This window comes from Bacteroides difficilis (assembly GCF_048319815.1).
In the GTDB taxonomy this organism is placed as follows: Bacteria; Bacteroidota; Bacteroidia; order Bacteroidales; family Bacteroidaceae; genus Bacteroides; species Bacteroides zhangwenhongii.
In genome coordinates this window covers 1,326,442-1,441,784 of the sequence record NZ_CP182814.1, presented here as the reverse complement: position 1 = coordinate 1,441,784, position 115,343 = coordinate 1,326,442, and the positions used below count along the sequence as shown (strand labels likewise).

Sequence of the window (115,343 nt, the reverse complement as noted above, 5' to 3'; positions counted from 1 at the left end):
TGGATAGCTCTGCCATACATTTTCCGACGTAACTTTATCAGCCCAAACTGTTTTCATTCTATTTTCTTTCGAGTTTGCTGCGTAAGCAAACATATGTGCCATAGCACTTATAAATAATACTGCAATTAGTAGTTTCTTATTCATATAATTAAAAAACAATGGTTATAAGCATAAATTCTTGGCTGTTCAGTCGCAATCCAGCTATTTCCTTAAGAACAGAACCCGATGTTGCTGGTATAATTCGTATAAGATTCGATTCTGTTCCTTTCTCAACAGTCAGATTTGTTGAGGTATTAACCCCGCTTGTAGTATCTAAGTTAAAAGTATAATGTTCGCTGCCGGGATTCCAAAGTACAATAGAAATCTTATTCTCATCTGCCGAAGCGATATATTTTAAGCCTTCTGGAATACCGGATAGTCTTTTACGCGCTTGAGGCATACTATTCAGAAAAGTAAGGACGGAGTTCATCATACTGTAGTTCTGTGCTCCAGCGAAAAAGCAATATCCATACACCATATCCGCATAATCGCAGAGTATAAGTTCTGATTCCAAGAATGCGATAATGCCTGGTGCCGTAGCAAAGCGTTCCTCGTTAGTCTTCAGCTTATTTGTTGCACCGTAATCATAACGATTGAACAATACTTTTTTGTGCAATGGAATATCATATTTCACAAGAGCATTTTTCACATCAGCAAGAATCTTTGAGTTACGCTGAGCCATATAATTCTGAATGGAATAATAATCAAAAGGTACACCTTTCTCAATAATTGACTGTAGTGAAGCATCGTAATATCCGGATACCTCGTTGAGTTGCGATACAGCGCTGAGCATTCCTGCATTCTTTAGCTTATTGGCAGTAGGTCTCCATATTGCCGGATAAACAGTCAAATTTTGAATAGTGGCAGTTTCTGTCTGCGTACCATTGAAATAGCCGGTAGTATGCGATGGTTCCTGATTACCCGCATAAATGGTATTTGAGACTCCCAATTTATCATGCAGGAGTTTCATCCATTCGAAAATTGTTGTCCCATTGGCATCATAATTATTAGTGGCAGGTAGTGGATAATAACGTGCACTACCATGAAACGAACGTCTGCTGTCAAGTGGAAAAAGGTGCTCGACACGGCCATTGTTCTTACCTTCAACAGGTACGCCGGAACACTGTACAATCAACTGAAATCCAAGATCCCGTGCCATCTGGCATAATTCCAAATATTGTGAATTGATATGTACATCTATTCCTCCATCTTGGTTTCTGCTAAATTCTTCTTTTTCTCCGTTACCCCCGAAATATTGAGATCCCATGGAACGATAACTGCGAAAATAATCGCCTTGTGGGTTACTGGTCCAATTTGCATCAAATTGATTTAAATCCTTCGGTAGAGCTACAAGTTGCATTCCCATATCAGCATAAGCTTGCAAATCACTCTTTATTTTGCTATTGGAACTGCTAATCGCATCCCGAAGAATATATCCGCGCTTAATATCCAAAACAGGTAGGTCGGAATCAGAAAAGTCCACTTTTATTGTCGTCCCGGAAGTTGTTTCAGGGACAGACGAATTCGGCAATATCCGACCGTCATCATTGCATGCTGACAGCAATGCTACAAGCACTAGACATACATATGTTCTTTTTCTCATTTCTGATATGTTTTTTAATTGCATTATCTTTTTTATGATGCCTGATGAGGGTAATCTACTTATCCTTATATTCTTTAAAATCCTTTCGGCGTCCTTTATTATAGGTATTCCAAACTTTTGGGAAATAGAGCACGTCACTGCGGTCCGCCCACTCAAAATAAGCATTTTCTAATTCCCTCGCCATTTCAGGATACTCTTTTATCAGATTATGTTGCTCGGTACGGTCTTCTTTGATATTATAGAGTTCCCATTCGTCACCTCGGAAGTTTGCGGAAACCAATTTCCAGTCTCCCTTGCGTACCATGCGGTTACCTTCATGTTCTGCATAAATAAAACGGTCCGGCATCTCTTCGCCGCGTACAATGGGAAGGATTGATACACCCGGTGTGGGAATGATCTTTCTACCTTCGTACTCTTTAGGATATTTAGTTCCTGCCAGTTCAATGCAAGTTGCCATAATATCCGAAAATTGTGCCGGTTGGTGATCAATACTACCCTTGTGTTTGATCTGTTTACCCCATTGAATGATACAAGGAGTGGATATTCCCCCTTCATGCGCATAATGTTTGTAAAGAGTAAATGGGGTACAACACACATTTGCCCAGCCTGTTCCGTAGTGATGGTAAGTGCCCGGAAGTCCCATCTGATCTAACTCAGCTCCAACATGAGTATGATATTCTGTTCCTGTTTGCTTGTCAAAACCGAATTCATGCCATTCGGCACAAGCTCCATTGTCCGACATAAACATGATGAATGTATTATCCAGTTCACCATTCTTCTGTAATGTATCTAATACCCGACCGATGTTGGCATCCATAATATCTATCATAGCGGCATAGATAGCCATGCGGCGAGCCAGGTCAGTCTGCTGTTCCTTTGTTAAAGAATCCCAGGCTGGAAGCGGGTGTGTCTCATCCTCAAACAAACTTTCAGGAACCACACCGCGCGGGCTTAATTCTGATTTTCCTTGCAGAAGCCCCATCTTTACTATTCGTTTCCAACGTTGGTCGCGAATCTTATCCCAGCCCTGCAGATAAGTTTTCATATATTTATCCGTTACTTCTTTCGGAGCATGCAACGGGAAGTGAGCCGCATTGTATGCCAAATATAAAAACAAAGGTTTTTCTTCCTGATGTGCCTGATTAATAAAATCTATGGCATAATCGGTTATTACGTTGGTTGCATAAAACTCTCCCTCTTTATATTGGCGTGGGGCACGATCTTTAGGCAAACGGGTATATACGTCCGGATTCCAAAAAGAGTTGAATCCGCCTAGTAAACCATAATATTCCTGAAAACCACGTTGTATCGGGTTCGCAGTTTTACCTAGATGCCATTTACCGGACATGGCTGTGAAATATCCGGCACCTTTCAGTACCTCGGCAATAGTGACATTGTCAGAGTTGGAGCGGAAACCGGCATATCCTTTCGGCCATGCCGGACGAGTTGCGTCCATGTGCCCGAGCCCTGTCTGATGCGGATAAAGTCCGGTTAACAAATTAGCACGCGACGGACAACTCCGTGCACTGTTATACATTTGTGTCATGCGAACGCCTTGTCTGGCCATCTTATCTAATACCGGTGTTCGTACTTCTCCTCCATAACAACCTAAATCTGAGAAACCCAAATCGTCTGCTAATATAACAATGATATTAGGCTTTTCCTGTGCGAAGGCCATAGCTCCGAAAGCCAGACCTCCGGTTATCAATAGTAATGATTTCATTTTGCCTGATAATTGTGATTAGGTTTAAACTTTCCATTTTCATAAAGCATCGGGATCAATCCCGGACGGCATGTTTCTTTATACTCGGTTGCTTGCGCACCACGGGGATTGAAAAACATGGTTGCCCACCAGTTTCCATCTTTGTCTTGAAACAAATTATTGTGTCCGCCGCCAGTGATTGCGTTATATCGTTTACTATAAGGACCATATACATTATCGGCAGTGGCAATAATGCAATCATAGCTATAACGTGTTTTCTTATTAGTTAGTCCTTCCTTCTCAACATAAGTATCTCCCTTCGCCGTGCGGTGCGCCCAAATAGCTTGCACCAAATGGTATTTTCCGTCATACTTAAAGATAAAAGCTCCTTCAACGTATGGTTCCGGAGAATATTTGCTTTCTTTTAAAGTCTTTACTTCTTCTGCCAGACCGCTCATATCCGGCTTCATGCGTGCTATATAATGGTTGTGACCAACAAAATATACAGTGCCGTCCGTGTCTTCAAATAGACTTCCGTCAATGTTAGGAAAGATAGCCTTGTCTTTGTTGCCTTCGATATTTTCATAAGGACCTTCCGGCTTTCCGGTAGTACTCCGTAGGATAAAAGAGCCTCTTCCACCTGCCGATTGGTTCATGCAAGCTACGATAAACCAGTTCTTCACACTCTTGATGTAGTGCATTTCCGGTGCCCATACAGCATGGAAACGGTTATCCATCGGATCATTGTTAATAGACCTTTTTGCATATTTCTCTCCTTCTTTATATACTTTCGGTTCTTTCTGCCAGGTACCGTCTTTTTCCATTGACCAGATCCGTCCCATAGCCTCCCAGACCTTCAGATCTTTGGAGCGCCACAGATACAAACCGTCATTCCAGTCCCAGCAATGCCTTTGTCCCGGGAAGTGGCGATCGGGGGTAGAAGTGGTTCCGGTGATATAGTAGTAGCCATCGGGCCCCAGTGTTGCCCATGTGTCACGCATCCAGTAATCAAATGCCGGTTGAACAGATTTTGGAACACGCAGTTCCGGAGCGTTGGTGTCCGCTGTTCCATATGCCTGTGCCGATGCAGTGCAGACAGAAACAAATCCTGTCAGTAAAGCCAATCCTAATCGCAAAATAAATTTCATATATTACAGTTTAATTGTTTACGGATACAAAAGTAAATTGTTACCGGATTGATCTCATGGAACAATGTCTTTAATATCCGTCAAAATGTACATTCTTTTGATTTATTACTGTCCCGGTTGAAGATAATTATAAGGATTCTGTTTGAAATGATAACGCTTCCGGGGAAGAGGCAACGGATCTTGCAGACGTAATTCCCATGCGACTAATTTCGTCAGAAGTTCTGTCTGGACAGCACTGTATTTCTTTTCACCAAACAGATTCTGTACTTCCGAAGGGTCTTTTTTGAGATTATACAATTCCCCGTTTCCATAGTTATCCATCACCAGTTTCCAGTCATCTTTTCTGACCATGCGTGAAGTACCGCTTTGAGTCCAGGTATTAAGTTCATCAAAGTGTGCAATCTTACCCGGCGTCAATGCTCCTTCCTGTTCGAAAGTCAGAGAAGAATCCAGTTCGACATGCGCTCCTCCGAAACCTTGCTGTACGACAATGCTGGAAAACTCTTCTTTTGGGTATTCTTTTCCGGTCAACATCGGCCATAAGCTACGACCTTGAACACCTGCCGGGATTTTGGCATCAATAGCAGAACAAAGGGTAGGAAAGATATCAGCAATGGATACATGGCTATCCATAGGAGCAGACTGATTCTTAATATGATATCCTGCCCATACCATCGGAATACGTGTGAGGCTTTCGGAAAGTCCGGCTCCTTTGCGGATCAACCCATACTCGCCCCAATAATCACCATGATCTGAAAGGACAACAAAGATCGTATTTTCAAACTGCCCGCTGGCTTTCAGCGATTCGATCAATCTCTTTATCTGGTCATCTATTAAGCGGACCATACCGATGTAATTGGCACGGATTCTGGGTAAATCTTGTTCCAGATTGGGACATGAAGCATCTTCCAGTTCTGCTAAAATGCGATATTTCTCTCCTTTCTTTTCCAAGTCTTTGCGAGATGTTCTCAATACAGGAAGTTTATCGGGTGAAAACATAGAATAATAAGGTTCGCAAACCTGATAAGGATTGTGAGGTTCCGGGAAAGATACCCACACAAAGAAAGGATTCTCTTTTTGTTTTTCTATCCATGACAATGTCTCATTGACAATTTTAGTCGGATGTTGCTCCTCTACAGGGATTGGTGAAGGTTCCAGCCATTGTCCTCTAGCCTTCTGGTTTAAGAAACGGGCAGTTTCTTTTTCTTCGGGAGTCGTTTTCTTATTCTTGCCCCAATGCCCGTATTCCGACCAGAAATCCAAGTCGGCAGGTTTCAGATAAGCATGGTTTTTACCTACAAGTGCCGTCTTATATCCGTTCTCTTTTAATACGCCTACTAAATCCTGTTCAAAGAAAATGTCGGGAATGTTATGGTTAGTACGTACATGAGTTGCCGAAGGAAAACGTCCGGTGAACATGGAACAACGGGCAGGAGAACTGGCCGGTGCTACGGTATATGCTTTGTTGAACCATACATTCTCCTGAGCTAATTGATCTACATAAGGAGTTACATCCAAAGGAAAACCCTCTCTTCCACATAGGTCAGCACGTTGCTGATCGGTCATAATGATTACAATATTCGGTTTGTCGGTTTGTGCCATCAATGACATTGACAAACCCTGTAATGCCAATCCTGTAATACAAAACGCTGCATTTTTCATATTTATCTTATTTAAAACGGTATACAATCATTGAAGAAGCTTCGAGCTTCAAATCTTTGTTTAAATTCAGTGTTACAGCCGACTGAACAGGTTTTACTGCTTCCGGTGTTTCCGGAGTGTTATTCTTACCGGGTTCCAGACTCAATCTAATTTTTTGTGCCTGTACATTTTTTCCGAATCCATTCACAGCTGTTTGAAGCGTCACCTCCTGTTTTCTCAAATTAATCAGTTTCAGAATGTATTCTTTACTTTCACTGTCATATCCCATAGTGACGAATACATTCTGCAGTCCCTTCATTCCTTGAATACTAGTATCCAGACACACATCGAAAGTGTGATCTCTGAACATCTTTGATAGATAATAGAAAGATGTCTTAATGCTGCAATCTACTCCGTTTAATAGCATGGACTGCAACTGCCGGTGTTCCATAAAATCCCAATGACGCATCACAGGCCGTTCTGCCAGCAATGGATTCATATCTCCGTTACGTTCAATCGACATTCGTACTGCCCCGCTGGCTAACAAGTTATAGGGATATTTCCCGTCAATACCCAATTCTCCGATAAACAAATCCGCTACTCCTCGTTTGTAATTGTCAAAACGGTAATGCTGTTTACAAGCCCATTCGATAGGTTGATAATGGTGTTCATCGAATACTTTCACATTTTCCGGATTTATAAACTTAGCTATGTCAATACGTTTATCATCATTTTCTTTACCTATGATACTATTGGCTATATAGATCAGGTCAGGATATTGTTTGTGTAATGCCTGATAAATCTTTTCGTAGCGTTCCCAATAAACAGGGCCAAAATCTTCGTTTCCAATTTCAATGTACTTCAGCGGGAAAGGTGCTGGATGTCCGTTCTTTGCACGCAAAGCTCCCCATTTGCTGGCTACCGGACCAATTGCGTATTCGATGGCATCCAGTGCATCTTGAATATAAGCGTCCAAATCAACGTCCGGTTGAATAAAATTCCAGGGAGACTTCTGTCTTACCCATCCCGTACAAATCATTCCTGTAGGAATGACATACATAGCATCTGCTCCCAAATATTCGCACAACTCGTAAAACTCATGATAGCCGATTCCGTCTGTGCGGTAATAAGGTGCCCATTTACTCCATTGCCCCGGTCGGTTTTCAATAGGGCCTATTGTTTTTTTCCAGTGATACATAGTGGCTTCATTCACTCCGTGTACGATACAACCACCAGGAAAGCGAATGAAATCCGGTGCATATTCTTTCAGATTTTGCATAATATCGGCCCGGAAAACAGATTTCCCATTGTCCCATGTATCTGAAGGGAATAAAGAAACAACGTCCAGTTGGAATTGTCCTTTTCCAAGCGGCTGAATAGCGAGCATACCCCGTTTCACATCTTGATCGGATTTTAATATTCCGGTGAGTTTGGTCCACTCCTTACCTTTTACATCCAAAATAAGTGGAGTACTAACCGGTTTACCCTGTTCGTCTACCAGCATGACTTGAAGTGGATCTGTATAGTTTTTACTCTTTATGTACATGGAAAGATGATAGGATACCTCTTTCCGCAGATTCATACCGTAATATCCCCGATTTAGAATCATTGCTCCCGGACTGTTTGTAATATCGTCAGTCACATTAACCAACATTGAATACCGGTTCTCTTTATTCAGAGGATTTTCTTCTGTACGACTAATGAAAATGGGAGCATATGGTAAGGGATAAGTGCTCCATCCGATCAGAGGGTCCACATGAAAGACATCTTTGTTCTTTCCTCGCGGATTAGGCACGTCCTGATAAAGTCCGTTCTTTACTGCCAGGTCTGCAGGCGGAGTTGCTTCTTCGAATGAGCGGTTCCGTATCAATTCGGCATGTAAGGCACCTTCGCCTATCATACCAATCTCTTCATAATGGAACCCATATTTGACACGGCTTACTTTGTGTGTTTTCTGTTTATTGATATGCAAAACACCCTCATGAGTATCATTTGCCTGATTCCCTGCTATCGGCTGGATAAGAATAAAACAGCACAAGCAATACAATGTCGTTCTGCAAAGTTTTGTTTTCATGGTCTTTTCATTTGGTTTACGATACAAATGTAGGGAATTCAAAGAATAAACATTCGTCACATCATGTTCAATATAAGGAAGTATGTATTGTTTGAGGTCATATCTCCCGCTTGTGCACATAATTTCTAATGGAATACACATTTGTACTAGAAGAACCGAACAAAAAAACACTATCTTTGAGCATCAAACAAGGAGTACAATCATATATGAAAAGCAGTATACACAAAAATCTTACGTTGGTGGCAGCTTGTTTATTATTTCTGCTTCATCCGACATATACGGAAGGGAAAATCCAATATCATAATGTCCGCTTCAAACAGTTGAGCATTACGGAAGGACTCTCTCATAATACTGTCAATGCCATATCTCAGGACAGTAAGGGATTTATGTGGTTTGGTACCCGGAATGGTTTATGCAGGTACGATGGATATAACATTACCCGGTACTTTCATGAGGAAGAAGATTCCACTACAATCAGTCATGATTTTATCACCAAATTATATAATGACTCTTGCCGGAATGTCCTTTGGATTTCTACAGAGCAGGGAGTCTGTAAATACAATCCTCAGAATGAACAATTTACACGTTATCACATCGAAGAAAATAATAAAAACAATGTTTGCTTTTTAAATACTTCCGACAATAGGTTCTTGGCTGGATGCAGTAATGGTATCTATCAATACGATGAATCAAAAGATTGTTTCATTCCATTCATATTATGTGAAGGTAAAGGAGAAAATATCCGTGGATTGGTAGAAGACTCGAATGGAAGTTTATGGATCAGCAATAACAAAGGCTTAAAGCGTTATAATCTTAAAAACAGGCAATTTGAGCCATTGCCTCTGCCCATGCGCCCATTTCTGAAAAAGAACATTCGTTTATCTTTGCTGTCGGATAATCAATTATTATTCAATACACCTCAAGAGGTATTTGTGTATAATATCAACAATGATTCATTGTATCCATTAACGACTATAAAAGAGATCCGACAACTAAGGTGTGCAACAACCGATAGCCAGAATAATATTTGGTTGGGAACCGAGAATGGCATTTTTATTTATGATCAGACTTTTCGGTTGATAACCCGCTATCAACAGTCAGAAAGCGATTTGAGCAACTTGAATGACTCTCCTATTTACAGCCTTTTTGAAGATTATAATCATAATATGTGGGTGGGAACCTATTTCGGCGGTGTGAATTATTTCATATATGCTTCAGATCAGTTCCGGATTTATCCTTATGGTAACTCGCCCAACCACCTTAGCGGTAAAGCGGTACGTCAGATTATCAACGCCCCAGATAACAGTCTTTATATTGCTACTGAAGATGGGGGACTTAATTATCTGAACAGCAACCGGGAAATAACGCGCTCCGAACGTCTCCATAAGCAAATGAATATAAAAGCCCGGAATATACATTCCTTATTGATTGATAGCAAACAGAACCTGTGGCTTGGTTTATTTCTCAGAGGAATGAGCTATTATATGCCCAGAGAAAACAAGACACTCTCTTTTGATGAAGGAATTGGAAAAAGCTCGTCCGGTTTTTGTATTATAGAAGATGAAATGGGGAAAATATGGTATGGAGGACCTTCCGGATTATTTACTTTAGACAGGCAAAACGGAAATTTTCAGTTGAAGAAAGTATCTTCTCTTCCTGTTTTCTGTATGCTTAACCTGAATGATAGTATTATCTGGACAGGAAATCGCCAGAATGGAGTGTATCAAATCAACAAACGAACAGAAGAACAGACGCCCATTCCACAGTTTTCATTTAACAAGCTATATGTAACCTATCTCTATATGGACTCGGAAGAAAATGTTTGGGTAGGAACTAATAATGATGGGCTTTTCGTTCTGAATAAGCAAGGTGATAAACTGAAAAGTTACTCTAAAAAAGAATTAGGATCAAATGCTATAAAAGGTATTATAGAAGATGACCAGAACAGTATATGGGTAGGAACAGATAACGGTTTATGCAATATCCAGCCGAAGTCCGGATTAATCAACCGATATACTATAGCTGATGGATTACCGACCAATCAGTTCAACTACTATTCGGCTTGCAAAAAGCCTGACGGTGAACTGTTCTTTGGGACGATCAATGGAATGATTTCTTTCTATCCGGAACAGGTGCGCCCTGTAGAACCGCATTTCAATATTGCCCTGACAGGAGTATGGAGCAATAATGATGTGGTATCTTCCAGTAACCCGGACGCATTGTTACCCGCTTCTATCTCCGAAAATGATGTGATGACCCTTACCCATGAACAGGCGCAATCCATACGCATAGAATATTCGGGGCTTAATTATCAATATAAAGATAAAACACAGTATGCCATGAAGCTGGAAGGAATCGATAAAGAATGGCAATTTGTAGGCAACCAACATCAGGTACGTTTCTCCAATCTCCCGACCGGAGACTATACGTTGAAGATCAAAGCAAGCAGTGACGGGGTGAACTGGGATGAAAAAGGGCAAAAGGCATTGACAATCCATGTACTACCTCCGTGGTGGCTTTCTATATGGGCTTATCTGATCTACGCATGTATGGTTCTTTGCATCATCTATCTGGCATACAAATATACTAAAGCCCGGTTAATTCTTCTGATGAGACTAAAAACAGAGCATGAGCAACGGGTTAATATGGAAAAGATGAATCAATCAAAAATCAATTTCTTTACGTATGTTTCTCACGATCTGAAGACACCGTTAACTTTGATTTTATCTCCGCTTCAGCGGCTCATCAAACAGAAACAAATCGATAATAGTGATCGTGAGAAACTGGAAGTCATTTACCGCAATGCTAACAGAATGCATTATCTTATTGATGAACTGTTGACCTTCAGTAAAATTGAAATGCAGCAAATGGAGATTAATGTCAGAAAAGGAAACATTATGCATTTTCTGGAAGAGATGTCCCATATCTTCGATATTGTATCTAAGGAAAAGGAGATTGACTTCATTGTCAGTTTGGAAGAGACGGATGAAGAAGTCTGGTTCTCTCCATCCAAACTGGAACGCATCATGTACAATCTGTTGTCGAATGCTTTTAAATACACTCAGACGGGAGATTATGTGAAGCTCAGTGCCAAACTGATAAAAAAAGAATCGGAAAGTTTCATTGAAATCTCGGTGAAAGATAGTGGCAGAGGAATCCCCAAAGAGATGAAAGATAAAATCTTTGACAGCTACTTCCAGGTAGAGAAAAAGGATCATAGAGAAGGCTTCGGATTGGGTTTATCTCTCACGAAGTCACTGATTCATATGCATAAGGGAGAAATTAAGGTTGAAAGCGAAGTCGGAAAGGGTTCGGAGTTTATCGTCAGCCTGAATGTTTCGGAATCTGCCTATAGCTCTTCGGAGAAATCTTTGGAAAGTATCACCTCCGAAGAAATCCAAAAGTACAACCTGCGGATGAAAGAAACGATTGAATTGATTCCTGACCAGTTGATGTCTACCGAACAGGACGATACCGAAGTCAAGGAAAGCATTCTTATTGTAGAAGATAATAAAGAGATGAATGATTATCTGGCAGAGATATTCAGCAAAGATTATCAGGTATTTCGTGCTTATAACGGCGCTGAAGCTTGTAAGTTGCTGAAAAAACAACTGCCCGATCTGATAGTGAGTGATGTAATGATGCCTGTGATGGATGGTCTGGAATTAACAGCCTACGTTAAACAGGATCTGAACAGCAGTCATATCCCGGTAATTCTGCTCACTGCTAAAACAGATGAACTGGATCATACCCAAGGGTATTTGAAAGGGGCAGACGCATATATAACCAAACCTTTTAACGCGCAGAATCTGGAACTATTGGTTCAAAACATGCGTACTAACAGAAAACAGAACATTGAGTATTTTAAACGGATCGAAAAGCTGAATATTACACAAATTACGAATAATCCACGCGATGAAGTGTTTATGAAGGAGTTAGTCGACTTGATTATGGCTAATATCAAAGATGAAGAGTTTGGAGTTACTGAAATCATCACTCATATGAAAGTGAGCCGAAGCCTGTTGCATACTAAGCTAAAGTCACTGACCGGATGTTCCATCACCCAATTTATGAGGACTATAAAGATGAAAGAAGCGAAGATTCATTTGCAGAATGGCATGAATGTATCAGAGGCATCTTATGAAGTCGGCATGTCCGATCCCAACTATTTTACAAAATGTTTTAAAAAAGAGTTTAACGTTACTCCTACTGAATTTATAAAGCAACTGAAATAGTGGTAAGCGTTCTTAAATGCTAATTATCTTTTGAAATCAGCCTCGATACAGACAACTGTATCGAGGCTGATTTTGCTAAAAAGGAAGTTTTGACACTTCTCATTCAATGTTTTATATCCGTTATTACAGAACCTATAAATTACTTTTGCCTGGAAGGCATATGCTCAAAGGCCCGCATTTCAGTAGCTTGCCCTTCATCTCCACATGCTTTCATCCACTTTTTTAGTTCTGTATCTAACCGAGTGACAATGCTGGAGTACTTCGCATCTCCGGCCAAATCATTCATGCAAAACGGATCGTTCCGGACATCATATAATTCGACGGCAGGACGATACTGGTACTTGGATGTTATCGTCTTTGCATGAGCATCTGTCTCTGCAAGTTGTTCCCATTCTTTAAATAAAGACGAAGCAGTCATCGCATTCCGAAAGATTGCTTCCGGAGTAAGATTGACAATATAGCGATATCTTCCATCATAAACTGAGCGTATTCCGTAGAATTCGGGACCTTTATTTATCCCCCTGCTAGTCTGAAGAGAGAAAGAATATTTTTTATGCTCCTTTTTCTTTCCTGTCAAAACAGATTTGAAACTTTCACCATCTACTTTTGCCTGCGGCTTTCCTCCTGCTATGTCTACAAAAGTGGGAACCATATCCACATATTCTATTAACGCATCACTGACACTCCCCGGTTTAACTACTCCCGGCCAACGGATAATGCACGCAGAATGTACTCCCGCGTCATAACAAGTCCATTTGGCAAAAGGCAGACTGTTTCCCTGTTCACTCAAATATACGACAACAGATTGACCGGCAACTTTTTCCTGATCCAGAATAGAAAGTACATTTCCAAACTCCTGATCCATGAAATTGACCTCTGCAAGATACCGGGTAAACTCCTGACGCGTTTGCGGAATATCTACATACATAGGTGCCAAAGTTAATTTATCCGGATCGAACTGCGAAACATCGCCTTTATTCCAGGGAGTATGCGGTTGATTGGAAGCCACAAACAGGCAAAAAGGCTGACCTTTTTCTTTACAATCAGCGATAAATTTCTGAATGGCTTCAAAATTGAATTCTCCTTTTTCATTAGGCACATAAAGATCAAAAGGGAATACTGACTTCGGAGCGACATGCTTCTTTCCAATCAAAGTAACTTTATACCCCAATGGATGCAAATGATGTATAATACTTAAAGTCCCGTTATCGGCACAGGTATGATTGGGATAAGCCCCGCTACACACCGGCCATAAACCTGTATACAGGTTATGGCGAGTGGGCGATGACATGGGAGCAGCTTGATAGGCTTGAGTGAAACGTACTCCCTGTGTGGCAAAATTATCTATATTCGGTGTTTTCGAATCCACGCTTCCATAGCAACCTAAATCATAATAGGAACAATCATCGGCAATGAACAATACCAGATTCGGCTGTATTGTTTGTTGTGCCAAAGAGAAAGTAGTTGCACTTAATACTACGGATGCACTCAAAAATAACTTATTCATAATTTATTTCTCCTTTCATTGAGGTTTCTGATCTAAACCTCGCACCGATATAATATTATACTCATCTCAAACACTTTTCATCTAAACATAAATTTGAAAAGATACATCCTTAGTATCCGGGATTTTGCTGTACTCCGTCATTGCGGGAAACTTCTGCAAATGGTATCGGGAAATATTTCTTTCTTGCAGCCATAACTCCTTGCTTCTGTACATCCGCAGCAGGTCGTGATGGGATAAATGTATCTTTCATATAATCATACATCTGTGTATTTTCATCATACTTCATGCGGATAAGGTCGAACCAGCGCTTCTGTTCACCGGCAAATTCCAATCCCCGTTCCATGAACACCAGCCAGCGGAATTCCTGTTTGGTCAAAGTACGTCCGATATTGTCGGGTCTGTCCGAACCTATATACTTAGGATAAGCACGTTCGGTTCCGTCCGCTTTACGCGCACGCTCACGAACCATATCTATAGCTTGACAGGCTTCTGTGTACTTTCCAAGTTCGTTTAGTGCTTCTGCTTTTATCAGATACATATCAGAAAGGCGCAGACGTGGCATATCATTTTCATTAGTACGGTTGTTAATACCTTGCGGGTCGATAAATTTGCGGATGTATCCCCAGTTCTCCTGTGAGTTTCCTCCGGCGGCAGGGTATACGGTTACGATATTTCCCAATACACCTGTGTTGTTGTTCTTTTGCTGGAAACGTCTCCAGAATGTAACTTCAATCCGGTAATCTTTAGAAATGAGTTTAGCTTCATCAATGGATGCGTCAACGGACGGATCACTATACCCCAGACTACCTTGGTCGTCCTGGAAATATTTGATAAACCATTTTTGTACTCTATGAACGCCGGCTCCTTTGCCATAAGGATTTCCGGAAACCAACTTACCACCCACCTGTACACCCGCTGGGTTGAATAAATGAGCAATATTAGAACCTAATGACTGGTCTGCTAAAGCATCTTTGTCTCGAAAGAAAGGTACTACGAATATATGTTCGGTTTGAGCAACTGACTCCTGCTCAATGTCCCACAGATTCTGATAGTCATTGACAAGCGTATATTGTTCGGAAGAAATTACCTCTTGTGCTTCTCTGACTGCATCTTCCCATCTTCCGAGAGTCAAATAGACTTCGGCCAAAAATGCATGCGCTGCTCCGTTAGTTACACGCCCGCTTGTGTACGTGGGGTCTAAACGTTTGGGCAAACGGGGGCTATCATCGTCATTCAATCCGGCTGCATATTCAAAATCACTTATTATCTGTTCGTAAACTTTTGATGCGGGAGATTGTGGTACATACGCATTCTCAATACCGCTAACAGGCTCAATAACAATAGGAATACCATTGACACCGCCATATAAACGCATCAAGTCATAATGATAAAGTGCTCTTAGAAAATAAGCTTCTGCAATGATTCTATTCTTATCATTTTCGCTTTTGAAAGGAATAGAAGGAACACGTGCTATTACTTCATTAGCATTTTTAATACCATTGTACAATTCTCCCCAAAAATTGACAACCGGAGCAGAACCCGCACTATGTGTATTGTTGGAAACAGTGGCAGGCACAGCGTTTCCTGTAGAAAACATAGCATCTTCATAGGTCGGAAGTATGATAGGCCAGTTCGTCTTATGATAAGCGAAAGCATATAAGGTAGAGTATACTCCATTAATAGCTGCCAAAGCATGATCTTCAGTTTTGAAGAATCCGTCCTCTTTTTCTATACGGTCTACAATGTCCACATCCAGACAGCTTGAAAGCAATGCTGTTCCTACCAGCAAGGATAATATATATTTCTTCATATTTTCAGTGTTTTGATATTAAAAAGCTAAATTTATACCCATAGAATACGTACGGCTCGAAGGATAAGCAGCATAGTCAACATTAGGTGACATAGCACCCGATGTGATGCTGACTTCCGGATCATAACCGCTATATTTAGTGATTGTAAAGACATTGGTAACAGTACCGAATACACGTACACTGCGTAACCATTGTAGCTTTTTCAGATTAAACTGGTAGGCGAGCGTCAGATTCTTCAGACGGAAGAAGGAGCCATCTTCAAGCAAGAAGGTAGAGAAACGCTTATTGAAATAAGAGCTGCCTTGCGAACCGTTCACTGCCGGATAGAAGTTGCTGGTACCCTCACCTTGCCATCTGCCTTCCCAAGCCTCAACACGGATATTGTCATTAGTATCTGTGAATGAATCCAGGAAATAACGATTCAGGTTCGCAATATCACCACCCACACGACCTGTAAATATCATAGATAAGCTCAAACCTTTCCAGGAAAGTTCGGAGTTGATACCATAATTAAATTTAGGTTCTGCCGTACCGATGATAGTCATATCATCAGAGGTTATCTTCCCATCCGGTAATCCGTCAGGACCACTGATATCTTTGAATCTCAGAGAACCCGGAGTAGCTTGGGGAGTATCAAACGGAGCCAGTTTCGCTTCTGCCTCATTCTGGTAAACACCATCCACTACATAACCGTAGAAGCTACCTACCGGATAACCGGCTTTGGTAATATGTATGCTTTGGCTGAATACACCGCCACCTGCCAGATAAGATGTTCCCAGCAATTCATTGCCGCTGATATCATCTACCTTATTACGATTCAGGTATATATTTCCCCCAAGAGTCCATTTAACAGGGCCTGTCAGAATATCTGCGCTAGCTTCCAATTCAAATCCTTTATTGGTCATTTGTCCCATATTGTAAGGAATAGAGCCGTATCCGGAAGATAAAGGTAGTCCGAAGTTCATCAGCATATCTTTGGTAGTACGTTTATACACATTCATAGTTACCCTGAACCGATTATCTATAAAACCCAAATCCAATCCGGCATTGTAGGTAGCAGTACTTTCCCAGCCTAAGTTGGGATTAGCCAGTTTACCATTGACCATACCGTGAGTCACTGCACTTCCAGAATAAGAGCGAACGTGGTTCATAATGGCAAGAGGAGCAGCAAAGGCAATACTTTGGTTACCGGTAACACCGTAACTCAGACGAAGTTTGACATTTGAAATAGCATGTATGTCTTTCATAAACTTCTCCTGATTTATACGCCATGCTACTGCAAATGAAGGGAAGAAACTCCATCTGTTTCCACTTGCCAAAAGAGAAGAACCATCATAACGCCCGGTTGCTGTGAAAATGTAGCGGTCGTATAGAGTGTAATTCAGGCGCCCCAAGAAAGAGGAAAGTTTGGTCTGAATGACAGAACTAGATTTATCCATCGTATTTGTCCCTTCTCCAATTGCATAGTACAACAGGTCATTACCGGCAAAATCACCGACCTGAATTGCCAGCGTTTTTCTTTGGCGGTCTTCGTGCGTATATCCTAAGACTGCATTGATATGGTGGCGTTTCTTGAATTTACGATCATAGTTTACCGTTGTTTCCAGTACTATGTTTTGGCGATTGTCTTCTCCGCGGAATGCCATACCATGTGCACTGTTTCCGGCATTGGTACCTATCGGATAAAAAGTAGAACGCGAACCGTCTGTACGATTAAAACTACCGGCACCTTTCCAGGAAAGTCCTTTACCGAAGTTATATGTTAGGGATGCATTCAGAATGAAGAATCGTTGTTGAAGAATGTCCTTCAGTTCAGTAGCCATCACATAAGGATTATCTGCGGAAACGTATTCCACATTTTCATCTTCATAAATTTTATCTCCGGGCATTAACGTCGGCTTAGTAGTCAAGATACGGCGTACCATCTGATTCATACTTGAAGATTGTGAATGCGATGTTTGCTTTTGCTCAGTCTGTGAGTAACTTGTATTCAGTTGCAAAACCAGGCGTTTGGCAAGCTCGGACTTAAGATTCAGACGGAAAGAATAGCGTTCGAGTCCGGTATTCATAATAATACCTTCCTGATCAGTATAACCCGCCGTGATGTTATATTGAGTCATCTTATTGCCACCGTTGATTGCTAGCTGATGATCTTGAGACACAGCTGTCTGATACATTAAATCCTGCCAATCGGTTGAGTAAGTTTTATATCTTTCCAGAGCATCATCTGCGTGTCTGGGAACTTTTGTACCCGGAATCACGTTTCCCTGCATATCATATCCTTCTAAAGTCCTGTCCAGTTCATTCTCAAAAAGAGCGTAATCATGAGCATTCAGTAAATTATAGCGTTTGGCTACGTTAGAAATATCCACACGAGCGTTATAGTTAACATTGACCTTTCCTTCTTTTCCCTGTTTGGTCGTGATCAAAATAACTCCATTCGTGGCACGGGAACCGTAAATAGCCGTTGCAGAAGCATCTTTCAGAACCTGGATAGATTCAATATCATTGGGATTAATAGAAGCTAGCGGATTCATTGACGGTTGTTGACTCAACTCACTGGTTCCCCCATTTACACTTGCAGTAGCGGCTTCTATCGGAAAACCATCAACTACATACAGAGGATCTGTATTGCCTGATAAGGTGGAAACACCACGAATTTGAATATTCATGCCGGCTCCGGGAGCACCATTATTAGCTGAAATACTAACACCGGCTATACGTCCCTGTAAGAACTGGTCGGCACTTGTAATAGGCATAATCTCCGCCTCGTTTTTCATGTTAACAGCACTTACTGAACCGGAAAGGTCGGATTTACGAACTGTTCCATAACCGATAACAACAACTTCATCCAAATTGCGTGATGCTTCCTGCATTGTAATCGTCATTTTCCCATTCAGCTGTACCGGGACAGTGATAGTGGTAAATCCGATATATGATATCTGTAACTGAGCTTTAGGATTTTTTACTTCCAGCGAGAAATTACCGTTAATATCTGTAATGGTTCCGTTATTAGCTCCTTTCACCTGAATCGTAGCTCCAATGATAGGAGACTTCCCTTCATCAACTACCACACCGGTAATTTTATGAGACTGTGCTGATACGGTTGATATACATCCTAGCAGACATATTAGTAGGATTAAGTATCTATCCGTCAACTTAAATCGAATCTTCTGTTTCATAATATTATATTCGTTATTCATTGATTGTTAAACCTTATTTTAATAATCCCCGTAATGTCGGATATTCACTTCCCATTTCCCAAATCGTACTGAAATCCCAGCCTGTAAACGAAGATGTACTCTTCATTTCGCTTGCGGACAAGTTTTTATAGCTAGAGGAACCACCTGATATAAATGAATCACTTCCGCTACCCTGCGACTTACCGTCTTCGTTCAAGGAAAAACAGTTTTTCATTGTTATTTGAGAAAGCTTCCCGTCAGTGCGATGGAATAGTCCGTTTCCGAAAGAGGCGCCGTTTGAGGTTGTCATCCCTCCTGTGTTATGACAGTTTTCAATTGCCATGCTTCCTCCTGCTGCTACAGTGCATGTTGCTACAATTCCTGCAGCATTACTGTTACCATTGGTAATTGTACCTGTGCTTTTTATTGCACCTGTATTGTAGCAATCTCTAACTATAGCATTTGTTCCGCCCATGCGTGCAATAATACCGCTTGCCGAACCCATTGCGGTGATAGAACCTGTATTGTAAGATTGTGATATTTCCGTGTCAATCGTTGCACGACCGACAATTCCGCCTACCTGATTGTTAGCCTGAGTTCCGGAAATTGCTCCTGTATTTGCACAACCAATTACCTTAATTAGATCGCTTCCTGCTGCACCTGCTATTGAACCAACCACACCTCCAACCGGCGATTTGTTATTGCAAATGACATTTGCTTTATTGGTACAATATGTAACAGCAGGAGCATTATTAGCATCACGCATAATAATTCCTACGATTCCGCCAACACATCCAGCTGTTCCTTCAATCGCAGCTGTATTAGAACAATAAGAAACTTCGCCTTTCTCAGTGAGATAACCGACGATTCCTCCAAGATGAACTTCGGAATCTGTAGTTGTAACCGTACTGATAGTTCCGTCGCTACCTATTGTATGACAAGAAATAATCTGACCAGAACAATAACCTGCAATAGCACCAACCTTAGCTCTCGCTTTAATAACAGGATTCTCAATACACACATTGCGTACGATACCTTCCGAACCGATAGAAGCAAACAAACCGCAGTTGGTATTGGAGGCCTTGTTCAATATCCAGTTCTTTATCTTATATTGTTCGGAAGAACGTCCTGTAGCCACGTCAATAATATCCCCCTTAGTTGCCTCATACACTCCCGTAAAACTACCATTATAAATGTTGTTTACGAGTTCGGTGCTGATAGGTGCCATATCGATATTGGCAAGATCGATGTCTACTGTCTGCTTGTAATTCTTATCAAGATACTTGCTGACGTTTCTCAAATGACGAGGCTTCGTGATAATATATTCCGATCCTTCTTCCCCGTCTCCGCTGGTTTCGTCAAACAGGTTGTGCGCTTCTATAATTTCACTTCCCATTTGAGCAACAGTTCCTCCGCCTATGTTTGCATAAGAGAATAATTGCACAGAAATCATTCCAACATATCCTTTCCAGTCGATAACATCCAGATTGTAAGATATTGTTCCCGAAGGTATGTCAATTATCGTTTCATTTTGGTCGGCAATGACTTTCAGCTTATAGCCGTCTACACCGGTAATTTCACTCCACGAAAGCAAGAAATCGTTATGATCGTCCAACGTAATGACAGGTGCTTCTAGTTTATCTGCTTGAACAACAGGAACACTTAGGTTCTTACCGGCAGCAGTGAAAATCAGGCTAGCTTTACGTATCACTTCTGTCGTATTACTTTCGGCAGTAACTTTCAATGTAGTTGTTCCTTTCCCCGTAGCAGGAGTCACAGAGCACCATGTAATCGGAGTATGGGTTGTTTCATCTATGACTTCAACACTCCATTCTACTGCATTAGTTTGTAGAGTAATGTCCTTTTCGCCTCCTCCGATGTTATATTGCAGTTCTTTAGAATCTGCTGCCAGAGAAGTTTCACTGGCTTCTTGTTCTACGGTTACGACCTTCATCTCCTGTAATTCATTAATAAGGAAAGTCAGCTCTGCTGTACGGGGCTCGTTCCATGGATTCTCAGAATATGAAATAGGCACCTGGGAATATTTGAATCCCTCTGTCTCTGATACACTACACCAAGCTTGTGAACTGCTTAATGTCCACTTTTCATCCGATATTACTTTCAATATATAAGTCCCCTCCGCTCCCTGTACTACTACAGGAGACTGGGTGAGTTCGTTTAAGGTCAAATAAGTTTCAGCGACCTTTGCATCCGGTGCGGGATATACAATATCTTCTTGTTGACACCCCGCGAAACATACAGCAGTCAGCATGATGACGGCTAGTTTACGATACTTATTTTTCATATGTTATAAATTAAAGATTATAATTGCAATACTTCTTATTTGAGATATTCTTCTACAGGAGTATACCATTTACCGATCTTGAACCCGATTTCATCTTCAACTCCGATATGATCTGCCATTTTTTGGTAATCATTAATCATCCGCTTCAGAGTTTCAGGTTCCTTATCTGCCAAATTCATCATTTCGGTAGGATCATTTTTCAGGTTGTATAGTCTCCATTTCGGTTCTTTATACTCCTGCACTATTTTCCATTCTCCGTCACGCATCATTTTGTTGCCTTCGTGCTCCACAATGGTCGGTTTGGGTTGTTTTACCATTTTCCCTTTTAATAGAGGTAGTAATGATATGCCTTCCATTGGAGGTACTTTATGTCCGTCACGTGAAGAAGGATAAGTGGCTCCGGTAAGCTTTACCAAAGTAGGCATAATATCTACTATATGTCCATAATTATCTTTTTGAATAGTACCATTCAAACTTTTATCAATCCCATTCGGATAGGAAACGATAAATGGTGTGTTGCAACCTCCTTCATGCCCATGGTGCTTGTATAAGAAGAACGGTGTGTTGGCAACATCTGCCCAGGCTGCACCCAAAAAGACGGTACTTCCTGCCGAACCGGGATTTTTTCCGGCAAAGCGTCCTTCTATACCGGGTTCTCCATTGCCACCATTATCCGAAAGGAGAATAATCAGCGTATTATCCAACACTCCTTTTTCTTTTAAGTGTTCTACTACACGTCCGATACTTCGGTCCACTTCTTCGATAACGGCTGCGTAAATAGCCATCTGCACATCATAGCGCTCCTTTTCTTCCTGGGTCAGTGAATCCCATTCCGGCACTTTCGGGTTACGGGGTGTTAACTGTTCAGGACGTTCGAATAAGCCCAATTTTAATTGCTTTTCGAATCGGGTATTACGTACCTTTTCCCACCCTTTCATGTATTTTCCCTTGTACTTATTAATCGTTTCTACAGGAGCTTGCAAAGGGAAATGAGCCGCATTATGGGCCAAATACCAAAAGAAAGGCTGGTCTTTATCAATTGCTTCATCGATGAACTTCAACCCGAAATCCGTCCATAAATGAGTAGAATACCAGTTCTTAGGCAAACGATTATCATCGAATCCAATTTCTTCATCATTCAAATAAAGATTTCGTTGGTTAGTCCTTTCTTTTTTATTCTTCTTTAGTGATCTGTCGGAAGAAAAATAATAACCGCCAAATGGAGCGTTCAGCGAACGGTCAAATCCTCTGCTTATTGGAGTAACCCCCTGAAAATATCCTAAATGCCATTTCCCGGTCATGACATTAAAATATCCGGCTGTTTTCAATACCTCAGGCAAGAAAACATTATTTTCATTCGGATATCCTTGATAAGCCGGATAACCCGGAACTTTCCCTAAAGCACCATTTCCTACCTGGTGAGGATACAGACCTGTAATCATGGAAGCTCTGGTTGGTGCACTGCGAGCTTGATTATAGAAATGGCGTAATCTAATGCCATTTTCGGCAAGCCGATCTATGTTGGGAGTATTTATTTCCGAACCATAACATCCGAAATCGGAATATCCAACATCATCCAATAATATAAGAACAATATTGGGTTTTGACATATCTTGTTGGGCTAATACAGGACAAGCGCCGACTGACGCACCAAGTGTCAACATAAAAGTATAATCTATCCTTTTCATTGCTATCTATTATTTTTTATCATTAGGAAATGGAATTAAAACTTTCGTCTCAGCTGCCCATACACTCCATTTGTCCGACAGCTGCTTAAGAATATCCGGATGAGAGACCGACACATCAAAAGCCTCTACACGATCTTTCCCGATATCATATAGTTCCCAGGCTTTTCCTTCCTGGTCCCATACCGCTTTCCAGTTTTTCCAGCGAACAGCTCTATTACCCTGATGTTCCCAATACATATATTCATGAATAGAAGAAACTTCTCCTTTTATAGCCGGCATGAAATCATTACCCACTAAGGAATGTATCTTATTCCCATTGTGAAACGTCGAAGGATACGTAGCACCGGACACGTTCAATATAGTCGGCATTATATCCGGAAGATACCCAGGAACACGGCACCATGTGTTTTCAAAACCTTTCAAATAATCTTTCCATGTGATTATCAGAGGAGTAGATATTCCCCCTTCGTATGCACGCTGTTTATATTTTCTGAATGGAGTATTTGAAGTCTGAGCCCAAGCCTTACCATACGAAGGATGGCCACTTACAGCCGGATTATTTATATCCTTTTGCTTGCCACCGCCAAGTTCATTATGCGGTTCAGCACATGCTCCATTATCAGACATGAAAAAAATCAAAGTATGATCTAATTTTCCACTTTTCTTTAAGTTCTCAATCAGTTTTCCTATGTTGTAGTCCATACAATACACTTGTGCAGCGTAAACAGCCATTCTATAAGCTGTACGATCTTTTTCTTCTTCAGAGAGTTCTTCCCACTGACGATTTTCCCATTCGGCAAAACCGGTCTTTGAATCTATTATCCCTAAATCGACCATTCGCTCATGACGTTCTTTACGAATTTGATCCCAGCCCTTCGACCGATACATCTTATAATATCTATTTATATCCACTTCTTTTGCTTGTAAAGGCCAATGAGGAGCATTATATGCCAAATATAAGAAAAAAGGTGCGTTGTCTTTTTGCTCATTTATAAAGTCAATCGCATAATCTGTAAATGCGTCAGTTGTATAATAAGGCGCCTCAGGTGCAGGTAACTTTTCGTTGTCCAGGACTAATCCTCTTCCCCCTTCCGGTCTCAAATAACTGCAAGCCCCTGCCAATATTCCATAGAATCGTTCAAAGCCACGTTGCAAAGGCCATTTTTCCATGTCATGCATCCCTAGATGCCATTTTCCCGTCATATAGGTATGATATCCTGAACTTTTAAGAACTTCGGCAATAGTTACACAATTACGGTTCAACGCTCCTCTATATTCAGTAATACCCCAATCTTTCGGATCTTTATCGGTATTTTTGAAAGGGTCTTCTGACATCCATCCTATTCCGGCCTGATGTTGGTACAAGCCAGTCATAAGACTCGCCCGGGTTGGACAGGAACGAGAAGTATTATAAAATTGAGTCATCCGGACTCCCTGTGACGCCAGATTATCGATATGCGGAGTTTCTATCTCGCTTCCATAACATCCGATATCGGAATAACCCATATCGTCTGCCAATATCATGATTATATTTGGGCGCTCTTGTGCCGAGAGATTTCCAAACTGCAGAAAGGATAAAGCAATGATCGCCCCTGTTCTTTTTCGAAAAATAAAATCACCATTTATCATAACATTCATTGTTTTGGATGCTTCTATTATTTATACATTGGCTTGATAACGTTTTCTTTATCAATCGTAACGTTATATACGCCATTCTCTTTCTTTAAAATTAGAGGGACAATACGTGTCTTGCGCGGTTGCACGGTTGAATCTGAATGGTGGACATGAAAAACATAGTAATACTTTCCGTCTAAGCCTTCAAATATATCCCCATGCCCTGAGCCGTTTTCTCCTACCAGACTACGATGTATAATCGGATTATTCGGATGTTTCTTCCAAGGTCCAAAGGGAGAAGTCGAAGTTGCATACCCTACTGAATAATCTATATTCATAAAATGATTAGCCGAATAAAACAGATAATACAAGCCATCCCATTTCATGACTGTCGGACCTTCCATTATGGGAGCTGATTTATAATTAGGTGTCCTTTCCCACGCTTCTGTATTGTCGAAGCACTTCTTCAATGTTTCAGGCTTGATACATCCTTTCTGCAGATCAAATTCGGCTACCCACAGATAGTTGCCCTTATTGAAGCGTACATGATATAGATAATACTTCCCATCCGAGTCTTTGAATAGAAATGAATCGATGTTTTTGGCTGTATCGTCGATAGGACATATTGAATCTTGCCTGAATGGTCCATATATAGAGCTGGAAGACGCCAATGCGGTATGTTCGTTAGCTGTATATGTCATATAATACTTATCGCCTTCTTTGAATAATTGCGGTGCCCAGAATCCTCTTTCACCGTAGGCGGAATCTCCCTTACGGAGTATCAACTGGAGGGTATCCCCGTTCACTGTATTCCATTCTTTCAGGTCTGTAGATTCGAATATGGCGAATCCGTTAGGTTCTCTGTTGCGCGTACCGGTAAGGTAGTATTTACCATTCTCCACAAATATGGTCGGGTCAGCAAACGTTATTTCATTTACGTTATCGTCTGTCTTTTCTCCTTTGGCAGTCTTGCAACTTACACAAGCTAAAATAGTGAATGTTGCAAACAGGAATTGGATGAGTGTTTTCATATGATTCTAAAAAGTTAAACGTTATTTATGCATGATTGTGATGCTGCAAAAGTAGAAGAAAAAAGGTGTAGACGATAGAAAATATGTTTTATTATGAGCACACATGTTCAGAAACTATCCTTCTACACCATTTCCTGAAAAAACAATCTGATACCTGGTCTGTAAAGTGTCTGCCTGAATAGATTATCCGGCCTATTTTAACGGTTCTTCTTCCACGTCACTACGGTAAAAACCATCTGTCTGCGTAAAAAACTCCTGTTTTAATTGCTCAAGCAATTCCGGGTGCATAGCGGCTACATTAGATGTTTGTTCTCTGTCTGATTTTACATTAAACAGGCTGAACTCATCTAAGTTTCCCAATTCATTTCCGGTCAGGTTTCTTTGTGAACCTTTATAAGGTGGCATCATAATCCAGTCACCGCTACGGTATGCCAGCCTGCCTTGAGCTTCAATAACTAAATTCTCACGGGCTACCGATGTTGTTCCCATGAAAGCACTCAGGTAATTACGGCTGTCCAGCCCCTCCGGAAGAGTGGCTCCCAACATATCTCCTAAAGATGCAACCAAGTCCATCTGGCAGACCAGTGCATCAGATTTTATCGGTTGAACCTTACCTTTCCAATATACAAACAAAGGAATATGTGTACCTCCATCAAACAAGCTGTACTTACCACCGCGCAATCCGCCACTTGGAGAATGTGAACCGGCCATTTCTGCTGCTCCGTCTTTATATCCGTCATTCAGAACCGGACCATTATCACTTGAGAAGATAATAATAGTATTTTCCATGATTCCTTCTTTCTCCAGGTAGGTCAGCAGTTCACCTACACACCAGTCTGCTTCCATAATGGCATCTCCTCTGGGGCCCATGGAAGTCTTTCCGACAAAACGTTCGTGAGGTGCACGGGGTACATGGGGCTGATGTAAACCATAATATAAGAAGAAAGGAGATTCTTTGTGTTCTGCAATAAAGCCTTTGACCTTTTCAATGAAGTAATCTGCCATATCTTCGTCTTTCCAGCGTGCTTTCTTTCCACCTTTCATATAGCCGATACGTGGTATGCCATTAACAATGGAATTGTGATGTCCATGTGCCCAGTTCATTTTCAGCATTTCGGGATTGGATATAGCGGTTGGCTCTCCTTCAAAGTTCGTGTCATAGTTAACTTCTATCGGATCAGATGGGTCTAAACCGACCACATCTCCGTTTTCCACATAAACGGTAGGCACACGGTCATTGGTTGCTGCAATCAGACATGAATAGTCAAATCCTATCTCTTTTGCACCAGGTTTTATGGTGGTATTCCAGTTTACATTGCCCGCTCCCATACCTAAATGCCATTTGCCGATAGCACCGGTTACATAGCCACAACTTTGCATCATTTTAGGTAATGTGAACTGATTCTCATTAATAATAAGCGGAGCATCACCGGAAAGAATCTTGGCATCTTTATTTTTCCACGGATACATTCCTGTCATTAAAGCGTATCTGCTGGGAGTAGAAGTTGCGGAAGTAGCATAACCATTGGTGAAACAAGCACCTTCATGAGCTAGTCTGTCAATATTAGGTGTATGAATGGTAGTGGAACCATAAGCACTGACATCACCGAAGCCCAGATCATCCGCAAGGATGACAATCACATTCGGTTTTTCTTCTACCTGCTGTGATGTACAACCTACTAAAGATAACGTAGGAAGAAGATAGATTATGTTCTTCATAATATTATATAGTTAATGATGATACAAATTTAGCCTGTGCTTATCTATTTACATAGAACATATGTTTTATAATAAGGAGAAATGTCCATCTATATCTATAAATATACGATTAAGGTATGCCAAATTAAGCTATTAGTGGATAACTCCATATATCCGTCCTACCTCTAAACTGTATAAATTGATTTATAAGTATAAGCACTTAAAGCACACTTTTCTTTTTGTTGGTTATCAGCCTTATATGTTCTAAATTGACCATTCTACGTATAAGCACATCGAAGATTATATCCATGTTGTTACGTCTATTATCCCTAAAATGATATTCGTCAAGGTATCCTTGAAGTTGTTCTTTGGTACAATGATGATGAATCCCTCTCAACCATCCTTTGATATTTATAATGTAAATGTGCATATTCGGAAAGTTTGAGCCATTCTCTGATTTTCGCTGTTCCAAGTTGGGAAATATGCTCATCGAACAATAACCTAAGTGATTTGGCAGAAACGTCTTGGATTACCCGTGCATAAGCTCTACCTACTCCTTTACCGGGTAGTACCTCTAAAGCGACCTACACAAGTTTTTCCTCCCTTTCAAGCGTCCACGTTTTTGTTCTTCTTCACCGCCCACATAGAACTCATCAATATACACCTCACCTTCAAGAGGATATAAACAACTGCTTTTCATGATTTGTTGGATTCTCCTCCTGAATGTCCAATAAGCCATTTGCATCAATTCGTATTTCTCTGACAGCTCAAATGAAAACATCCCTTTCCTCTTGGCACTTATCTCGAAAGCAATATGAAAGGCTACAAGCAACGAAAACTTTAGCTCGTCAAACATTATCCCCGTAGCCAAGCTTTCATCATACTTGCACTTGCAGCATCACCTTGAATATGGCTTACGACCTTGGCAATAATGTGTATTGCCACATTTCTTGCACACATATCCTTCTTGCAATTTTATATCTGCAAGATACTTGCAACAATCTTCATCGCTTTGAAAGCGCTTATAGAACTTTATTGAATTCACTCCTATAAATTGATTTCTTGTTTCCATGGTGCAAAAACAGCACCTTATTTTAATAAGTACGCTCTAAACGCTTATACCTAACAAATAAATAGCGTAGGAGTTTCACGGAATACCTAAATCTCCAAATGGAAGGGTCTATAGCTAAGTCAATATCTTCGGAAAGCAATATATCACTTTCCATACCTTAGTAAGAGATACTCCACCCTTGAATGCAAGACGACTGGCTACGAGTAATGTGAACACCATTTGTAGAACCACAGTTACCCATAAGTCCTTTTCTACAATATGTATTGGCAAACCAACCTTATCGGCTGATTGGGTAAGTACTATTTGCTGTTGTTTCTTGGATAGTTGAAAATAATTATTCATACGCTTATCTTTATCCATGTCGACATGAACGCTTCGTCTGCCGATACATTTTCCCTTTGTGCTTTCTGAAGCACGTTCTTTATTTACTTGACAATATCGTCAGTTACATTACCTTTTCCTACTTCTTTTAAGGCAAACGTAACTAACATTGCAAGCAGATGAGCGAATGAGAGATTTTTTGAAGTTGTGTATTTAAACTGTATCAAGCGATCATTTCTCTAGGCTTACCTTACGGGCCCCACCGTCTGTCAGATAAACCATACGCATTGGCACTTGTGTAGATATACCCAACTTATTCATGGCATAAATGCCGATTAGTACAATATAAACCTTATTATGGTTTCAGCAATCTGTTCTATGGATGGCATCAATATACCAAGTCTTAAGATTGTTCAATCTCAAGATATGAATATATGCCTCTCACCAAACGGATGATAATTCAAAAGGAAGAAGATGCTTCCCCTTCCTTTGACTTGGATTGCCGTCCAAATATTGTCTTCTATGCTTGCCATTGCATTTTATTTGTCGCAAAAATATAAATTATTTGCGACGCATTGAAAGTTTGTGTAGAATATGAGATGCTATTTAACGTCGATTATTAATAAAACTATGATGCTAAATGAACTATATAACAACACTTACTCCTCCTAATTCTGCGTAAACAAACTATCTCAGTTAGGGGTATTTTATGAGCTTCATTGACAATAGCGATTCTGATAAAAAACTGATAATCAAATATAGTTATAATTATTACCTATCACAGAAAATCATTTTATCGTTCTCATAATCTGGAGGTCCCTGATTCAAGTCCAGGCTGGTCTACACTTAAGAGGCTCATTCCTAACGGAATAGAGTTTTTTTTATTTTAAAGCCACACAAATATAAGTCTGTTGCTTGGGCAATATCAGCCTTAATTTAGGTAGTTGTTGACCTATTGTTGACCCCAAATACACTTCACTTCAACCGCAACAATGAAAATAATACATGAAAACAAGTATTATTAACTGAGGAGATTCCTCAAAAAACATTAATATTTAAAGATATCAGACTAAATTGTTGAATTAATATACAGTTAATCGCAGATTAATCGCAAATTCCACAATTTATTATACGCATCGCCTTTACTTTGCATCATGATTTAAAAGTAATCAAATACTATTTATGAGATATCCATTTATTATATCTAGTATGGCAAATAATTTCAATAAAAAATCTTATTAAAACATGAGCATCAAAGTTGAAACTTACACCCGCATCTCGGTTAGCAAGTTCTTTATAATAATAGCTTGTTGGGCTGCCTTATTCGTAACATCGGCCTATGCACAGAAGAAGGCTAAAAAGACAATGTACAACTCTTATCGCGGTTTGGTGATGGCAGGCTATCAAGGCTGGTTTAATACGCCCGGTGATGGTGCCGACCTTCAGTGGCGACATTATACAGGTAAGAACGGATTCAAGCCAGGTTCTTGTAGCATTGATTTCTGGCCTGAGGTCAGTGAGTATACAAAACTCTATCCCACCGATTTTGAGTTTGAAGACGGTAGCAAAGCCCAGGTGTTTTCTTCACACGACGCATCCACTGTTGATGTTCACTTCCGTTGGATGAAAGAATATGGATTGGATGGAGTATTCATGCAACGTTTTGTAGCTGATATCCGTCATCCGAAAATCAAGAATCATTTTGATACAGTATTACAAAATGCCATGATTTCCGCTTTGAAATATGAGCGGGCAATTTCAATCATGTACGACCTTAGTGGTATACGCAAACAAGATGTGGAATTGGTTTTGACGGATATTGACACCTTGTCCAGACAATATAGTCTGTTTAAGCACACACACAATCCTTCTTATCTTTACCACAATGGCAAACCATTAGTTACGGTTTGGGGAGTTGGCTTTAATGACGGACGTCATTATGGTTTAGATGAAATAGAATATTTAGTCAGTCAACTGAAAAAGCGCGGATTCAGTATCATGCTCGGAGTTCCTGCTTTCTGGCGCGAGCTGCGCAACGATGCTATCAACGATGTCCGTCTACATACTTTAATAAAGCGTTGTGATATTATAATGCCTTGGTTAGTCGCTCGTTTCAACGAATCACGTTATCCTTATTTTAAGGAACTGATCAAGCAGGATATCCAATGGACCAATGCAAATAAGGTGGACTATGCCCCTCTTTGCTTTCCCGGATTCTCATGGGGAAACATGAAAGATAATAACGCCTACATTCCCCGTAACGAAGGAAAATTTTTCAAGAAACAACTTGATGGTGCTATCGAAAGTGGAGCACAGATGCTTTACATAGCCATGTTTGATGAAATGGACGAAGGAACGGCTATATTTAAATGTGCCACCAGGGTGCCTAAACCTGTTCTAGGTTCGATATTTGTACCTATCGAAACCTCGACAGGCAGCGACTACTACCTACGTTTGGTTGGAGAGGCACGTAAACAATTACAAGAAAAACTAAAATAATAAACTATACAACCATGAAAAAAATAGTATCGATTGCTATGTTAGCCGGTATTCTGTCGCTGGCAGCATGCCACTCCGAGCACTCTGAATCGGTAAAAAGTTGTGTGGATTACGTCAATCCATATATTGGAAATGTGAGTCATTTATTGGTACCGACTTTTCCTACGGTACAATTGCCCAACAGCATGTTACGTATTTATCCCGAACGTGCCGATTACACTTCCGAAAGAGTAAACGGATTACCTATTATTGTAACCAATCACCGTGAACGTTCAGCTTTCAATCTGACACCAACACAGTCTGAAGTTCTCTCTCCCGTTATTGCTTATAATTATGACAATGAGGAAATCCACCCTTATGGTTTTACAGTAGAACTTGATGATAATCGTATGAAAGCCGAATATGCGCTTTCACACCAATCAGCCATCTATCAACTGACTTTCGAGACCGACAAACAACCGTATGTGCTAGTCAATACCCGCAACGGACATATAAAAGTAGATAGAAATGCCATTAGCGGATATCAAAAGCTTGACGAGCAGACTAAAGTATACCTCTATATAGAAACACAAGAAACTCCTGAATTAGCAGGAGTGGTAACTGAAGGTAAGATTGACTCTTCAAAAGTTGATGCAGATGGTCAAAATGCATGTGCGGCATGGCGTTTCGCCAAAAGCATATCCAACGTACATTTACGTTATGGTGTATCATTCATCAGTGAAGAACAAGCCCAGAGAAACCTTCGCCGTGAAATAAAGGACTACGATGTAAAGAAGTTGGCGGAAACAGGTCGCAAAATATGGAATGAAACACTCTCAAAAATCAAGGTCGAGGGTGGAAGTGAAGCTGATAAAACGCTTTTCTACTCATCTCTTTACCGCACCTTCGAACGTCCTATCTGCTTGAGTGAAGACGGCCGCTATTATAGTGCTTTTGACGGACAGGTACATACTGACAATGGTATACCTTTCTATACAGATGATTGGATCTGGGATACCTATCGGGCAGCCCATCCCTTACGTATATTGATCGAAGCGGAAAAAGAAGAACATATCATCAATAGCTTCCTCACCATGGCTGAACAAATGGAGAACTTCTGGATGCCAACTTTTCCTGAAGTGACAGGCGATTCACGCCGTATGAATTCCAACCATGCTGTCGCGACTGTAGCCGACGCCATCTATAAGGAATTAAAGGTGGATGCATCCAAAGCATTTGAAGCATGCAGAAAAGGTATGGAAGAAAAAACCTTGGCTCCTTGGAGCGGCAAGCCTGCCGGATGGATCGACAAATTCTATCGTGAAAAAGGATATATCCCGGCTTTGCAACCTGGTGAGAAAGAGACTGATCCAAACGTGCACCCGTTTGAAAAGCGTCAACCTATTGCCGTAACACTCGGTACCAGCTACGACCAATGGTGCCTGTCACGCATAGCTGCTACTTTAGGCAAGAAAGAAGAGGCTGATTACTATTCACAATGTTCATACAATTACCGGAATGTTTATAATGTACAGACTGGCTTTTTCCATCCTAAGGACAAGAACGGCAAATGGATTGAGCCTTTTGATTATCGTTATTCCGGTGGTATGGGAGCACGTGAATATTACGGTGAAAATAACGGATGGGTATATCGTTGGGATGTGCCTCATAACATTGCTGACCTTATAGCCTTAATGGGTGGTAATGAGCGTTTCATTCATAACCTTGACAGTACTTTCGCACAGCCTTTGGGTAAAAGTAAATACGAGTTTTATGCTCAATTGCCGGACCATACAGGCAATGTAGGCCAATTCTCGATGGCTAATGAACCGTCATTGCATGTACCCTATCTTTATAATTATGCAGGTCAGCCTTGGAAGACTCAGAAACGTATCCGCCAGATGTTAACCACTTGGTTTCGCCCCGACCTAATGGGAATGCCCGGTGATGAGGACGGCGGTGGAATGAGCTCGTTTATCGTTTTTTCAACTTTGGGATTTTATCCGGTTACTCCCGGTATGCCGGTTTATAACATTGGTAGTCCAATGTTTACTTATGCACGTATAGACTTGGGCGACGGCAAGTTCTTTGAAATAGAAGCTCCTAACGCATCCCCACAAAATAAATATATTCAAAAGGCAACATTAAACGGTAAGGTTTTGGATAAGGCATGGTTTAATCATCAAGACATTAAAAATGGGGGTAAATTGGTATTAGTAATGGGCAAACAGCCCAACAAGACATGGGGAGTAAGTGCCGTTCCTCCCTCGGTAGGTATAAAGAAATAGGTTTTAGTATAAGGTAACAAGATGTGTTTTCAGATTAACGTATATCAGTTTTCACACACTGATATACGTTTTCTTGATTATTATTGTTTGTTTTGATATAAAAAACTATATTTGCATCAACCATATCCTACGATTAAACTTACAATGAATCAAACTTATCAATATATCTTGTTATTAGGCGCCTGCTTACTATCAACAATTAATATGCAAGCGACCGAACTAGATAGCGGTTTATACTTTCATGCGTATGAGGTATCGGCTGCCAATCGTACCTCGCTACAACTTGAGGGGGGAAAGCCAATTGCTCTTACCAATCAATTTGAGCTATCTTTTGACCTGAACTTGAGAAATAATGAATCTATTTTCGGAGCAATATTGCACCTTACTTTCGACGATACCACAGCTGTTCACCTGATGTTGGTAATTGATGAGAATAACCACATTTATCCGGCTTTGGTACTCAACGACCAAATACATTATCTCAAGACACCGCTTCACAGACAACAATGGGTACCGGTTTCGTTACGGCTCGACCGGAAAATGAATCAAATAAAGTTCTCATACGCACAAGCTGAAACCAGTGTATCCATTCCATTGCATAATTTCCATTCCTCAACTATCACCTTTGGAAGATTGAATAGCTTCGGACGTGATGTAGTTCCGATGAATGTGCGCAACATCTCTTTAGCACAGAATGGCAAACAAGTGCGTCTCTGGAAATTAGGTAAACATAATGGCAATATTTGCCAAGATGAAATAATGCAATCTCCGGCTATATCCGAATCTCCATATTGGTTAATGGACAACCATATGGAATGGCAGCTTGTTTATAGCACAACTAGCACAGAACCTCTCTTGGCTGCTTTTGATGCACGAAAAACACAATTCTACTTTATAAAAAAAAATGTTATAGAGGTATATGACCATAAATTCGCATTGCAAAGAAGACATGAGGCGAAAGACAACTATTCTATAACCGATTACAACAGCCATTGCTTGTTCGACACACTAACCAATCAATTGGTAGCTTATTCTCTTATCTCAAATAAAATAGCACGTTTTTCGTTTGAGACAAACGAGTGGTGCCCCATACAAGATAACAAATACGATGTTATCTACAACAATCATGCATACACGTTTAATCCAACCGATTCTGCCTATTATTTTTTTGGAGGCTACGGACACTTCACTTACCACAATGATCTATTTCGCTGGAAAGTTGACGTTGATACTTTACAAAAAATTAATTATGAACCTCAAGTTTACCCACGCTTTGCAGCTGCCATGACCGCTTATGACAATAAGTTATATATTTTGGGAGGAAGGGGAAATAAATTAGGAAGACAAGCTGTCGAGTCCTATTTCTATTATGATTTATGGAGAATTGATCTGGACAGCAAGCAAGCTGTGAAGCTATGGGACGGTGAAGAAAAATATAAAGACAAAGTGGGGTGCATCCTAAGTTCCTCAATGTACTTTAACCCTACGGATAGTTGTCTCTACGTAGTCAACATGGATGACGAAGGAGGTAAATTAGTATGCTTCAACCTGCACAATTCAAATTATACAGTTGTATCACACGCTATTCGCAATTTCGATGAATATCAGGACTTCGATTACAAACTTTGCTACTCGGCTGCTCAGCACAAATTCTATTTGATGATAGATAAAATATTGAGTGACCATTCACATAAATTCTTCATCTATGCAATTAATACTCCCTTGCTGAGCGAGGAAGATATATTACAACCCGTACCTTCGCATACTTGGGATACAAAGAGTGTAATAATTATACTACTCTTATCATTTAGCATTTTGTTGATTTGTGCCTTCTGGTATCGCCGGCGTATAATACAGCTTCGCAACGCACCATCGTCTTTACAAGAACCGGAACAAACCGATGATAACACTACCATCATACCAATATCGGAGAAAGAAGAAAATAATCCGTCAATCGAAGGAACTGCCGTAATTCAAAACTATTATGATCGAAGCAGGTCAGCGGTATCTATGCTGGGACCCTTTAGAGTGTGTGACCGCAATGGAAAGGATATCACCCTTTCATTCACTCCAAGATTAAAAGAACTTCTTCTTTTATTAATATTGCATTCAGAAAAGGACACACGAGGAATTTCGGTGAAAAGACTGACAGAATTATTGTGGTTTGATAAAGAAGATAATCAGGCACGCAACAACCGTAACGTTACGGTACGCAAGCTTAGGGTATTGCTCGAGACTGTAGGTGACGTAGATATAGTCAATGAAAACGGAACCATGCGTATAGAATGGGGGGAGGTCTTTTGTGATTATCATGAGATGCTTACCTGTATACGCGGATTGGACATCAATGGAAAAATTGATGACGGACAGCTGAATCGTATCTTAGAGTTATTGTTGTATGGTTCTTTACTGCCTAACAGCACGATTGATTGGTTGGATGACTTCAAAACAGACTACTCAAGCTTATCCGTTGATTTGTTGAAACAACTGCTTACCGAAGCAGTGAAAGAGGGTAATTTGAAGAAGCAGCAACGTATTGCCGACATTATGTTCCTGCACGACTCTTTGAGTGAAGAAGCTTTAGCGGCCAAGTGTATAGCACTCTTTAAAGAAGGGAAAAAGGGTATTGCAAAGAAATTGTACGACCGTTTCTGTAAAGAATATCAAGATACATTGGACGAACCTTACAAAGTAGCATTCACTGACTTAGAGAACCTTTGTAATTAGCAGTTACGTTTATATCCGGAACGACCTTTCACGCTTAAAGATTCCTGATATTATCATATTTATCAACTCAAAAAGCATATCTATTTTCAACTTTCTGCGCTTAATTTGACAATTAAGCGCAGATTAATTTTTGGTTAATATTCAAATCTCACAGTCGTTAATACACATCCATTTACTTTGCAGACGTTAAATCATTTAAGAAAATATTATGAAACCTTTTAAGTATTTACTCTTAGGCCTGACTGCAATACTATTACTGGCAGAATGCTCTGATGAATCATCTGTTGTTACAGAGCCGATAGAGGATACTTATATATTCCCTGCTCCACACGAGATTGACAATATTCCACACCATACCTTTAAAATGGGTGCTCTTTTCAGTTATCAAGGTGAACTGCGTAGTGGCAAAATTCAACAGTCCGACGGCACAGCAACCGAGATTTATTACAATAAACCCCTGTTTAACGCCAATGCCTCCACTTACACTCCCGATAACGAGAGAGAATGGTGGGATGACCTGGTAGAGGAAATAGAGTATAGCGGTATGGACTATGTAGCCGCTAACACACGAGGACGCTTGCCTAAAGCCGACACGGATCCTAAATATGAAAGAGACCATGGTGATCCAACTCGTATCAAAGATTTTCTGAAAGCACTTAAACGTCGAGGCATAACCGATACCAAAGTAGCAATTTTCGATGATACTCCCGCTTCGTGGGCTTCGGCTCGCAACTTCAACCTCTATGGAGCATATGTATATCGCATATCGGAAGCGACACAAAAGAATCTCAACTTAACTGACGAACAGGTACTCTATCCTCTTGACAACCTTGATGAAATATATCCTTATATATGGAATTACAACATCAAATTGGCTTTTGACAATTTTTACGCCAATAATGGTGAGTACAAGGATTATCTTTTCCGCTTCAGAGGAAAACCCGTACTCTATCTTTGGAATGTTGGCGGGTTCTTAAGTTGCAACTATGTGGCTCTAGGTAATAAACCCATAGATTGTACCGGCAAACTGAGAGCGGTACTCGCTAAAATGCAGGAAGATTTCAAATCAACCTTTGGCGAAGAATTATTCATCTGCGCTGACAAATCGTTTGTAAAGCTCGATGAGACCTTAAGAAACACCCCCGAAATATTGCAGTCTATTAACGGCTGGTTTGTGGCCGAAGGCAATAACCCAACCTCATTCACTGTCGAAGAGCTGAATGGCAATAAGGTAGGAGCCTGTGTACCGGCTTTTTCTACCGGTGAGATAAACGCCAGCCGACCTATGTTTTTAGATCCTTATCATGGTAAACGCTTCAAGGATAATTTCAACAAAATAATCGCCCGTAAAACCGACCTGGTAATTATCGAGGGACTCACTGACATGCTTGAAGATGCAGCTCTATGGCGTAGCACGGATACCAAGTACTTCGATTTTCCCAACCAACGGCTCAATATATTACGTAAATACAACAGCACACGTGCCTACCCTGAAACACTGCGTGTGGAATGTGAAGCCTGCGATGACTATCTCGACCTGAGTGAAGGCAATACAGGCCGCAGTTATAGAACAGGAAACCTTGATGTATATAAAGTAGCAGGTTCCGAAACCACTCCTACCCTATGGTATGTAGGCAATACGGAAGCGGGTGAATATTTGGAATGGAAAGAACTTCCATACGACAAAGGGATTGTGAAGATCAGTCTACGATATAATGCCAGGTACGCAGCAAGCGTTACGCTCGAATTTGGTGAAGGTGATGACATACTTCGTTCTGAGGTTATCAAATTACCCGATACCAATGGCGAATGGAAAACCGAAGAGATTTTTGTAGAACATAGCGGCGAGAAAGGATGGCGCCGTACAATACTCGAAATAACCTCAGGTACCCCCAAGCTCGATTATCTGATTATAACCAATGAAAAGAAAACTAACATTTAATTAAAAATATCATGAAAAATCTGTCGCAAAATCTAAGTCAAAGAATCGTGGCATATCTGATGCTTTTCGCATTCTTTGCACTTCCTCTTTCGGCACAGAATCACATACGGGTAACCGGTGTGGTAGTCGATGAGAATGATGAACCGCTACCCGGCGCTAACGTGGTTGTGGTAGGACACAACAATCTAGGTGCAACCACCAATTTGGATGGTAACTTTACCTTGATTCGTGTACCGAAAAATGCAATGCTCTCCATCAGCTTTATTGGATACCAAAACAAAACTGCAAAAGTATCCGATAAGCCAATGCGTATCAAAATGAGTTCTGATAGTAAGATGCTTGAAACCGTAGTGGTAACGGCACTCGGTATCAGTCGTGAAGCAAAGTCTCTGGGATACGCCCGTCAGTCTATCGATACGGAGTCGTTGCTCGATACACGTGACCCTAACTTATTGAACAGTCTTAACGGTAAAGTGGCGGGTGTAAATATCATCTCTAACGGTGGTCCTCTTTCATCTACCCGTGTGGAAATTCGTGGCAACAACTCGCTCACAGGCAATAACCAACCCCTTTACGTGATCGACGGTGTACCCATAATGAACGAAATGGGCGAAAGCGGTGACCTCGACTATGGTAACGCTGCATCTAGCATTAACCCCGATGATATTGAAAATATTGAAGTGCTGAAAGGTGCCAATGCCGCCGCTCTTTACGGTTCGGATGCTGCCAATGGCGTAATATTGATTACCACTCGTAAGGCTTCTAAAAAAGCCGGATTAGGCGTATCTTATGGTTATAATATGCAATTCACTTTCTTACGTGAATATCCTGCTTACCAGAATGTTTACGGCTCGGCAAGTATGATTCGTGAAATAATGAATCAAGGATTCAACTTTCCCACTTCCAATGCTATGAATGGATATGAATACAACCCCGATTGGCCATACGGTATTTACTCATTCAACTGGGGCAATACCGGCTACTCACGTTCATGGGGTTTGCCCATGCTTGGCTTCGACGTCATGGGACGTAACAATGTAGTACGCTCCTACTCACCCACCAATGATGTGGTGAAAAATATGTATGAAACGAGTATTCAGCAAACACATAGTGTCGCAGTAGACAAGGTGTTCAACGGTGCATCTATCCGCTTCAATTATACAGGTATCAACTATGCCGGGATGTTGAAAAACTATGATGAAATGACCCGTCATACCTTTAACCTGCGTGCCAATATGAGTCCGGCCAAATGGATTACCGCAGATCTTTCCCTTAACTATCAGCTCGAAGACGTAAATAACCGTGACTACAAGGGCAGCAGTAACCGTAACCCAATGAACGCCATCATGGCCATGCCGCGTGATATGGTTATGAGTGAACTGACTCCTTGGAAAAAGGAGAACGGTGAGGCGTTTGTGCTAGGAAACGGCTTTTATAATCCTTTCTGGCTGCTTAATGAATTGCAAAACGCCGATGGACGCAATCTCTTCCGAGGTAATCTGACCGTGAACCTCAAACCCTTGAAGCACTTCAACATACGTTTACGAGCCAGCATGGAACGCAACAACAAGAACGGCTGGAGATTTGACAACTATTCTACCATGTGGGATATTGACGGCTACTACCAAAACTTTAGTGAGAAGGCAAGTAACTACAATTACGAAGGAGTAATTTCGTACAATAACAAATTCTTCAAGCAACTCAGCCTAAACGCCAATGTGGGTGCTTCAATGCAAAAAAACAGTTGGGATAAGTCTGTCCAAACAGTCAATGTATTGGCCGCTCCCGATATAACCTCTATCGCCAACAACGCCTCAGTACTCACTGGCCAACAAATTCATACAGGCAAACAGAAACAGTCTGTATTCGGTATGGTTTCTCTAGGCTATAAAGGAATGTTTGTCGACGCCACTTTCCGTAACGACTGGTCGAGCACACTACCTAAAGCGAATAACTCCTACTTTTATGCATCAGGCAGTATGAGTGCAGTGCTTACTGAGATTTTCCCAAAAATCAAGAGTAAAACACTTGCCTTTGCCAAACTTCGTGGTTCTATTGCCCGTGTGGGTAATGATAGTGGTTTTGACCAACTAATCAACGGATATTCTTATGCCGGCCTGTTCCGTAATGATATGGCTTGGTTCTCAGGTGAAACACTTCGTAAGAATCCAAATTTGAAACCTGAGACTACCATATCGAAAGAGATTGGTGCCGAAGTTCGTTTACTTGACGGACGCCTCACAGCCGATGTGACCTATTATACCAAGTCTACCCATGACCAGATTGTACGAACATCTGTATCTGTATTCTCCAACTATCAACAAATCGTCATCAACTCGGGTGAGATATCCAATAAAGGCTGGGAAATATCATTAAGCGGTTCCCCCATCCAAACGAAAAACTTCGAGTGGAAGATGCTTTTCAACTGGTCGAAAAACAATTCGATGGTAGAGTCACTGCCTGAAGGTATGGATAAACTTGAAATCGGTTATGGTATTGGTAATGTAAGGTCATACGCTGAGGTCGGTAAATCCTACGGTGCTCTTTATGCACCCACCTATAAGCGTGATGAAGAAGGTTACATACTTTGTGACATTTACGGGAACCCAAAGGAAAATCCCGAACAAATCTATGTAGGTAATGTACAGGCCGATTGGCGCGGAGGCTTCGGCAACACATTCCGTTGGAAGAATCTATCATTCTCATTTATGCTCGACTTCCAAAAAGGTGGGCACTTCCTCTCACAAACAGCTGTGAATAGTGCTCGTGACGGACAATCGATTCAGTCTCTCGAAGGTCGTGACGCACATTTTTTCTCTAGTAAAGTGTTAGGTGAGGTTGATGCCGAACGTGCCGGATTCATGCAACCCGGGTTCAGCAATGTATCGTCAAACCCGTATACACAAGTTTATCCTGATGGGTCCCGCCCCAAAGGTATCATATTGACTAATTGCCGTTATGACAGCGATGTACCTAACGGATGGGCAGGGCAACCTGTGATGGGATATGCACGTCCGGAAAGTTATTGGCAACATAACGTACTGCGTGATATGACACGTTTTATTTATGACGCTTCATACATCAAACTGCGTGAAATTACAGTGAGCTACGACTTTCCAAAGAAGTGGCTACACAAAACACCTTTCCAGGCAGTCCGTGTAAGTGGAGTAGGACGTAACATTGCTACCTTGTTTTGTAACACACCTCAAGGGCTCGACCCGCAGGCTACTTCAACTACAGGTAATGCCCAAGGTTTTGAATATGGTTTCAACCTACCTTCGGCTACTTATGGATTCGACGTCAAAATATCATTTTAATTCGAACTAACTTATGAAACTGAAAAATAAAATATTCTCGTTGATGCTGCTCGCTACAATCGCTGTAGGTTGTACCGACGATTTTGAAAGTACCAACTCCGATCCCAATAAACTCTACAACATAGAGCTAAGAAATATATTTCCGGGTACGGTGTATCGTACCATGAACACGATCAGCGATCTTAACTACTATCGCATGTGGTTTTACTCACGTCAAATGGCTAGTAGGGCATTCAACTCAGTCTGGAGTGAACGTGGAGACCGATATTTAAGTTCTTTTTATGTAGATATCTTACGTGACCTTGAATCGCTTGATGTCAAGTACACAGCAACAGGCGACAAACCCAATGCATTAGGCGTTGTAAAAACGTGGAAAGCTTTTATTTTTTACCAGCTTACGTCACTCTTCGGTCCTATTTGCCTGAGTGATATGGGTATGGGAGACGACACTAGCAAACGTTCGTTCGCCTACGATTCTGAGGAAAAGGCTTACGACGGCATTCTTAACTTGCTGAGCACAGCGGTTGATCTCTTCGATCCCTCCTCATCTGCAGATGCATTGGATAGAGATCCCGTATACAGCGGCGATGTGGAAAAGTGGCGCAAACTGGCAAATACACTCCGGCTGGAGGTGGCGATGAATATCCAGAATATCAGTATAGATAAAGCACGTGAATATGCAGCCAAATCAATGGAACACGAAGATTGGCTTATCTCATCGCTTGACGAGGCTTTAGCTCCCAAATACGGCAACGTGATTGATGTGGATAACTCACGTTATTGGAAACTTATTTATAAAGATCAGATCCAAACATCGGGGAAGTACGACAACCTGCCTTCCATGAATGAATATTTTGCTGTTTACCTTTATACATACAATGACCCACGTATGCAATGTTATTTTGAGGAATCCAATAAATATAGCAAAGAAGCAGCTCCATATCTAATGCCCGACTTCTTAACCCGTTCGCACGATTGTAAACAGTTCGGTTGTAACGCAACACAGCAGGCTTTACACTTGCAATGGATGATTGAGGGTTATGAGGTACGTGATTCATTGCGTGTACGCTATAACATTCCCTATCCGCCAACACCTGAGAATCCCGGTGGACGTACACCATTCGGCTGGTTGCGACCTAAAGACCCCTCCGATCCCAACGGTACACTGGAACTTCCTGACCCACTTTCTATGTCCGACCAGGCGTACAACCGTTGCATGATAAAAGAAAAATATTACGAAAAAGACGCTCCATTAACTTTGTTCCGTTGGGCAGATGCCTGCTTCCTTTGCGCCGAAGCCAGCATGAAGTTTGGTTTGGGCAGCAAAACCGCTCAATCCTATTACGAAGCAGGAATAAACGCTTCTTTCCAAGAGAACGGGATCAGCAATGAGGTAGCCGAATATCTGGCACAGCCCGGTGTAGCTTGGGGAACCGATCATGAAGGATTATACGATACACGTAAATTGATGACCGCTACAATTAAGGGAAAAACTGACGGTGATGAGGGTAAACTGAAGCAGATTTATGTACAACGCTGGATTGCCGATTTCGGTGATGGGCTTTCTGCTTGGAGAATGGAACGCCGTACACGTGCTCTCAATCTGCCTCCCTTGTTCTCGAACGGATTGAACTCTTACGAAGAAGGCGGTGATCCCGACTATGGTTACCCCGAACGTGTATATTTCTCCAATGCTGATCGTATTAACAACGAAACAGCCTACTACGAAGCAGTGGAGATGCTGAAAAAGAATAGTCCGGATGTCAACGAGGCACGTTGGGGTGACAATGTATTTATCTGTTTACATTTTGCCAAACCTGTTCCCGACAAAGAAGCTACCATAGCAGGATATCGTGCCATGACCTATGTGCCTTTTAATATGGATATGCAGCAAAAGAAATATGGTGCGAACTATGAGGAGTTTGTGAAGAACGCACAACAACTTACCGGTATTAAAGATGCCACCCTAGCGCTCGAAGAAGCTTACAGCTTCGTAATCAACTCCACCGTGTGTGTATATAAAGTTGAAAAATAACAAATAAAATAGATGAAAGATGAAAACAAATAATATGTTCCATAAGGTCGTCATATTGGGTTGCTCCCTATTGTTTGGTCTCACTGCTTGTGACCCCAAAGATGAAGGACCATCCGTAGACGATTATTTCTTGAACTACGAAATACCCGACGTTGAACCGACCTCAAACATACCCGTAGGTGTTCTCTATTATAGTACGGGAAGTCAAGGTATCGACGAAGCGCGCTACGATCGCCTTACCGGTGAATATGTGGCTGACGGCAAATTTCCGCAGTTCTGTCCACAGCAACGCCCGGTATTAGGCCGCTATGCAATGAATACCACTATTGCAGAAACAGCTAACTTAATACAGCAACATCTTGATTGGGCACAGGAAGAGGGCGGTATAGACTTCTTCATCCTGCCCGCCATGCGCTACAACGCCAATGGCACTTCCTCGAAAATCCAACAAGGTAGTGCTAATTTTGTCAACTATTTATCAGGAAAGGATCCACTCTCTGAGGGAAAAATCAACTGGGGTAGTATGCACTATGCACTTTCCGTAATGATGAACGATTTTACCAACGGACTAAGTGCGGATGTCCGTATCGAAGACGACGCCGATGCCGACGGTATCTCAGCCCGTTGCGAAGCATTGTACGAATTCTTCGTAGAACTGGCATATACTTTCTTGGAGGATGAACTCTACTACCGAATAGACAACAAACCTATGTTGGTGCTTTGGAATGCTCATCAACTCTATTCCAAAGATTCAAAGAAACTGTACGACAATATTCGCCAACGCGTAAAAGAGGCTACCGGCCTCGATCTTTATCTAGTGGCCCGCCAGCCTAATTGGAGTCCCGCTGCCCGTTTTCACAACTTCTTCATGACAGGTGGAGTAGATGCGGTGTATATGGATAATATGTTCAACCAAATGGACTGGGCACGCTCTTATATGTATCCCCAATACATCAACGAGAGCTATAAGTACAATCGTCAATATACGTTGACTAACTACAATATAGACTTCATTCCCGCCATCTCAACCAGCTACAACGCTTGGATGTGGAACGGTACCGACCGCTACAATGTCCCTATCCAGATGCACGATGAAGGGTTGTTCCATGATATGTGCAACGTAGCCAAAATCAACCTCGGTCAACATCCCATGGTAATTATCGATGCATTTAACAATTGGGAATATGGTTCGTCCATCGAACCGACCGATCCTTATTATGGTAATGGTTATGGAATGAAATACCTTAACATTGTGAGAGAAGAATTCAAATTGAACTAATATACTTAATACGAAGAAACCATGAAAACGAGTTTCAAAACGATTTTAGGCTGTCTCTCGCTGCTTTTCTTGGCTGCATGCGATGATGGCAAGGAGAATATACTTCCTCCCGAACCAGAGGAAGAACCCACGCTGGAGATTATTTCAGAGATACCCAGCAATGTATTCAACTTCACTGCCGCCGGTAATAAAGCCGAAACATTGGAGTTTACTACTAACAAAGATTGGCAAATTGAAGTGACTTACCTTGATGAGAACGAGCAGCCTTCGATCGAAGCCCAAGATTGGGTTACCGTATTCAATCGTGAAGGTAAAGCAGGTGAAAGTATCAAAGTGTATGCGGGAGCCGCTAAAAACGAAGGATATGAAAGTCGTTCGGCACAATTTACGCTGAAGGCGGGAACATTGAGTGAAACATATACCATTCATCAGGCTCAGCTCAATGCTGTAGTTATCACCAACGAAGACTCATACACAGATCTGACAAACAAAGAACAAGTGATCTCCGTAGAGTTTGGAACCAACATGGGTGACTACACTTATGAAACCAAAAATACATGGATTGAACAAGCGGAGGCGCCTGCAGCGAAAACCCGTGCACTCGTCAGCCATACTCTTTATTTCAAAGTAGCGGCAAACGAAACTTTTACTACCCGTTCGGGGTCTATCAGTATTATTGCCAAAAATGATGAAAGTGTAAAAGCGGTTTTGAGCGTAGTACAGAGAGGTATGGAGAAACCTGTCATCACCCTTAAAAATGAAGCTAAGTTCAAAGATTTAAGAGCTGCCGGGAAACAGACTATTACCCTGGAATACGATGCAACTAATATCACCGAGAGTAGACAATTAGAATTAATTGTCGAACAATCCAAACCAGAGTGGGTTACAGTAGCAACTACTCCCAATGATGAAACTCACCTGAATACTTATGAGTTGACAATAGCAGCTAATGAAGCCGGTAGCCGTACAGCTACAGCCATTTTACGTTCAACCATCGATGAAACTATCATGCAAGAGTTTACTATCTCACAACAAAAGGCAGCAGATGTGAACATCTGGATCAGTAACAAGGATGATTTCCAAACAGCCTTAACGAGTGCGGGTGGTAGTACTTTGCTAACTTATGAAACAGAAGAGGAAGTGGAAAATGCCGCTAATGAAATTATAGCTGAGGTTGTGGATGATGAAGGTAAGGTCGTAGATTGGCTACATATCGGCTCTATGGCTAATAAAGGCAAAATTGTGCTAACCTACGACAAAAACAAGATGATGAAAGGTCGTTCGGCAAATGTCAGCATAGCTCTAAAAGGTACAGAAGACAAAAAAGATATTGTAACTATAGCACAAAATGCCGCTACCGAGGTGGAAATTTCAAAAGAAGGATATGCTTCAATACAAGCCGCTCTCGATGCAAATAGCCTACAAGCCAACGAGGTTACCAAGCTTGTGTTGAAAGGTATACTTAGCAAAGAAGACCTGAAACTACTGAAAAATATGGCGACTAGCGGTGCTTTAACTCACCTCGATATGACGGAGGTCTCTTCTACATCCGAGTTCGACGTTTGTCCTCCAGGACAAGGTGGAAATTATAGTGATGGACAATTCATACGTTGCGCGAAGTTGACTTATGTAGCGACTCCTAAAGATTTGAAAGAAATTGAACGTAATTTTTTCCGCCATTGTACAAACTTAAAGACAATTGTAATTAACGAAGGTACTGAAATTATTCATAGACACGCATTTGGTAATACAAGCGCAACCGAAGTCTGGTTCCCCAGCACTATCAAAAATGTTTATGGATATATTTTTGATAACGTAGTATTAGCTAATCTTAGACTTCATTTGAAAGGGAAACCATTCCAATGGAGAGGCATTGTTAGAGACCCAGATCAGCCTAGAAATGCATCAAGTGTCTTCGCGGGAGATAACTTGCCCGGCAAGGTCTATGTACCTGCTGACTATGTAAGTATGTATAAGAATCCTGCAGCAACAGATGTTGTATCTTCTATTCCGGAAATCAATGATTTGATTCAAAATTGCATTACTGATGCCACTAAATGGAATGCTTCAATTGGAGGGTCTGTAACAGACTTTATTGTTACAATCAACCTGACTCCTAAAGCATTATTTGCATGGATGCGCGGAACTTCCGCAGCAGAAGCAGAACCGGCAAATTAATACTATTAGTAATCACTCGAAAATGATAAGTAACAAACCCTTAACCAGTTATAATAACAAATTATTTAAATAAATTCATCATGAAAACAATTTTAAACATTACATTGGCTTTGGTTATGATAACCTGCCTTTCTGTATCAAGTTATGCTCAAAAATCTGACAAGAAAGTAGCTACCGTTGAAATAAAAAAAGGCAAGACTTTGGAAGATGCCTTAAACAAGATCGCTAAAAAGAGTGGTGCCGGCAGCATTGAAGCTATTACAGAACTCAGTGTTATGGGGACACTCTCAGACAACGACTTCAAATTGTTACGCACACTAACCACTACAGGTAAAGGTGCATTGAAACACCTTGATCTCACCAACGTAGAGAATAAAACCATAAAGAACGCTCAATTCGCTGATTGTACTAACTTGGAATTTATTGCTCTACCTAAAGGTCTAGCTACTGTTCCTCGCGAACTTTGCCGCCGTTGTTCTAACCTCAAACAGGTAGTGGTAAACGAAGGTACTAAGATTATCGGTCGTCACGCTTTTGGTAACACTGCTATAACCGAAGTTTGGTTCCCTAGTACTATCGAGTACGTTTATGGTTATGTATTCGATAACGTGAATATGGAGAACTTCCAGGCGTTGCATCTCAAATCTTTGCCTTTCCAGTGGCTAAATGTGGCACGTAGCGATGCCAGCGAAGGTGAGAACCAAGAGAAATCGTGGAGCATGATTTTCCCCACAAATCTGTTACCTGCAACTGTATTCGTACCTGCCGAATATGTAGAGTACTACAAAAACCCCGATCCTCAACACGTAGTGTGCGGTCCGTTAAAAGATATCCTGAAGAAGATGAATGCCGAAGATGCCGACTGGGTTGAAGGTCCTACAGAAAACGCTCCTTATTTGCGTGCCGGTAACCCTTTGAAACGCAGTTTCCGTTGGATGAGAGGTACTACTGAGATTCTTCCCGAGCCCGTTAAATAATCTTGAGAGAGGTATAAAGTTACTAAACGAATAACTGAGATTAATGAGAAAAATATTCAATAGTGTATTAGGTTTACTGGCTTGCTTTTCAATTTCCTGCCAAGCACAAAATTTATTAGAGAATGATTTCTCCAACTCGGCAGAGAAACTGAACTGCGTGGGGCGTGGTGTATGTCAAGTCTCGAATGGTGTATTGAGTTCGAAAGGGTCATTTGCTCTCTTTGGCAATAAAGTCTGGACGAACTACAGTATGTCGTTTAAAGCGCGTGCACCCAAGGAAGCTGAGCAAGTACAAATTTGGGCAGGTTTCCATACCTATAACCGTTTCGACCGCTATGTGGTAGGTATTAAGGGCGGTCTACAAGACGACCTTTATTTGATGCGCACCGGCTATATGGGAATGGATGAGTTGATGGGAGTTCGTCCGCTAGGCTTTCACCCCGTACCCGGCGAATGGTATTCTTTACGTATAGAGGTATGCGGTAACCGTATCCGTGTGTTTGTAAATGATAATAAATTACCCCATATTGACTTGGTGGATAAACACATGCCCCAACAAGCTCCCTCTGGCGAAGTAGCTTTGGGGGGAAGCTGGATCAAAACCGAGTTCGACGACCTCAAAGTGGTAGAACTCGACAAAGACGCCTTGAAAAGCATCCCCCGTAAAGAATTCCAAAAACAGCTTACAGTACGTGAGAAAGAAACTATCCGCAAACAGGCACGTGCTAATTACAAGGGTGTGAAGGTGACTGAACTGACTACCGACCGCACAGAGATAGACCTTGACGGAGATTGGCTATTTATGCCAAGTTACCAGATGAATGATGCAACACAAGCTACCGCTATAACTACCAATGATGACAATTGGCACATCATGCAAGTACCTAATTTTTGGACTCCCATCCGTATCTGGTTACATGGAGAGAGTATGTCATCCCCCACCGGTCCGCAATCAAAAGGTGTATCTGATACATATTACCAACAGGAGAGTGACCGTTGCGAAAACTATACTTTCGAATACCGCCGTACCCGCGCTGCCTGGTATAGACAGTGGATTGAACTTCCCGAAGGTGTGAAAGGCAAACAACTAACCCTTTCATTCGATGCTGTTTCGAAGATGGCCGAAGTCTATATTAACGGACAGAAAGCCGGTTCTCACATCGGTATGTTTAGCAATTTCGATATTGATGCCACTCCTTACATGAAGCCCGGTAAGAATCTGGTAGCCATTAAGGTAACCCGCAACATTGAAGGAATGTCCGAGCAGACCAGTGATGCTATGGAGAACTACTACTCATCGGTGCGTAAGGAAGTGGAGGATAATAAGAACGACAAGCAGGCCAACAAGCACGTGATTACCGATGTACCTCACGGATTCTATGGCGACAATCCTGCCGGTATTTGGCAACCCGTGAAATTGATAATTACAAATCCTGTGAAAATTGCCGATGTATTTATCCAACCATCGACTACCGGTGCTGTTTTCGAGGTAACCGTTAAAAATAGCGCTTCCAAAAAATCAACTTTCACAATCTTTACCGATATCATTGATAAGAAAACCGGAAAAACGCTATGTAGCAAAGCACTCACTAATGTTGTAAGTTTAAAAGGTAACGAACAAAAAGTATATAAATGTAATGTTAATGGTCTGCAACCCAAATTATGGGAACCCGCTACTCCCCACCTCTACGACTTCAAGTTCTCGCTGAAAGATCCAAAGGGTGTAGCTACCGACCTGTTAACCATCACTTCGGGATTTCGTACCTTCGAATCGAAAGACGGATTCCTCTATCTCAATGGTCGTAAATACTGGCTACGTGGAGGCAATCACATCCCCTTTGCACTTTGCCCCAACGATGCCAAATTGGCTGATAAGTTCATGCAACTGATGCGTGAGGGTAACATCAACTCTACCCGTACACACACTACTCCTTGGAACAAACTTTGGATTGAAGCCGCTGACCGTAATGGCATTGCCGTAAGTTTTGAGGGTACTTGGCCTTGGTTAATGATCCACTCTACTCCCATTCCTGATAAAACTACTATGGATTTGTGGCGTGGCGAATGGTTGCAATTAGTGAAGAAGTATCGTAACCACCCATCAGTAATATTCTGGACAGTAAACAACGAAATGAAATTTTACGATCTTGACGCTGATCTGGAACGTGCCAAACAGAAGTTCTCCATTATATCGGATGTAGTAAAAGATATGCGTAAGGTAGATCCCACACGTCCTATCTGTTTCGACTCGAACTACTTGAATAGTAAGGCTGTCCGCCGTTTCGGAAAGGAATTTGTAGACACCATGGATGATGGAGATATCGACGATAACCATGCTTACTACAATTGGTATGATTTCTCAGTTTTCCGTTTCTTCAACGGTGAATTCCAAAAGCATTTCAAGGCTCCGGGACGTCCACTTATCAGCCAAGAGATGAGTACCGGTTATCCCAATAACGAAACTGGACATCCTACCCGTTCTTATCAGCTCATTCATCAAAATCCATTCTCTTTAATTGGTTATGAAGCTTATGATTGGGCTGATCCCGCTTCGTTCCTCAAGGTGCAATCGTTCATTACCGGTGAACTAGCTGAAACATTGCGTCGTACTAACGAACAAGCATCGGGTATCATGCATTTTGCCTATATGACATGGTTACGCCAGTGCTACGACTATAAAAACATCAGTCCATACCCTACCTATTACGCAATGCAACGTGCCATGCAACCTATTCTAGTAAGTGCCGAACTGTGGGGACGCAACCTTTACGCTGGCAGCAAACTAGCTACTCGCATCTATCTGGTCAACGACCATGAGCAAGGTCGCGCACTTACCGCTACTGACCTTGAATGGCAGATTGTAGATGAAAACAACAACGTATTAGCATCGGGGACCGACAAATTCCCAGCTGTACCTTACTATGGTCGTACTTATATTACACCCAATATTACCATGCCCGCTCAACTGAAGAACGAAATTATGCCTGTAAAATTGAAACTAGCGGTGAAAGAGAATGGTAAGGTAATTTCAACCAACTGGTATGACCTCAACGTGGCACGGAAAGAGTATGCAACCGCACACGTAATTGATGGTAAACATATCGCTTTGCTCGATAATGACGGCATGGCCAAACAGCTCGACGCGATGAATATCCCTTATCAAAAGGTGACTACCGTTAAGGAATTGACAGCCAAGAAGCTGAAAGCCGACCTTATCATAATATCAGGACGTAACCGCTGTACACCTGATGAAGCCAAAGCATTGACCGACTACCAAGCCAACGGCGGCAAAGTACTCTACCTGAACAGTAACGAAGTAGCCAAAGCCGTTTATCCTGATTACATCAAGAGTTGGGTAACGCCTACTGAAGGTGATATCGTAGTGATGGAGCGCAATGACGCTTCCGTGTTCAATGGAATTGATGTATTGAACTTACGTTACTTCAACAACAATCAACGTGAGATGCCTAAAGCTTGCAATACTACTATGGACGTAGTTCGCCATGCCAATATAACCGAGCTGGCCACCCAGATGAAGATACACGCTTATTTGGATGAAAGCAATATGGAGGCTCGCGCTGAACGACTTGAGAAGCTTCGCGGTCTCACCCTTTTCCAAGTGACCGAAGGTAAAGGTAAGGCTATCGTATCAACCATGAGTACACAAAAGGCTGATACCGATCCTATCGCAGGCAGATTATTAGTTAACATTATCAACGATTTGCTATAATATCCAATTAAGTATATGAAACTGAAATTATTTTCTTTAGTAATGGGACTCCTTTTGGGGGTCCCTGCGTTGCAGGCAAAAGTTGAGTTACCATCAGTATTGGCCTCAAATATGGTGCTCCAGCAAAAAACGAGTGTAAAGTTGTGGGGTAAAGCTAAGCCTAGTGCACAACTTACTATCAAAACCTCCTGGAACAACAGAACCGTAAAGACCAAAGTGGGTGCGGACGGCAAATGGGAAGTCGAGATATATACTTCCAAAGCCGGTGGTCCTTACGAAATCACATTCAATGATGGCGAAAAGCTGACTTTAGAAAATATACTGCTAGGTGAAGTGTGGCTTTGCATGGGACAATCGAACATGGAAATGCCCATACGCGGTTTCGACCGTCAACCTCATCGTGGTGGCAATGATATTATAGCCCGTTCCAAAGCCTCCACCCCTATCCGTATTTTTAATACGGACAGAAAAGACGGCACATGGTTTCGCCAATCAGCCAAAACTCCGCAAGAAGACATGCACGGTGAATGGCAGGTGAACAGTCCTGAGAATGTAGCTATCGCCAGCGCCGCTGCCTACCACTTTGCCCGTTATATCCAAGAAGTACTCGAAGTGCCCGTGGGAATCATGGTATCTACTTTAGGTGGTTCGATGATAGAGCCGTGGATGAGCCGTGAAGCTTTGAAAGCATTCCCATCCGTCAATCTCTCGATGCTCGACAACGGTCAGCCGGTAAAGTCACTCCACACGGAGCCAACTGTGCTCTTCAACGCAAAAGTGGCACCGCTAACCAAATTTGCCATCAAGGGGTTCTTGTGGTATCAGGGAGAAAGTAACCGCAGTAACTACAAACTTTACAAAGATCTGGTACCTGCTTTTGTAAAAGATTTGCGTAACCGTTGGGGACGTGGAGATTTGCCCTTCTATTATGTGGAGATCGCTCCGTTCGACTATGAAGGTGCCAATGACATTTCAGCTGCCCGTTTACGTGAAGTTCAAGCCACTCACATGAAAAGCATTCCCAACAGCGGTATGGTAACCACACTCGATATTGGCAATCATGTCTTCATCCATCCGATGGATAAGGCTACTGTAGGTCAACGTCTGGCTTGGTGGGCCTTGGGTAAGACTTATGGTTTAAAAGGATTCGGATATGCTCCTCCCATTTACAAATCAATGGAGATTAAAGAACATAAAGTCTACATCAATGTAGAGAATGCCGGGAACGGTCTTTGTCCGATGTGGACTCCACTCAAAGGTTTTGAAATAGCCGGTGAAGATCGAGTGTTTCATCCTGCATCTGCCGAAATCGAGACCAAAACCTGCCGGTTAGCTGTATCCAGTCCCGAAGTACCCAACCCTGTAGCAGTACGTTATGGTTACCATAATTACGCTGAGGCTTATGTATTTAATATCGAAGGGTTGCCTTTAGTACCTTTCAGAACGGATAATTGGGATAAATAATTTTAAAGAATAAAACGAGATGTTACGCTATTTACTTATTTCACTGATATTCATGTCATGCGCAGCAAGCATACCGGCTCAGCAAAAGAATGAAATCCCCGTTTGGCAAGACAAAGCCGTGACTGCCGGCAGTGCTTACGAACCTACTATGACTTGCTATCTGCCCGAAACTCCCAATGGTATCACAGTGATGATTTGTCCGGGTGGCGGATATGATCACTTAGCCATTACGCATGAGGGACATGATTTAGCTCCTTGGTTTAATGCGCAGGGTATCACATATATAGTATTAAAGTATCGCTTACCCAAAGATGGGGTAAACTATCCACTTATAGATGCCCAACAAGCCATGATTGTTGTACGTGAACATGCAAAGGAGTGGGAGATTGACAAAAACAAGGTGGGTATCATGGGTTGCTCGGCTGGTGGACATTTGGCTTCACTGCTGGCTACCTCTTGTGAAACAGAGGCGATGCGTCCCAACTTCCAAATCCTACTTTATCCTGTTATTACCATGCAGGCTAACCTTACCAATTCCGGTACACGCAATAAGCTTATCGGTACTAATCCCACTGAAGAGCAAATACAAAAGTATTCAACAGACAAACGTGTCAATGCACAGACTCCCCAAGCCTTCCTGACACTTTCTTCGGACGATTACGGAGTACGCCCAGCTAATAGTTTGCTCTATTTCGAATCGTTGCTGCGCTATCGGATTCCTGTGGCTATGCACATCTACCCTACCGGAGGGCACGGATGGGGTTTCAAAGATTCCTTTAAATATAAATCCGAATGGACTGCCGAACTTCAACGTTGGTTGAAAGACGGAATAGTTTGGAAATAATCACACTAAATAAACTAATCATGAAATTGAATAAAATTCTAGTCAACTCAATAGTTGCAACAGTCCTGTCGCTCAACTTACAAGCTAAAGTTACTATGCCTGCTATCTTTACCGACGGTATGGTGTTGCAACAAGAGTCAAAAGTGCCTATTTGGGGTTCCACCGACAAAAAAAGTAAACCTGTGTATGTTACCACTTCGTGGGACAACAAAAAATACACTGTTCAAGCCGATGCGCAAGGTAAATTCAAGCTAAGCCTTGAGACTCCCAAATTCGGTGGTCCTTTCGAGTTGACAATCGATGATGGTCAAAAACTTACATTAAAGGATGTGATGATTGGTGAAGTGTGGCTTTGCTCAGGCCAATCAAATATGGATATGCGTATGGCCGGACGTATTGCCGATCCTGTAGAGAATACGTTAGAAGCCTCTATCGTAGCCCCAAATCAGGGGATTCGCACCTTTAATATCGCCATTACTATGAAAGGGCAACCGCAAACCGATTGTAGTGGTTCGTGGAAACATGCCAACATAGAAACGATCCCTGACTTCTCAGCGGTAGCCTATTATTTTGCCCGCAAAATCAATGAAGTGATAGGGATGCCTGTAGGTGTGATCTTGGCAAGTTGCGGTGGCTCACGCCTTGAAGCTTGGATGAGTCCCGATGGTGTAGCTCCTTTCAAAGAAGATCCCACAGTGAAATACCAATCTGCCTTATACAACGGTATGATTGCTCCTATTGCTGGATATGGTATTCGTGGTTGCCTGTGGTATCAAGGTGAGGCTAATACTGATGCAGCAGAAAGCTATGCCAAACTTTTCCCCGCTATGGTAACTGATTGGCGTAATATCTGGAGGCAAGGTGATTTTCCCTTCTACTATGCACAAATCGCTCCCTTCAACTATGGAGACAAAAAGAACTCGGCCTACCTGCGTGATGTACAGCGCAAGTGTCTTGATATAATTCCGTCGTCAGGTATGGTATGTTTGATGGATATAGGTGATGCCCACACCATTCACCCCAAAGAAAAGAAACAAGTAGGCGAACGATTTGCTTATCTGGCTTTGGGCAAGGCTTACGGTAAAAAAGGGTTCCCTACTACCGGACCACTCTACAAGTCAATGCAAATTGAAGGAGATAAAGTAACCTTAACCTTCGACGAGATTGGTATCGGCATGACTTCTTTCCGCCGGCACATCACTGATTTTGAAATTGCCGGTGAAGATAAGAAGTTCTATCCTGCTCAAGTACGTTTTGGCAAGGACTTTCTGACACTGATTGTCAGTTCGGCACGCGTGCCCAAGCCGGTTGCCGTACGTTACGGATTCAAAAACTATGTGAAAGGTACCTTGTTTAATATGGCAGGATTACCCGCTTCGTCGTTCAGAACCGATGAATGGTAAACAACTGTATACATCCTTACTAACCGCATTATCAGATTACTGATGAAAAATATAATACTTCTACTTGCTTGTCTCTCTTCTTTCCCGACTCACATCTTAGCGCAAGATGACACGGTAAACGAACTAATGGGACAAAGTTCGGTTGGAACGACAGTTCATACCGGAACAACTCAACAAATCCTATCCTGGCAACAACGGGGGACCGACCTACTACTGCATACAACTGGAGGTATACTCTGTCTACGCCCTTACCAAACAGGAATACTTCATGTAAGCTTTGGAACGAAAGCCAAGAAATTACCGGGAAGCAGTTATGCTGTTACACAAGAACCTGCTACCGCTTCTTTTCAGGTACGTGAAGACGAGAACTACATCGAGTTATCAACTACACAATTCAAAGCTTCTGTCCATAAAAAACAAGGATACCTTACCTTCTACAACCAGGCGGGACGACAGCTCCTTTCTGAATCACCTGCCATCGCACGTGCCAGTGCCGTATCTGATTCCATCACACCTAGCTGTCATTTCCGTCTTTCACCGAACGAAGCCCTCTATGGTTTGGGGCAGTATCGTGACGGACATATGAATCTACGGGGTATTAAACGCGAACTGATACAATACAACACGCAAGCCGCCATACCCGTAGTATACTCTACCGGTGGGTGGGGAGTATTTTGGAACAATCCTTCACGTACAATCTTTGAAGATACACAAACCGGTATGAGTTTCATATCCGACTATGGAACAACAGTAGACTACTATCTCTTTGTAGGCGAAACACTTGACAAACTCGTAGCTTCGTATCGTTCGCTTACTGGTACCGTACCCATGTTACCCGATTGGGCACTAGGCTTTCATCAAAGCCGTAATCGCTACCACAACCACAAAGAAGTATTGCAGACTGTAGAACGCATGAATCATGAACAAATACCGCTAAGTACCATCTTTATTGACTATCATCATTGGGGTAAATACGGCACAGGCTCATTCCGTTTTGATGAACGTGACTTTCCCAATATACCCGCCATGCTCGACACCTTGCACAAAAAATATGACACCAAAGTCGTACTCACCGTATGGCCCTGCTTCAAGCCAAACACTGAAAATTATAAAGAAATGTCCGATAAAGGATATCTCCTTGACGGCGCCAAAGCCATTGACGGCATTATCTATGACACATTCAACCCTGAAGCAGCTAAAATGTATTGGGATAAATTCTCAGCTTTACTCAAATATGACATTGATGGCTGGTTCCTAGATGGCCCTGAACCTGATCATGTAGTATCGTTCCTACCCACCACTACTTACTTAGGTTCGGCCCAACGTGTACGTAATATCTACCCACTAGTGCATACCGGTCACTTCTACGAAGGCATCACTCAAGCACAGCCCAACCATCGCTCTTATGTATTGACTCGTTGTGCTTGGGCCGGACAACAGAAATACGGTACTGCCGTATGGTCAGGCGATATACCTGCCACATTCGATGAATTAAGATTGCAAGTGACAGCCGGACTTAACTTCACAGCTACTGGTATTCCCTATTGGACTACCGATATAGGAGGCTATCTAGGTGGCAATGCAGCTGATGAAGCCTACCGTGAACTCTTCACCCGTTGGTTCCAATATGGTACTTTCTGTCCCATTTTCCGTTCCCATGGTCGCCGACATCCCGGCAATACAACGGGTCCTAACGAGCTTTGGGCCTATGGCAAGCGTGTACAAGACATCTGTACCAACTTTATCCATTTGCGCTACCGCCTTATGCCTTATATTTATACACTCACTGCACAAACTACCCTGCACGGCTATACTCCCATGCGTCTATTGGCCTTCGATTTCGCCAACGACCCGAAAGTAATCAATTGCAAAGATGAGTTTATGTATGGTCCTGCATTCCTAGTATGTCCCGTACTACAAGCAGGAGTTACCCAACGCCAAGTCTATCTACCTAAAGGTACTTGCTGGTTCGATTTCTGGAACAATACTTCTTATCAAGGAGGGACTACCCTCCAAGCCGCCGCACCGCTCCATCGTATACCACTTTACGTCAGAGCAGGTTCTATCATACCTTACTATGCCAAAAGTCTGAAGCATATAAATAGCGACACATCCATCGAGGTGTCTATCTATCCCGGATCTGATGGTCAGTTTGTGCTCTATGAAGACGACGGTACGACCTATGATTATCAAAAAGGTAAATACCATATCACCTTGTTGCAATGGAACGAGCAGCAACGGACATTTACTATCCGCCCAGTCCAAGGTAAACCATCCAAACAACGTACCATCACCCTTCGTCTCAAAGGCACCGATAGCAAAAAAGAAGTTGTAAAGCAGTTGAAATACAGTGATAAAGTAATGTCTGTATCATTTTAAATCAAAGACCAACCATGAGAAAACATTTATTTTGTTTATTAATTATCATGATGTATAGCTTTGGCAGTGTGTCAATTCCCTATGCGTACTCCATGCATACAACTATAAATACCCCCATGCAACAATATCATTCTTTGCAGAAAGAGCTAGCCAAAGGTTGGAATACTTGGGACACCCGTAGCGTACTGACACATGTCTACCTTCCCTACGGGTTTGCCATTGATCTGAATTTGATTGATATGAACGGACATCGGGCCAGTCAATTCAAAGTAGGTGCACGTGGCATTGACAAACCTATATTAAAACCTCATGCACATACCTACGATGGAACTTATACCAAAATGGAGGTGAAATGGCATGGCTATGCCTGGATGATAGAAAGTGCAGCCAAAGGCAGTACTAATATTATTATAGTGACCAACCTCAATGGCAAGAAAGGAGCCAAACTGGCAGTAATACCCAAATCATTATGGGGACGTGGAAATATTATACATTATAATTCTGAGGAAATCTACTTAGCGCCCAAAGACAAATCAGTACCTGTAAAAGCTCACTTATTGGGTGCTCCAGTAGAGCAAAAGGGGCGTGACTTACTAATATCGACCGATACCCAGATTGCCATTTGTTGCGGTATGACCTCTACATTGGAACAGGCAGTACTAAGAGTAAAACAATGCGGTGAAGAGTTTGTGGTTGAAAACAAACTGAAATACGGTAAAAACTACGATTGCTATAATGCCATGCAAACGATCTTGGGGTGGAATAACATCTATGATCCCGGCATCCGCAAGGTGATTACCCCTGTAAGTCGCATCTGGAGTTCGGAATGGTTTGCCAGTGTAGATTTTGGCGGGTTTACGCTATTCTGTTGGGATACTTATTTTGCTTCGATGATGCTGGCAGTGGGGAATAAAGCACTGGCCTATGCCAATGCTGTGGAGATCACCAAAGCCATAACCGAATCGGGATTTGTTCCCAACTGTTATTATAGTAACGGATTCAAATCACGTGACCGCTCACAACCCCCAGTAGGGTCAATGGCTGTTTGGACTCTCTATCAGCAGTACGGTGACAAGTGGCTACTCGAACTGCTCTACAATGAACTTCTTTCCTGGAATAATTGGTGGATTGAGAATCGTTCATGGGAAGGGCTGTTCTGCTTCGGCAGTTCTCCTTACGAAAAGGTAAGCTATTTCCGCTCGGAATATGACCAAAACACCGCTTATGCAGCTTGTCTGGAATCGGGGTTAGACAATTCGTCCATGTTCGATGGTGTCCCTTTCAATAAAGTCACACATATGCAAGAACAACAGGATGTAGGCCTCTCTTCGCTCTTCGTGATGGATTGCGACTATCTGGCACAAATTGCCCGCACGTTGAATAAAAAGGAAGACGCTGTTATGCTTGAAGACCGTGCTGATAAATACCGTGACAATATCAATCAGCTTTGGGACAAGGAAAAAGGACTTTATTACAACCGCTCCACTCAAAACGGTAAGTTTAACCGTCGCATATCACCCACCAATTTCTATCCGCTTTTGGCTAAAGCAGCCAGCCAAAAGCAAGCCGAACGAATGATGAAAGAGCATCTTCTTAACCCCGAAGAGTTTTGGGGTGAATATGTCATTCCTTCGGTTCCACGCAATGATCCGGCTTTTAAAAATAATGACTATTGGCGCGGACGTATTTGGGCTCCACTCAACTTTCTGGTATATATGGGATTACGAAATTATGACCTTTCCAAAGAGTGTCGGCAATTGTCTGACAAATCAGAGAAACTACTTTTGAAATCATGGCTTAAAGATGGCTATGTTTTCGAAAACTACAATGCCACCACGGGCGAAGGTGATGATTCCGTACGCAGTGACAAATTCTATCATTGGGGTGCCTTATTGGGCTATATCACACTAATAGAAAACGGAGTAGTAGAATTATGAAAAACATAAATATAATATGAAGAACAAATCTCAACTAATTCGATGGAAACTATGCAACAGCCTTCTGCTTTTAATATGGCTATGCCCGACATGGACAAACAGTTTACATGCCGGTAACCTCCCGTTGGCCTTAGACGATAATATTTCATCAGGACGTTTTACTCTGTCACTGTCCGGCAAAGGTTGGTATATGTGGCGAGACAAGCAAGCGACGTGGAAGAATGACCGTCTTTACCTACCTCATGAAGCAATCAATCTAACACAACTCCCTGCCAACGCTCCTACGGGGGGATGGGGGACGCTTACACCTGCCATAGCTATGCCAGTACAGGTACCTGGAACGGTGGAAGAATATACTACCACTTCCGACAATCCGCACCCGGACGATGGTACAGGTGTGAGCTGGTGGTTCAGGACTATCAATCTACCCACACACTTGCAAGGAAAACGCGTCGTACTACACTTTGAATCTGTGCGGCAACGTGCTGAAGTCTATTTGGACGGACATCTAGTAGGCTATGATGTTATCGGTGAAAGTCCTTTCGATGTAGACATCACCCCAGCAGTACAGTGGGGGGAAAAACAGCAATTAGCTATCAGAGTAACACATCCGGGTGGAAACTTTCATTGGCAAGATTTCAATGAAATGAGGTGGGGAGCATATAAGATGATTCCCGGCCGGTCGTTTGGTGGCATTATTGGACGCGTCACACTTAATGCCCTAAATCCTATCCACATCTCTGACATTTATATGCAGAACCAGCCCAACCCACAGCAAGTAAAAGCTATACTTACTGTGCGAAATGACGAAAAGTCCACTCACCATGATAAATACAATCTTGAAGTAGTGCTGCATGAGAAAGGAAATGAGAGCCAAGTGATAGGCACACAAACTATCACTCTCAAGCAACTCAAGTTTGGTGACAATCAAATAGAATTAACCTTTGACTGTCCCCATGCCAAACTTTGGCAACTCGAAAGTCCACACTTATATCTTTGCAAGGCTATACTTCAATCATCGAAGCGCATCACACTCGATACCACAACGCAACAGTTCGGTTTTCGCTGGTTTCAGCCTACTGGTATTGGTGAGGATGCCAAGTTAGTACTGAATGGCCGCAGGATAATGCTGCGCACAGCCATCAGTTGGGGGTATTGGCCTGTGACAGGACTCTATGCTACCCCCGAAATGGCCGACAGACAGATACGTACAGCCAAACGATTGGGGCTGAATATGCTCAATTTCCATCGCTCTATAGGTTCCCCCATAGTACTTGACAAAGCTGACGAATTAGGTCTGCTTTATTATGAAGAGCCAGGAGGGTTTCATGCAGCCGGACGTGACTCATTTGCCCGTGCACAAGCCAATATAAAACTGACACGTATGATAAAGCGTGACCGCAGCCATCCGTCACTCATCATCTACAACCTGATTAATGAATGGGGCGGTCCCAAAAGTCGTGATAAATGGCTTACCACCAAACGCATGAACGATATGCGTCAAGCCCACCGAATTGATCCTAGTCGGGTGATGACATTCACTTCAGGGTGGGCAGGCCAAGAACATACCGAAGAGGATGCCAAAGCCCATATGCTCCCTTTTGATACTACCCTCTACCGCAAAGGATGGTATGACAACCATCGAGCAGGAGGCCCGGCCACATGGGAAGAAGGCTATTACCGAAGTACAAAAAATAACCTAATGTTTACCACCAACCGTACCGAAGTGTATATGCGTGGCGAAGAGGGAGCTATCTCCACTCCTCCACGTTTGGCGCTGATAGAAAAACAAATAGGACTTGACGGAGTTACCGGTTGGGATGGGCTACTTTGGAAGAAACAATATATCGCTTTTAAAAAATTCTTCGAACAAAAAGGGTTGCAGGCAAGTTTTGCCACCATCGACGAATGGACACAGAGTATGGGTGATGTACAGCTCGACCACCAAGGTAGACGTTTACAGGGTATGCGTATGCAGAATATAGGCGATATCTATGCCGTGAACGGATGGGAATCCATGCCTTATGACAATCATTCGGGTATTGTTGATATTTACCGCAACTGCAAAGGTCATGAAGAAGTGTTCACCTACTACACGCAGCCTTGTTATGTGACCGTATCACCTTGCAGCCAGTTTTTAAAGTTACCCCATAGTGTAAAAGTGGATTTCCATCTCATCAACGAGAATATCTTGAAAGGTAATTACCAATTGGTAGTAACTACCATATCACCACAAGGAAAAGAAACTCAGCAACTTCGCAAAGCAGTAACTGTCAAAGGTAGTGATTGCTATGGGCAACTCTTACATGAACAGCTCACCATCAACATATCGCAAGGTGAAGGTATGCATCGTATCAAAGCCTGCTTGATAAATGAAACAGGCAAAAAATGCGCTGAGGGTGAAGATAGCGTGTTGGCCATCGAAGACAATAAGCAACTGATATCCGGACGAGGAGCACTCTACAGTTCATCTGCTCCAAATGACGCTACGGCTACTTATTACCAAAATCAAACAGACCAGCCGTTGCCTGCCTTTAATCCGAGTATGCCCGCACTCGATTGGCTTGTGGTAACTCGTCCGTCACTTGACGCTCCCCACCCCATCCCCGAAGAAGCTTTCTGTAACAACGGACAGCCTGCTTTCAAAGTATTATGGTTTAAAGATAACGATATAGGAGCTTTAGCCGGTGTGTCCTCCGACACAAAGATCGACCACACCTTTGTGGAAGGTGAACAGCCTCACAAGCTAATTCCCGCCAATCAATCATTCTCTGCTATCTGGAAAGGCAAACTAAAAGTCCCTTTGACCGGTACATTTCTCCTCGGAGTATCATCCAATCAAGGTATGCGCTTGTCAGTCAACGGAAAACGTATCATTGATGAATGGAGAAACAATAAACAACAAACTATCACCCGTCCTTTCCAATTGGAAGCAGGACAAGAGATAGAGATAAGTGTGGAATATAGTCAAAACGCTCCTTCGGGCAGTGTACAATTAGTATGGTCACTTCCCAACTCGGCGAGCATCTCACCACAGCATTTGCTTGACAGGGTGAAAAAAGACGGAACTACACTAATACTCCTCAAATCAGCCGAGTCGTGGATGGATGCCATAGCACAAGCTACCGGATGTGTCTATAAAGGATTTTACTCAGTAGGACGCAATTGGATAGGTGGTATTCACTTCGTAAAAGAACATCCCCTGTTTAATGGACTGCCCACCAACACAGCTATGGGATGGCCTTACCAAGCATTGGTGCACGAGGGAGATAAGAGATTAGGGTTCTATTTGGAAGGTGACGAAATGATTGTAGGCTCCTATCGTACTACCCCCTTTTGCCTAGGTTCTACTTTGGGAATCATTCCTTATGGTAAAGGGAGAATAATCTACTCTACACTTGATGTTGTAGACAACTTACTGTCACAAGAACCGGCAGCCGAAGTGGCTAGAAAACTTTTTTGCAATATGCTTTCTATTAGTAACTGGTAAAGTAATCTGCAAACTAAAAGATGGGTAGCCCGCTCAGGCTACCCATCTATAAATTATTAATGTAAACTGAAAACAATCTTCACCTATTTAGCGGAAGTCCTTCAATTCTTCCTGTAACCTCTGACGAGTAAAGAAGATACGGCTTTTCACTGTTCCCAAAGGAAGATCCAGTTTTTCAGCAATCTCACGATACTTAAATCCGGATACGTGCATAGCAAACGGAACTCTATATTCTTTTGGAAGGGCATTAACCACACGGCGCATCTCTTTTAAATCATAAGCGCTCTCCGTGCTTTCAAATCCTGAATCTTGTGGCAGGTTTATATGGTAGAGGTTATCAGTCTGATCGACGAACGTTTGGTCTCGTACCACTTTACGATAGTTATTAATAAAGATGTTGCGCATTATAGTGTACATCCATCCTTTGAAGTTTGTATCGGGGGTATATTTATCTTCGTTATCCAAGGCTTTTAATGAAGTTTCCTGTAACAAATCGTTTGCTTCTTCGCGATCGGTTGTTAATTTATAAGCGAAACGGAGCAATTCTTCCTGTACTCCTACCAGGTCTTTCTTGAAGCTTAAACTTTTCATATGCGTTACTTTTAATTTGTGAATACTTGTTTCAATTCGATGATGCAAGTTTACGAGAATTCGATGGAAGCAATGAACCGAGAATAAACATTTTTTAGGGGAAAATCTATCCGCCGACTATTTTTAGGTCATTTCTGATAGTTTTTGGGTGGTGTTCCGGTATGCCACACAACAAAAAATCCCATTTTGAAGTCACACTTGACTCAAAATGGGATAACACAAACAAACAATATTAGCGATTTTCACAAACAGCTGTCTTTTTTATATTCTAAAATTCATAAGACTGATTTAGATTATGTTACTAGAACATTTTTATTATGGATACAAATGTATTACTTTATCAGCACATTACAGGTAGGAAGTAGAAATAGTTATAAAAAAAAATCCATCCACATATAAAGAATAGTACATATACACAAATAATTATATACAAGGTAGGACTATCACCTGAGAATGAATATCTAAAAATCGCCCATTTCATCGGAAGAAAACGGGAATAAATTATATTTTAGATATAGCCTCATTTGCAAGCTAAAAGCAAAAAGAGTATCTTTGGCATACAAAATAAAAAGTATAATGATGATACTGAAATGCTGTCTGCCTATTCTCTACCTACTACTAACATGGTGCCCGTACATTTCCGGAGTACCCCCAAGAACCCCTCAACCTAAAAAAAGTCCGATGGCTCTATACATGGATTCTCTAGGATTGATAAACGTTACTGAGCTAGACAATAGTCTTGCTGTACAGCTAATGTACACACAGGATCATAACTTCACCGGGGAAGTCCTTTACGATAATCTGACAGAAGCTTATTTGCACCCGGACGCCGCATATGCTCTCGTGAAGGCGCAAAGAGCTTTAAAGGAATTACACCCGTCTTATAGCCTCATCATTTACGATGCTGCCCGTCCAATGTCTGTACAGAAGAAAATGTGGAATGTAGTGAAAGGAACCTCCAAATACAAATACGTCTCCAATCCGAATCGGGGTGGTGGACTACATAATTATGGCTTAGCCGTGGATATCAGTATTCTGGATTCATCCGGACAACCATTGCCTATGGGGACGAAAGTAGACCATCTGGGTGTAGAAGCCCATATCACACAGGAAAACGAGCTGGTACGCAATGGAAAAATAAGCGAGACGGAACATCAGAACCGGTTACTGCTACGGACAGTAATGAAAAAAGCCGGATTTCGTGCACTCCCCAGTGAATGGTGGCATTTCAATTATTGCAGCCGAGATGTAGCTAAACAGAAATATAAATTAATTCCATGACCGGCACCCCATCATTAATCACATTATCGTATCATATAACCATATCTTTATGTATATCTCCTCTGAAACCCGACTTTTTATCCGCGAACATTCAACAGACGATGTACGTACTCTTGCTTTACAAAGCAAAAAATATCCGGATGTAGATATGCCGGTTGCTATCACTCAGATTGCAGGACGGCAAATCGCCACAGAAAAGATTCCGTCGTGGAAAAAGATAGAAGATATAAGATATCCCAAGCACCTATCCTTAGAACAATGTTCTTCGGAGATCACCGCCTATTACAAAGCCGGTCTCCTGCAAGGAGATTCCTTAACTGATCTGACCGGAGGATTCGGGGTAGATTGTTCATTCCTTGCCGAAAGATTCAAATCCGTCACTTATGTAGAACGACAAGAAGAATTGTGCGGAATAGCCGCACACAATTTCCCCATATTGGGCCTAAACCACATTAATGTAAAGAACGAAGACGGAATAGCTCACTTGAAAGCAATGTCTCCGGTAGACTGTATTTTTCTCGATCCCGCCCGCCGCAATGAGCACGGAGGTAAAGCTATCGCTATCTCCGACTGCGAGCCCGACGTAGCCGAACTCGAAGGACTCTTACTAAATAAGGCCAAGCAAGTAATGGTAAAGCTCTCCCCTATGCTCGACCTTTCATTGGCACTACGAGAACTGCAACAGACACAGGAAGTCCATATTATATCCGTCAATAACGAATGTAAGGAGTTACTGCTGATTCTCGGTCAGACAGTACCGCAAGAAATCAAAATCCATTGTGTCAACCTCTCCACCAAAAGAGAGCAAGAAGGACAACACTTTACATTCACCCGTGAACAGGAGCAATGCAGCCAATGTAACTACACAGATTCTTTAGATGAATATCTGTATGAGCCTAATACCTCCCTTCTGAAGGCCGGAGCTTTCAAAAGCCTGTCATCCGCTTTTCCTATAAGGAAATTACACCCCAACAGTCATCTTTACACCTCCGACACCTTGATTGATAACTTTCCCGGAAGAATATTCCGGATTGTCAATCAATGCAGCTTCAATAAAAAAGAAAGCAAAGAATGTCTGGCCGACCTCAAGAAAGCAAACATCACCATCCGCAACTTCCCGGCTACGGTAGCCGAACTCCGTAAACGGATCAAGCTATCGGAAGGAGGAGATACTTATCTATTTGCCAGCACATTAAATAACGAACAAAAAGTCCTGATCCGCTGCGAGAAAATCAAGTAGATACCTCAAATGCCGTAATATAAACGTAACATATTTGTTATGCGTTCTTCAACCAACTGTAAAAAGCAAGAAACGTCACCCCTCTACTTTTGCAGCAAATAATTAACGCACGCTAACATTTATGAAACGATTTATCAGATTAGTCTCATTAGTTCTTTTAATTATGAGTACAAGCGGTAACACTTTTGCAGAAGAAAAAGTGAACGTAGTCAAACAAGGTACTATCCGCGGACGTATTGTGGATACTTCCAAACAAATTCTTCCGGGAGCCTCCATCTATATTGAAAAATTAAACACCGGAGTAACAAGTGATATCAACGGTTACTACACATTTGCCAATCTTACTCCCGGCACATACACCGTAAAAGTAAGTTATGTAGGTTACTCTCCTGTCGAAATGAAGATAACCATTCCTGCCGGAAAGACACTCGAAAAAGATGTAGTGCTCAACGAAGGATTGGAACTGCAGGAAATAGTGGTAGGCGGTGCTTTCCAGGGACAACGCCGTGCCATCAATGCACAGAAAAACAATCTGGGAATCACTAATGTCGTTTCAGCCGACCAAGTCGGTAAATTCCCCGACTCTAATATCGGAGATGCATTGAAACGTATCAATGGTATCAACGTACAATATGACCAAGGAGAAGCCCGCTTCGGACAAGTACGCGGAACTTCCGCCGACCTTAGTTCCGTAACCATCAACGGCAACCGCCTCCCTTCCGCTGAAGGTGATACGCGAAACGTTCAGCTCGATCTGATTCCCGCCGATATGATACAGACCATTGAAGTGAATAAAGTAGTTACTTCCGATATGGACGGAGACGCTATCGGAGGCTCCATCAATCTCGTCACGAAAAGCACTCCGTACAAACGTATTTTCAGTGCTACTGCCGGAACCGGATACAACTGGGTCAGTGAAAAAGCCCAATTGAATCTGGGGCTTACCTACGGCGATCGATTCTTCAATAATAAATTAGGAGTAATGGCTGCTATCTCCTACCAAAACGCTCCAGTAGGATCGGATGATGTGGAGTTCGAATATGATGTCAACAAGAAAGGGGAAGTAGTCATGGTAGAAGCACAAAAACGCCAATACTACGTAACCCGTGAACGCCAAAGCTACTCATTGGCCTTCGACTACGATATAAACCCGAACCACAGACTGACATTGCAGGGTATCTATAACCGCCGCCATGACTGGGAAAACCGTTACCGTGTCACTTATAAGGACCTGGACAAGACAGGACTGGATGACGAAGGTGAAATGCAACAATCCGCACAAATAGAAACTAAAGGAGGCACACCCAACAATAAAAATGCCCGTTTGGAACTACAGCAGACTATGGATTTCAGTCTGGGTGGAGAGCACCAATTCGGCAAACTATCTATGGATTGGGGAGCTTCTTACGCACGTGCCACCGAAGATCGTCCGAACGAAAGATATTTTAACCTGAAACAGGACTTTCTCGGATTCGACGTCGTAGATGCAGGCGACCGTTTTCCATACGTGACAACAGATGTAAGCCTCCACAATGGAAAAGTAGACGGTGAAAGAGGAAAATGGAAAGTAAAGGAACTGACCGAAAGCAATCAGGAAATCTATGAAAATGACCTGAAATTCAAAGTCAATTTCGAACTGCCTTTAACCAACGGTATCTACGGCAACAGTCTGAAGTTCGGAGCCAAATATGTTTCCAAGACAAAAGACCGTGACGTAATCTGCTACGACTACGCAGATGCATATAAAGACACCTACGATACAGAATACATGAACAATCTTACCAGTCAGATCCGAGGCGGCTTCATGCCCGGCAGCCAATACAAAGCTACGGATTTCGTCTCCAAAGAATATTTAGGATCACTCAATCTGACCAATATGGAAGGTGAGCAGGTTCTTGAAGAGTCTTCCGGCAATTACCACGCCAAAGAGAACGTTACTTCCGCTTTCTTCCGTTTCGACCAGAATCTCGGAAAGAAAATAAAGATGATGTTAGGACTCCGTATGGAAGCCACTCATATTAAATACAACGGCTGGAATTGGAACGTAGATGAAAACGAAGATGAAAGCCTCGAACCGACCGGTGATCATAAAAACAACTATGTCAACTGGCTTCCCAGCGTCTTATTCAAATACGATGTAAACGACGATTTCAAAGTACGCGCATCTTTTACAGAAACATTAAGCCGTCCCAAATATTCGGCATTGATCCCGTGCGTGAATATCAACCGTAGCGACAACGAGCTGGTGATGGGTAATCCTGATCTAACTCCGACTATATCCTACAACTTCGATTTAAGTGCAGATTATTACTTTAAAAGTGTAGGTTTGGTCAGTGCAGGCATTTTCTACAAGAAAATCAACGATTTCATTGTAGACCAGGTAATAGGAGATTATACCTACCAGAATAACGAATACAAAAAATTCACTCAGCCCAAAAATGCAGGTGATGCAGATCTATTAGGCGTAGAACTTGCTTACCAACGTGATTTCAGTTTCATTGCTCCCGCACTGAAATGTATCGGATTCTACGGCACATACACCTATACCCACACTAAAGTGAACAACTTTAACTTCGAAGGACGTGAAAATGAAAAAGACTTGTCTCTGCCTGGTTCTCCGGAACACACAGCCAACGCCTCTCTCTATTTCGAGAAGAAAGGATTCAACGTACGTCTCTCTTATAACTACGCCTCCAGTTTTATCGATGAAATGGGAGAAGTTGCCGCACTAGACCGCTATTACGATGCTGTCAATTACATGGACTTGAACGCCAGCTATACGTTTGGGAAGAAAATAAAGACTACGTTCTATGCGGATGCCACTAATTTGCTGAACCAGCCGTTGCGTTATTATCAAGGCGTCAAAGACCGTACAATGCAGTCGGAACACTATGGAGTGAAGATTAACGCCGGAGTAAAAGTCAACTTCTGATACAGGCTGATTTGTTCCTTTTAAACCAACAGTCCCTCAAAAATAAAATAATTGCATATATTTACAAACATCTAATATACAACAGAATATGAATATAAAGATTAAAGGTTTATTGATTCTAGCACTGATTTCCGTCTGTACATTCGCTCAGGCACAATTGACGGATTATTCTATATTTGATCAGAAGTTCAACTTCTACATAGCGAACGACTTGGGACGTAACGGATATTATGACCAAAAGCCGATTGCCGAACTGATGGGTACGATGGGAGAAGAGGTCGGTCCCGAATTCGTCCTGGCTACCGGGGATATCCATCATTTCGAAGGAGTGCGCAGCGTGAACGACCCCTTATGGATGACCAACTACGAACTTATCTATTCTCATCCGGAATTGATGATTGATTGGTTTCCGATTTTGGGAAATCACGAATATCGCGGTAACACACAAGCTGTATTGGACTACACCAATATTAGCCGCCGTTGGACAATGCCCGACCGTTACTATACAAAGAGATTCGAAGAAGAAGGTGCAACCATCCGTATCATTTGGATTGACACGACTCCTCTGATCGACAAATACCGCAAAGAGAATGATAAATACCCCGATGCCTGCCAACAGGATATCAACAAACAACTGGCATGGTTGGATTCTGTGCTGGCTAATGCCAAAGAAGACTGGATTATCGTAGCCGGACACCATCCTATCTATGCATACACCCCGAAAGAAGAAAGCGAACGGATGGACATGCAGAAACGTATAGACCCTCTCTTGCGCAAATATAAAGTAGATATGTATATCTGCGGACATATCCACAACTTCCAGCATATCCGCGTTCCCGAAAGTGACATCGACTATATTGTCAATTCCTCTGCATCACTGGCACGCAAAGTAAAGCCCATCGAAGGAACAAAATTCTGTAGTCCTGAACCGGGTTTCTCCATCTGCTCTATCAACAAGAAAGAACTTAATCTACGCATGATAGACAAGAAAGGAAATGTGCTTTATACAATCACCCGAAAGAAATAAGTTCTCTTAAAAAGATAAATTCTACTCTCAGAAAAAACACACGACATAGGGTGTCTCTTTCGTGATGAAAGGGACACTCTAACTATATATCTATCGGTCACAGTCATTTCGGCTTACTTTCTTGAGCAGCCTTATCTGTAGGACTTGTATTTCTCAAATCATCTTTCGGAATCGTCGTTTCATTACCATCTCGCATAGCCATATAATGCGGTGACATGATTTCAATACCCGCCTCATTAAATTTATCCTGAATATTCTGATGCAGGTTTGAATAAATCTGAGGCATTTTATCAGCTTCCTTGATATAAGCATTCACCTGATATACCGGATACCAGTCACTTAAAGAAGTTTCCAGAACAAACGGACGCGGGTCGTCCACTACACCGGGAGTATTCAATGCCGCATCAATCAACAATTCATTTACTTTCCGCCAAGGGATATCATAACCAATGGACACCTCAGAATGAATAATCAGCCCGTATTCACGTGCTGACGTGCTATAGTTCACGGTATGGGACGACATGACGAAAGAGTTGGGTACAGTGACCACCTCATTCTTAGGCGTACGGATACGGGTGACAAGCGGAGTTTTCTCAATAATGTTCCCTGTAGTATCATTCAACTGAATCCGATCTCCTATCTTGAACGGACGCATATAAGTAATCACCAATCCGGCAATGATGTTGCCGATAACCGTACTCGAACCGAGTGAGACAATCAAGCCGACAAACACCGATATTCCCTGAAATACTCCGGAGTTGGAACCCGGCAAGTAGGGATAAATCATCGCAATCATAAAGGCATAGAGCAGGAAACGGATAATATGGAACGTCGGCATTGCCCAATCCGGATAAAAGCCGTTGATCTTAAGACGCCCTCCCTCTACTTCACGTGCCAGATACAACACGAAACGCACCAGATATTTCACTGCATACCAGATCACAATAATGGTAAACAGTTTAGGAATGTAGTCAATGATACCGACAAAGATTCCACGAATCGGATTCCAGATATAACCGAGCAGACGATAAGCCAACCCTTCCGTCTGTGGGAAAATAATAAAAATCAGCGGTACGGTAAACAGTAATTGTAATCCCATAAGGATATACCGCCCTACACTGGCTAGAAAGACTAACAGATTCGCCTGCTTCTGTGCGTCCAACAATTCATATCCCTGAATCGACACCGGTTTTATCTTCGTATCTTTCAAGCGCAGAATGCGTACTTTCAACTTACGGAACAGCCAATTGGTAAGACGGAATAAAAAATACTGGCCCACAATCACCAATACAAAATAGAGAATACGTTTTGCCATTCGCCAAATCCCGTGTTCCGCCTTCATCTCGTGCAGTTTGTCAACAACGTTCTGCCGTCTCTCATTCGCTAGAGAATCACGGGAAACGCCCTCCCATAAAGCGTCCTGATCCGTAAGGGACAGCAACACCTTATTGCCATACATCAAATCGGAAACAATATCCGAATGGTCTACAGAAACCGAATCGGGACGAAGATTGAAGCGCCTTCCCAGTTCTTCAATGGCGCTACCGGTCATTTGTGCCCTTTGTTGAGGAGTATACCCACCCCGTTTTGTATAAAGATAAAATAAAGTATCGCCATCCGCCACTACAGGGATGCCTTTGGTAAACTGACGCAAAGAATCGATGCGTTGTCGTTGCTGGGCATACTTCACCGAATCGGCTGCGGCCATCTGAAGCTTCATCTGTTCCATCTCCATCCGCATATTCGCCTCATTAAGCCGGACAGTCTCCAATGTCTTTTGCAAATTTGCCACATAAGCAGAGTCCGATTCCTGCTTCATAGAAGCATGTACACCGGTTATACTATCCCCCGCAAATATCTTTTTGACAGCCTGCTCCAACTGCGCCTGTGCCCCAATTGTTGCAAAAGACATCAACAATATCAGCACCAACCGCTTTATTTTATTTATTTCCATATTCTACTATTCAAATGATTACAAATTAAGGTCAATCCACTTCTTTACTAAAACAGAGCAAACATACGGATTGTTTTTGACATTACAATTCCTAAATTGATTATCTTTGCAATTCAAACGGAAAAAGCTATGAATATATTATTTCTTATAGGGGGACTTATCCTCATTCTTCTAGGTGCCAACGGATTAACAGATGGCGCCGCCTCAGTAGCCAAACGCTTTCGCATTCCGCCTATCGTTATCGGGCTTACTATTGTCGCATTCGGAACTTCTGCCCCAGAACTGACGGTCAGCGTTTCTTCCGCTCTCAAAGGCAGTGCGGACATCGCTATCGGTAATGTAGTGGGAAGCAATATTTTCAATACATTGATGATCGTAGGCTGCACCGCCCTATTTGCCCCGATTGTCATCACCCGTAATACGCTCAGAAAAGAAATACCGCTCTGCATACTCTCTTCAATCATTTTATTGGTTTGTGCCAACGATGTCTTTCTGGACAAGGCATCAGAGAATATTCTAAATAGAGTAGACGGTCTGTTATTGCTTTGCTTTTTCGCCATCTTTATGGGATATACATTTGCTATCGCTTCCTCTGGTCCTTCCAAGCCTATAACGGACAATGCGCAGCCAGCCGAGCACTCCACCGAAGAAGAGGAAATCAAATCGCTCCCCTGGTGGAAATCCACTCTATATATCATCGGCGGTCTGGCTGCACTTATATACGGAGGACAGTTATTTGTCGATGGAGCCACCGGTATTGCCCGCAGTCTGGGAGTCAGTGAATCGATTATCGGGCTGACTTTGGTAGCGGGAGGCACTTCTCTGCCCGAACTTGCCACTTCCATCGTTGCCGCATTGAAGAAAAATCCGGAGATTGCCATCGGTAATGTAATAGGAAGCAATCTTTTCAATATCTTCTTCGTATTGGGATGCAGTGCAAGTATCACCCCGCTCCATCTTAACGGAATTACTAACTTCGACTTATTCACATTAGTAGGTTCCGGTATCCTGCTCTGGTTCTTCGGGCTATTCTTCGCCAAACGAACGATTACACGGATAGAGGGAAGTATCATGGTGGCTTGCTATATAGCTTATACATTAGTATTGATTTACAATACCTAAACCATCCGTCAATTTTTGGCAGCTCATCCCCTGTACACAGTTTTTGCCGTCCTGCGCGTTGTAATTTAAAGATTATCACGTATCTTTGCTTCCTGAATCATAAATACGAGATATGGCTATTACAATCAAGAAAGTCTCTACGAAGAGAGAACTTAAGAAATTTATTCGTTTCAATTACAGGATGTATAAGGATAACCCCTATTCCGTGCCCGACCTGTATGACGATATGCTTAACACATTCAACAAGAAGAAAAACGCAGCGTTCGAGTTCTGTGAAGCCGATTACTTCCTCGCCTACCAAGACGATAAGATAGTAGGGCGTATAGCCGCTATCATCAACAACCGCGCTAACGAAAAATGGGATTCCAAGAACGTTCGTTTCGGATGGATTGATTTCATCGACGACCCGGAAGTATCCTCCGCACTGATAAGAACCGTAGAAGATTGGGGGAAGGAACGGGGCATGACTCACATTGTCGGACCTCTCGGATTTACCGACTTCGACGCAGAAGGTATGCTGGTGGAAGGTTTCGACCAACTCAGCACGATGGCTACCATCTACAACCATCCCTACTATCCGGTACACATGGAGAAACTCGGTTTCGAGAAAGATGCCGACTGGGTAGAATACAAAATCTACATACCGGAGGCCATCCCCGACAAACATAAGCGTATCTCCGAACTGATTCAACGCAAATATAACCTCAAGATAAAGAAATATACCTCCGGAAAGAAAATAGCCAAAGACTATGGACAGAAGATATTCGAACTGATGAACGAAGCTTATAGTCCCCTCTACGGATATTCACCTCTGACCCAAAAGCAAATCGATCAGTATGTAAGAATGTACCTGCCTATTCTCGATTTACGCATGGTAACCCTCATCACCGACGCCAACGACGAACTGGTCTGCGTAGGAATCTCCATGCCATCCCTTGCCGAAGCCCTGCAAAAGTCGCACGGGCGGTTGTTGCCTTTAGGATGGTTCTATCTGCTGAAAGCATTATTCATGAAACGCCGTGCCAAAATGCTTGATTTACTACTCGTTGCCGTGAAACCCGAATATCAGAATAAAGGTGTTAACGCTTTGTTATTTTCCGATTTAATTCCGGTTTATCAAAAATTAGGTTTTATCTTTGCAGAAAGCAACCCCGAACTGGAACTGAACGGAAAAGTCCAGGCACAATGGGATTACTTTGAGACTCAACAACATAAGCGCCGCCGTGCGTTCATTAAAGAGATAAAATAAAAGCTATGGAAGAGAACGAATTGATACCTGTAGACAACAACAATGCAGTAGAGTACACTGACGACAACATCCGCCACTTGAGCGACATGGAACATGTCCGCACACGTCCCGGTATGTATATCGGTAGACTGGGCGACGGCGCGCATGCCGAAGACGGAATCTATGTCCTCCTGAAAGAAGTAATTGACAACAGTATTGACGAGTTCAAAATGCAGGCCGGTAAGAAAATCGAAATCATTGTCGAGGAGAATCTTCGTGTCAGCGTTCGCGACTACGGACGAGGCATTCCGCAAGGAAAACTGATCGAAGCTGTCAGTATGCTGAATACAGGCGGTAAATACGACAGCAAGGCTTTCAAAAAGAGTGTCGGACTGAATGGAGTCGGTGTAAAAGCTGTCAACGCCCTCAGTTCCCGTTTCGAGGTACGCAGCTACCGCGACGGCAAGGTACGTATCGCCACTTTCTCCAAAGGAGAGTTGCTGACGGACGAGACACAGAGCACCGAAGAGGACAACGGAACTTATATCTTCTTCGAACCGGACAATACATTATTCCTGAATTACAGCTTCAAACCCGAATTTATCGAGACAATGCTGCGCAACTACACGTATCTCAATACGGGACTTGCCATCATTTATAACGGACACCGCATTCTGTCGCGCAACGGTCTGGTAGACCTTTTGAACGACAACATGACGGCAACCGGACTTTACCCGATCATCCATCTGAAAGGGGAAGATATCGAAATCGCCTTCACTCATACCGGACAATACGGAGAAGAATACTACTCTTTCGTCAACGGTCAGCATACTACTCAAGGAGGTACGCATCAGAGTGCTTTCAAGGAGCATATCGCCCGTACCATTAAAGAGTTCTTCAACAAGAACATGGACTATACCGATATCCGCAACGGATTGGTTGCCGCCATTGCCGTCAATGTGGAAGAACCGATCTTCGAGAGCCAGACCAAAACCAAGCTGGGTTCTACCAATATGGCTCCCGGCGGTATCACGGTCAACAAGTATGTAGGTGATTTCATCAAGCTGGAAGTCGATAACTTCCTGCACAAGAATGCGGACATAGCCGAAACGATACAACAAAAGATACAGGAGTCGGAAAAGGAACGTAAAGCCATCGCAGGCGTGACGAAACTTGCCCGCGAACGTGCGAAGAAAGCCAATCTTCACAACCGCAAGTTGCGCGATTGCCGCATTCATCTGAACGACCCGAAAGGAAAAGGACTGGAAGAAGAATCTTGCATCTTTATCACTGAGGGAGACTCAGCAAGCGGCTCCATCACCAAAAGCCGTGACGTGACTACCCAAGCTGTATTCAGCCTTCGCGGTAAACCGTTGAACTCGTTCGGACTGACCAAGAAGGTAGTTTACGAAAATGAGGAGTTCAACCTCCTCCAAGCTGCCCTTAATATAGAGGATGGTTTGGACGGTCTGCGTTACAACAAGGTAATCGTAGCAACCGATGCCGATGTGGACGGTATGCACATCCGCCTGCTGATGATTACTTTCTTCCTGCAATTCTTCCCCGATCTCATCAAGAAAGGGCATGTATATATCCTGCAAACTCCTTTGTTCCGCGTACGCAACAAGAAGAAGACCATTTATTGTTATTCTGACGAAGAACGTATCAACGCCATCGAAGAGCTAAGCCCGAATCCGGAAATCACCCGATTCAAAGGTCTGGGAGAGATTTCGCCGGACGAATTCAAGCACTTTATCGGTAAGGATATGCGTTTGGAACAGGTAACTTTGCGCAAGACGGACGCAGTGAAAGAACTGCTTGAATTCTACATGGGTAAGAATACTATGGAACGACAAAACTTTATTATAGACAATCTGGTTATAGAAGAAGACTTGGCATCATGAGAAAAGCAATATTTCCGGGTACATTCGACCCCTTCACCATCGGACATTATTCGGTAGTGAAACGTGCACTTACCTTTATGGACGAAATCGTGATAGGAATCGGTATCAATGAGAACAAAAATACGTACTTTCCCATTGAAAAAAGGGAACAGATGATCCGGGAACTTTACAAAGACGAGCCTCGTATACAAGTAATGTCGTACGACTGTCTGACTATTGATTTTGCACAGGAAGTAGGCGCTAAGTTTATCGTTCGTGGCATTCGTACGGTGAAAGACTTCGAATACGAAGAGACAATTGCCGACATCAACCGTAAGTTGGCAGGCATTGAAACCATCTTACTTTTCACTGAACCCGAACAGACTTGTGTCAGCTCCACGATTGTACGTGAATTATTAACTTACAACAAAGATATCAGCCAGTTTATTCCCGAAGGAATGGTGATAAGTTGAGAGTTGAGAATGGAGAGTTGAGAATGATGTAGACGTATCCGCCAATTATATAATATAAGGTAAGATTATGAATAGAATGAAAATATACGTCCTCTTAGTTTGTTTGGGGACAATACTTACAGTACAAGCTCAGAACTTCGGTTCGGCTGCTATGCGTAAGTTGCAAATGGCAGAGTTTGCAATCTCCAATTTCTATGTGGACAAAGTAGATGAAGACAAGCTGGTAGAAGAAGCCATCATCAAGATGTTGGCACAACTCGATCCGCACTCTACTTACTCGGATGCAGAGGAAGTGAAGAAGATGAACGAACCGCTCCAAGGTAACTTCGAGGGTATCGGAGTGCAATTCCAGATGATAGAAGACACCCTGTTGGTGGTACAGCCTGTCAGCAACGGACCTTCCGAGAAAGTCGGTATCCTTGCCGGTGACCGTATCATTGCCGTGAACGACAGCGCTATTGCCGGGGTGAAAATGAGTACGGAAGATATCATGAAGCGTCTTCGTGGTCCGAAAGGTTCGAAAGTCAATCTGACAATCGTTCGTCGCGGCGTAAAGGACCCTTTATTGTTTACAGTAAAGAGAGATAAGATACCTATCCTTAGCCTCGACGCCTCTTATATGATTCAGCCTAAAACAGGTTATATCCGCATCAACCGCTTCGGAGCAACAACTGCCGAAGAGTTCAAAAAAGCAATGAAGGACCTCCAGAAGCAAGGTATGAAAGATATGATTCTTGACCTGCAAGGAAACGGAGGTGGTTATCTCAATGCAGCCATTGACCTTGCTAACGAATTCCTGGGACAAAAGGAGCTCATCGTATATACCGAAGGCCGGACTGCCAAGCGTAGTGATTTCTATGCCAAAGGTAACGGGGACTTCCGTAATGGTCGCCTCATCATATTGGTGGACGAGTATACAGCTTCCGCCAGCGAAATTGTCAGCGGTGCGGTACAGGATTGGGACAGAGGAATTATTGTAGGCCGCCGTTCTTTCGGCAAAGGCTTGGTGCAACGTCCTATCGATTTGCCGGATGGTTCCATGATTCGTCTGACCATCGCCCGTTACTATACTCCATCGGGACGTTCTATCCAGAAGCCGTATGGAAGTACGGTCGATTACAACAAAGACCTCATCGACCGTTTCAATCATGGTGAACTGATGAATGCCGACAGCATTCACTTCCCGGATTCATTAAAGGTACAGACTAAGAAACTAGGACGTACTGTGTATGGAGGTGGTGGTATCATGCCCGATTATTTCGTACCAATCGATACGACATTGTATACGGATTATCACCGGAACCTGGTAGGCAAAGGGGTTATCATCAAATTTACCATGCAGTTTATTGAGGGACACCGAAAAGAATTAGCTAACAAGTATAAGAAGTTCGAATCATTCAACGAGAAGTTTGTCATTGACGATAATATGTTGGCTACTTTGCGGGAGATGGGCGAGAAAGAGGGTGTGAAGTTCAATGAAGAACAATATCAGAAAGCACTCCCACTTATCAAAACGCAGCTCAAAGCACTGATTGCCCGCGACCTTTGGGACATGACCGAATATTTCCGGGTAATGAACACAACGAATGAAAGTGTACAAAAGGCTTTGGAAATACTGAATTCGGACGAATACGGGAAGAAGTTGAAATAAACAAGAACTTCTTCTCTCCTATATAAAAAAATCACTTTTCTCTATCACCTATCACCGACGGCAATCAAATACCTTATTCATCGGGGTTTCCAGCGGTGATAGGTTGTTTTTTAACCTATCACCACATCTGTCACCTATCACCGTTCAGTCACTCCACCAACCACCGTTCAATGTTGCGCTGTTCGTCACTGAAGCTTACACCGATTTTATATAGTGTCCGTGAATCGGAAGCAAAAGCGTCGGCATACCCTTTCTCATTGATTTGTGCCAAAGCCTCTTCCGCAGTAGCCCCCTGCTTGAACTCCATCACATAGATAAACTTATCCGTTTTCAAGAAACTCTTCGTTGCCGATAGCCTGCAACATAGGTTTGTCGTATTCATCCACGAGGATGGCGACACGGTGGCCGGTCTGCTCCACCGCACGCTGTACGATTCCTTTAAAGCAGAGGGCAAGAGTCGTTTCACTAGGCCCCTTACCATACTGTTCCTCCCAAGCACTCAAAGCATTATCCAATATTTTGTCCAGACTGTCCGGTGCATCATACTTCCCGATATTCAAATCCAGATGCAATACGGGAGGAATTACTCAAACAAGCGGAAATCATTTGCTTTTCTCCCTTATATAGTTTACCTTTGAGGTCGATATAGTCTATTCTTCACGGCCATGACAAATTCCTACCACAGCCGTGAGAAGATCCTACCACGCCCATGAAGAGATCTCGTCACGGCCGTGACAAACTAATGATAAAGGCTCCGGAAGACAACTATCCTTATACCTTAATCCAACAACAAAGGCAGGACAATGTATATATAAAGCCACTTGGCGGCAAACAGGCAGTAACTTGACAGGAAGTAAGCAGTAGCTCTACACCAAGCAAGCGACAGCTATATAACAATAAAAACAAAGATACAATGGCAATACAATTTGAATTGTACAAAACGCCCCACCCGAAGGATGAGGGAAACAAGGAAACATACCACGCACGTGTGGTCAACTTCCAACACATCGACACGGATTACCTGGCAAAGGAAATCCAAATGGCCACTTCTCTGACCGAAGGGGATGTAAAGTCGGTACTCGAATCACTGAGTCACTTCATGGGCTATCGTCTCCGCGAAGGAGAAAGCGTTCATCTGGATGGTATCGGTTATTTCCAGGTTAAGCTGAACAGCCAGGAACCGATCACTTCGCCCAAGCTGAAAGCGAATCAGATGAAGCTAAAGGCCAACATCTGTTTCAAGGCAGACACCAAGTTGAAAAGGTCTGTCAGTGTCGTCCATGTGGAACGTAGCAAATTAAGGAACCATTCCGCTTCCCTTTCGAATGAAAAGATAGACAAGTTGCTGACGAATTACTTCAACGATAAACCTATGTTAACCCGCATCGATTTTCAAAGGTTATGCGGATTTACCTCCACCACAGCCGCCCGCCATATCAAACGACTGAAAGAAGAAAAGAAATTGAATAATATCCATACGTATTATAACCCGATTTATGTACCAATGCCGGGATATTACGGCAAGGCGGAAATAAAAGAGGATGAAACAAATGCCATAAAGTAAAGACTATGATAGAATGAGAGATACCTTGCGGCGAGGTGTCTCTCAATTATTTATATCACCCATTCATAAGACCTACATTCAATTATTCTTATTAATCAAATTGATTACTACCTTCACCATCACGTCCTTTTCTTCCGTCCGGCTTTCAGCAATCATTAACGTAAGTGCTACGAGCGTATTGTTACCGATTAACTTCGAACCGTCAGATTTATACAGTATACCGTTCTTTTCCAGAAACCAAAGGAACAGAAAAGCGGCAATACGCTTGTTACCGTCACTGAACGAGTGATTCTTCACGACAAGATAGAAAAGCATTGCGGCTTTTTCTTCAATGCTTGGATAAAGTTCCTCTCCACCGAATGTCTGATAAATGGTGTTGATAGAGCTTTTGAACGACTGATCCTTTTCATTTCCAAACAAGTCACTACTTCCGAACTTTTTCTGCAAAAGGTGAATGGCTTCCATTGCTTCTTCATAGGTGGCACGAAATTCTTCAGTAGGAGTCGTGGAGTCTACTTCCAATTGCTGGTAATCGTATTTATCAAGCGTGTCCAGACCGTAAGTGTAATCGGTAATCACACGCAAGAGTCCATTGGCCTCATCCAGCGTCAATTGTTTGTGTTCGATGACGTTAGAAAGAAGACGTACGGTGCTCTTCAAGTCTGCCAGTTGGGCAGCTTTGACCTGCTGATTAATGGCGTAACCCTTAATCAGATAGTCCTTCAGGATTTTGTTCGCCCAGATACGGAATTGGGTGCCGCGTTGCGACTTTACACGGTAGCCGACAGAGATGATTACATCCAGATTATAAACGGCTGTCTCATATTGCTGGTCATTATCGCTACCCATATGTGCAAATTTTGCACACGTGATATCACGCTCCAACTCTCCTTCCCGATATACATTATTTATATGTCTACCGATGACAGTTCTATCCTTCTGGAATAAGTCTGCCATTTGCGCCTGTGTCAGCCACACCGTCTCATTCTCCAACTTCACATCAATGGAAGTCTTCCCATCCTTTGTCTGATAAATGACAATCTTTCCTCTATTGCCCATAAGATGCCTCCTTATTTACGCATTGTGTCCGTCCATTACCTTCGTAGCAATGGACGGACACACAAATGTACAGCTTTCAAAAAGAAATAAAGAATATAAAGCTGCTTTTATTAGTTGCTCTGAAGCGTTATTATAGAACGTGCCGGAATATGAACGATCTTTCCACTCTTCACTTTTCCTACCGGTAGCAAATTCTCCCCTTCTTTATCCGAAGTACGATAAACCTGCCATTGTGCATTCCCGACTTCTTCTTTATGAATAGAAAACTCTTTCTCTTCATTGGCATAGTTTATAACGACTATCACATACGTTCCATCCACATTTTTGTAAGCAGAACACATCAATCCTTGCTGGTCAGTGTCACCATCGGGAATGAAAGCGTTTGTTTGATCGAAAGCTGAAACGGATAACCGGACTGCTCCCGGACGGATAAAACGGCTGTAATTGCCTAGAGCCCACATCAGTTTGGAATCTTCCACTCTGCCATCCAAGAAATTATCGTCCGTAGTATATTCACGAATCAGTCCGTCTTTGTAATCACCGCCAATGGCACGCCACCATTGCCAGCTCTTTGCACCGGCATATACAATATCATGGTGAATGATACGTGCGACATAAAGAGCCGTCTTCATTGTACGGTCGAATCCATTTCCTCCTCCGATTTCTTCATCATTGCCCATGATGCAAGTCTCCGTCTGCCAAAAGTCAACATCATGTTTGTCTAATGTATCCCGCAACTGACTGCGGATATTGCGTAACTCACTCAAAGGAGTCGTTGTCCAATAGCTATGTCCCAGCATTAGTCGGGGAACATTCGGAGTATCACCCAAATATGTATCCACACTGTCCGGACAGAAGAAAGCCTGAATCTGATAACCACGTTGCCAGTCTGTCTCGTGCGTACGGAACATACAACGGTAATCGGAAGATTCACTTACCAAAATCTGCGTATCCATATTCCGGTTCACAAATTCCCGGCTCAACAGACGGACAGTACGGGCTATTTCCCTGTTCGTTGCCGGACAACCTTCCTGTTTCGGTCCTACCCAGTTCCAGTGTCCGTCCGGTTCGTTGAAAGGACAGATGTAGTTGAACTTGATACCATCGTGTTGCTCTACCCCCTGCACTACATCGGCCAGAAAACGGACGTACTTTTCATAACAGTCCGGTTTCAGATTTGCCGTACCACCGCGCCCCGTGTTTGTAGCCAAGCCGTTCTGCGTATAATAGACGGGAGGGGAATTGAGGAAAGCCAGAAATTTATCGACTCCACGCTCCTTCGCCAACTTCAGAAAGTTACGCTGCCCCTGTTGCTTGCTCCAATTGTAGGTCCCGTCCGGTTGCAAGAAACATTCGGCACGCATCCAAGGAGAAGCAATCTGACTGTCGTCACCTTGTTCCGCACTGCCTGCACCGACATTGAAACGCCAAAGAGACAAACCGATACCTTTGGGCTGTCCATTCGCATCATTCTCCGTACTGAACAGCCAGTCGGCTATCTGATTCTGCTTTTCCTCCGGCCAAAGTCCGATGAACTGCATACTCCAAGCGTCGGAAGCACCGAAATAGGTCATTGTCTGGCAAGGACGGTCTGTTTCTAGCTGAAAACTAACATCAGTGGCAGGTTGGGAACACCCGCCTGCCATACTCATGTAGAAGAAGCCTAAAGAGGCCAAGAACACTTTACTTTTCATTTTTTACAATATACCTATTGAAAATATTATCCATTCTATTTCAAATCGTAAACCATTGTGACAACCGATTTAGCCGGAATATATCCTTTCAAATATTCATCTACCTCATTCAAATCACTCGTACTTGATGTTACATATTGTCTCATGGAAACCACTTGTTTATTCAATCCTTCGATAGATGTTTCCATTTGTATAGATTCATCATTTATGTTAGTATATACCACTACCAACTTATCTTCCTCAGGAGAGATATAAGCAGAACCAAAGAATTTTTTATCTCCTTCAGGGATATTCAAATCCACCCGATGATACCCCGGACGAACGAAGAGACTATAATTACCCAACACCCACAGGTTCTTGCTAGACTCATAAGTTCCACCATCAGCAATATTACCATAATCTCCTCCGGTCGGAATCAAACGAATCATGTAAAAACGGCTTTTCTGGCTATAAACTTCCTGTGAGGCTGTTGTCCAATATGCCCAAGAATTCATACTTGCCGTTACCAAATCATGGTGCAGCACTTTAGCCATACTCAAAGCCAAATCCATATAAGTTGCTTGATCATAATTTTCGTAATCTTCATATCCTTCGCCCAACATACTCCATTCCGTCTGATAAAGTTTCAACCCATATTTATCCGCCTCAGCACGGGCTTTCGTGCGTGAATCAAACAACACATCCCATGTTTTATCCCACCAATAACTATGAGCGCAAATCAACTTAGGCATACGTTCCAAGTCGCCAAGATAATGTTCTGAATCTGACTTAAAATAAGTTGGAATAACATTCGCGCGATCTGCCCAACTGTCATCAGTAGTATAAAGATAAGGAACCTTGGCAGCTTCCGCCAATAACATCATCGTATTTTCAGGCCCTTTTGTCTTCAGACTCTCATTCAACGCTCTAGCCATCTTTACCACATGTACATGTTGCCAAGAACATCCCTCCTGACCATCTCCTCCCCATGAATACTGTGGTTCGTTCAATGGACTTATATATGAGATATTGTATCCATTATCAGAGAAATGTTTAGCCACAGTGGCTAAGAAATCAGCAAAATCATCAAAACAATCTTCTTTCAAATTATTGTTCCACCAATCACCTGACCCTTTACCGTTGACAGTAAACTGTACGGGAGGAGTATTACTAAACAATACGAAATTATTACAACCATATTCTTTCGCTTTCTGCATAAAGTACTGCTGCCCACTAGATTTATTCCAATCATACGTACCATTCTGCGTCAGGAAACATTCCACTCTTCGAGTCTTATCCGTAATTCCGCTAGCTTCGCCCTGCTCGGCAGTACCACCACCTAAATTTACGCGCCACATGGAAAGACCAATACCTTCCGGGTTTCCCCTTTCTACCTTTTGAGAGAAAAGAAGTTTAGCAATGCCTTCCTTAGCATTATTACTCCAATATTTACCGATATAATCCATCGTCCAAGCGTCAGAAGAAGCAAATCCATCAATAACCTGATGTTTGCCGGCAACATTTACCGTTGATGTCATCGCATGGTCCGAAGTTATCTTCGGAAGATAATCTGGTTCAAAAGCCTTGTCGTCACTGCATGAACACAGAGCAGCCAAGTACGAAAGTCCTAAAAGGATATATTTATTTTTCATAACATTGTGTCTTTATTATACTGAAATTGAATTGATTTAGTATCCGGGATTTTGCTCAATGCTTCCACCCGACAAGGTTATTTCCGTTGGAGGCAAGGGGAAAAGTTCATCTCTGCCCTCCTTGAAATTGACACCTTTATTACTATTCTCTTTTTGGTTACTGCTTTCATCCGAATCATAACCAATCTTATTATAGGCAACAAATGTACCATTCGGTCCCATAACATTACAAATAGCCGATTTACCATTATCATCTTTCCAACGGCGCAAATCATACAAACGGTTATTTTCCAACGCCAGTTCCAAGCGGCGCTCTTTACGAATAGCGTTGCGAAGTTCAGTGCCGGTAGCCGTCGACGGAGCTAAATATACACGATCCCTAACTTTATTCAAAGCCCATTTAGCCTCATCATCATGTCCCAGTTCGTTCTCCACTTCCGCATACATCAACAATACATCGGCATAACGCAACAAGCGATAATTCAAAGGAATATGAGGTGCATCATAGGGAGTAGGCCGTTTTTCCACAGGTATATATAATTTACGTGAAACACGGGGAGACTTATGATCATTCGGAGATATTACATAAGGATTTTTAGCATTCGCATCGCCATAAACCTTTGTCGCTCCATTCTTAATAATCGTCCATCTCAAACGGTAATCTTCATTAAGTTGTTCCTCCGGTGTCTCTCGCACAGGTTTTTCCTCTTGAAAAGCTCTCTCTAAATTGCTTGTCGGAAGTCCCCACGCCCAACCACTATCATCACGCGAGCCACAAACAATAGGAATACGTATACCCAAATTATAAGAGACATCACTATTAGTCTGGACCTCAAACAATGATTCGGTACTATTTCTTTGGTTTATATCCCATACTTGTCCAAAATCGCTCAACAATTCATATTCTTCTCTGCCACCAGCAAACTCGCCTCTGCAAGTAATCTCCTGTAATAATGGCTCTGCTTCCGTATATTTTCCCTGATACAGATAAGCTTTCGCCAAATACCCTTGCGCTGCCCCTTTTGTAGCACGGCCTAAATCCATAGCGTCGTATTCACTCCGTTTCGGCAAGTCAGGAATAGCTTCCAACAGATCTTTTTCTATCTGCGCATAAGTATCTTCCACAGTTGCACGTTTGATACCCGTTATTTCACTCGGCAATTTCAATCCCAGTACCAAAGGTACACCTCCAAAGTTTCTTACCAATTCGAAGTAATGAAATGCTCTCAGGAATTTAGCCTCCGCAATATATCTTTTTTTCAAACTTTCATTCTCGAAAACGACTTTTGGAATCTGCTCTATCGCAACATTACTTCTTAGAATACCTTTATAACGATATTGCCAAAAGTTCTGACAAGCATTTCCCGCATTATATGTATTTCCGGTGTAATGGGCAAGGTCACGGTATTCTCCGGGATCCTGCGTTGTGTTTCCCATCCACATATCATCCGTACACATATCACTTGCTATATAAAATTTCTGTATCTGCCACCAGTCATCAAAAAAGACAGACTGATAACACCCTGTAATCTGCTGTTTACATTCATCTTCACTTTTGAAGTAGTCATCCAGGTTCTGTTGTGCCCTAACCGGTTCTTCCAGAAAATCGGCACAGCCGGAAAGTGAGATTGTAAAAGCGGCTATGGAAAGCCCTAATATATATTTCTTCATGGTCTTTACTAGTTTATATATTAAATTAGAAATTTAGATTCAGTCCGAACAGATATGTACGAGGATTCGGATAGCCTGCCCAGTCGATACCGGATTCCGTCACATTACCTTTCGTTCCTAATGAGGCGGTTTCTGGATCCATACCGGAGTATTTTGTAATTGTAAACGGATTCTGTGCGGAGAATGATAGCCTCAAGCTGAATCCCTTCGTCCAATTCTTGGGCAGGGTGTAGCCTATCTGCAAAAGTTTACAACGCATATAAGAACCATCTTCAACAAAGAAACTAGACGGACGCTTGTAGTTCATATTCGAATCATTCACAGACAAACGAGGTAAGAAATTACTCGTTCCCTCTCCGTGCCAAACTTTATTATAAGTTCCCGCATATACATTCTCTCCTCCGGCACCGGAATAACGTCCCAACGTAGTGTTGAATACATCATTTCCAAAAGTACCATAAAAATTAGCCAGGAAATCAATGTTCTTGTAAGAAAGATGAGCATTCAGACCTACCATCAGATCAGGGAAAGCAGAACCAATATAAGTTTTATCTTTATCATCCAGCTCACCGTCATGGTTAAGATCCCTGAAACGGAAATCACCCGGTACGGCATTAGGCTGAATTATTTTTCCATGTTCATCGGTATGCGCATTGACCTCCGTCTGATTCTGAAAGATCCCATCTACAACATATCCATAGAAGCGGCTGATTTCTCCGCCTTCTTCGTTACGAATAATATAATCACCATTAAATCCACCCGTATAAAGAGGTTGTCCCATCAGTTTTTCGGCCTTGTTCTTTACAGAAGATAAATTCAAACCGACACCATAAGTAAAATCTCCTTGACGGTCTTCCCAACCGATAGACAATTCCCAACCGGTAGCTTTCATACTGCCAATATTCTCCCACATCTGGCCGTTCCACATCGGATAACCCAATATCAACAGGTTATCACGCTTCATCAACATATCATGTGACTTCTTTTGAAACCAGTCTGCCGTTACCGTCAAGCGATTATTCAGAAAGCCCATATCCACTCCGATTCCGAAGTCTTCTACTGTTTCCCATTGTACTTTCGTATTTCCGATAGCAGTTACACTTGTACCTATCTCGCGATTACCTTCCTGACCAAACACATAATCAGTTGTACCGACTGTAGAAGCATAAGCCGAATCATCAATAGACTGATTACCTACCCGTCCCCAACCAGCACGGATTTTCAGATTGTCAAAAATATGCTGGTCTTTCATAAACTCTTCACCAGTAACACGCCACGCTCCGGATACAGCCGGGAAAGTTGCATACTTATTCCCTTTTACGAATTTAGAAGAGCCATCCACACGTACAGAGGCTGTAAGGTAATAACGATCATTGTAATTGTACATCACACGTCCCAGATAAGAAATCAATGAAGAGTAGGAATTAGTTCCGGAAGCCTGCTGATTCTTTGTACCTGCACTGACATATTGCAGAAGTTCGTGATTCGTAGGAATTCCGTCACGTGAGCCTGTCAGCCAATAGTGTTGGAAACGCTCCATAGTATAACCTGCCATTATATTCAGATTATGTTTCTGATTGAACGACTTTATCCATGTCAACGTATTTGTCCAGTTCCAGTCTATCCAATTCTTCATTTCCCTTTTTGCCACGCTGGTTTCCGCACGCTCCAAATTATCAATATCAAATGTCGGAGTAAATTCATCATATAAACGGAAACGAGCATTCAATCCCAATTGTGAACGAAAGATCAACCCTTTAATCGGTTCTATATTGATAAACGGAGTAGCCAACAAGCCATATTCATCCGTATTCTTCGCCATACGTGCCATATTAGCTACCGGATTCCAGACTTGGCTGTTATGAGAACGGGAATAATTATCATATTCATTATCCGTCCATTCACTTTCCGGGCGCATCACCGGAGTAGTAGGGTCCATAGCCATGATAGATCCTATCAAGTCGGGAGTGTCTTTCCAGTTTTCATACTTGGGAGTAAAATCAATGCCGGCCTTTACAATATTGTTAAAAGTATATTCCATACTAAAACGAGCTGTAAACTTTTGCCAATTTCCTATTTTATATTGAGAATCCTGTCCGAAATAACCAATACTTGCCGAATAAAGAAGTTTATCCGTTCCACCGGAGAAACTTAAATTATAATTGTGAATCAATGCCGTTTTCCTCATCGTCTCATCCCACCAATCGGTTCCTTCAGCATCAGTAATGCCATTATACCCCACATACATAGGCACATTACCATCATTAATGTATCTTGACTTCAATACATATTCATACTCGGAAGCTTTTGCCATATCAGGTTTCTCTAATGTTTGAAAACCTGCTGAAGCTGTGAAAGTGAATTTGGTTGCCCCCTTTGTTCCTTTCTTGGTGGTAATCAAAACAACACCATTCGAACCACGGGTACCATAAATAGCAGAAGCAGAAGCATCCTTCAAAACCTGCATCGATTCAATATCATTCTGATCAAGGAAGTTTATATTATCTCCTACCGGCATTCCATCAACTACATACAACGGATTGGATCCATTGACTGTAGACACACCGCGAATGATGACGCGGGGAACTGTACCGGGACCACCTGCACTTGATATTTGTACGCCATTGATTTTCCCCTGTAAAGAGTTCATTGCATTACCGGAACTCAACGTTTTTAGTTCGTCACCTTTGATAGCTGCAATGGAGCTGGTTAAATCGCCCTTCTTCACTGCACCATAACCGATGACTACAACTTCATCCAATGCTTGCGTATCATCTTGCATCACTACATTAATTGTAGTACGTCCGTTCACTTTAATTTCCTGTGTTTTATATCCAATCATGGAGAAAACCACAATTGCGTCCTTAGGCACATTATTCAATGTATAGTTACCGTCCAAATCGGTCACGGTACCGTTTGTCGTACCCTTTATCAAGGCTGTCAAACCGATCATCGGCTCTTTATCCGCAGCCGAAGTCACAACGCCTTTTACAGTAATGTTCTGCGCATAGCCACATAAGCTTATTAATGCGAGACACAATAATAATATCTGCTTTTTCATATTAAATTTAATGTTACTTGTTATCAACAGGAATCAACTTAACCCTTCCGAGATGAGCGTCAAATATAAGTTTATAATCTCCGGCTATCTTTACCGTTGGCTTTGCCCAGTCTTTATTTTGTCTGGTCAACATAGTCCCTTGCCAAGCCGGATTTATATGTACCGCCTTTTCATCACTAAAATATCCGAAAACTTCAGGGTCATAAACGGCATCTGCTCCTTCCGATTTATCAACATACCATGCACAATAATCCCACCAGTTATCATGGTGCCAATTATGAATTATAAAATTCATCTGCGTATTTGCCTTAAGTGACAATGATTTAAGATAAAATAAATGAGGATTAATGTTATCTTGCTCAAATCTCTGGATATTCTTAGGAGCATCTGTCATATAACCAAAATAAAACTCTTGGAGCCATGAACCACCATTATTCCACGTATCTAAAGAAATTGAGCCAAATTCATGCGGCGCAGGATCAATCGCCTGTTCAATCGAATAAGTACTCATTGAATATGAGTTATCTGATATATTGAAAGTTATTTCATAATATACATTAGCCTGTTCAAGGACTATCGGTTCAGCAATACTCGGATCAGAGATTAATTTATTAAGATTATTGGGGTCTCTACCAAAGCAAATCGGATAAATATCTGCCTTTTGAGGAATAAAATAAATCTCCGTCCCTGCTTTCTGCGAATAATAATTCGCCTTATAAGTATATGCTCCCGTACGTTCAATTCTCATCGGAACACCAAACACATCAGAAGTCAACTGGCTGGCATCCTCAACATCACTAAGATACATTTTCTGAAAATCCGGCATTTCCGCCACCACTTTGACTGTATAAGATGTAGTAGTAGTTTCTTCATTAGCAAATTTATCAACGACCTTTAGTTTTACATCATAAGTTCCCGATTGCGCAATTGGAAGTCTCACCACACCATCAAATTTAGTTTTTCCCTCCGCATCTACTTTCTCAACCAACTCCAAGGACGGAATACTTACTTCTACATAATCTAAGGCCTGTTCATCCTCTACTATAAAGTGGAACGGAACGGTTCCATCCTCCGCTGTCAAAGTTGTGAACTCACCCTCTGCAGCAAATTTGATTGTCGGTTTTTCCGAATCATTATCCGTTGAAACCATAATGGTATGTTCAACTGAACGCCCTCCTACGTCTGTAATAGTAACTATAATCGGATAATCAGCCATTCTCGGCAATTTTTCAGAAAGAGTAATAGCATATTCTAATTCATAAGAATATAATGGTTCACCATAAATGCTAAGTAAATCAATAGTTTTATCTAAATAAAGTTCAGCATTTTGTAATCTGATAGAACGAATACCATCTGCATCAGTAATGGTAGCAGTCAACGTTAACTCACTGCCCGGATCAACATGGATATGATCGGCAATCAACTCTACAACTGGCTTCTGCCCGTCTACATCTTTGTAGTCATTATCGTCACTACACCCGGTAGTCAACGTTGCAGCAAAAAGAAAAGTCCATAACGCTGCACCATGCAAGAATTTTGCTCTCATAATAATAGTATTTAATGATTAAAACTTATCGGTTTATCGTGAAAGACAGAACCAATCATCTGCTTTCACAATGCAAATATAAGTGAATAAGATACATACAACCGATAAAAATCATGCAGAGAAGCTACATAAATCATGCAATGCACGATTTACATACTCTAAATAAAATATTTATTTCTATTTTTGAACCTGTAAATGAAACGAATAGGCACGAGTTATGAAAAAACACATTGCTTCCATTTTAATCTTGTCCTTGCTGTCTATCTTCCAGTCGGCAGCACAAACTTATTCCGTAAAGCGGTTGGGAATCGAACAAGGACTGTCTAATAATTATGTAGTCAGCATTACACAAGATAAACAAGGTTTTCTATGGTTTGCTACGGAAGAAGGGCTTAACAAGTTCGATGGAACCCGTTTCATCACCTATTATAAAAATGACCCGTCACAAAACAGTCAGGGAATCACCGGCAATGAGCTTAACCGGGTGTATGCCGACACTAAACGTCCTGTGATATGGATAGCTACCCAGCGTGACGGATTAAATGCCTATAACTATGACAAACAGGAATTCATCCCCTATCTGCACAATCCGGAGGATCCGCATAGTCTGATTACCAATGATGTAACGGATATCACCCCTTCTACCCAAAGTGCAGACGGTCTGTGGATCAGTACCTATTATAGAGGTATAGAATATCTCGACATCAACAGCGGACAATTTACCCATTACAATAAAAACACGATTCCCGGATTGTCCGATGAACAAACATGGACCGTATTGGACGGAGGAGACGGGAATTTATATATCGGCCATGTTAGCGGTGGTTTCAGCATTCTCTCGCTGAAAGACAAAAGTGTGAAAAACTTCCGACACGAGCCGGATAATCCGATGAGCCTGCCCGGAAATGATGTACGATGTCTCACCAAAGACACAAACGGGAATATCTGGCTGGGAACAGACAAAGGACTGGCTCTCTTCAACACTGCCGATAGCAACTTTATCACCTTCAAGAATAACAAAAACGACAAGCACGAAGCCTTATGTAACCGCATACTCGCCATCAAACAACTAAATGACAGCAAACTATGGATAGCCTCCGAGCTGAATGGCATTACCATACTGGATCTAAAACAAAGTATGTTTCTTTCACCGGACCAGATCTCCCTCGAATATATACAAGAAGGAGATGATAACCGAAGTCTTTCCAATGCAAGTGCCCGATGCATATTCCAAGATTCTTTTGACAATATTTGGATAGGGACGTGGGGAGGAGGAATCAATTTCATCAGCAGTACCCCTCCTTTATTCACAACATTGAGCTACTCTCCCATTCCCGGCAATGAGAACAGCCTGAACAACAAAGTGGCAAGCAGTCTTTGCACAGACAGACAAGGACGGGTGTGGATCGGTACGGACGGAGGAGGAATCAATGTATTTGAAGGGGACAAGCGCACCGCTATCTATAAAAAAGAAACCGGAGAAATTCCTTCAAATTTTATACTCACTTCCCTGCAAGACTCGAAAGGCAACTTATGGTTCGGTTCTTTCCAAGGAGGAATCAGTTACTATGACAGCCGCAACAGAACTTTCCGTTCCATCTCTCTGATGGGACAATCCAATCAAGATGTCCGTACAATCTACGAAGACTCCCGACATAATATCTGGGTAGGATACAGTGGAGGAATCATCGTACTGAATCCTCTGAACATGGAAATCATCCGGCATTATCATACAGGAAACAGCGAATTGCACAGTAACTTTGTACGTGCCATCGCACAGGATGAGAAAGGCCGGTTCTGGATCGGTACTTTCGGAGACGGACTTGGAGTATACAGTCCGGACCTGCAATTGATTCAAACCTTCGTACAAAGGGAAGGTTTCTGCTCCAACACCATCAACCAGATCATACAAGACAGACTGAAAAGAATGTGGGTGGGGACAGGAGAAGGACTGGTATGCTTCCCGTCAACCGACGCACTGACCTATAAAACTTACCAACGGAAAGATGGCTTACTCAATACCAATATTTGTGCCATAATGGAAGATAAGAAAGGTAATATCTGGTTCAGTAATAATAAAGGAATCAGTTGCTACGTCACGGATAAAAACTGCTTCTACAATTACGGTCATTCGGACGATGTCCCGGCAGGCAGTTTCTCAAGCGGCTGCGTAACGCAAAACAAGAATGGACTGATTTATTTCGGTTCAATCAACGGAGTATGTTGTTTCGATCCGGATATCACCATGAACGACCAAGCCAATCCGTCGGCTATCATCACTGAAATGAAAGTACTGGGACGGTTGAGCAATCCCGAAAATAATGACCTGTTCATCAATGTATCCAAAGGAGAACAGGTTGAACTGACCCATGCACAAAACAGCTTCGGGCTGACATTCAACGTACAAAACTACTCTCTGGTCAATCAAGTGGAATATGTGTATATGCTGAAAGGACTCGAGAATTCGTGGTACACGGTCAATGAGAACAATAGCGTGACATTCCGGAACATTCCCCCCGGAAAATATGAGTTTCTTATCAAAGCGCGCATTCACAACCAGGAATGGCCGGAAGAAGCCACCTCCCTGACTATCCGGATTAACCCGCCCCTCTGGCTCACCTGGTGGGCAAAGCTTATCTATGTCTTGATATCTGCCGGCATTGTATATCTAATCCTTCACGCATATAAGAAAAAGCTGGATTTGGAAAGCCTTTACACATTGGAAAAGAAGAACCACGAACAAGAACAGGAATTAAATCAGGAACGCCTGCGTTTCTATACCAACATCACACACGAACTGCGTACACCGCTAACCTTGATTCTCGGTCCGCTGGAGGATATGCAAAAGGATACCTCACTCCCGGTAAAACAAGCTCAGAAATTGTCGGTCATCCACCAAAGTGCATTACGCCTGCTCAACCTCATCAATCAGATATTGGAGTTCAGAAAGACAGAGACACAAAACAAAAGGCTGTGTGTCTGCAAAGGCAACATCGCCCCTTTGATCCATGAAATAGGTCTCAAATACAAAGAACTGAATCAAAAGACAAAGATTGATTTCCGAATTCAGATAGAAAAAGAAGAAATGCTTCTTTTCTTTGACAAGGAAATCGTCACTATCGTATTGGACAATCTGATTTCCAATGCCATCAAATATACGGAACAAGGATGTATTACCCTAAGCCTGTATCAGACCGTGCGCAATGAGGTGGCACATACGGAAATTAAAGTAAGCGATACGGGATACGGAATTTCCACTGAAGCGCTGCCACATATTTTCGACCGTTACTATCAGGAAAGCGGCAAACATCAGGCATCGGGAACCGGTATCGGTCTGGCTCTGGTAAAGAATCTCGTAGAACTGCATGAAGGAGAAATCCGTGCAGAAAGTGTGCAAAACGAAGGCAGCACTTTCTACATCAGCCTCTTGACGGATAATATCTATCCCAACGCCTTGCACGCCGACTCTACCGAACCTGCGGCAAAAGAGGATACTGCTCAAGCAACGACCTCCGAAAACACTTCAGAACCTACAGTAGACAATGGCAAACCGATCTTGCTGATTGTAGAAGATAATGAAGAAATACAGAAATACATTGCCGAATCCTTCTCCGATTCTTTTGAGGTAATCACAGCCGATAATGGAGAAGAAGGAAAGCAACAGGCGCTCAGCCACATCCCGGATATCATTGTCAGCGATATTATGATGCCTGTAATGGATGGTATTACCCTATGCCGGCAGTTAAAGGAGGATGTACGTACCAGCCATATTCCTATTATTCTGCTGACAGCCAAAGATTCGCTACAGGACAAAGAAGAAGGTTATGAAGTAGGCGCCGACTCTTACCTGACAAAACCGTTCAGCGCTTCTCTTTTGCGCAGCCGAATCAATAATCTACTCGAATCGAGAAAGAAACTGATTACCCAATTCCAAGCACAGCCTGTTCCGGGCAATCAGACGGATTTGAACGAGAAACGTATCATAATAGCCGAGGCTCTAAGCAAGCTGGATAATGAGTTTATTGAGAAAATAACTCTTTTAATCGAAGAAAACCTCTCTTCAGAGAAGATTGACATCACTTATCTTTCCGACAAGATGTGTATGAGCGGTTCCACTCTTTACCGGAAAATGAAAGCACTTACCGGACTTTCAACCAACGAATACATCCGGAAGGTGAAAATGCAGAATGCGGAACGGCTGTTGCTCGAAGGGAAGTTTAATATATCTGAAATTGCCTATAAAGTAGGAATGAACAGTACAGGCTATTTTCGCCAATGCTTCAAAGAAGAATTTGGTGTCTCACCCTCAGATTATCTGAAACAGATAAAGCAGATATAAAAAACTAAATGCAGATTCTCGCAAAGAACGGATAATCAAATCTACGAGAATCTGCGTTTAAATGACAATTACAGTCTACGACTCTACTCTTTATTCAATTCTTCAATCATAGCTTTAAGCAATGACTGGCTGTTATCCAACGGCAAATCTGTAGCCAAATCCCAACTCATCATTCCTTTCAGGCCCTGCTCTTTCGCATAACGTGTCTTGACACGGATATTATCTTGCCCGTCGAACACATACACTTCTCCTTTATAATTTACTTTATTCTCTGCCGGACTCGTAATCAGCCCATTCTGCACAAAACTAAAATAAGCTTCAGTCTTTTTCGAGTTATCCTTTGTCACTCCATAAAAGGGAACTCCTGCCACCAGCTTCTCTTTCGGAATACCATATTTCAATACCATCTGTATATCCGAACAATATTTCTCTACCGGAAAACGAACCGGTGAAGGACCATAACATTGAAGTGAAATAAAATCAACGGCAGCAATCGCCTCCTTACTTATCTTGTAAGAAACCGGATGCAAAGATACGCTGAGAATGTATTTATCGCCCAGCACTTCCCTCATCTTGAGAATAGCCAAACTGTAATCCTCATATTCTTTCGCATTCTCCGCCCATTCAAAGTCCAGGTCAATGCCATCAAGCTTATTTTGTCGGAGCACTTTCTTTATATTTTTTGCAAATGCCGTACGGGCGGTTTCATCAGCCACCATCGCCTTCCACTGACCACTGGAAGCTCCAATCCGTACTTTCGCCTTCGTCCCTTTCACCTCAGCACGAATGGATTTTATCAATCCCTCCCAAGTAGTGACTCCTTTACCTTGAAATGCACGAGGGTTCTCAAAAGAGAGCGATCCGTCCTTATTGGGATGGACATTTAATAGAATAAGGTCGTCGCTTGCCCGCAGACTTTCAGTAGCGACACGTCCCCGGTTGTAGAAATTTCCACGCACATAAGAACTTACAAAAGATTTCTGTTGTGCATAAAGACATACACCGACCAACAGAAACAGAGAAAAGATAATCTTTCTAGGTATTAGCATAACGATTAATATTTTATGAGTTTCAACCACAAAAGTATGCACTCTCAGCATAAAATGATGTTCAAAAATTACTATATAACTTCCAATAATCAACAGAAAGAGCACAAGTTTACACAAAAAATCCTATCTTTGTTCCCTGATGATAATAATTCACGAATAAGACTGATGCCAGAAGATTCATTTTGTATACAATATAAGAATTGTACAGGGTGTCCCAGAGCTACAGAAAACACTCTTGTATATAAGAACTTACCCAAAGGAGAACACATTCCTAAGGATAAGTGTACGCAAAATTGTATGCTTTTCATGCTTAAAGGCGAATTACTTATCAATAGTGAAGAGTACCCGGGAAATACCTTACATGAAAAGCAGTTTATCCTACAAGCCATCGGGTCAAAAATAGAAATACTGGCTCTTACGGACGTTGAATACATCATATTCTGGTTCAACGAACTCCCTCTACTCTGCGAAGACCGTTACAATGAAATAAAAGATCAAGCGGAAGCACCCTTGACCTACACCCCTCTGGTGATGAGCGAAAGAATTCATTCCCTTATCAGCAGTATGCCCGACTTCCTCAATGAAGAATCTCCCTGCAGCAAATATATCGAACTGAAATGTAAGGAATTGGTATTCCTGATTACCAATTTCTATCCGCTACCTCAATTAAAGACTTTCTTCTACCCGATCAGTACTTATACGGAGAGCTTCCAATACTTCGTGATACAAAATTACAGCAAGGTGAAAAGTGTGGAAGAATTTGCACATCTGGGAGGTTACACAACCACGACCTTCCGCCGACTCTTCAAAAATATGTACGGAATCCCCGTATACGAATGGATACTGGAGAAAAAACGGGAAGGCATTCTGGATGACCTCCAACACACTAATATGCGAATCACAGAGATATGTAACCGATACGGATTCGACTCTCTGTCCCACTTTGCGCACTTCTGCAAAGACTCTTTTGGTGACACTCCACGCGCCTTACGCAAGAAAGCAGCCAACGGTGAAAAAATCGGAAAGATTAGCGATTAAAGAATTATTTCTTTAATTCCTTGCTCAATCAATCTATTTCCCCTATTTTTGCAGTCCGTAAGAGGTGTAAAACGTCGAAATTTTAGTTCTAACAATTAAATAATTTAAATTCAATCATTTATGTGGTTAAGTAATTCATCTGTAGGAAGGAAAGTGGTGATGAGCGTTACCGGTATCGCCCTTGTCCTGTTTCTAACATTTCACATGGCGATGAACTTGGTTGCGATCATCTCGGCTGATGGTTACAACATGATTTGTGAATTCCTGGGAGCAAACTGGTATGCGTTAGTGGCTACCGCAGGATTGGCTGCTCTGTTCATCATTCACATCATCTATGCATTCTGGCTGACCATGCAGAACCGCAAAGCGCGTGGTAGCGAACGCTATGCAGTGACCGACAAGCCTAAAACCGTAGAGTGGGCTTCTCAAAACATGTTGGTGTTAGGTATTATCGTAATTGTAGGTCTTGGCTTACACCTCTTCAACTTCTGGGCAAAAATGCAGTTGCCGGAACTGATGCACAACATGGGTATGCACGCTGACACCCTGACGCTGGCTTACGCCGCTAACGGTGCTTATCACATCCAGCAGACATTCTCTTGCCCGACTTATGTGGTTCTTTACCTTGTTTGGCTGTTTGCTCTGTGGTTCCACCTGACTCACGGTTTCTGGAGTTCAATGCAATCACTGGGATGGAACAACAAAGTATGGATCAATCGTTGGAAATGCATTTCTAACATCTACTCTACGATTGTAGTACTCGGTTTCGCACTGGTAGTCGTAGTATTCTTTGTGAAAACACTGATTTGCAACGGTGCTTGCTAAATAGTAAATAGTAAATGATTAAATTGTAAATAATATTATGATCAAGATAGATTCAAAAATTCCAGAAGGCCCGGTGGCTGAGAAATGGACCAACTATAAAGCTCACCAGAAATTGGTGAACCCCGCTAACAAGCGTCGTTTGGATATCATCGTTGTGGGTACAGGTCTGGCAGGTGCTTCTGCAGCTGCTTCACTTGGTGAAATGGGTTTCAGAGTATTCAACTTCTGTATTCAGGACTCTCCACGCCGTGCGCACTCTATCGCTGCACAGGGTGGTATCAATGCTGCAAAGAATTATCAGAATGACGGTGACTCCGTTTACCGTCTGTTCTACGATACTGTAAAAGGTGGTGACTATCGTGCACGTGAAGCTAACGTATACCGTCTGGCTGAAGTGTCCAACGCTATCATCGACCAATGCGTGGCACAAGGTGTTCCTTTCGCCCGCGAATATGGTGGTACACTGGACAACCGTTCTTTCGGTGGTGCACAGGTATCCCGTACTTTCTACGCTAAAGGTCAGACCGGTCAGCAGCTGTTGCTGGGTGCTTACTCCGCATTGAGCCGTCAGGTAAACGCAGGTACTGTAAAACTGTATACCCGTTATGAAATGCAAGATGTGGTGATCGTTGACGGACGTGCCCGCGGTATCATCGCTAAAAATCTTGTAACAGGTAAACTGGAACGCTTTGCCGCTCACGCTGTAGTTATCGCTACCGGTGGTTATGGTAATGCTTACTTCCTGTCTACCAACGCTATGGGATGTAACTGTACAGCTGCTATCTCTTGCTACCGCAAGGGTGCTGTATTCGCTAACCCTGCTTACGTTCAGATTCACCCGACTTGTATCCCGGTACACGGTGACAAGCAGTCTAAACTGACTTTGATGTCTGAATCTCTCCGTAACGACGGTCGTATCTGGGTTCCGAAGAAGAAAGAAGATGCCGTGAAACTTCAGAAAGGCGAAATCAAAGGAAGTGATATTCCTGAAGAAGACCGCGACTATTACTTGGAACGCCGCTATCCGGCATTCGGTAACCTGGTTCCGCGTGACGTTGCCAGCCGTGCTGCTAAAGAACGCTGCGACGCAGGTTTCGGTGTAAACAACACTGGTTTAGCTGTATTCCTTGACTTCTCTGAAGCTATCAACCGCTTGGGTATCGACATCGTTCTCCAACGTTATGGCAACCTCTTCGATATGTATGAAGAAATCACTGACGTTAATCCGGGAGAACTGGCAAAAGAAATTAATGGCGTAAAATATTATAATCCGATGATGATTTATCCGGCTATCCACTATACAATGGGTGGTATCTGGGTAGACTACGAACTGCAAACCACTATCAAGGGTCTGTTCGCTATCGGTGAATGTAACTTCTCCGACCACGGTGCAAACCGCCTCGGTGCTTCTGCATTGATGCAAGGTTTGGCTGACGGTTACTTCGTATTGCCTTATACAATCCAGAATTATCTGGCAGATCAAATCACTGTTCCTCGTTTCTCTACTGATCTTCCTGAGTTTGCTGAAGCAGAAAAGGCAGTTCAAGCTAAGATCGACAAGTTCATGAGCATCCAGGGTAAAGAATCTGTTGATTCTATCCACAAGAAACTGGGTCATGTCATGTGGGAATATGTAGGTATGGGACGTACGGCAGAAGGCTTGAAGAAAGGTATTGCCGAACTGAAAGAAATCCGCAAGGAATTCGAAACGAATCTGTTTATCCCCGGTTCTAAAGAAGGTATGAACGTAGAGCTTGACAAAGCAATCCGTCTGTACGACTTCATCACAATGGGTGAGCTTGTTGCTTACGATGCATTGAACCGTAACGAAAGTTGTGGTGGTCACTTCCGTGAAGAATACCAGACTGAAGAAGGAGAAGCTAAACGTGATGACGAAAACTTCTTCTATGTAGCATGCTGGGAATATCAAGGTGACGATGAAAAAGCTCCGGTGTTGTACAAAGAACCGCTGGTATACGAAGCTATCAAGGTTCAAACCCGTAACTACAAGAGCTAATCGGTGAAGTTAAACATTTAAAAGAATTAGAAGAAAATGGATAAAAATATATCATTTACACTGAAGGTATGGCGCCAAGCTGGTCCGAAGGCTAAAGGTGCTTTTGAAACCTACCAAATGAAAGATATCCCCGGCGATACTTCCTTCCTCGAAATGCTGGATATTCTGAACGAACAGCTCATCAGCGAAAGAAAAGAACCGGTAGTATTCGACCACGACTGCCGCGAAGGTATCTGCGGTATGTGTTCTCTTTACATCAACGGACACCCGCACGGTCCTGCAACAGGTGCTACTACTTGTCAGATCTATATGCGTCGTTTCCAGGATGGTGATACGATTACTGTTGAGCCTTGGCGTTCGGCCGGTTTCCCTGTAATCAAGGACTTGATGGTAGACCGTACTGCATACGACAAGATTATGCAAGCTGGTGGTTACGTGAGCGTACGCACAGGTGCTCCTCAGGATGCTAACTCTATCCTGATTCCGAAGCCTATCGCTGACGAAGCTATGGATGCTGCTTCTTGTATCGGTTGTGGTGCTTGTGTAGCTGCATGTAAGAATGGTTCTGCCATGTTGTTCGTTTCTGCAAAAGTCAGCCAGTTGAACTTGCTGCCGCAAGGTAAACCGGAAGCTTTGCGCCGTGCAAAAGCTATGTTGTCAAAGATGGATGAACTGGGATTCGGTAACTGTACAAACACTCGTGCTTGCGAGGCCGAATGTCCGAAGAACATCTCTATCAGCAACATCGCTCGCTTGAACCGTGATTTTATCAGAGCAAAACTGAAAGACTAAGTTCCTATTTTCTAATAGTAAGAGCTTAATTTGATTAATAAAAGAATCCCCTGCCGACTAGTCCGACAGGGGATTCTCTTTTTTCAATTTTAGTAGTCTACTCTTCCGATATACTTGCAGTCTTTTCCTGTCCGGAACTCTTCCGATACTGCGAAGGCGACTTTCCAAATGAGTTCTTGAAACACTTGCTGAAATAGAAAGGATCGTTAATACCTACTTGAAAACCAATCTCCGATACATTCATTTCGGTCGTTAATAACAGTTCCGCCGCTTTCTTCATGCGGAGAATACGAACATACTCATTGGGAGAACACCCCACAATCCCTTTTAATTTATTATAAAAAGTAGTACGCCCGATATTCAAAGTCGGAGTATACGATTCAAGCTTAAACTCGGCATCTCCCATATTCTTCTCTACGATGGCATTAACTTTATCCAAAAACGCTTTATCTCTGTCAGTAGCACTTATCAACGGTTGCAATGTACCAGGTTCTGTAGCAAACTTACGCTGCAACTTCTCACGTTGCTCAACCAATTTCACTATACGAGCCAACAAATATTTCATACTGAAAGGCTTTGTAATATAAGAATCCGCTCCCGCCTGAATACCTTTCAGCTGATGTTCCTCTGATGAATAAGCTGTCAATAAGATAACAGGAATATGACTAATGTTGAAATTGGCCTTTAAACGCTTTGTAAATTCCAGCCCATCCATCTCTGGCATCATCACATCACAAACCACAATATCCGGCTGTTCCCCTATTAACTTTTCAAGTCCCTCTACTCCGTTAGAAGCCGTCGACACAGTAAAATACTTCCCAAGTTGAGCTTCAATAAGGTTACGGACATCATCGTCATCATCAATCACCATCACTTTATATTCTTTAAAAGGTTTATTTACCGATGTTCCTAGAATTTCTGCCGCACGTTCCTCTGAAATAGATATATCAGTAGTCAGTTCCGTCATCGCAATTTCTTTATCTTCCTTTATAGTCTCTATAATGTCGGCAGGATCATAATTTTCATCCGACATCGGGATAGTAAGTGAGAAGCAAGCACCTCCCAACAGCGAATCCACATAAGTTACCTGTCCTTTATGTACCTTAGCCAATTCCGCGGTCAAATGTAATCCAACACCAGTTCCCTCCGATGCATAATGAATCTGTTCAAAACGTACGAACAACATTTTTTGCTTATCAGCAGACACTCCCGGACCATTATCCGAAACACTCATCGTAAAGGTGTCATTTACCACTGAAAAGTCAAGTTTCATCACAATCTTACCCCCTACTGGAGTATTCTTAAAAGCATTGGACAAAAGATTATAAGCAATCTTATCCATTTTACTCCTATCAAGTAGCATAGTCTGTACAGGTTTATTAGATTCAAACAGATATTCTATTTGCTTCCTGGCAGCCATATCCTTAAACGTCAGATAAATATCATAAAAGAAGCGTTTCGTATCTGTTCGCTCAAGTTTTAGTTCCATCTTATTATTCTGTAAACGACGAAATTCCAATAACTGATCTACCAATCGGAGCAAGCGCCCCGAACTTTTTGAAAGCAGACTCAACTGTTTACTTACAGAAGAAGGCAGATCTCTTTGATTAACCAAATCCTCAATCGCCCCACGAATAATCGTCAACGGAGTACGAAACTCATGGGATATATTCGTAAAAAAACGCAATTTATACTCGGTCAATTGTTTCTCGACCTCCACTGCCATATTCAGACGATGCATCTTGAGAACAAGCCTCGATGTAAAATAAATGATGATTATCCCAAGGAAAATATACAAAAGAATAGCTTCAGTAGACTCCCACCAAGGTGGAAGAATTATAATCTCCAAAGTTGTTTCCTGATCACTCCAAACTCCGAAACTATTACATCCTTTCACTTTGAAAAGATACTTTCCCGGAGGAACATTTCTATATGCAGCTACATTATTACGTGATGATCTATTCCAATTAGACTCATATCCGTCTAAATAATAAATATATTGATTAAGCTCGGGAGCATGGAAGTTCAGCATCGTACATTCCAAATTAAAGGAATTCTGATTATATGCCAGAACCACCTTCCGGGTATTGATAATACTCTCAGTCAAAGGAGAATCCAGGCTTTCCGGTGTCACAGGATTTCCATTAATCAAGAAACCGGTAATTGCCACTTTTGGAGCATATGTATCAAATGTAATACCGGATGGATTAAATGTATATACTCCGTTATAACTGCCAAACATCAATTCTCCATTCTTTTTTTTCCAACAAGACAGCTCATTAAATATAGCAGCATGGCGGTTGTTTGAGAATATAAAATTCTCAAAACGCTTAGTATTTAAATTAAATTTCGAGATACCACTCTCTGTACTTACCCAAATAAACCCTTCTTCATCTTCCAAAATAGCTTGAATCGTTTCATTGGATAAACCGTCATCTGCCCCATAATGTTCAAAAGTAGATTGTTCTAATGATTCCCCTTTCACTAACAAATTAAGTCCTCCTCCGGTAGCTCCTAACCAAATACGCCCTTTACTATCTTCAAAGACAACCTTAACCTCATTGTGCCCCAAAGATTGTTGATCTTCAGCATACAAATGCAAAACCTTAAAATTCTGTTGATCCTCTATCAATCCATCCGGATCAAAAACAATAACTCCATCATTAGTTCCTATCCATACAATCCCTGTCTTATCTTGAATAATAGAACGCATCATATTCTGATGTCTATTATCAAAACTGAATTGCTTGAACCTCAACTGTTCCCGGGAACCTTCCGCAAGATGCAGCCCCCCACCAAAAGTTGCTAGCCACATACGATTTTTACTATCGCGCATTATGGTAAAGATATTATTGCTCGAAGATGATTGCCTGGTCTGATCATTCAGCGCATATTCTTTTATTATCCTGTCTCCTTGAGGAGATAGAATTAATAATCCCCCTCCTTTTGTTCCCAACCATTTATAACCAAGAGTATCTTCAGCAATTGTAAAGGGTAAACCACCTGTAATACGATGCTTATATAACTGATGTAAAGTAGAATCACAAACTTGCAAATTTCCATCACGCGTACCAAACCAATATCTTCCCTCTACATCCTGATAAATTAAACGAACAGCATTATCCCTATCAGCATTACCACCAGGAGTTGGATAAAATATATCAAAAGGATAATTGGTTAAAGAGATCTTATTCACTCCTCCCAACTCTGTACCTACCCAAACTTCTCCAGAAGTATCCTCAGTTATACAGAGTAAGTAATTAGTGGATAAATCTTTATCGGCAGTATAATGGTATTTTTTTCCCGTATTCTCATCAACGGCAAATAGACCATTACCAAATGTAGTTATCCAGATAATATCCCTTGAGTCATGATATATTTGGAAACGTTCCTGATTTATTAATGAAAGGACATCAGCAGGAATCAATGTCAAAGGCTCAAACGTATTATCAGTATGATGTCTCCATAGCACTCCCGACATATTATATACCCAAATGTGCCCCTTATTATCAATATAGAAGTTCGCATTACGCGGACTTGTCCCCTGAAAGAATCTTTCTGGGGAAACCCATGTTTTATTAATAGTATCAAATACAAACATACGTTCATTTGTAGCAATCATAACCAATCCGTCATTTAACACACATGAGCGGGCATGTCTCGCAGGTTCCGTTTGTGTAGGAACAAATAAAATAGCAGGCAAGAAATATTTCCGCAAATTATCAAAAATCAGAATACGATCTCCAGCTATAAAATACAAATCATCTAATTCCTGTGCGCCCCAAAATGTTGTTCCCTCCAACATTGTATTCACCTTATCATGAGCTACCATGAACAATTCTTTATCAGCTCCTATCCAAACTCTACGATCCGAATCTTCAAAGATAAATGTCACCGACTTATCCCGCAATTTCTTCTCTGTCGGTCTCCAAGAAACCAGTTCTCCATCTATGTGGCTCACACGACAACATCCTTTATCTCCCCACATCCACACATCACCATTAGAAGTAACCATTATTTGGCTAAAAATCTTAGTAGTATTCTGCGGATCATAATCAACAATTTTTTCCAATTTCATATCATAGCAGAAAAGAGTATTTGAGAAAGTACGTATCCAAATATAGCCATGTTTATCTTCGGTAATACTGCGAATTCTACTATCCGGTGATGATTGAGAGGTGGCAATTCCCGGCTGTATCACAACAAAATCCTTTCCGTTATAACGATTCAAGCCATTAATTGTTCCCATCCACATAAACCCATGACTGTCCTGCATCATACATCTAATTGTATTCTGTGACAAACCGTTGCGATCTGTGATAGTACTGATATTTAAAACATCAAAAGCAGCTACTCGACTGCAAAAAAGCAAAAGAATTAGGATTATACGGGCACTCCACATGGTGTTTTGATTTAAAGAATAACGCAAATATAAACGATAATATCGAAAAATCCTGCACAAAATCCCTAAGAATATGGCATTTTATGCATGTTTGAACTGGGGTACATGGAAATGTACAGCCGTCAAGGTACATTATAAGCAAATCGCATACCTTTGCTCTATACAAAGTCAGAGAGACCTATAAATAAACAGGGAATATACAACAACCACATTATTTATATATAAAACAGTAACGTTTATGAAAAACATGTATTTAACAGTAGTACTAGGAATACTGGTTCTCACCGGATGCAACAGCAATGAATATGGTGGACCAGATACCCCTGGTGCAAAAGCTGAAATCTGGGGAAGTATAAGCAGTCCTCAAACACGCTACCACGGCTCCATGTGGGGTCAGGGAGAATGTATAGGTGTATCCGTTACCGGAGGGGATACAGGAAGCACTAATATCTTATATCAATGCTCCGGAGAAAACGAACAACTTTTTACTGCTGTAGGTGACCATAATGATATTTATATCAAAGGAAATGGTAAAGTCTCACTGACTGCATATCACCCTTACACCGGTATCAACGGTACAGCAGGAGGGCTTGTTACAGTAGACACCAAAAGTGAAAATCAAACCGCAACTAATCAACTCAATATCGATTGGTTGTTTGCCGAAGCCACTACTACCCGAAGTAATCCTCTGATCAATTTTCAATTTACACATCAACTGAGCCAACTTAGCTTGATTTTCAAAAATAAAGATGAGAGTAAACCCGAAAATGTTTCTTACACTTTAAAAGGATTTATCACAAAGGGATTCTTCAACACCTCAAATGGCACAACCTCTTTAGGAACAGAAAGCGAAGATGTAAGTGTACTAGTGAATGACAATACATCAACAACTTCGACATTAATTTTATTACCTCAAGAAGTAGTACAAACTACAATAGAAGTGGTAGCCGATGGGGTTTTTTATGAGAAAACAATAGATAATATAACATTAGAAAGCAATAGAAGACACCTATACACGGTTACTCTGGGAGGAGAAGGAGAAAATCCTAGTATTACCATCACAGAAAGTGGCATCACAGATTGGCAACCTGGTAATGGAGGAAATATCAACTCTACAACTGATGCTCCTGAAACAGATACCGCTTTTGATTCTTCCTATTGGAATAACTCAGGTGAGACACAAGATATAAAATCGCAATCAACCGAAAAATAAAAATAAGGAAATATTTTCCCTCATTTCTAATAAATATAAAAAACAAGAAGATATGAAACGAAATATATTTGTATATACGATAGCACTTGCATGCTCTTTACTTATAGCGGCATGTTCACAAGACGAGAACATTACTCTTTCAAACAATGATAAAAATAAGATTCTAATTAATATCACAGATAAAGCTATATATAATAGTAGCAAAACCCGTGCAACAACAGATGAAACATATAAAACAACATTCGAAAACGAAGATCAGATAGGTTTGTTCGCCGTTAAAAATGGAGAAATTGCAGGCTCAATTAATAATGTATGCCTAATTTACAACAAGACTCACGATGTATGGATACCTACAAATGGCTCTTTATTTTATAGCAGCGAACTGGAAGGAGCCACTTATTATGCATATTATCCTTATAAAGAAGAAGTTAGCAATTCTTTTAAAGCATCCATTGAAAACCCTTTTGCAGAAATCATAAGTAACTGGAAGATAGGTGCTAATATGAGTGGAAGTGAATATACCCAATATGACTTGATGACAGGCTCTGCAGAAGCTGAACTATCCGGTAAGAATTACTCACTCAATCTAACATTAGAACATCAAATGGCAATGGTAGTTATTCAGTTACCGTCCACCACATATGAATTTACAAACCAAGGAACAACAATAGCTCCATACAACATTCCTGCTGCTAATCCAACATTCAAGCTAACCAAAGGAGAAAGTGAGAGTATAGAAGTGCAACCATATTATGAACCAAGCACAGATAAATATCGCTTATTGATAAACCCTACAACTACTTATAAAATAAATGGCACTTTCATTTCAAGCGAGAACAAGCAGTACGAAATCGCAATTACAGGAATAGAAAAAGGAACATACGCACCATACACTGTTGATGGTGGAACAAAAAAAATACAGCACGAACTGAAGATTGGAGATTTCTATTGTGCAGATGGCACTTTAATTAAAGCAGATCAAGATTTAGAATCAGAAGATAAAACCAAAATCATTGGGGTCATTTATCAAATAGGGACCACTGAAGCTATAAGAAAAGACTATCCTGAATGTACGCACGCACTGGTATACGCATTAAAACGTAACGAAGAAACCGGACAAAGATGGGGAACCGTATCCAGTGTTAGCAATAAGACATGGTATACAGACATTCTTCCTGCACCAGTCGGTACAAGTTCAGTCAACGGGCAAAAAATTCCAAATGAAGAAGAGTTTTCAAATACTGGCTACCAAGATACCAAAGCATGGTTAAATTCAGACATCGCTGTTGTTGGAGCAGATATCAACTCTGTTGTAAAAGAGAAACTTTCCAGCTATTCAGTCCAGGCTCCATCATTCACGACCGGTTGGTATGTTCCATCAGTCAAAGAGCTACTTATCATACAAGAGCAAAATACCACTATCTCAAGCAGCTTAACCAAAGCCGATGGAGAAACGCTATGGCAGGATTCTTCATGGGAGCGATTAACTTCCGGAAGTGGTTATTGGACATCCACACTACGTAGTGAGTCAACAATATGGGTATATACCGGACTTAATGAGGAAGGACATCGAGAAAAGAATTATCTTGCCCTCAATCTAAAAGCAAATTCATACTACCGCTTCGCACTAGCATTTTAACACTTAAAATATCAAGAATAGCATTATGAAAAAGATTATTTTAATTATCTCATTAATCACCCTTAGTCTGACAGGCAATGCACAGATTATCAAAAACAATCTCCTTGATGGATATAAAACCGGAGACAAGTTAGAGAAATCGGCATATATTGAGCCTAAAGCAATGATTCAAGAAAATACTTGGTGTGCTGCCTATACTAAAGATCCCAAAGCAGCAACAACATCAAGTCCCATAATTGGAAAAGAACTAAGTTACCCCGAATATCAGGAAGGTGGCCCATCCATACAATTCGGATTTGAGGATGGGATAAAAGGGACACGTTCCAGTGTGTATTCTATGACATCATCCGGCAAAACATACCGGCAAGGTAGTTATTACCTTGCTTGCCTTGTCAACTTCTCAAAATTAGGAACTAAAAAACCTAGTGAATTTCTAGCATTAATCGCTAACCATGTAGGCGGTAGTGCACGCGGAAACATATATGCACATCGTAATGAAAATGGCAAGTTAAAATTCACAGTTGGACTAGGTAAGAATCGTACGGAAGTTCCCAATGAATACGATTTCAAGAAAACCCATTTACTCGTATTAAAAGTAGACTACACTAATAATCGAGTAGAATTATTCGTAAATCCGTCTCTAAAAGGAGAAGAGGCCCAATCTGATGCCATGGCTAAAGGAGAAGAAGGTGCATTAAAAGCAGGATTAAAAGCAATATCTATCAGAAATAACCACACATATCAAGGAAATATTGGAAATATTCGTTTCGCCGGCCGCTGGACCGATATTACTACTAAATAATACATAATATTAAAACACTATTTCCATCATAAGCTCTCCCTTATTTGCTAGATATACATTTATTTCCAGATAAACAAGGGAGAGCTTTTTGCACAAATCTTTCTAATTCATCATTTTTTTAATAATCTTTTTGCGGCTTCTGCATAACGTCTGCCTAGTATTATTTGGCTGTCTGCATCAAAATGAGGATCTTTCTCATTCTTCAGTGGCTTTAGCCCCTCGGACGAAACACAGGCGCTATTTGGAAGAAAAGAAGAAATATCCTTAATCATATCGTTAAATGGTTTCGTTCCTTCAGGTATATAAGGCTTCTTTGTCCAGTTCCATTCTGCCAATTGTCCTACAATGACAGGTAAATCAGGTATTCCCAAATCATTACGAAGATCCGTCATTAGCTTTATTATTTTCTTTTTATATCCTTCAGGATACTGACAATCTGCCTCTCCCTGATGCCAAATAATAGCTTTCAGTTTGCCATATTTCATTGCTTCCTTAGTTCGGCGTAAAGCTTCATTATAATAGAGCCCACCTGTTTTTTCTGTGCTCTTCAACCAAGAGCGGATGGAAGTACCGCCACGAGCATTTACTATCAAGCCTACCGGATGTTTTTTAGAAGCCATTGCTTTAGCAAAACTATATACAGGTCCCAAATATTCACCGGTAAGTCCCCTTCCGATAGTAGAATAACGATTTAAAGGATTTACTGCTAGCTCAAACTGGTCTTCGGCATTTAATAAATAAACATTCCGCATCGTATCCATCACCGCCGGAGAAAGTTTTCCTCGTCCGGCCATGTTAGATTGTCCAATACAAAGATACAAATCCATATTCTTCACAGGCTTGCCTGCATATACCATAGGTATTCCCAGTAACAATATCCCTACAAAAAGGGTGATTACATTTTTTCTCATTTTATTATTCTATCTTTTAAAAATTCAACTTACTATTTTCCAAAAATTCAACCTCAATAATTGGTAAATAACGTTCTTCATCCGCCTTTTCCTGTACGCGTGTATTTGATGCTTTATCTTCTACCTCAACAATTTCTCCGAAAGCATCTTTCACACTAACAGATCCCTTCAAACGGATAGTTATATTATCCGTACGCATCGGCATTGTTTTCAAATGTATATATCCCAAATTTCGTTCTGTCTTTCCACTCCAAACGAGGGTATTTCCTGCATATACCTCTAACGGATAACTATTCTTACGCCACCCTCTTAACTTCAAACAGACATCATCAATATTCGCCTCACGTTCAAGCTGATAAGTAATCCAAGCCGTACTAAGCTGCCCATCATTACTCCATTCACTAAGTTCATCATCATCATAACTTTTCGCTACATTCTGGCTATTAGCACCTGCTTTAGCCGAAACAATGCCTATATTAACTTTTTTATCTCTATATGAAGAGGATAATGGCGTTTCACCTTTATCTAATCGTCCTTTCAATGTCATTTGTGGCAAATAGTTACTTACCCCATCAACTTTTTCCACCGGAATAGTTTCTAAGGTTATAGAAGCCTCAGGAAGGCCTTTCGCTTTTGCTGTAAGTATCAATTTCCCGGCTTTCGTTGTACTACGGATAAGAACACGATTTACTCCACATTCTACAGGTAAGTCCTTACTAAGGATATAATTATCCTCACCCTGCGCAATACCACCGCGCCATTCAGCTTCACCTTTCAAATCAAATTTGACAATCCGATTATCCAATGGACAACGTTTTCCATCCTTATCTACTACCTCGAATTGAATAAGTGCCATATCTGCTCCATCGGCATGAAAACCTTCCGGATTTTGTATAGCTGTCAATCTTATATTTGTAGGCTCACCAACAGTAGTCAAGACATAGCGGCTCAATTCTTTTCCAGCCTTATTATAACTGACAGCCTCCAGTTTACCCGGTTTAAATGCCACTTTATCAAAAGTAAACAAAAAATCATACTCACGTTCTCCTTCACCTAATAGCCGGTCGTTCAAAAATAATTCCACTTTTTCCCCGGTAGATACTACATATACAGGTTTCACCGTATTTTCCGGATAATTCCAGTGACCAATTATATAAGTCTGTTCAGATTCTATATCTACCCAACCATTCCACATCACCTGATGCGCAAAGAACCCGTCTTTCTCTATACGCATAGCATCAGTCACACCACTACGACGATAATTTTCTGCTCCACGAAAGTGTGTATTACTATCAGAGAAAATAATCTTAGTTCCTCCAGCATTGATTCTCAATCCAGTCCCTGGACGCTCACGCCAATAATCATACCAGCGACGGACTAATTCAACCGCAAACATATCCTGATTATGATTATAGCTCTTGGCAGATGCTCCACGGTGTAAAGGACCGTCACCTTCCTTATGATACGGATAACTATAATCATCCCAATATTTCCTTAATCCTTCATCTCGACAATATTCCATTGACCACATCGGATGATGCCTACTCTTATTAACATAAAGCATTTCACCACCATATTCTGCTTCACGAATATCAAGCATCTCACGAGAACCAATAGCACGTCCACCATAAGGATCATATTTATCACGTATTGCTTTCATTTCCAACATATGTTCACGCTTAATCCCCTTATTTCCACATTCATAAAACAAAATACTCGGATTATTACGATTATAAATAATTGCATCACGCATCAGTTCTGTACGTTGTTCCCATTGGCGTCCCTTGGAATCCCGCTCCTGATCACCCGCTGGCATTGCTTGTATTAATCCGACACGATCACACGACTCCACATCCTGTTTCCACGGAGTAACATGCATCCAACGCACGAGATTAGCGTTACTTTTCACGACTAAATCATTAGAATAATCACTCAACCATGCAGGAACAGACATTCCAACTCCCGGCCACTCATTAGTTGTACGCTGTGCATAGCCTTTTAAATGAATCACACGGTCATTCAGCCAGACTTTACCTTCACCAAATTTTGTTTTTCGAAAACCTGTTCGAGTATTCACTTCATCAACAACCTCATTATCTGCATTTACCAACTTTGTTTTTACTGTATATAAATAACCATATCCCCAACTCCAGAAATGAAGATTATTCACTTCAGCCTCCGCTTTTATAATCTTTACCTCTTTTGATTTCAAGCACACATCAGGCCCCTTGAATACTTTGACATTTTTTCCATCTGCATCTACTAAAGTTACCAAGAAACTAAATTTCCGTGATTTATGACTGTCATTCTTCACTTCCGATTCCACATGAATTTTAGCCTTCCGGTTTTTAATATCAAAATCTGTTGCATAGACATAAAGTCCAGTTGTTTTCAAATTATTATATAGTGGTAAAGTCTGATATACATCATTCGTCACATGCAAAAAAACATTTTTAGGAATGCCGCCATAGTTACAATTGAAACGGTTATCATGCCATTGAAATTTTGTATTTGTACTTACTTCCTTATAGCTCCAGTCATTATCTACACGTACAGCCATAACATTATCACCATTTTTCATATAAGGAGTTAAATCAAATCCCACCGCCATAACTCCATTTTCATGCTTGCCCAAATGATATCCATTCAAATAAAAATCAGCTCCCTGACGAACTCCTTCAAACTCAACAAAAACCTTACGAGCATCTAAAACTGCAACTTTAAAGTGCTTACGATACCATACTATTGTATCAGTCAGTTGGTCAATGGCAACTTTAAAAGACTCATTTTCATTAAAAGCTCTTGGAAGAGTCACCATATTCCAATCACTATCCTCAAAACCAACAGCTTGTGCATTGGGAACATCACCTATCTTCAATAGCCAGTCACTATTGAAATTATATTTTTCACGTCCTGCCGCACACCCCTCTGACAGGCTGAAAACGCATAGAATAAATGTTATTACTAAAATTCGCTTCATCATCTTATTTTTTTATCAAATCTGATCCAAGATAGTATCCTAATTGTGTAGGTTGATTATAACCTATATTCTGATTGACAGCACTCATCTCATAGACATGATCACTCATCAAATAAGGAAACTTATATTCAGTAGGATACCATGTACTAAAAATGCGCAGTTCTGTGCCATCCTTGGTAATCATAATAACCTCTTCACGCCAATCTCCGGTGATATCACCATAGAAACATGGATTGGATTTGGTACCATTAACAGTTGTCACATCATATCGATAAATAGTAAACATCCTGTCATTAGAAGCATTCTTCACAGGCGCGTCAATTGCACTTTCATTCAAAAGTTGCCTGTTCAAAGAACCAGACCACCAAATCGCCATATTGCAGGATTGTGACTTATAACCCAAGTCTACTCCAGTACATGAATATACATTACTCCTGAACCACCACATTTCGCAACCTGGAGACTCCGGATCTATATCAGCAACTAATGCACGTCCTATATCCGAAGAATCATCGTATTTCCATATTACTTCTCCTGTGTGAGCATCTCGGAAAGCCGCCCCGACTGTTCCCGTCTCAAAGCAAGACCAAACCTGTAACCCCGGTCTCGACGGATCGAATTTACCCAAATGTAATGCGTCTCCATGACCAAAACCTGAATTGTTCAATCCTTTTCCATCATGATCAATAGTACAAGCACCATATACAACCTCATCTAATCGGTCACCATCTACATCACCCACACTCAAACTATGATTCCCTTGTCCCGCATATGAACCATGAATACCATCCGTGGTATCAAATCTCCATCGTTTCGTCAATTTTCCACTCCCAAAATCCCATGCCTCCAAAACCATTTTATCATAAACTCCTCTACAAATCAAAATCGAAGTATTTGTCCCTGAAAAATTTCCCAAACCAACCCGATAACTGCTGGAACGTTTATAATAATTGTCTCCCCAATCCTCACTTGTCCCTAAAGAAATATAATTTGTACGAGCCAATTCTTTCCCTGTAGCTCCCTCTATGACAGAAAGAAATTCCGGGCCACCATGAATGTAATTTTCTCCAGGAACCCGATAATCAGTCTTTCCATCTCCATCAATATCCCCAATTTCCGTTCCATCACCAAATATCGTCCCTTCGGAAGTACGAAGAGCAATCTCGCATTTTCCGTCTCCATCAAAATCATAGACTGCAAACGAGGCCGAGTTCCCCATAGGAATATTAGGACCTGAAGCTATTCTCCACATAAATTCCCCATTCAACTTATAAGCTTCAAATAAGGTCGTATGTCTGACCTCGCTCGTTGTACTACCTTCACCTCCATCTGTTGTCGAAGTATGCACCAGTCTCTTTAAAACAATTTCATAAATTCCATCTCCATCCAGATCACCGACACTAGCATCATTAGCTTCATATAGAAGCAGAGGGCTCACATTTACTGTACTCTGCAATGGAATTGATAAATATGGTAGTCCTTCACTAGCCTGCCGAGCCGTAATTGTATAAGTATCCAATGTTTCATTACTATTGGCATAGCATAATCTATATGTATTATCAACAGTACGATCTGCCTCTACATCCTGATAATTAGTAGAGTTCTTTATTGGTTCTGAGTTCAACTTTATTTCCATAGTATTACCACTGGTACGATACAAATCAAATGCTGTAGAAGCATCATCAATAGGAAACATACGCCAACTAACTAATATCTTGTCATTAAATTCTCTAAACTTCTTCAACGAAGCATCCGGACGACTATTAATAGATGCCCATAACATCCGTTTCAAAGGAGAAGCCATATTAGTTACCGGAGAATAATCAGGTATTTCCGAAACTGGCGATTCATTAACAATTATCTCATCATCTGTACAAGATGTAACCATACATAGACCTACAAACACAAAAAGTATATATATCTTCATTTCTCGCTATTTAAGTTAACAAATTACAACTTCCTTCCTTAAAAAAATGGCACCGTTTCAATTCTCATTAAAACGACACCATTTACTAGTCTAATCAATCTTATTACAATTTAAGCAAGATATCATTTCACATTCTCAAGAAATTCAACCTCTATAATCTTAAGATAACGTTTTCCCTTCTGTTTGTTATCTTGTAGTTCCATTTTATTGGTCACTGTAGCTGCCACTTCCACTATTTCACCAAATGCATCACTTTCTGTAGCACTACCTTTTAAAGAGATTGTTATTTCATCTGTACGTACCGGAATAGTTTCCAAATGAATATAACCCAAACTTTTATCCGTATTTCCTTTCCAAATCAACGTTTTCCCTGCATACACCTCCAACGGATAACTATTTCTACGCCATCCCCGTAATTTCAAACAGATATCATTAATCTCTGCTACACGTTCAAGTTTATAAGTAATCCAAGCAGTTGATAACGCACCATCATTACCCCATTCACTCAGTTCATTATCATCATAACTCTTTTCTACATCTTGTGTATTAGCACCCGCTTTGGCAGAAACAATGCGTACTTCTTTTTTTGTATCTTTATAAGATGGAGTTCGAGGTGTTTCACCTTTATCAAATCTCCCTTTCAATGTATATTGAGGTAAATA

At 41.8% G+C, this 115,343-nt stretch carries 67 protein-coding genes and 3 pseudogenes (2 of these 70 only partly in view); 36 read left to right on the top strand and 34 right to left on the bottom strand.

Annotated elements, in window-relative coordinates; all coding sequences use genetic code 11:
- From ACNOGP_RS05190 to ACNOGP_RS05165, 6 genes are all read right to left on the bottom strand, one after another.
- Window positions 1-144 carry the beginning of a glycoside hydrolase family 2 protein gene (locus tag ACNOGP_RS05190; protein ID WP_418214263.1) on the bottom strand. It extends 2,064 nt beyond the left edge of the window, so the window shows 144 of its 2,208 coding nt (coding positions 1-144); the start codon lies at window positions 142-144; its stop codon lies beyond the left edge, outside the window.
- Window positions 145-148: 4 nt separating this feature from the next.
- A complete protein-coding gene (locus ACNOGP_RS05185) occupies window positions 149-1,642 on the bottom strand; it encodes a hypothetical protein (protein WP_418214262.1) in 1,494 nt (497 codons plus the stop codon).
- A gap of 55 nt (window positions 1,643-1,697) precedes the next feature.
- The gene (locus ACNOGP_RS05180; RefSeq protein ID WP_418214261.1) at window positions 1,698-3,365 is read right to left on the bottom strand and encodes an arylsulfatase; all 1,668 of its coding nucleotides are present in this window, start codon (window positions 3,363-3,365) and stop codon (window positions 1,698-1,700) included.
- Window positions 3,362-4,492 (bottom strand): family 43 glycosylhydrolase, encoded by a 1,131-nt coding sequence (locus tag ACNOGP_RS05175; RefSeq protein ID WP_418214260.1) that lies wholly within the window; start codon window positions 4,490-4,492, stop codon window positions 3,362-3,364. The genes ACNOGP_RS05180 and ACNOGP_RS05175 overlap by 4 nt, the downstream gene beginning before the upstream one ends.
- 105 nt (window positions 4,493-4,597) lie before the next feature.
- Window positions 4,598-6,154 (bottom strand): sulfatase, encoded by a 1,557-nt coding sequence (locus ACNOGP_RS05170; RefSeq protein ID WP_418214259.1) that lies wholly within the window; start codon window positions 6,152-6,154, stop codon window positions 4,598-4,600.
- Between the two features lie 7 nt (window positions 6,155-6,161).
- Window positions 6,162-8,207, bottom strand: a complete 2,046-nt coding sequence (locus tag ACNOGP_RS05165) for an alpha-L-arabinofuranosidase C-terminal domain-containing protein (protein ID WP_418214258.1) — start codon at window positions 8,205-8,207, stop codon at window positions 6,162-6,164.
- Window positions 8,208-8,413: 206 nt separating this feature from the next.
- Between ACNOGP_RS05165 and ACNOGP_RS05160 the strand changes: the two genes are divergently transcribed.
- On the top strand, window positions 8,414-12,442 hold the full coding sequence (locus tag ACNOGP_RS05160) for a hybrid sensor histidine kinase/response regulator transcription factor (protein WP_418214257.1): 4,029 nt from the start codon (window positions 8,414-8,416) through the stop codon (window positions 12,440-12,442).
- A 139-nt stretch (window positions 12,443-12,581) separates the two neighbouring features.
- Here ACNOGP_RS05160 and ACNOGP_RS05155 read toward each other — a convergent pair whose 3' ends face one another.
- From ACNOGP_RS05155 to ACNOGP_RS05100, 12 genes and pseudogenes are all read right to left on the bottom strand, one after another.
- Window positions 12,582-13,949, bottom strand: coding sequence for a sulfatase (locus ACNOGP_RS05155; protein WP_418214256.1), 1,368 nt, complete (start codon window positions 13,947-13,949; stop codon window positions 12,582-12,584).
- Between the two features lie 109 nt (window positions 13,950-14,058).
- Entirely contained in the window at window positions 14,059-15,759 is a 1,701-nt protein-coding gene (locus tag ACNOGP_RS05150; protein WP_418214255.1) for a RagB/SusD family nutrient uptake outer membrane protein, read from the bottom strand.
- A gap of 18 nt (window positions 15,760-15,777) precedes the next feature.
- Window positions 15,778-18,942 (bottom strand): SusC/RagA family TonB-linked outer membrane protein, encoded by a 3,165-nt coding sequence (locus ACNOGP_RS05145; protein ID WP_418214254.1) that lies wholly within the window; start codon window positions 18,940-18,942, stop codon window positions 15,778-15,780.
- 34 nt (window positions 18,943-18,976) lie between these two features.
- On the bottom strand, window positions 18,977-21,247 hold the full coding sequence (locus tag ACNOGP_RS05140) for a BACON domain-containing protein (protein WP_418214253.1): 2,271 nt from the start codon (window positions 21,245-21,247) through the stop codon (window positions 18,977-18,979).
- A 35-nt stretch (window positions 21,248-21,282) separates the two neighbouring features.
- Window positions 21,283-22,935 carry an arylsulfatase gene (locus ACNOGP_RS05135; RefSeq protein WP_418214252.1) on the bottom strand — a complete coding sequence of 551 codons (1,653 nt, stop codon included), beginning with the start codon at window positions 22,933-22,935 and terminating at the stop codon, window positions 21,283-21,285.
- 9 nt (window positions 22,936-22,944) lie between these two features.
- The gene (locus ACNOGP_RS05130) at window positions 22,945-24,459 is read right to left on the bottom strand and encodes an arylsulfatase (RefSeq protein WP_418214251.1); all 1,515 of its coding nucleotides are present in this window, start codon (window positions 24,457-24,459) and stop codon (window positions 22,945-22,947) included.
- A 131-nt stretch (window positions 24,460-24,590) separates the two neighbouring features.
- Complete coding sequence (locus ACNOGP_RS05125) at window positions 24,591-25,580, bottom strand: glycoside hydrolase family 43 protein (RefSeq protein WP_418214250.1); 990 nt, start codon at window positions 25,578-25,580, stop codon at window positions 24,591-24,593.
- Window positions 25,581-25,772: 192 nt separating this feature from the next.
- Complete coding sequence (locus ACNOGP_RS05120) at window positions 25,773-27,299, bottom strand: sulfatase-like hydrolase/transferase (protein WP_418214249.1); 1,527 nt, start codon at window positions 27,297-27,299, stop codon at window positions 25,773-25,775.
- Between the two features lie 199 nt (window positions 27,300-27,498).
- Window positions 27,499-28,350, bottom strand: a pseudogene (locus ACNOGP_RS05115) (transposase).
- Between the two features lie 114 nt (window positions 28,351-28,464).
- Window positions 28,465-28,692, bottom strand: coding sequence for a hypothetical protein (locus ACNOGP_RS05110; RefSeq protein ID WP_418214248.1), 228 nt, complete (start codon window positions 28,690-28,692; stop codon window positions 28,465-28,467).
- A gap of 83 nt (window positions 28,693-28,775) precedes the next feature.
- A complete protein-coding gene (locus ACNOGP_RS05105; protein ID WP_418214247.1) occupies window positions 28,776-28,898 on the bottom strand; it encodes a hypothetical protein in 123 nt (40 codons plus the stop codon).
- A gap of 4 nt (window positions 28,899-28,902) precedes the next feature.
- Window positions 28,903-28,992 carry a DUF6088 family protein gene (locus ACNOGP_RS05100; RefSeq protein ID WP_418214246.1) on the bottom strand — a complete coding sequence of 30 codons (90 nt, stop codon included), beginning with the start codon at window positions 28,990-28,992 and terminating at the stop codon, window positions 28,903-28,905.
- A gap of 924 nt (window positions 28,993-29,916) precedes the next feature.
- On the opposite strand from ACNOGP_RS05100, the gene ACNOGP_RS05095 reads away from it, so the two are divergent.
- The 16 genes from ACNOGP_RS05095 to ACNOGP_RS05020 all read left to right on the top strand — a co-directional run bounded on the left by ACNOGP_RS05095 (window position 29,917) and on the right by ACNOGP_RS05020 (window position 63,139).
- A complete protein-coding gene (locus ACNOGP_RS05095) occupies window positions 29,917-31,170 on the top strand; it encodes a glycoside hydrolase family 71/99-like protein (RefSeq protein ID WP_418214245.1) in 1,254 nt (417 codons plus the stop codon).
- A 14-nt stretch (window positions 31,171-31,184) separates the two neighbouring features.
- Window positions 31,185-33,437, top strand: coding sequence for a GH92 family glycosyl hydrolase (locus ACNOGP_RS05090; protein ID WP_418214244.1), 2,253 nt, complete (start codon window positions 31,185-31,187; stop codon window positions 33,435-33,437).
- A 204-nt stretch (window positions 33,438-33,641) separates the two neighbouring features.
- The gene (locus tag ACNOGP_RS05085) at window positions 33,642-36,164 is read left to right on the top strand and encodes a hypothetical protein (RefSeq protein ID WP_122350447.1); all 2,523 of its coding nucleotides are present in this window, start codon (window positions 33,642-33,644) and stop codon (window positions 36,162-36,164) included.
- A gap of 208 nt (window positions 36,165-36,372) precedes the next feature.
- Window positions 36,373-38,106 (top strand): DUF5010 domain-containing protein, encoded by a 1,734-nt coding sequence (locus ACNOGP_RS05080; protein ID WP_418214243.1) that lies wholly within the window; start codon window positions 36,373-36,375, stop codon window positions 38,104-38,106.
- A gap of 11 nt (window positions 38,107-38,117) precedes the next feature.
- Entirely contained in the window at window positions 38,118-41,423 is a 3,306-nt protein-coding gene (locus ACNOGP_RS05075; protein ID WP_418214242.1) for a SusC/RagA family TonB-linked outer membrane protein, read from the top strand.
- A 13-nt stretch (window positions 41,424-41,436) separates the two neighbouring features.
- Window positions 41,437-43,458 (top strand): SusD/RagB family nutrient-binding outer membrane lipoprotein, encoded by a 2,022-nt coding sequence (locus ACNOGP_RS05070; RefSeq protein WP_186966062.1) that lies wholly within the window; start codon window positions 41,437-41,439, stop codon window positions 43,456-43,458.
- Window positions 43,459-43,477: 19 nt separating this feature from the next.
- Entirely contained in the window at window positions 43,478-44,737 is a 1,260-nt protein-coding gene (locus tag ACNOGP_RS05065; protein WP_418214241.1) for a glycoside hydrolase family 99-like domain-containing protein, read from the top strand.
- Window positions 44,738-44,758: 21 nt separating this feature from the next.
- Window positions 44,759-46,915: a BACON domain-containing protein gene (locus ACNOGP_RS05060; RefSeq protein WP_418214240.1), complete on the top strand. Its 2,157-nt coding sequence runs from the start codon at window positions 44,759-44,761 to the stop codon at window positions 46,913-46,915.
- 80 nt (window positions 46,916-46,995) lie between these two features.
- Window positions 46,996-47,892 carry a leucine-rich repeat domain-containing protein gene (locus ACNOGP_RS05055; protein WP_122350442.1) on the top strand — a complete coding sequence of 299 codons (897 nt, stop codon included), beginning with the start codon at window positions 46,996-46,998 and terminating at the stop codon, window positions 47,890-47,892.
- A gap of 43 nt (window positions 47,893-47,935) precedes the next feature.
- Window positions 47,936-51,622 (top strand): glycoside hydrolase family 2 TIM barrel-domain containing protein, encoded by a 3,687-nt coding sequence (locus ACNOGP_RS05050; protein WP_418214239.1) that lies wholly within the window; start codon window positions 47,936-47,938, stop codon window positions 51,620-51,622.
- 15 nt (window positions 51,623-51,637) lie between these two features.
- Window positions 51,638-53,086 carry a sialate O-acetylesterase gene (locus ACNOGP_RS05045; RefSeq protein ID WP_255507977.1) on the top strand — a complete coding sequence of 483 codons (1,449 nt, stop codon included), beginning with the start codon at window positions 51,638-51,640 and terminating at the stop codon, window positions 53,084-53,086.
- Window positions 53,087-53,105: 19 nt separating this feature from the next.
- Window positions 53,106-53,930 carry an alpha/beta hydrolase gene (locus ACNOGP_RS05040; protein WP_418214238.1) on the top strand — a complete coding sequence of 275 codons (825 nt, stop codon included), beginning with the start codon at window positions 53,106-53,108 and terminating at the stop codon, window positions 53,928-53,930.
- Window positions 53,931-53,950: 20 nt separating this feature from the next.
- Window positions 53,951-55,333, top strand: coding sequence for a sialate O-acetylesterase (locus ACNOGP_RS05035; RefSeq protein WP_272720183.1), 1,383 nt, complete (start codon window positions 53,951-53,953; stop codon window positions 55,331-55,333).
- Between the two features lie 42 nt (window positions 55,334-55,375).
- Window positions 55,376-57,712: a TIM-barrel domain-containing protein gene (locus tag ACNOGP_RS05030; RefSeq protein ID WP_418214237.1), complete on the top strand. Its 2,337-nt coding sequence runs from the start codon at window positions 55,376-55,378 to the stop codon at window positions 57,710-57,712.
- Window positions 57,713-57,828: 116 nt separating this feature from the next.
- Window positions 57,829-59,649, top strand: a complete 1,821-nt coding sequence (locus ACNOGP_RS05025; protein ID WP_418214236.1) for an MGH1-like glycoside hydrolase domain-containing protein — start codon at window positions 57,829-57,831, stop codon at window positions 59,647-59,649.
- 16 nt (window positions 59,650-59,665) lie between these two features.
- The gene (locus tag ACNOGP_RS05020; RefSeq protein WP_418214235.1) at window positions 59,666-63,139 is read left to right on the top strand and encodes a PA14 domain-containing protein; all 3,474 of its coding nucleotides are present in this window, start codon (window positions 59,666-59,668) and stop codon (window positions 63,137-63,139) included.
- An 87-nt stretch (window positions 63,140-63,226) separates the two neighbouring features.
- Here ACNOGP_RS05020 and ACNOGP_RS05015 read toward each other — a convergent pair whose 3' ends face one another.
- Window positions 63,227-63,730: an RNA polymerase sigma factor gene (locus ACNOGP_RS05015; RefSeq protein ID WP_022275661.1), complete on the bottom strand. Its 504-nt coding sequence runs from the start codon at window positions 63,728-63,730 to the stop codon at window positions 63,227-63,229.
- 576 nt (window positions 63,731-64,306) lie between these two features.
- Between ACNOGP_RS05015 and ACNOGP_RS05010 the strand changes: the two genes are divergently transcribed.
- The 4 genes from ACNOGP_RS05010 (at window position 64,307) to ACNOGP_RS04995 (ending at window position 70,210) form a co-directional block, all read left to right on the top strand.
- Window positions 64,307-65,011, top strand: coding sequence for a M15 family metallopeptidase (locus ACNOGP_RS05010; RefSeq protein WP_418214234.1), 705 nt, complete (start codon window positions 64,307-64,309; stop codon window positions 65,009-65,011).
- 49 nt (window positions 65,012-65,060) lie between these two features.
- Window positions 65,061-66,251: a THUMP-like domain-containing protein gene (locus tag ACNOGP_RS05005; protein ID WP_418214233.1), complete on the top strand. Its 1,191-nt coding sequence runs from the start codon at window positions 65,061-65,063 to the stop codon at window positions 66,249-66,251.
- 121 nt (window positions 66,252-66,372) lie between these two features.
- Complete coding sequence (locus ACNOGP_RS05000; protein WP_418214232.1) at window positions 66,373-69,183, top strand: TonB-dependent receptor; 2,811 nt, start codon at window positions 66,373-66,375, stop codon at window positions 69,181-69,183.
- Between the two features lie 94 nt (window positions 69,184-69,277).
- On the top strand, window positions 69,278-70,210 hold the full coding sequence (locus ACNOGP_RS04995; RefSeq protein ID WP_143868895.1) for a metallophosphoesterase: 933 nt from the start codon (window positions 69,278-69,280) through the stop codon (window positions 70,208-70,210).
- Between the two features lie 103 nt (window positions 70,211-70,313).
- On the opposite strand, the gene ACNOGP_RS04990 is transcribed toward ACNOGP_RS04995, so the two are convergent.
- Window positions 70,314-72,164, bottom strand: coding sequence for a mechanosensitive ion channel family protein (locus tag ACNOGP_RS04990; RefSeq protein WP_418214231.1), 1,851 nt, complete (start codon window positions 72,162-72,164; stop codon window positions 70,314-70,316).
- 129 nt (window positions 72,165-72,293) lie between these two features.
- On the opposite strand from ACNOGP_RS04990, the gene ACNOGP_RS04985 reads away from it, so the two are divergent.
- The 5 genes from ACNOGP_RS04985 to ACNOGP_RS04965 all read left to right on the top strand — a co-directional run bounded on the left by ACNOGP_RS04985 (window position 72,294) and on the right by ACNOGP_RS04965 (window position 78,521).
- Complete coding sequence (locus ACNOGP_RS04985) at window positions 72,294-73,286, top strand: calcium/sodium antiporter (RefSeq protein ID WP_418214230.1); 993 nt, start codon at window positions 72,294-72,296, stop codon at window positions 73,284-73,286.
- 112 nt (window positions 73,287-73,398) lie between these two features.
- On the top strand, window positions 73,399-74,535 hold the full coding sequence (locus ACNOGP_RS04980) for a GNAT family N-acetyltransferase (protein WP_418214229.1): 1,137 nt from the start codon (window positions 73,399-73,401) through the stop codon (window positions 74,533-74,535).
- A gap of 5 nt (window positions 74,536-74,540) precedes the next feature.
- Entirely contained in the window at window positions 74,541-76,418 is a 1,878-nt protein-coding gene (locus ACNOGP_RS04975; protein ID WP_007762338.1) for a DNA topoisomerase IV subunit B, read from the top strand.
- Window positions 76,415-76,870 (top strand): pantetheine-phosphate adenylyltransferase, encoded by a 456-nt coding sequence (gene coaD, locus ACNOGP_RS04970; RefSeq protein ID WP_007762342.1) that lies wholly within the window; start codon window positions 76,415-76,417, stop codon window positions 76,868-76,870. Before ACNOGP_RS04975 ends, coaD begins: the two co-directional genes overlap by 4 nt.
- Before the next feature lie 67 nt (window positions 76,871-76,937).
- Complete coding sequence (locus ACNOGP_RS04965) at window positions 76,938-78,521, top strand: S41 family peptidase (RefSeq protein ID WP_272720192.1); 1,584 nt, start codon at window positions 76,938-76,940, stop codon at window positions 78,519-78,521.
- Window positions 78,522-78,669: 148 nt separating this feature from the next.
- Here ACNOGP_RS04965 and ACNOGP_RS04960 read toward each other — a convergent pair.
- Together ACNOGP_RS04960 and ACNOGP_RS04955 are read right to left on the bottom strand one after the other, a co-directional pair.
- Window positions 78,670-78,855 (bottom strand): annotated as a pseudogene (locus tag ACNOGP_RS04960) (PD-(D/E)XK nuclease domain-containing protein); the annotation flags it as partial.
- A 4-nt stretch (window positions 78,856-78,859) separates the two neighbouring features.
- A pseudogene (locus ACNOGP_RS04955) lies at window positions 78,860-79,099 on the bottom strand (AAA family ATPase); the annotation flags it as partial.
- A gap of 131 nt (window positions 79,100-79,230) precedes the next feature.
- Between ACNOGP_RS04955 and ACNOGP_RS04950 the strand changes: the two are divergent.
- Together ACNOGP_RS04950 and ACNOGP_RS04945 are read left to right on the top strand one after the other, a co-directional pair.
- Window positions 79,231-79,368 carry a hypothetical protein gene (locus tag ACNOGP_RS04950; RefSeq protein WP_195532096.1) on the top strand — a complete coding sequence of 46 codons (138 nt, stop codon included), beginning with the start codon at window positions 79,231-79,233 and terminating at the stop codon, window positions 79,366-79,368.
- Between the two features lie 66 nt (window positions 79,369-79,434).
- Window positions 79,435-80,085, top strand: a complete 651-nt coding sequence (locus ACNOGP_RS04945) for an HU family DNA-binding protein (protein WP_418214228.1) — start codon at window positions 79,435-79,437, stop codon at window positions 80,083-80,085.
- 78 nt (window positions 80,086-80,163) lie between these two features.
- Here the strand turns inward: ACNOGP_RS04945 and rhuM are convergent, their stop codons facing one another.
- The 6 genes from rhuM to ACNOGP_RS04915 form a co-directional block, all read right to left on the bottom strand.
- The gene (gene rhuM, locus ACNOGP_RS04940) at window positions 80,164-81,144 is read right to left on the bottom strand and encodes a RhuM family protein (protein ID WP_418214227.1); all 981 of its coding nucleotides are present in this window, start codon (window positions 81,142-81,144) and stop codon (window positions 80,164-80,166) included.
- Between the two features lie 110 nt (window positions 81,145-81,254).
- A complete protein-coding gene (locus tag ACNOGP_RS04935; RefSeq protein WP_418214226.1) occupies window positions 81,255-82,838 on the bottom strand; it encodes a glycoside hydrolase family 30 protein in 1,584 nt (527 codons plus the stop codon).
- A gap of 35 nt (window positions 82,839-82,873) precedes the next feature.
- A complete protein-coding gene (locus ACNOGP_RS04930; protein WP_418214225.1) occupies window positions 82,874-84,469 on the bottom strand; it encodes a glycoside hydrolase in 1,596 nt (531 codons plus the stop codon).
- A gap of 36 nt (window positions 84,470-84,505) precedes the next feature.
- Entirely contained in the window at window positions 84,506-86,140 is a 1,635-nt protein-coding gene (locus ACNOGP_RS04925) for a RagB/SusD family nutrient uptake outer membrane protein (RefSeq protein ID WP_022275647.1), read from the bottom strand.
- A gap of 25 nt (window positions 86,141-86,165) precedes the next feature.
- Window positions 86,166-89,201: a SusC/RagA family TonB-linked outer membrane protein gene (locus ACNOGP_RS04920; protein WP_143867685.1), complete on the bottom strand. Its 3,036-nt coding sequence runs from the start codon at window positions 89,199-89,201 to the stop codon at window positions 86,166-86,168.
- Between the two features lie 13 nt (window positions 89,202-89,214).
- Window positions 89,215-90,747, bottom strand: a complete 1,533-nt coding sequence (locus ACNOGP_RS04915) for a hypothetical protein (RefSeq protein ID WP_418214224.1) — start codon at window positions 90,745-90,747, stop codon at window positions 89,215-89,217.
- 217 nt (window positions 90,748-90,964) lie between these two features.
- Here ACNOGP_RS04915 and ACNOGP_RS04910 point away from each other — a divergent pair, with 217 nt between their 5' ends.
- Window positions 90,965-95,086 carry a hybrid sensor histidine kinase/response regulator transcription factor gene (locus ACNOGP_RS04910; RefSeq protein ID WP_418214223.1) on the top strand — a complete coding sequence of 1,374 codons (4,122 nt, stop codon included), beginning with the start codon at window positions 90,965-90,967 and terminating at the stop codon, window positions 95,084-95,086.
- An 83-nt stretch (window positions 95,087-95,169) separates the two neighbouring features.
- Here the strand turns inward: ACNOGP_RS04910 and ACNOGP_RS04905 are convergent, their stop codons facing one another.
- Complete coding sequence (locus tag ACNOGP_RS04905) at window positions 95,170-96,135, bottom strand: glycosyl hydrolase family 18 protein (protein WP_418214222.1); 966 nt, start codon at window positions 96,133-96,135, stop codon at window positions 95,170-95,172.
- Between the two features lie 165 nt (window positions 96,136-96,300).
- On the opposite strand from ACNOGP_RS04905, the gene ACNOGP_RS04900 reads away from it, so the two are divergent.
- The 4 genes from ACNOGP_RS04900 to ACNOGP_RS04885 all read left to right on the top strand — a co-directional run bounded on the left by ACNOGP_RS04900 (window position 96,301) and on the right by ACNOGP_RS04885 (window position 100,807).
- A complete protein-coding gene (locus tag ACNOGP_RS04900) occupies window positions 96,301-97,173 on the top strand; it encodes a helix-turn-helix domain-containing protein (protein ID WP_195532108.1) in 873 nt (290 codons plus the stop codon).
- Between the two features lie 120 nt (window positions 97,174-97,293).
- A complete protein-coding gene (locus tag ACNOGP_RS04895; RefSeq protein ID WP_007762377.1) occupies window positions 97,294-97,998 on the top strand; it encodes a succinate dehydrogenase/fumarate reductase cytochrome b subunit in 705 nt (234 codons plus the stop codon).
- A 37-nt stretch (window positions 97,999-98,035) separates the two neighbouring features.
- Entirely contained in the window at window positions 98,036-100,015 is a 1,980-nt protein-coding gene (locus ACNOGP_RS04890; RefSeq protein ID WP_007762380.1) for a fumarate reductase/succinate dehydrogenase flavoprotein subunit, read from the top strand.
- Window positions 100,016-100,051: 36 nt separating this feature from the next.
- A complete protein-coding gene (locus ACNOGP_RS04885; RefSeq protein WP_007762383.1) occupies window positions 100,052-100,807 on the top strand; it encodes a succinate dehydrogenase/fumarate reductase iron-sulfur subunit in 756 nt (251 codons plus the stop codon).
- Window positions 100,808-100,904: 97 nt separating this feature from the next.
- On the opposite strand, the gene ACNOGP_RS04880 is transcribed toward ACNOGP_RS04885, so the two are convergent.
- A complete protein-coding gene (locus ACNOGP_RS04880) occupies window positions 100,905-105,086 on the bottom strand; it encodes a two-component regulator propeller domain-containing protein (protein WP_418214221.1) in 4,182 nt (1,393 codons plus the stop codon).
- Window positions 105,087-105,447: 361 nt separating this feature from the next.
- On the opposite strand from ACNOGP_RS04880, the gene ACNOGP_RS04875 reads away from it, so the two are divergent.
- The 3 genes from ACNOGP_RS04875 to ACNOGP_RS04865 are packed head-to-tail and all read left to right on the top strand — an operon-like array spanning window position 105,448 to window position 108,863.
- Window positions 105,448-106,422, top strand: a complete 975-nt coding sequence (locus ACNOGP_RS04875; RefSeq protein WP_008646713.1) for a fimbrillin family protein — start codon at window positions 105,448-105,450, stop codon at window positions 106,420-106,422.
- 52 nt (window positions 106,423-106,474) lie between these two features.
- Window positions 106,475-108,061: a fimbrillin family protein gene (locus ACNOGP_RS04870; RefSeq protein WP_186966088.1), complete on the top strand. Its 1,587-nt coding sequence runs from the start codon at window positions 106,475-106,477 to the stop codon at window positions 108,059-108,061.
- A 25-nt stretch (window positions 108,062-108,086) separates the two neighbouring features.
- Window positions 108,087-108,863, top strand: coding sequence for a hypothetical protein (locus ACNOGP_RS04865; protein ID WP_004302668.1), 777 nt, complete (start codon window positions 108,087-108,089; stop codon window positions 108,861-108,863).
- A gap of 110 nt (window positions 108,864-108,973) precedes the next feature.
- On the opposite strand, the gene ACNOGP_RS04860 is transcribed toward ACNOGP_RS04865, so the two are convergent.
- From ACNOGP_RS04860 to ACNOGP_RS04845, 4 genes are all read right to left on the bottom strand, one after another.
- Window positions 108,974-109,774, bottom strand: a complete 801-nt coding sequence (locus ACNOGP_RS04860; protein WP_117512480.1) for a sialate O-acetylesterase — start codon at window positions 109,772-109,774, stop codon at window positions 108,974-108,976.
- A gap of 16 nt (window positions 109,775-109,790) precedes the next feature.
- A complete protein-coding gene (locus ACNOGP_RS04855; protein WP_418214220.1) occupies window positions 109,791-112,757 on the bottom strand; it encodes a glycoside hydrolase family 2 protein in 2,967 nt (988 codons plus the stop codon).
- Between the two features lies 1 nt (window position 112,758).
- A complete protein-coding gene (locus ACNOGP_RS04850; protein WP_418214219.1) occupies window positions 112,759-114,681 on the bottom strand; it encodes a hypothetical protein in 1,923 nt (640 codons plus the stop codon).
- A gap of 122 nt (window positions 114,682-114,803) precedes the next feature.
- Window positions 114,804-115,343 carry the 3' end of a glycoside hydrolase family 2 protein gene (locus ACNOGP_RS04845; protein ID WP_117512477.1) on the bottom strand. The gene runs 2,424 nt beyond the window's last position, so 540 of the gene's 2,964 nt are visible here — the last part of the coding sequence; its start codon lies beyond the right edge, outside the window; it ends in the stop codon at window positions 114,804-114,806.

Coding starts and splice junctions, on each gene's coding strand:
- ACNOGP_RS05185 (WP_418214262.1), bottom strand. CDS start 1,642: ATGAGAAAAAGAACATATGTATGTCTAGTGCTTGTAGCATTGCTGTCA.
- ACNOGP_RS05180 (WP_418214261.1), bottom strand. CDS start 3,365: ATGAAATCATTACTATTGATAACCGGAGGTCTGGCTTTCGGAGCTATG.
- ACNOGP_RS05175 (WP_418214260.1), bottom strand. CDS start 4,492: ATGAAATTTATTTTGCGATTAGGATTGGCTTTACTGACAGGATTTGTT.
- ACNOGP_RS05170 (WP_418214259.1), bottom strand. CDS start 6,154: ATGAAAAATGCAGCGTTTTGTATTACAGGATTGGCATTACAGGGTTTG.
- ACNOGP_RS05165 (WP_418214258.1), bottom strand. CDS start 8,207: ATGAAAACAAAACTTTGCAGAACGACATTGTATTGCTTGTGCTGTTTT.
- ACNOGP_RS05160 (WP_418214257.1), top strand. CDS start 8,414: ATGAAAAGCAGTATACACAAAAATCTTACGTTGGTGGCAGCTTGTTTA.
- ACNOGP_RS05155 (WP_418214256.1), bottom strand. CDS start 13,949: ATGAATAAGTTATTTTTGAGTGCATCCGTAGTATTAAGTGCAACTACT.
- ACNOGP_RS05150 (WP_418214255.1), bottom strand. CDS start 15,759: ATGAAGAAATATATATTATCCTTGCTGGTAGGAACAGCATTGCTTTCA.
- ACNOGP_RS05145 (WP_418214254.1), bottom strand. CDS start 18,942: ATGAAACAGAAGATTCGATTTAAGTTGACGGATAGATACTTAATCCTA.
- ACNOGP_RS05140 (WP_418214253.1), bottom strand. CDS start 21,247: ATGAAAAATAAGTATCGTAAACTAGCCGTCATCATGCTGACTGCTGTA.
- ACNOGP_RS05135 (WP_418214252.1), bottom strand. CDS start 22,935: ATGAAAAGGATAGATTATACTTTTATGTTGACACTTGGTGCGTCAGTC.
- ACNOGP_RS05130 (WP_418214251.1), bottom strand. CDS start 24,459: ATGATATTGGCAGACGATATGGGTTATTCCGATATCGGATGTTATGGA.
- ACNOGP_RS05125 (WP_418214250.1), bottom strand. CDS start 25,580: ATGAAAACACTCATCCAATTCCTGTTTGCAACATTCACTATTTTAGCT.
- ACNOGP_RS05120 (WP_418214249.1), bottom strand. CDS start 27,299: ATGAAGAACATAATCTATCTTCTTCCTACGTTATCTTTAGTAGGTTGT.
- ACNOGP_RS05110 (WP_418214248.1), bottom strand. CDS start 28,692: ATGAATAATTATTTTCAACTATCCAAGAAACAACAGCAAATAGTACTT.
- ACNOGP_RS05100 (WP_418214246.1), bottom strand. CDS start 28,992: ATGAATAAGTTGGGTATATCTACACAAGTGCCAATGCGTATGGTTTAT.
- ACNOGP_RS05095 (WP_418214245.1), top strand. CDS start 29,917: ATGAGCATCAAAGTTGAAACTTACACCCGCATCTCGGTTAGCAAGTTC.
- ACNOGP_RS05090 (WP_418214244.1), top strand. CDS start 31,185: ATGAAAAAAATAGTATCGATTGCTATGTTAGCCGGTATTCTGTCGCTG.
- ACNOGP_RS05085 (WP_122350447.1), top strand. CDS start 33,642: ATGCAAGCGACCGAACTAGATAGCGGTTTATACTTTCATGCGTATGAG.
- ACNOGP_RS05080 (WP_418214243.1), top strand. CDS start 36,373: ATGAAACCTTTTAAGTATTTACTCTTAGGCCTGACTGCAATACTATTA.
- ACNOGP_RS05075 (WP_418214242.1), top strand. CDS start 38,118: ATGAAAAATCTGTCGCAAAATCTAAGTCAAAGAATCGTGGCATATCTG.
- ACNOGP_RS05070 (WP_186966062.1), top strand. CDS start 41,437: ATGAAACTGAAAAATAAAATATTCTCGTTGATGCTGCTCGCTACAATC.
- ACNOGP_RS05065 (WP_418214241.1), top strand. CDS start 43,478: ATGAAAACAAATAATATGTTCCATAAGGTCGTCATATTGGGTTGCTCC.
- ACNOGP_RS05060 (WP_418214240.1), top strand. CDS start 44,759: ATGAAAACGAGTTTCAAAACGATTTTAGGCTGTCTCTCGCTGCTTTTC.
- ACNOGP_RS05055 (WP_122350442.1), top strand. CDS start 46,996: ATGAAAACAATTTTAAACATTACATTGGCTTTGGTTATGATAACCTGC.
- ACNOGP_RS05050 (WP_418214239.1), top strand. CDS start 47,936: ATGAGAAAAATATTCAATAGTGTATTAGGTTTACTGGCTTGCTTTTCA.
- ACNOGP_RS05045 (WP_255507977.1), top strand. CDS start 51,638: ATGAAACTGAAATTATTTTCTTTAGTAATGGGACTCCTTTTGGGGGTC.
- ACNOGP_RS05040 (WP_418214238.1), top strand. CDS start 53,106: ATGTTACGCTATTTACTTATTTCACTGATATTCATGTCATGCGCAGCA.
- ACNOGP_RS05035 (WP_272720183.1), top strand. CDS start 53,951: ATGAAATTGAATAAAATTCTAGTCAACTCAATAGTTGCAACAGTCCTG.
- ACNOGP_RS05030 (WP_418214237.1), top strand. CDS start 55,376: ATGAAAAATATAATACTTCTACTTGCTTGTCTCTCTTCTTTCCCGACT.
- ACNOGP_RS05025 (WP_418214236.1), top strand. CDS start 57,829: ATGCAACAATATCATTCTTTGCAGAAAGAGCTAGCCAAAGGTTGGAAT.
- ACNOGP_RS05020 (WP_418214235.1), top strand. CDS start 59,666: ATGAAGAACAAATCTCAACTAATTCGATGGAAACTATGCAACAGCCTT.
- ACNOGP_RS05015 (WP_022275661.1), bottom strand. CDS start 63,730: ATGAAAAGTTTAAGCTTCAAGAAAGACCTGGTAGGAGTACAGGAAGAA.
- ACNOGP_RS05010 (WP_418214234.1), top strand. CDS start 64,307: ATGATGATACTGAAATGCTGTCTGCCTATTCTCTACCTACTACTAACA.
- ACNOGP_RS05005 (WP_418214233.1), top strand. CDS start 65,061: ATGTATATCTCCTCTGAAACCCGACTTTTTATCCGCGAACATTCAACA.
- ACNOGP_RS05000 (WP_418214232.1), top strand. CDS start 66,373: ATGAAACGATTTATCAGATTAGTCTCATTAGTTCTTTTAATTATGAGT.
- ACNOGP_RS04990 (WP_418214231.1), bottom strand. CDS start 72,164: ATGGAAATAAATAAAATAAAGCGGTTGGTGCTGATATTGTTGATGTCT.
- ACNOGP_RS04985 (WP_418214230.1), top strand. CDS start 72,294: ATGAATATATTATTTCTTATAGGGGGACTTATCCTCATTCTTCTAGGT.
- ACNOGP_RS04980 (WP_418214229.1), top strand. CDS start 73,399: ATGGCTATTACAATCAAGAAAGTCTCTACGAAGAGAGAACTTAAGAAA.
- ACNOGP_RS04975 (WP_007762338.1), top strand. CDS start 74,541: ATGGAAGAGAACGAATTGATACCTGTAGACAACAACAATGCAGTAGAG.
- coaD (WP_007762342.1), top strand. CDS start 76,415: ATGAGAAAAGCAATATTTCCGGGTACATTCGACCCCTTCACCATCGGA.
- ACNOGP_RS04965 (WP_272720192.1), top strand. CDS start 76,938: ATGAATAGAATGAAAATATACGTCCTCTTAGTTTGTTTGGGGACAATA.
- ACNOGP_RS04950 (WP_195532096.1), top strand. CDS start 79,231: ATGAAGAGATCTCGTCACGGCCGTGACAAACTAATGATAAAGGCTCCG.
- ACNOGP_RS04945 (WP_418214228.1), top strand. CDS start 79,435: ATGGCAATACAATTTGAATTGTACAAAACGCCCCACCCGAAGGATGAG.
- rhuM (WP_418214227.1), bottom strand. CDS start 81,144: ATGGGCAATAGAGGAAAGATTGTCATTTATCAGACAAAGGATGGGAAG.
- ACNOGP_RS04935 (WP_418214226.1), bottom strand. CDS start 82,838: ATGAAAAGTAAAGTGTTCTTGGCCTCTTTAGGCTTCTTCTACATGAGT.
- ACNOGP_RS04930 (WP_418214225.1), bottom strand. CDS start 84,469: ATGAAAAATAAATATATCCTTTTAGGACTTTCGTACTTGGCTGCTCTG.
- ACNOGP_RS04925 (WP_022275647.1), bottom strand. CDS start 86,140: ATGAAGAAATATATATTAGGGCTTTCCATAGCCGCTTTTACAATCTCA.
- ACNOGP_RS04920 (WP_143867685.1), bottom strand. CDS start 89,201: ATGAAAAAGCAGATATTATTATTGTGTCTCGCATTAATAAGCTTATGT.
- ACNOGP_RS04915 (WP_418214224.1), bottom strand. CDS start 90,747: ATGAGAGCAAAATTCTTGCATGGTGCAGCGTTATGGACTTTTCTTTTT.
- ACNOGP_RS04910 (WP_418214223.1), top strand. CDS start 90,965: ATGAAAAAACACATTGCTTCCATTTTAATCTTGTCCTTGCTGTCTATC.
- ACNOGP_RS04905 (WP_418214222.1), bottom strand. CDS start 96,135: ATGCTAATACCTAGAAAGATTATCTTTTCTCTGTTTCTGTTGGTCGGT.
- ACNOGP_RS04900 (WP_195532108.1), top strand. CDS start 96,301: ATGCCAGAAGATTCATTTTGTATACAATATAAGAATTGTACAGGGTGT.
- ACNOGP_RS04895 (WP_007762377.1), top strand. CDS start 97,294: ATGTGGTTAAGTAATTCATCTGTAGGAAGGAAAGTGGTGATGAGCGTT.
- ACNOGP_RS04890 (WP_007762380.1), top strand. CDS start 98,036: ATGATCAAGATAGATTCAAAAATTCCAGAAGGCCCGGTGGCTGAGAAA.
- ACNOGP_RS04885 (WP_007762383.1), top strand. CDS start 100,052: ATGGATAAAAATATATCATTTACACTGAAGGTATGGCGCCAAGCTGGT.
- ACNOGP_RS04880 (WP_418214221.1), bottom strand. CDS start 105,086: ATGATGCAGGACAGTCATGGGTTTATGTGGATGGGAACAATTAATGGC.
- ACNOGP_RS04875 (WP_008646713.1), top strand. CDS start 105,448: ATGAAAAACATGTATTTAACAGTAGTACTAGGAATACTGGTTCTCACC.
- ACNOGP_RS04870 (WP_186966088.1), top strand. CDS start 106,475: ATGAAACGAAATATATTTGTATATACGATAGCACTTGCATGCTCTTTA.
- ACNOGP_RS04865 (WP_004302668.1), top strand. CDS start 108,087: ATGAAAAAGATTATTTTAATTATCTCATTAATCACCCTTAGTCTGACA.
- ACNOGP_RS04860 (WP_117512480.1), bottom strand. CDS start 109,774: ATGAGAAAAAATGTAATCACCCTTTTTGTAGGGATATTGTTACTGGGA.
- ACNOGP_RS04855 (WP_418214220.1), bottom strand. CDS start 112,757: ATGATGAAGCGAATTTTAGTAATAACATTTATTCTATGCGTTTTCAGC.
- ACNOGP_RS04850 (WP_418214219.1), bottom strand. CDS start 114,681: ATGAAGATATATATACTTTTTGTGTTTGTAGGTCTATGTATGGTTACA.